General features: G+C 72.5%; 102 protein-coding genes, 1 tRNA gene and 1 pseudogene (1 of these 104 cut by a window edge). 30 read left to right on the top strand and 74 right to left on the bottom strand.

From position 1 onward, the window contains the following. The 8 genes from hpf to efeU form a co-directional block, all read right to left on the bottom strand. A partial coding sequence (hpf, locus tag M8C17_RS26235) for a ribosome hibernation-promoting factor, HPF/YfiA family (protein ID WP_252419229.1) occupies positions 1 to 630 on the bottom strand: 630 nt, incomplete at its 3' end. A 245-nt stretch (positions 631 to 875) separates the two neighbouring features. After that, on the bottom strand, positions 876 to 1,571 hold the full coding sequence (locus M8C17_RS26240; RefSeq protein WP_374559212.1) for a ComF family protein: 696 nt from the start codon (positions 1,569 to 1,571) through the stop codon (positions 876 to 878). 4 nt (positions 1,572 to 1,575) lie between these two features. Next, positions 1,576 to 3,387 (bottom strand): LpqB family beta-propeller domain-containing protein, encoded by a 1,812-nt coding sequence (locus tag M8C17_RS26245; RefSeq protein ID WP_252419230.1) that lies wholly within the window; start codon positions 3,385 to 3,387, stop codon positions 1,576 to 1,578. Further along, positions 3,384 to 5,144, bottom strand: coding sequence for an MtrAB system histidine kinase MtrB (mtrB, locus tag M8C17_RS26250; RefSeq protein WP_252419231.1), 1,761 nt, complete (start codon positions 5,142 to 5,144; stop codon positions 3,384 to 3,386). The genes M8C17_RS26245 and mtrB overlap by 4 nt, the downstream gene beginning before the upstream one ends. A gap of 12 nt (positions 5,145 to 5,156) precedes the next feature. Next, positions 5,157 to 5,846, bottom strand: a complete 690-nt coding sequence (mtrA, locus tag M8C17_RS26255) for an MtrAB system response regulator MtrA (protein ID WP_030331519.1) — start codon at positions 5,844 to 5,846, stop codon at positions 5,157 to 5,159. Between the two features lie 225 nt (positions 5,847 to 6,071). Beyond that, positions 6,072 to 7,349 (bottom strand): iron uptake transporter deferrochelatase/peroxidase subunit, encoded by a 1,278-nt coding sequence (efeB, locus tag M8C17_RS26260; RefSeq protein ID WP_252419232.1) that lies wholly within the window; start codon positions 7,347 to 7,349, stop codon positions 6,072 to 6,074. Between the two features lie 25 nt (positions 7,350 to 7,374). Next, the gene (gene efeO / locus M8C17_RS26265) at positions 7,375 to 8,508 is read right to left on the bottom strand and encodes an iron uptake system protein EfeO (RefSeq protein ID WP_252419233.1); all 1,134 of its coding nucleotides are present in this window, start codon (positions 8,506 to 8,508) and stop codon (positions 7,375 to 7,377) included. Between the two features lie 23 nt (positions 8,509 to 8,531). Continuing rightward, entirely contained in the window at positions 8,532 to 9,491 is a 960-nt protein-coding gene (gene efeU, locus M8C17_RS26270; RefSeq protein ID WP_252419234.1) for an iron uptake transporter permease EfeU, read from the bottom strand. Between the two features lie 168 nt (positions 9,492 to 9,659). Here efeU and M8C17_RS26275 point away from each other — a divergent pair, with 168 nt between their 5' ends. Beyond that, on the top strand, positions 9,660 to 9,818 hold the full coding sequence (locus tag M8C17_RS26275; RefSeq protein WP_252419235.1) for a hypothetical protein: 159 nt from the start codon (positions 9,660 to 9,662) through the stop codon (positions 9,816 to 9,818). Between the two features lie 73 nt (positions 9,819 to 9,891). On the opposite strand, the gene ahcY is transcribed toward M8C17_RS26275, so the two are convergent. From ahcY to M8C17_RS26340, 13 genes are all read right to left on the bottom strand, one after another. Then, positions 9,892 to 11,391, bottom strand: a complete 1,500-nt coding sequence (ahcY, locus tag M8C17_RS26280; protein WP_252419236.1) for an adenosylhomocysteinase — start codon at positions 11,389 to 11,391, stop codon at positions 9,892 to 9,894. 278 nt (positions 11,392 to 11,669) lie between these two features. Continuing rightward, positions 11,670 to 12,833: a mannose-6-phosphate isomerase, class I gene (manA, locus tag M8C17_RS26285; RefSeq protein WP_252419237.1), complete on the bottom strand. Its 1,164-nt coding sequence runs from the start codon at positions 12,831 to 12,833 to the stop codon at positions 11,670 to 11,672. Positions 12,834 to 12,836: 3 nt separating this feature from the next. Further along, positions 12,837 to 13,844 carry a cation diffusion facilitator family transporter gene (locus tag M8C17_RS26290; protein WP_252419238.1) on the bottom strand — a complete coding sequence of 336 codons (1,008 nt, stop codon included), beginning with the start codon at positions 13,842 to 13,844 and terminating at the stop codon, positions 12,837 to 12,839. 67 nt (positions 13,845 to 13,911) lie between these two features. Further along, positions 13,912 to 15,108 carry an SIS domain-containing protein gene (locus M8C17_RS26295; RefSeq protein ID WP_252419239.1) on the bottom strand — a complete coding sequence of 399 codons (1,197 nt, stop codon included), beginning with the start codon at positions 15,106 to 15,108 and terminating at the stop codon, positions 13,912 to 13,914. After that, positions 15,105 to 15,290, bottom strand: coding sequence for a Trm112 family protein (locus M8C17_RS26300; protein ID WP_252419240.1), 186 nt, complete (start codon positions 15,288 to 15,290; stop codon positions 15,105 to 15,107). The genes M8C17_RS26295 and M8C17_RS26300 overlap by 4 nt, the downstream gene beginning before the upstream one ends. A gap of 61 nt (positions 15,291 to 15,351) precedes the next feature. Then, positions 15,352 to 16,737 (bottom strand): phosphomannomutase/phosphoglucomutase, encoded by a 1,386-nt coding sequence (locus tag M8C17_RS26305; RefSeq protein ID WP_252419241.1) that lies wholly within the window; start codon positions 16,735 to 16,737, stop codon positions 15,352 to 15,354. Positions 16,738 to 16,805: 68 nt separating this feature from the next. Continuing rightward, entirely contained in the window at positions 16,806 to 17,855 is a 1,050-nt protein-coding gene (locus M8C17_RS26310; RefSeq protein ID WP_252419242.1) for a hypothetical protein, read from the bottom strand. 149 nt (positions 17,856 to 18,004) lie between these two features. Beyond that, on the bottom strand, positions 18,005 to 18,709 hold the full coding sequence (gene nfi, locus M8C17_RS26315; protein ID WP_374559274.1) for a deoxyribonuclease V: 705 nt from the start codon (positions 18,707 to 18,709) through the stop codon (positions 18,005 to 18,007). 59 nt (positions 18,710 to 18,768) lie between these two features. Then, positions 18,769 to 19,074, bottom strand: a complete 306-nt coding sequence (locus tag M8C17_RS26320; RefSeq protein ID WP_252419244.1) for a hypothetical protein — start codon at positions 19,072 to 19,074, stop codon at positions 18,769 to 18,771. Between the two features lie 303 nt (positions 19,075 to 19,377). Beyond that, positions 19,378 to 19,692: a hypothetical protein gene (locus tag M8C17_RS26325; protein WP_252419245.1), complete on the bottom strand. Its 315-nt coding sequence runs from the start codon at positions 19,690 to 19,692 to the stop codon at positions 19,378 to 19,380. Continuing rightward, positions 19,661 to 23,596, bottom strand: a complete 3,936-nt coding sequence (locus M8C17_RS26330) for a toxin glutamine deamidase domain-containing protein (protein WP_252419246.1) — start codon at positions 23,594 to 23,596, stop codon at positions 19,661 to 19,663. Before M8C17_RS26330 ends, M8C17_RS26325 begins: the two co-directional genes overlap by 32 nt. Before the next feature lie 16 nt (positions 23,597 to 23,612). Then, on the bottom strand, positions 23,613 to 23,945 hold the full coding sequence (locus tag M8C17_RS26335; RefSeq protein WP_252419247.1) for a hypothetical protein: 333 nt from the start codon (positions 23,943 to 23,945) through the stop codon (positions 23,613 to 23,615). Next, positions 23,942 to 24,364 (bottom strand): YbaB/EbfC family nucleoid-associated protein, encoded by a 423-nt coding sequence (locus tag M8C17_RS26340; protein WP_252419248.1) that lies wholly within the window; start codon positions 24,362 to 24,364, stop codon positions 23,942 to 23,944. The genes M8C17_RS26335 and M8C17_RS26340 overlap by 4 nt, the downstream gene beginning before the upstream one ends. A 79-nt stretch (positions 24,365 to 24,443) precedes the next feature. Here M8C17_RS26340 and M8C17_RS26345 point away from each other — a divergent pair, with 79 nt between their 5' ends. Beyond that, positions 24,444 to 25,685, top strand: a complete 1,242-nt coding sequence (locus tag M8C17_RS26345; protein WP_252419249.1) for an SUKH-3 domain-containing protein — start codon at positions 24,444 to 24,446, stop codon at positions 25,683 to 25,685. On the opposite strand, the gene M8C17_RS26350 is transcribed toward M8C17_RS26345, so the two are convergent. Beyond that, the gene (locus M8C17_RS26350) at positions 25,682 to 27,121 is read right to left on the bottom strand and encodes an aldehyde dehydrogenase family protein (protein ID WP_252419250.1); all 1,440 of its coding nucleotides are present in this window, start codon (positions 27,119 to 27,121) and stop codon (positions 25,682 to 25,684) included. The two genes, M8C17_RS26345 and M8C17_RS26350, sit on opposite strands and share 4 nt — an antisense overlap. A gap of 144 nt (positions 27,122 to 27,265) precedes the next feature. Between M8C17_RS26350 and M8C17_RS26355 the strand changes: the two genes are divergently transcribed. Further along, complete coding sequence (locus M8C17_RS26355) at positions 27,266 to 28,702, top strand: gamma-aminobutyraldehyde dehydrogenase (RefSeq protein WP_252419251.1); 1,437 nt, start codon at positions 27,266 to 27,268, stop codon at positions 28,700 to 28,702. 3 nt (positions 28,703 to 28,705) lie between these two features. Beyond that, positions 28,706 to 29,977: a 4-aminobutyrate--2-oxoglutarate transaminase gene (gabT, locus tag M8C17_RS26360; protein ID WP_252419252.1), complete on the top strand. Its 1,272-nt coding sequence runs from the start codon at positions 28,706 to 28,708 to the stop codon at positions 29,975 to 29,977. Positions 29,978 to 30,032: 55 nt separating this feature from the next. Here gabT and M8C17_RS26365 read toward each other — a convergent pair whose 3' ends face one another. From M8C17_RS26365 to M8C17_RS26390, 6 genes are all read right to left on the bottom strand, one after another. Further along, the gene (locus tag M8C17_RS26365; protein ID WP_252419253.1) at positions 30,033 to 30,710 is read right to left on the bottom strand and encodes a septal ring lytic transglycosylase RlpA family protein; all 678 of its coding nucleotides are present in this window, start codon (positions 30,708 to 30,710) and stop codon (positions 30,033 to 30,035) included. A 57-nt stretch (positions 30,711 to 30,767) separates the two neighbouring features. After that, complete coding sequence (locus tag M8C17_RS26370; RefSeq protein WP_252419254.1) at positions 30,768 to 31,445, bottom strand: M15 family metallopeptidase; 678 nt, start codon at positions 31,443 to 31,445, stop codon at positions 30,768 to 30,770. Continuing rightward, positions 31,442 to 32,572, bottom strand: a complete 1,131-nt coding sequence (locus M8C17_RS26375) for a D-alanine--D-alanine ligase family protein (protein WP_252419255.1) — start codon at positions 32,570 to 32,572, stop codon at positions 31,442 to 31,444. The genes M8C17_RS26370 and M8C17_RS26375 overlap by 4 nt, the downstream gene beginning before the upstream one ends. Next, positions 32,569 to 33,597 carry a threonine/serine dehydratase gene (locus M8C17_RS26380; protein ID WP_252419256.1) on the bottom strand — a complete coding sequence of 343 codons (1,029 nt, stop codon included), beginning with the start codon at positions 33,595 to 33,597 and terminating at the stop codon, positions 32,569 to 32,571. The genes M8C17_RS26375 and M8C17_RS26380 overlap by 4 nt, the downstream gene beginning before the upstream one ends. 125 nt (positions 33,598 to 33,722) lie before the next feature. Next, on the bottom strand, positions 33,723 to 34,787 hold the full coding sequence (locus tag M8C17_RS26385) for a HAMP domain-containing sensor histidine kinase (RefSeq protein WP_252419257.1): 1,065 nt from the start codon (positions 34,785 to 34,787) through the stop codon (positions 33,723 to 33,725). Continuing rightward, complete coding sequence (locus M8C17_RS26390; protein WP_252419258.1) at positions 34,784 to 35,449, bottom strand: response regulator transcription factor; 666 nt, start codon at positions 35,447 to 35,449, stop codon at positions 34,784 to 34,786. The genes M8C17_RS26385 and M8C17_RS26390 overlap by 4 nt, the downstream gene beginning before the upstream one ends. A 239-nt stretch (positions 35,450 to 35,688) precedes the next feature. Between M8C17_RS26390 and M8C17_RS26395 the strand changes: the two genes are divergently transcribed. From M8C17_RS26395 to M8C17_RS26405, 3 genes are read left to right on the top strand one after another with little or no spacing between them, the layout of a single operon-like run. Next, positions 35,689 to 36,966: a helix-turn-helix domain-containing protein gene (locus M8C17_RS26395; protein WP_252419259.1), complete on the top strand. Its 1,278-nt coding sequence runs from the start codon at positions 35,689 to 35,691 to the stop codon at positions 36,964 to 36,966. A gap of 46 nt (positions 36,967 to 37,012) precedes the next feature. Then, positions 37,013 to 38,518: an aldehyde dehydrogenase gene (gene adh / locus M8C17_RS26400; protein ID WP_252419260.1), complete on the top strand. Its 1,506-nt coding sequence runs from the start codon at positions 37,013 to 37,015 to the stop codon at positions 38,516 to 38,518. Then, entirely contained in the window at positions 38,518 to 38,862 is a 345-nt protein-coding gene (locus M8C17_RS26405; RefSeq protein WP_374559232.1) for a DUF779 domain-containing protein, read from the top strand. The genes adh and M8C17_RS26405 overlap by 1 nt, the downstream gene beginning before the upstream one ends. 122 nt (positions 38,863 to 38,984) lie before the next feature. Here M8C17_RS26405 and M8C17_RS26410 read toward each other — a convergent pair whose 3' ends face one another. The 9 genes from M8C17_RS26410 to M8C17_RS26450 all read right to left on the bottom strand — a co-directional run bounded on the left by M8C17_RS26410 (position 38,985) and on the right by M8C17_RS26450 (position 48,841). Continuing rightward, positions 38,985 to 39,830, bottom strand: a complete 846-nt coding sequence (locus M8C17_RS26410; protein WP_252419261.1) for a DUF559 domain-containing protein — start codon at positions 39,828 to 39,830, stop codon at positions 38,985 to 38,987. A 228-nt stretch (positions 39,831 to 40,058) separates the two neighbouring features. Beyond that, entirely contained in the window at positions 40,059 to 40,715 is a 657-nt protein-coding gene (locus tag M8C17_RS26415) for a G5 domain-containing protein (protein ID WP_252419262.1), read from the bottom strand. Positions 40,716 to 41,122: 407 nt separating this feature from the next. Then, the gene (speB, locus tag M8C17_RS26420; protein ID WP_252419263.1) at positions 41,123 to 42,136 is read right to left on the bottom strand and encodes an agmatinase; all 1,014 of its coding nucleotides are present in this window, start codon (positions 42,134 to 42,136) and stop codon (positions 41,123 to 41,125) included. Continuing rightward, positions 42,133 to 43,335 (bottom strand): saccharopine dehydrogenase family protein, encoded by a 1,203-nt coding sequence (locus M8C17_RS26425; protein ID WP_252419264.1) that lies wholly within the window; start codon positions 43,333 to 43,335, stop codon positions 42,133 to 42,135. Before M8C17_RS26425 ends, speB begins: the two co-directional genes overlap by 4 nt. Continuing rightward, positions 43,335 to 44,756 (bottom strand): FAD-binding oxidoreductase, encoded by a 1,422-nt coding sequence (locus tag M8C17_RS26430; RefSeq protein WP_252419265.1) that lies wholly within the window; start codon positions 44,754 to 44,756, stop codon positions 43,335 to 43,337. The genes M8C17_RS26425 and M8C17_RS26430 overlap by 1 nt, the downstream gene beginning before the upstream one ends. Then, entirely contained in the window at positions 44,753 to 45,595 is an 843-nt protein-coding gene (locus M8C17_RS26435; RefSeq protein WP_252419266.1) for an ABC transporter permease, read from the bottom strand. The genes M8C17_RS26430 and M8C17_RS26435 overlap by 4 nt, the downstream gene beginning before the upstream one ends. Continuing rightward, positions 45,592 to 46,506, bottom strand: a complete 915-nt coding sequence (locus tag M8C17_RS26440; RefSeq protein WP_252419267.1) for an ABC transporter permease — start codon at positions 46,504 to 46,506, stop codon at positions 45,592 to 45,594. The genes M8C17_RS26435 and M8C17_RS26440 overlap by 4 nt, the downstream gene beginning before the upstream one ends. Then, positions 46,503 to 47,651 carry an ABC transporter ATP-binding protein gene (locus tag M8C17_RS26445; RefSeq protein WP_252419268.1) on the bottom strand — a complete coding sequence of 383 codons (1,149 nt, stop codon included), beginning with the start codon at positions 47,649 to 47,651 and terminating at the stop codon, positions 46,503 to 46,505. Before M8C17_RS26445 ends, M8C17_RS26440 begins: the two co-directional genes overlap by 4 nt. 5 nt (positions 47,652 to 47,656) lie before the next feature. Next, entirely contained in the window at positions 47,657 to 48,841 is a 1,185-nt protein-coding gene (locus M8C17_RS26450) for a spermidine/putrescine ABC transporter substrate-binding protein (protein ID WP_252419269.1), read from the bottom strand. A gap of 204 nt (positions 48,842 to 49,045) precedes the next feature. Between M8C17_RS26450 and M8C17_RS26455 the strand changes: the two genes are divergently transcribed. Continuing rightward, on the top strand, positions 49,046 to 49,558 hold the full coding sequence (locus tag M8C17_RS26455) for an Lrp/AsnC family transcriptional regulator (RefSeq protein WP_252419270.1): 513 nt from the start codon (positions 49,046 to 49,048) through the stop codon (positions 49,556 to 49,558). Between the two features lie 85 nt (positions 49,559 to 49,643). On the opposite strand, the gene M8C17_RS26460 is transcribed toward M8C17_RS26455, so the two are convergent. From M8C17_RS26460 to M8C17_RS26470, 3 genes are read right to left on the bottom strand one after another with little or no spacing between them, the layout of a single operon-like run. Continuing rightward, positions 49,644 to 49,832 carry a DUF397 domain-containing protein gene (locus M8C17_RS26460; RefSeq protein WP_252419271.1) on the bottom strand — a complete coding sequence of 63 codons (189 nt, stop codon included), beginning with the start codon at positions 49,830 to 49,832 and terminating at the stop codon, positions 49,644 to 49,646. Position 49,833: 1 nt separating this feature from the next. Then, a complete protein-coding gene (locus M8C17_RS26465; RefSeq protein WP_252419272.1) occupies positions 49,834 to 50,022 on the bottom strand; it encodes a DUF397 domain-containing protein in 189 nt (62 codons plus the stop codon). After that, positions 50,013 to 50,780 (bottom strand): DUF5753 domain-containing protein, encoded by a 768-nt coding sequence (locus tag M8C17_RS26470; RefSeq protein WP_308209592.1) that lies wholly within the window; start codon positions 50,778 to 50,780, stop codon positions 50,013 to 50,015. Before M8C17_RS26470 ends, M8C17_RS26465 begins: the two co-directional genes overlap by 10 nt. A gap of 266 nt (positions 50,781 to 51,046) precedes the next feature. Here M8C17_RS26470 and M8C17_RS26475 point away from each other — a divergent pair, with 266 nt between their 5' ends. Then, complete coding sequence (locus M8C17_RS26475; RefSeq protein ID WP_252419273.1) at positions 51,047 to 52,393, top strand: aspartate aminotransferase family protein; 1,347 nt, start codon at positions 51,047 to 51,049, stop codon at positions 52,391 to 52,393. After that, a complete protein-coding gene (locus M8C17_RS26480; protein WP_252419274.1) occupies positions 52,378 to 53,784 on the top strand; it encodes an FAD-binding oxidoreductase in 1,407 nt (468 codons plus the stop codon). Before M8C17_RS26475 ends, M8C17_RS26480 begins: the two co-directional genes overlap by 16 nt. A gap of 152 nt (positions 53,785 to 53,936) precedes the next feature. Here M8C17_RS26480 and M8C17_RS26485 read toward each other — a convergent pair whose 3' ends face one another. Beyond that, the gene (locus M8C17_RS26485) at positions 53,937 to 54,311 is read right to left on the bottom strand and encodes a DUF3499 domain-containing protein (protein WP_089017640.1); all 375 of its coding nucleotides are present in this window, start codon (positions 54,309 to 54,311) and stop codon (positions 53,937 to 53,939) included. 153 nt (positions 54,312 to 54,464) lie between these two features. Here M8C17_RS26485 and M8C17_RS26490 point away from each other — a divergent pair, with 153 nt between their 5' ends. Then, a complete protein-coding gene (locus M8C17_RS26490; protein ID WP_252419275.1) occupies positions 54,465 to 54,914 on the top strand; it encodes a metallopeptidase family protein in 450 nt (149 codons plus the stop codon). 54 nt (positions 54,915 to 54,968) lie between these two features. On the opposite strand, the gene M8C17_RS26495 is transcribed toward M8C17_RS26490, so the two are convergent. From M8C17_RS26495 to M8C17_RS26520, 6 genes are all read right to left on the bottom strand, one after another. Continuing rightward, positions 54,969 to 55,226 (bottom strand): WhiB family transcriptional regulator, encoded by a 258-nt coding sequence (locus M8C17_RS26495; RefSeq protein ID WP_007455784.1) that lies wholly within the window; start codon positions 55,224 to 55,226, stop codon positions 54,969 to 54,971. 468 nt (positions 55,227 to 55,694) lie between these two features. Next, positions 55,695 to 56,024, bottom strand: coding sequence for a phospholipase (locus M8C17_RS26500; RefSeq protein ID WP_252419276.1), 330 nt, complete (start codon positions 56,022 to 56,024; stop codon positions 55,695 to 55,697). A 19-nt stretch (positions 56,025 to 56,043) separates the two neighbouring features. After that, positions 56,044 to 57,438, bottom strand: a complete 1,395-nt coding sequence (locus M8C17_RS26505; protein ID WP_252419277.1) for a DUF4331 domain-containing protein — start codon at positions 57,436 to 57,438, stop codon at positions 56,044 to 56,046. 54 nt (positions 57,439 to 57,492) lie between these two features. Next, a complete protein-coding gene (locus M8C17_RS26510) occupies positions 57,493 to 57,771 on the bottom strand; it encodes a hypothetical protein (RefSeq protein WP_252419278.1) in 279 nt (92 codons plus the stop codon). Positions 57,772 to 57,931: 160 nt separating this feature from the next. Continuing rightward, positions 57,932 to 60,442 carry a bifunctional FO biosynthesis protein CofGH gene (locus tag M8C17_RS26515; RefSeq protein WP_252419279.1) on the bottom strand — a complete coding sequence of 837 codons (2,511 nt, stop codon included), beginning with the start codon at positions 60,440 to 60,442 and terminating at the stop codon, positions 57,932 to 57,934. Between the two features lie 144 nt (positions 60,443 to 60,586). Continuing rightward, positions 60,587 to 61,519: a hypothetical protein gene (locus M8C17_RS26520; protein ID WP_252419280.1), complete on the bottom strand. Its 933-nt coding sequence runs from the start codon at positions 61,517 to 61,519 to the stop codon at positions 60,587 to 60,589. 98 nt (positions 61,520 to 61,617) lie between these two features. Between M8C17_RS26520 and cofD the strand changes: the two genes are divergently transcribed. Together cofD and M8C17_RS26530 are read left to right on the top strand one after the other, a co-directional pair. Then, on the top strand, positions 61,618 to 62,619 hold the full coding sequence (cofD, locus tag M8C17_RS26525; protein ID WP_252419281.1) for a 2-phospho-L-lactate transferase: 1,002 nt from the start codon (positions 61,618 to 61,620) through the stop codon (positions 62,617 to 62,619). Continuing rightward, entirely contained in the window at positions 62,616 to 63,704 is a 1,089-nt protein-coding gene (locus M8C17_RS26530) for a coenzyme F420-0:L-glutamate ligase (protein ID WP_252419282.1), read from the top strand. Before cofD ends, M8C17_RS26530 begins: the two co-directional genes overlap by 4 nt. A 13-nt stretch (positions 63,705 to 63,717) precedes the next feature. Here the strand turns inward: M8C17_RS26530 and M8C17_RS26535 are convergent, their stop codons facing one another. Further along, complete coding sequence (locus M8C17_RS26535; protein WP_252419283.1) at positions 63,718 to 64,716, bottom strand: winged helix-turn-helix domain-containing protein; 999 nt, start codon at positions 64,714 to 64,716, stop codon at positions 63,718 to 63,720. A gap of 289 nt (positions 64,717 to 65,005) precedes the next feature. Beyond that, complete coding sequence (locus M8C17_RS26540; protein ID WP_252419284.1) at positions 65,006 to 66,064, bottom strand: DUF4185 domain-containing protein; 1,059 nt, start codon at positions 66,062 to 66,064, stop codon at positions 65,006 to 65,008. Between the two features lie 39 nt (positions 66,065 to 66,103). On the opposite strand from M8C17_RS26540, the gene M8C17_RS26545 reads away from it, so the two are divergent. After that, positions 66,104 to 66,712 carry an NUDIX hydrolase gene (locus tag M8C17_RS26545; protein WP_252419285.1) on the top strand — a complete coding sequence of 203 codons (609 nt, stop codon included), beginning with the start codon at positions 66,104 to 66,106 and terminating at the stop codon, positions 66,710 to 66,712. Here the strand turns inward: M8C17_RS26545 and M8C17_RS26550 are convergent. Further along, positions 66,681 to 67,772, bottom strand: coding sequence for a mannose-1-phosphate guanylyltransferase (locus tag M8C17_RS26550; RefSeq protein ID WP_252419286.1), 1,092 nt, complete (start codon positions 67,770 to 67,772; stop codon positions 66,681 to 66,683). The two genes, M8C17_RS26545 and M8C17_RS26550, sit on opposite strands and share 32 nt — an antisense overlap. A 63-nt stretch (positions 67,773 to 67,835) precedes the next feature. Next, positions 67,836 to 68,981 carry a glycosyltransferase family 1 protein gene (locus tag M8C17_RS26555; RefSeq protein WP_252419287.1) on the bottom strand — a complete coding sequence of 382 codons (1,146 nt, stop codon included), beginning with the start codon at positions 68,979 to 68,981 and terminating at the stop codon, positions 67,836 to 67,838. Between the two features lie 154 nt (positions 68,982 to 69,135). Between M8C17_RS26555 and M8C17_RS26560 the strand changes: the two genes are divergently transcribed. Beyond that, on the top strand, positions 69,136 to 69,825 hold the full coding sequence (locus tag M8C17_RS26560; RefSeq protein WP_252419288.1) for a TIGR03089 family protein: 690 nt from the start codon (positions 69,136 to 69,138) through the stop codon (positions 69,823 to 69,825). A gap of 136 nt (positions 69,826 to 69,961) precedes the next feature. Here the strand turns inward: M8C17_RS26560 and M8C17_RS26565 are convergent, their stop codons facing one another. After that, positions 69,962 to 71,944: an acetoacetate--CoA ligase gene (locus tag M8C17_RS26565; protein ID WP_252419289.1), complete on the bottom strand. Its 1,983-nt coding sequence runs from the start codon at positions 71,942 to 71,944 to the stop codon at positions 69,962 to 69,964. 159 nt (positions 71,945 to 72,103) lie between these two features. Next, complete coding sequence (locus tag M8C17_RS26570) at positions 72,104 to 72,622, bottom strand: acyl-CoA thioesterase (RefSeq protein WP_252419290.1); 519 nt, start codon at positions 72,620 to 72,622, stop codon at positions 72,104 to 72,106. A 23-nt stretch (positions 72,623 to 72,645) separates the two neighbouring features. Between M8C17_RS26570 and M8C17_RS26575 the strand changes: the two genes are divergently transcribed. Continuing rightward, positions 72,646 to 73,317, top strand: coding sequence for a hypothetical protein (locus M8C17_RS26575; protein ID WP_252419291.1), 672 nt, complete (start codon positions 72,646 to 72,648; stop codon positions 73,315 to 73,317). A gap of 48 nt (positions 73,318 to 73,365) precedes the next feature. On the opposite strand, the gene M8C17_RS26580 is transcribed toward M8C17_RS26575, so the two are convergent. After that, complete coding sequence (locus M8C17_RS26580) at positions 73,366 to 74,586, bottom strand: multidrug effflux MFS transporter (RefSeq protein WP_252419340.1); 1,221 nt, start codon at positions 74,584 to 74,586, stop codon at positions 73,366 to 73,368. Between the two features lie 299 nt (positions 74,587 to 74,885). After that, complete coding sequence (locus M8C17_RS26585) at positions 74,886 to 76,055, bottom strand: acyl-CoA dehydrogenase family protein (RefSeq protein WP_252419292.1); 1,170 nt, start codon at positions 76,053 to 76,055, stop codon at positions 74,886 to 74,888. Positions 76,056 to 76,304: 249 nt separating this feature from the next. On the opposite strand from M8C17_RS26585, the gene M8C17_RS26590 reads away from it, so the two are divergent. After that, entirely contained in the window at positions 76,305 to 77,732 is a 1,428-nt protein-coding gene (locus tag M8C17_RS26590; RefSeq protein WP_252419293.1) for a UDP-glucose/GDP-mannose dehydrogenase family protein, read from the top strand. A 151-nt stretch (positions 77,733 to 77,883) separates the two neighbouring features. Continuing rightward, complete coding sequence (locus M8C17_RS26595; protein WP_252419294.1) at positions 77,884 to 82,779, top strand: SCO7613 C-terminal domain-containing membrane protein; 4,896 nt, start codon at positions 77,884 to 77,886, stop codon at positions 82,777 to 82,779. 80 nt (positions 82,780 to 82,859) lie between these two features. Here the strand turns inward: M8C17_RS26595 and purE are convergent, their stop codons facing one another. From purE to M8C17_RS26610, 3 genes are all read right to left on the bottom strand, one after another. After that, positions 82,860 to 83,351, bottom strand: coding sequence for a 5-(carboxyamino)imidazole ribonucleotide mutase (purE, locus tag M8C17_RS26600; RefSeq protein ID WP_252419341.1), 492 nt, complete (start codon positions 83,349 to 83,351; stop codon positions 82,860 to 82,862). 32 nt (positions 83,352 to 83,383) lie between these two features. After that, positions 83,384 to 84,559, bottom strand: a complete 1,176-nt coding sequence (locus M8C17_RS26605) for a 5-(carboxyamino)imidazole ribonucleotide synthase (RefSeq protein ID WP_252419295.1) — start codon at positions 84,557 to 84,559, stop codon at positions 83,384 to 83,386. Positions 84,560 to 84,718: 159 nt separating this feature from the next. Continuing rightward, entirely contained in the window at positions 84,719 to 86,755 is a 2,037-nt protein-coding gene (locus M8C17_RS26610) for a thioredoxin domain-containing protein (RefSeq protein WP_252419296.1), read from the bottom strand. A 157-nt stretch (positions 86,756 to 86,912) separates the two neighbouring features. Between M8C17_RS26610 and M8C17_RS26615 the strand changes: the two genes are divergently transcribed. Beyond that, positions 86,913 to 87,944: a phosphatidylinositol-specific phospholipase C domain-containing protein gene (locus M8C17_RS26615; protein ID WP_252419297.1), complete on the top strand. Its 1,032-nt coding sequence runs from the start codon at positions 86,913 to 86,915 to the stop codon at positions 87,942 to 87,944. Between the two features lie 83 nt (positions 87,945 to 88,027). Here the strand turns inward: M8C17_RS26615 and M8C17_RS26620 are convergent, their stop codons facing one another. From M8C17_RS26620 to mca, 4 genes are all read right to left on the bottom strand, one after another. Then, the gene (locus M8C17_RS26620) at positions 88,028 to 88,915 is read right to left on the bottom strand and encodes a hypothetical protein (RefSeq protein WP_252419298.1); all 888 of its coding nucleotides are present in this window, start codon (positions 88,913 to 88,915) and stop codon (positions 88,028 to 88,030) included. 129 nt (positions 88,916 to 89,044) lie between these two features. Further along, entirely contained in the window at positions 89,045 to 91,576 is a 2,532-nt protein-coding gene (locus M8C17_RS26625) for a bifunctional diguanylate cyclase/phosphodiesterase (protein ID WP_252419299.1), read from the bottom strand. Positions 91,577 to 91,755: 179 nt separating this feature from the next. Next, positions 91,756 to 92,049, bottom strand: coding sequence for a hypothetical protein (locus tag M8C17_RS26630; RefSeq protein ID WP_252419300.1), 294 nt, complete (start codon positions 92,047 to 92,049; stop codon positions 91,756 to 91,758). A 48-nt stretch (positions 92,050 to 92,097) separates the two neighbouring features. Beyond that, positions 92,098 to 92,979, bottom strand: a complete 882-nt coding sequence (mca, locus tag M8C17_RS26635; protein ID WP_252419301.1) for a mycothiol conjugate amidase Mca — start codon at positions 92,977 to 92,979, stop codon at positions 92,098 to 92,100. 200 nt (positions 92,980 to 93,179) lie between these two features. On the opposite strand from mca, the gene M8C17_RS26640 reads away from it, so the two are divergent. Continuing rightward, positions 93,180 to 93,620 carry a DUF4307 domain-containing protein gene (locus M8C17_RS26640; RefSeq protein WP_252419342.1) on the top strand — a complete coding sequence of 147 codons (441 nt, stop codon included), beginning with the start codon at positions 93,180 to 93,182 and terminating at the stop codon, positions 93,618 to 93,620. Between the two features lie 168 nt (positions 93,621 to 93,788). Then, positions 93,789 to 94,286 (top strand): transcription elongation factor GreA, encoded by a 498-nt coding sequence (gene greA, locus M8C17_RS26645; protein WP_252419302.1) that lies wholly within the window; start codon positions 93,789 to 93,791, stop codon positions 94,284 to 94,286. A 61-nt stretch (positions 94,287 to 94,347) separates the two neighbouring features. Here the strand turns inward: greA and ilvA are convergent, their stop codons facing one another. The 4 genes from ilvA to M8C17_RS26665 are packed head-to-tail and all read right to left on the bottom strand — an operon-like array spanning position 94,348 to position 99,119. Continuing rightward, positions 94,348 to 95,568 (bottom strand): threonine ammonia-lyase, encoded by a 1,221-nt coding sequence (gene ilvA / locus M8C17_RS26650; RefSeq protein WP_252419303.1) that lies wholly within the window; start codon positions 95,566 to 95,568, stop codon positions 94,348 to 94,350. Beyond that, positions 95,565 to 96,509 carry a DUF4328 domain-containing protein gene (locus tag M8C17_RS26655; RefSeq protein ID WP_252419304.1) on the bottom strand — a complete coding sequence of 315 codons (945 nt, stop codon included), beginning with the start codon at positions 96,507 to 96,509 and terminating at the stop codon, positions 95,565 to 95,567. The genes ilvA and M8C17_RS26655 overlap by 4 nt, the downstream gene beginning before the upstream one ends. Positions 96,510 to 96,554: 45 nt before the next feature. Further along, positions 96,555 to 97,964, bottom strand: a complete 1,410-nt coding sequence (locus tag M8C17_RS26660; protein WP_252419305.1) for an amidase — start codon at positions 97,962 to 97,964, stop codon at positions 96,555 to 96,557. Positions 97,965 to 97,976: 12 nt separating this feature from the next. After that, entirely contained in the window at positions 97,977 to 99,119 is a 1,143-nt protein-coding gene (locus tag M8C17_RS26665) for a cystathionine gamma-synthase (protein WP_252419306.1), read from the bottom strand. A 67-nt stretch (positions 99,120 to 99,186) separates the two neighbouring features. Between M8C17_RS26665 and M8C17_RS26670 the strand changes: the two genes are divergently transcribed. The 5 genes from M8C17_RS26670 (at position 99,187) to M8C17_RS26690 (ending at position 103,244) form a co-directional block, all read left to right on the top strand. Beyond that, positions 99,187 to 99,615 carry an HIT family protein gene (locus M8C17_RS26670; RefSeq protein WP_252419307.1) on the top strand — a complete coding sequence of 143 codons (429 nt, stop codon included), beginning with the start codon at positions 99,187 to 99,189 and terminating at the stop codon, positions 99,613 to 99,615. A gap of 73 nt (positions 99,616 to 99,688) precedes the next feature. Next, complete coding sequence (msrA, locus tag M8C17_RS26675; RefSeq protein WP_252419308.1) at positions 99,689 to 100,351, top strand: peptide-methionine (S)-S-oxide reductase MsrA; 663 nt, start codon at positions 99,689 to 99,691, stop codon at positions 100,349 to 100,351. Between the two features lie 394 nt (positions 100,352 to 100,745). After that, complete coding sequence (locus tag M8C17_RS26680) at positions 100,746 to 101,675, top strand: ribonuclease Z (protein ID WP_252419309.1); 930 nt, start codon at positions 100,746 to 100,748, stop codon at positions 101,673 to 101,675. Continuing rightward, positions 101,672 to 102,187: a GNAT family N-acetyltransferase gene (locus tag M8C17_RS26685; protein ID WP_252419310.1), complete on the top strand. Its 516-nt coding sequence runs from the start codon at positions 101,672 to 101,674 to the stop codon at positions 102,185 to 102,187. Before M8C17_RS26680 ends, M8C17_RS26685 begins: the two co-directional genes overlap by 4 nt. 100 nt (positions 102,188 to 102,287) lie before the next feature. Further along, positions 102,288 to 103,244, top strand: a complete 957-nt coding sequence (locus M8C17_RS26690; RefSeq protein WP_252419311.1) for a S1C family serine protease — start codon at positions 102,288 to 102,290, stop codon at positions 103,242 to 103,244. A gap of 57 nt (positions 103,245 to 103,301) precedes the next feature. On the opposite strand, the gene M8C17_RS26695 is transcribed toward M8C17_RS26690, so the two are convergent. After that, the gene (locus M8C17_RS26695; protein ID WP_252419312.1) at positions 103,302 to 104,672 is read right to left on the bottom strand and encodes a cystathionine beta-synthase; all 1,371 of its coding nucleotides are present in this window, start codon (positions 104,670 to 104,672) and stop codon (positions 103,302 to 103,304) included. A 72-nt stretch (positions 104,673 to 104,744) separates the two neighbouring features. Beyond that, a complete protein-coding gene (locus M8C17_RS26700) occupies positions 104,745 to 105,101 on the bottom strand; it encodes a YkvA family protein (RefSeq protein ID WP_252419313.1) in 357 nt (118 codons plus the stop codon). A gap of 150 nt (positions 105,102 to 105,251) precedes the next feature. On the opposite strand from M8C17_RS26700, the pseudogene M8C17_RS26705 reads away from it, so the two are divergent. From M8C17_RS26705 to M8C17_RS26715, 3 genes and pseudogenes are all read left to right on the top strand, one after another. After that, positions 105,252 to 106,318, top strand: a pseudogene (locus M8C17_RS26705) (SGNH/GDSL hydrolase family protein); the annotation flags it as partial. Beyond that, positions 106,301 to 107,113 carry an SGNH/GDSL hydrolase family protein gene (locus M8C17_RS26710; protein ID WP_252419343.1) on the top strand — a complete coding sequence of 271 codons (813 nt, stop codon included), beginning with the start codon at positions 106,301 to 106,303 and terminating at the stop codon, positions 107,111 to 107,113. The pseudogene M8C17_RS26705 and the gene M8C17_RS26710, both read left to right, overlap by 18 nt. Before the next feature lie 67 nt (positions 107,114 to 107,180). Next, a complete protein-coding gene (locus M8C17_RS26715) occupies positions 107,181 to 108,443 on the top strand; it encodes an acetyl-CoA C-acetyltransferase (RefSeq protein WP_252419314.1) in 1,263 nt (420 codons plus the stop codon). Positions 108,444 to 108,450: 7 nt separating this feature from the next. Here M8C17_RS26715 and M8C17_RS26720 read toward each other — a convergent pair whose 3' ends face one another. The 4 genes from M8C17_RS26720 to M8C17_RS26735 all read right to left on the bottom strand — a co-directional run bounded on the left by M8C17_RS26720 (position 108,451) and on the right by M8C17_RS26735 (position 110,724). Further along, positions 108,451 to 108,771, bottom strand: a complete 321-nt coding sequence (locus M8C17_RS26720; RefSeq protein WP_252419315.1) for a hypothetical protein — start codon at positions 108,769 to 108,771, stop codon at positions 108,451 to 108,453. Between the two features lie 46 nt (positions 108,772 to 108,817). After that, positions 108,818 to 109,576, bottom strand: coding sequence for a Bax inhibitor-1/YccA family protein (locus tag M8C17_RS26725; protein ID WP_252419316.1), 759 nt, complete (start codon positions 109,574 to 109,576; stop codon positions 108,818 to 108,820). Between the two features lie 144 nt (positions 109,577 to 109,720). Beyond that, on the bottom strand, positions 109,721 to 110,536 hold the full coding sequence (locus tag M8C17_RS26730; protein ID WP_252419317.1) for a Bax inhibitor-1/YccA family protein: 816 nt from the start codon (positions 110,534 to 110,536) through the stop codon (positions 109,721 to 109,723). A 104-nt stretch (positions 110,537 to 110,640) separates the two neighbouring features. After that, positions 110,641 to 110,724 (bottom strand) — tRNA-Leu (locus M8C17_RS26735). Positions 110,725 to 110,825: 101 nt separating this feature from the next. On the opposite strand from M8C17_RS26735, the gene M8C17_RS26740 reads away from it, so the two are divergent. Continuing rightward, entirely contained in the window at positions 110,826 to 112,676 is a 1,851-nt protein-coding gene (locus M8C17_RS26740; protein ID WP_252419318.1) for a hypothetical protein, read from the top strand. A 69-nt stretch (positions 112,677 to 112,745) separates the two neighbouring features. Here the strand turns inward: M8C17_RS26740 and M8C17_RS26745 are convergent, their stop codons facing one another. Further along, positions 112,746 to 114,077 carry an NAD(P)/FAD-dependent oxidoreductase gene (locus M8C17_RS26745; RefSeq protein ID WP_252419319.1) on the bottom strand — a complete coding sequence of 444 codons (1,332 nt, stop codon included), beginning with the start codon at positions 114,075 to 114,077 and terminating at the stop codon, positions 112,746 to 112,748. A 103-nt stretch (positions 114,078 to 114,180) separates the two neighbouring features. After that, on the bottom strand, positions 114,181 to 114,709 hold the 3' portion of the coding sequence (locus tag M8C17_RS26750; protein ID WP_252419320.1) for a hypothetical protein. Its footprint extends 35 nt past the window's final position; the window shows 529 of its 564 coding nt (coding positions 36–564); its start codon lies off the right edge, out of view — the gene reads right to left on this strand; the stop codon is at positions 114,181 to 114,183.

Here is a 114,709-nt window from a genome sequence, read left to right on the forward strand (position 1 = left end):
GAGGGAGATGATCCCGTAGTCGTAGGCGTGGCGGCGGTAGACGACGCTCGGACGGCCGGACTCCTTGTCCTGGAACAGGTAGAAGTCGTGGCCGACGAGTTCCATCTCGAACAGCGCGTCGTCGATGGTCATCGGTTCCGCCGGGTGCACCTTCTCCCGGGCGATGTGCCACGGCTGCTGGTCGTACTCATCCTCCTCGACCCGCTCCGCGACGGCCGTGCCGGCGCGGGCGCCGTCACCGGGCGCGGTCAGCGGGGCGGCGACCAGATCCGCGACCGGCAGGCCGGCGGTGGCTTCGGCGACGGAGATCGGCGCGTGCCGACCACGGTGTACGCGGCGACGGTCGGCCGCACGGCGCAGCCGGGTGTCGAGCTTCGCGATCGCCGCGTCGAGTGCGCTGTAGAAGTCGTTCGTGCAGGCCTCGGCCCGGATCACCGGGCCCCGGGAAACGCAGGTGATCTCCACCCGCTGGCAGTGGTCGGCTTGGCGCGGATTGCGCTCGTGAAACAGCTCGACATCGACACGAATGAGTTTGTGGTCGTAGCGTTCGATCTTTGCGAGTTTCTCGGCTACGTGCACCCGGTAATGGTCCGGCACTTCGACGTTACGGCCCTTGACCACGATGTCCACGTGACCTCCCTTGTTCGGACGGTCTTCGATCCGGTTACCCGGTCGCGCGCCCTGGGGAGCCCCGCTGGCGTCGACCGGTCAGTGCGGCTACGCCTCCTTTCACCGCCGGAGGCGGGTGGAACGACCTCCTACCCCCGACAGCGAAACGCTAACTCCTGTTCGCCCGGCAGTCACCCCATGTTGCCGAGACCGCCCATAATTTTTCGCAGCTCATACACCAACGGGTGAAACGGAAACACGGTCGGTTACAAATGGAGTCGTTTCTCGGTTGCCGCGAGCACCACGGCGACGGTCGGTGCCCGCCCGGTCGCGGCCAGCACCCGCGACGCCGCGGCCAGGGTGACCCCGGTGGTGACGATGTCGTCCAGCAGCACCACGACCGGTGCGCCGCCCCTGCCGGAGGCACCGGAGCGGGGCCGGAAAGCCGCCTCGGCCGCCGCCGCCCGACCGGCGCTGTCCAGGGTCACCGAGTCGGGTCGGGGCAGCGCGCGCAGCGGCCGGTCCACCCGGACCGGCCAGCCGCCCCGGCTCAGACGGGCCGCGCAGTGCCGGGCCAGCCGGTCGAGGTGGTCGCCGTAGCGGGCGCGGGCCGCCGCCGCGGTGTCCGGCACCGGCACCAGCGCCACCGGACGTGCCCGGCCGACCGCCGCCGCGACGGCCTCGGCGAGGAGCGCCCCGAGCGGTCGGGCCAGCCCGTGCCGACCGTGCTCCTTGTACGCCAGCAGAGTCTCCCGCAGCGGGCCGGCGTACGGGCCGAGGGCGACGCAGGGCGGCAGGCCCGGCGGGGCGGGGGTGGGACGGACGGGCCGGGGGCGCAGCGCGTCCAGAGCTGTCACGCAGGTCGGGCAGACCCCGTGCCGGAGGCCCGGCCGGCGCTGCCGGCAGCCCGCGCAGTCGGCGGGCAGTACCAGATCGGCGAGATCCGCCCAGAGCCCGCGCACGATGTCAGTAGAGGAAGAACGGGGCCGACGGGTTGCTCGGTCGGACTCCGGCCGGCGGCGGGGTGATGTCCCGCACCCGCTCGGGTCCGATCCGTTCGAACGGGCCGCTGCGGTAGGCAACCCCGTTCGCCTCGTACATGTACGCCCCGCTGGACAGCGGCAGAGTGCGGTTCGTCGGGTACGCCGTCAGGTGGTTGACCTTGGCGCCCACGTCGGTCCTCAGCGGCGTCTCCAGGGCACCGTCCACGCTGATCTCGTAGATCGCCGGCTGACCGGCCGACCCGGCCACCACCAGCCGGTCCTCACTGCCCCAGTCGACCGCGGTGAGGCCGGTCAGCGAGGTGACCAGTGGCCGGGGCGGGCCGATGGAGACGCCACCGCCGTCCAGGTTGACCGCCGCGACGTAGAGCCGGCCGTCGGCGATCAACGCGACCCGCTGGCCGTCCAGAGCGGTGGCCACCGCGGTGACCCCGGCGGAGGGCAGGTTGAGGGGCAGTTGGTACATCCGGGCGGTCTCGTCGAAGCGGTAGAGCCGACCGTCGGCCACCACCAGACCCTGGGCGGGACGGGAGTCGACGGTGCGCAGCCAGACCGGGCGGCTGATCGAGGCGTACTCGGGCGCGTTCCGGTTGAGCGCGGAGATCGGAACGGAACCGGCGCCCACGGCAAGTCGCTGCCGGTTCTTGCCGCTGCTCACCACCGTCGCGGCGAGGATCCTGCCATGGTCCCGCGCGAGGGCGGCCGAGACGATGTTGCGGTTGACCTCGGGCACCAACGGCACGGCGCCGCTGGGCTCGCCGGCGAAGTCGAGCGGGCGGATCGCGCCCTCGTACACGCCGAACCGCTGCGGACCCTCGGCGATCGGGTAGAGCGAATGGGACACCCGGCGCTCGTGCAGATCCTGCACCGGCTGCGAGTTGTTGCGGATCTTCAGCTCCAGCTCGCCCTTCAGGTCACCGAGGGACCAGGCGAGCTGCGTGATCAGTTGGTCGATCCGGCTCTTGTCGTCACCGGACATGTCCAGGTTGACTTCCCACCGGTCGTTCGCACCGGTGGCGTTGTTGATCAGCTCGGTCTGGTCGGGCAGCCCGACGACGCCGGGTCGCAACCACTCGGACGGCCCGCCGACCAGCCACTTCACCACCTCGTTGACCCGGCGTTCGTCCGGCACCGCGAACGGCAGGTAGCGCTGGTCGGGCACCAGCCGGGTGCGGTCGGAGTTCCAGAAGTAGATCGACTCGTCCTGGTAGTACAGCTGGAGGGCGACGTCGCTGAGCAGCAGCGCGTTCGGCGGGTCCAGGACGTACAGGCCGGCGCGCTCGTCGTTGCCTGTGCCGCCCAGCGCCCCGCTGCGCAGCCGGAACTCGTACGCCGTCTCGGTCGCCACCGGCGGGGCCAGTGTGCCGTTGGTCCGCAGCACGCCGATCTGCTGGACCGTGATCTTCACGGTGGTGGTCGAGTCGCTGTTGAGGGTGAAGATCGTCTCCCGCAGCCGGACCACGGTCAGCGCGACCTCACTGCCCTTCTTCTCCTGCAACCGGGACCGGTGCTCCGGCGCCACGAAGTTCTTGACCCGCTCGTAGGCCCGGTCCGGCTCACCTGCGGCAGCGGACAGGAAGTTACGCACGAACGCGTCGTTGGCGCTGCCGCTGGCCGTACGCGACGGCGGCTCGCTGCGCCGACCGTTGACCGCGCCGGCCTCCGCCGCGGTGCCGCCCTTGCCGTCGACCCGGACGTCGGACGCCTCCGGGATGCCGCACCCGGCACTCAGCAGGAACACCACACCCAGTGCCCCCAGCGCGCGGCGACTCCTCATGAGCGCACCTCCGCTCGCTGCCCGTCCCCGGCCGGTGCCGGGCTGATCGCCAGCGCCCCGCCGGTGCCGGGCCCGATGGCCAGCGGACCGCCGTCCCGGGGGCCGCCGAACGGCAGCGCGGCGTCGGCGGGCACCAGCCGCAGCGGCGACGTGGTCAGCCGGTCACCGGCGCGGGCCGGCAGGGTGAGCCGGAACTGTGCGCCCTGCCCGGGCGCACCCCACGCCTCCAGCCAGCCGCCGTGCAGCCGGGCGTCCTCCAGGCTGATCGACAGGCCCAGGCCGGTGCCACCGGTCTGCCGGGCCCGGGACGGGTCCGCCCGCCAGAACCGGTTGAACACCAACTTCTCCTCGCCCACCTTGAGCCCCACCCCGTGATCCCGGACGGTGATCGCCACGGCGGTCTCGTCGATGCCGAGGGTGATCAGCACCGGCCGGGCCTCACCGTGCTCGACGGCGTTGCCGACCAGGTTGCGCAGCACGCGCTCGACCCGGCGCGGGTCCACCTCGGCGATCACCGGCGTGCTGGGCAGGTCCAGCTCGATCGGGACGCCCACCCGCTCGGCCAGGCCGGACAACCGGTCGACCACCCGGTGCACCACCGGCACCAGGTCGGTGGGCTCGGAGTCCAGCATGGCGAAGCCCGCGTCGAACCGGCTGATCTCCAACAGGTCGGTGAGCAGTTCCTCGAACCTGTCCAGCTCGGCCTGGAGCAGCTCGGCGCTGCGGGCCACCGCCGGGTCGAACTCGTCGCGCTCGGCGAAGATCAGGTCGGCGGCCATCCGGACCGTGGTCAGCGGGGTCCGCAGCTCGTGCGAGACGTCCGAGGTGAACCGGCGCTGCAACCGGGACATCTCCTCCAGGCGCAGGATCTGCCGTTGCAGGTTGGTGGCCATCTGGTTGAACGAGGCGGCGAGCAGCGCCAGGTCGTCCTCGCCGTTGACCACCATCCGCTGGTCGAGCAGACCGGCGGAGAGCCTCTGGGCGGTGCGCGCGGCGACCCGGACCGGGTTGACCACCAGCCGGGTGACCAGGGCCGCCAGCAGCCCGAGCAGGATCACCAGGGCCACGCCGGTGGCCACCACGGTGGCTCGGGCGTCGGCGGCGGTGACGTCCTGCCGGGTCAGCGGCACCAGGTAGTAGAGCTCGATCTGACCGAAGCGGGTGGGCACCGGCGAGCCGTAGACGAGGTACTTCGTCGACTCCCCGGTGAGTCGCCCGGTGCGGATCTGGCTGGCCACCTTGCCGCCGGCGACCGCGGCCCGCAGCTCCGGGCTGATCAGCGGCCGGACGTTCGCCGCGGGCGCGGTGCGGGTCTGGATGACGTTGGGGTAGCCGTCGGCCGTGATCGCGACCACCACACCACTGGTCTGCTGGGGGTCACCGCCGGCCAGGTAGTTGACCGTGCCCTCGATGGTCTCCTGGAGCTGCGCCTCCTGCGGCTGGCCGTAGAGGGAGACCTGCTTGGCCGCGTAGTCGGCGCCGCTGTTCACGCGCATCCGGACGTCGGTGCGGGCGTTGTCCAGCAGGATCGTCGTGATCTTGTCAGCGATCAGGAACGCGAAGCCGCCGACCAGCAGGCTGGAGGCGACCAGCGTGATGGTCACCACCCGCACCTGGAGCGAGCGACGCCAGGTCTGGTGCACCCGGGCCACCACCCGGGCGGCCCGCCCACTCAGCGCGCGCCAGAGCTCCCAGCCGGCGCGGGACCGGCGGGCAGCAGCGGTGGCCGAGGGGTGCGGCGGCGGGGAGGTCGACACAGTGCGACCAGGCTATCCGGTCCCCGCCTTGTAGCCCACGCCCCGCACGGTGAGGATGATTTCCGGGCGCTCCGGATCCGGCTCGATCTTGGCGCGCAGCCGCTGCACGTGCACGTTGACCAGCCGGGTGTCGGCCGCGTGCCGATAGCCCCAGACCTGCTCCAGCAGCACCTCGCGGGTGAAGACCTGACGCGGCTTGCGGGCGAGCGCGACCAACAGGTCGAACTCCAGCGGAGTCAGCTTCACCTCCTCGTCGTTGCGGCTGACCGTGTGCGCCGGGACGTCGATGGTGATCTGGTTGTCAGGCGGCCCGATGGTCAGCATCTCCGGAGCCACGTCCTCGCCCCGGCGCAGCCGGGCCCGCATCCGGGCCACCAGCTCCTTGGGCTTGAACGGCTTGACCACGTAGTCGTCGGCACCGGACTCCAGGCCGAGGACCACGTCGACGGTGTCGCTCTTGGCGGTCAGCATGACGATCGGCACGCCGGACTCGGCCCGGATCGACCGGGCCACGTCGATACCGCTCATCCCGGGCAGCATCAGGTCGAGGAGGACGATATCGGGACGACTGTCGCGAAACGCCGCCAGGGCTCGCTCACCGTCGGCCACGAACGACGGCAGGAAGCCTTCGCTACGCAGCACGATGCCGAGCATCTCGGCGAGGGCGGGGTCGTCGTCGACCACCAGTACCCGGGCTCTCATGGGATTAATATTGCATCCCCATTCAGTTCGGTGGGACCGGCGTCACCGGCACGGTTGGTGCCGCCGGCAAAGTGTCATCTCCCGACCCGTGGCGGCGGCGCCACGTGGTGCGGGGCCCGGCGCGCGGATGGATCCCCCGGCCGGGCTACCACCATGATCCCCCTTCGGCGCCACCGCGCGCCACCGCCACCTCGGGCCGGTCGCGCTGTCGCGATGCGGACGGGGTCAGCCGAAGAGCGTCCGCCCCCAGTGGTCACCGCCGTCGCGCACCCCCGGCGGGCAGGCGAACAGACCGCTGGAGACATGCCGCAGGTATTCGTTCATCACGTCGTGCCGGGCCAACTGGGTCTGGATCGGCACGAACTGCCGGCGCGGATCCCGCTGGTAGGCGATGAAGAAGAGGCCCGCGTCGAGCCGGCCGAGGCCGTCCGAGCCGTCAACGAAGTTGTAGCCCCGGCGCAGCAGGTGGGCGCCGTTGTTCCGGCTGGGGTGGGCGAGCGTGACGTGGGCGTGCTCGGCGATCACCGGCTGCCCGTCGGCACCGCGCGCGGCGAAGTCCGGCTCGTCGAACTCGTCCGTTCTGCCCAGCGGCGCACCGCTGCCCTTGGTCCGACCGACGATCTCCTCCTGCTCGACGAGCGAGGTCCGGTCCCAGGTCTCCACGAGCATCCGGATCTTGCGGGTGACCAGGTACGAGCCGCCGGCCATCCAGTCCGGCCCGTCGCCCGGCTGCACCCACAACTGGTCGCGGAGCAGGTCGGTGTCCTCGGCCTTCAGGTTGGCCGTGCCGTCCTTGAAGCCGAACAGGTTGCGCGCCGTGGCCTGGTCCCGCGAGGTCGACGAGGTACGGCCGAAGCCGAGCTGCGACCAGCGGACGCTCACCACGCCCATGCCGAGCCGGGCCAGGTTGCGGATCGCGTGCACCGCCACCTGCGGATCGTTGGCACACGCCTGCACGCAGAGGTCGCCGCCGGAGAGCTGTGGCTGCAACGCGTCGCCGGGGAAGTTCGGCAGCTCGGCCAGGGCCGCCGGGCGCCGGTCGGCGATGCCGAACCGGTCCCGGCCGTCGGCGTCGCGGAACAGCGTCGGCCCGAAGCCGATGGTCAGGGTGAGCTGCGACGGGGGCAGGCCGAGGGCCTCACCGGTGTCGTCCGGCGGAGCCTCGGGCATCCCGCCGACCGCGCCGAGCACCCCGGCGTCGCGCCCGGCGGTCATCCGCGCGGCGGCGGCCGTCCACTCCTGGAGCAGCTCGACCAGCCGGGCCCGGTCCTTGGTGATCACGTCGAAGGCGACGAAGTGCAGCCGATCCTGGGCCGGGGTGACGATGCCGGCCTGGTGCTCGCCGTGGAACGGCACGGCCCCAGCCGGGTGGTCGCTGGCCGCGGCCGGGTCACGGGACCCGCTGATCAGCGCGCCCGCACCGGCGGCCACCCCGGCGACTCCGGCCACCCCGGCGCCGGCGAGCGTGATCGCTCGCCGGCGGGTCAACCTGCTCCCGCTCATCGACTCGACTCTCCCTGACGTCCGGTCACCGGGCGACGACCGCGGCGACCTTACTGATCGGCTCGGCGAGGGCGTTGATGCCGTCGGACAGCTCCTTGAGCTCGGCCTTGCTCAGGGCGGTGTGCAGCTTCCACCCGTCGCCGTCGCGGTGCTTGCCGAGCAGCGCCTCGACGTTGGTGAACTCGGTGTCCAGTTGCTTCACCAGCTCCGGCGAGCGCTGCTCCAGCGCCGGCCGGAGGGCGGACACGGCGGCCTTGGACCCTTCCAGGTTGGCGGCGAAGTCCCACAGGTCGGTGTGCGAGTAGCGGTCCTCCTCCCCGGTGATCTTGCCGCTGGCGACCTCGTCGAGCAGTTCCTTGGCGCCGTTGGCGAGCTGGAGCGGCGAGAGCTTCTCAGCGTTGGCCTTGGCCACGATCTCCTTCACGTCGACCAGCAGCCGGTCGGCGATCGGACCGTCCTTGCTGATGTCGCCGGACTGCCAGAGGTCCTTCTCGATCCGGTGGAAGCCGGTGAACTCCATCCCCTCCTCGATGACCTCCTCGCGGCCGTCGATCTTGGGGTCGAGGTCGCCGAAGATCTCGGCCACCGGCTCGATCCGCTCCCAGTAGGTCCGGGCCACCGGGAAGAGCGCCTTGGCCTTCGCCACGTCGCCGGCCTTGACCGCGGCGACGAACTCCTCGGTCTTCTCCAGCAGCGCGCCGGTCTGGCTCTTGACGTAGCGCTGGTAGTTGTCCGTGGCACCGGCCAGCGCGGCGTCGGCGGTCAGCGGCTCGGCCGACCCGCTGACCTTGAGCGCGCCGCGGATGCCCTTGCCGCTCATCCCCGGCTTGCAGGCCGTCTCGTACGTGCCGGCCGGCAGCTCCACGTGCAGCTCACGGCTCAGCCCGGGGGCGATGTTCTCCACCTCGCCCATCACACGGTCGCCGGAGGCGTACACGTAGAACTCGGTCACCTTCGCGCCGGAGTTGGTGATCTTGAAGGTGGCGGTTCCCGCACCGAGGTCGGTGGTGCCGACGTCGCAGGCGGTGTCACTGGCCTTGACCACGATCGGGCCGCCGGCGGTGGCCGAGTCACCCTTCTCGGAGTCGGAGCAGGCGGCGACACCGGTCGTGGCCAGCACGCCGGCAGCGGCCAGCGCGAAGAATCGGGTGGTACGCATCTGAGCTGTCTCTCCTCGTGGGGTCAGGCACGCTGCGGCGTGGTCGCCGCCTCGGCCTCGGCGCCGGTGTCGGCCCCGCGCTCGGTGACGGTGGTGGGGGTGGTCGCGGTGTCGGTCGCGCCGGTCGTCGGGGCCGCCTCGCTCGCGGGCGCGGCCGCCGTCGGGACGGGTGCCGGCTTACGCCGGGACGGGCGCAGGAAGAGCAGGAGAACCGGCACGGCGTACCCGACCCAGGCGATCGTCTCCAGCACGGTGGGTGCGGGGGTCACGTTGAACATGCCGGCGAGCAGTGCGGCGTACCAGGTGCTCGGGTCCAGCGTCGTGGTGATGTCGAAGGCCAGGTCGTTCAGGCCGGGCAGGACGCCGGCCTCCTGGAAGTCGTGCACGCCGTACTTGAGGATGCCGGCGGCGACCAGGATCAGCAGCGCGCCGGTCCAGGTGAAGAACTTGCTGAGGTTGATCCGCAGGGCGCTGGCGTAGAGCAGGGCACCGATCACCACGGCGGTGGCGATGCCGCCGATCAGCGCGAGCAACGGCCCGCTGTCGCCGGCCGCGCCCTGGGCGGCGGAGTAGAAGATCAGCGCGGTCTCCAGGCCCTCCCGGATCACGGCGAGGAAGGCCATCCCGGCGACCGCGAGGGACCCGACGGCCAGCGCCTCGGTGAGCTTGCCGCGCAGCTCGCCGGCGATGGTGCGGGCCGCCCGGCGCATCCAGAAGATCATCCAGGTGACGAAGACAACGGCGGCGACCGAGGTGACCGCCTCGAACAGCTCGCGGTCCTCGGAGCGGGCCAGCAGCGAGGTCGAGGTGTACTCGATCAGCCAGCCGAAGAGCACCGACAGCGCGACGGCCAGGCCGACCCCTGCCCAGACCTGAGGCAACCGGTCCCGGCGCTGCGACTTCACCAGGAAGGCGACGAGGATGCTGACCACCAGGGTCGCTTCCAGGCCCTCCCGCAGACCGATCAGGTAGGTGGCGAACATCCGGGCTCCGAGATCAATAGGTACGCCTCAGCTTACTTAGGGCAGCCATACCTTCCTCCTGTTCAGAGGGCCCGTCAAGTTGTTCACGACAAGCTCACCTGGCCCGCGAGCGACCACGACCGGGCGACGATCAGCGGGGTGCCGTCCGGCTGTGGAAGGATCCCCGCCGTGAGGGGATTCCTGCCGTGGCTGACGGTGCTGGCCGTGGTGCTGCTGCTCAGCGCACTGCGCCTGCGGGCACTGGCCACCGTCGTGTCGCTCGGCTGGCTGGTCTGGTGCCTGTGGACGTGGTTCCGCCCCGCCCGCCGCCGTTCCCGCCCGGACTGACCGGCGTCGGAGCGGTCCGGAGACGACGAACCGGGCCGGCTGCGAACAGCCGACCCGGTGCGTGACGCGTCGATCAGTAGCGGTAGTGGTCCGGCTTGAACGGACCCTCGGTGGAGACGCCCAGGTAGGCGGCCTGCTCCTTGGTCAGCGTGCTCAGCTTCGCGCCGAGCGCGCCCAGGTGCAGCCGGGCGACCTTCTCGTCCAGGTGCTTGGGCAGCACGTAGACGCCGATCGGGTACTCCTCGGTCTTGGTGAACAGCTCGATCTGGGCGATCGTCTGGTTGGCGAACGAGTTCGACATCACGAAGCTCGGGTGCCCGGTGGCGTTGCCCAGGTTCAGCAGGCGGCCCTCGGAGAGCACGATGATGGCGTGCCCGTCGGCGAAGCGCCACAGGTCGACCTGCGGCTTGATGTTGACCCGCTCGACGTCCGAGCGCTTGGCCAGGCCGGCCATGTCGATCTCGTTGTCGAAGTGGCCGATGTTGCCGACGATGGCCTGGTGCTTCATCCGGGCCATGTGCTCGTTGGTGATGACGTTGAAGCAGCCGGTGGCGGTGATGAAGATGTCCGCCTGCTCGACCACGTCGTCCAGGGTGGCCACCTGGTAGCCGTCCATCGCGGCCTGCAGCGCGCAGATCGGGTCCACCTCGGTCACCACGACCCGGGCGCCCTGGCCGCGCAGCGACTCGGCGCAGCCCTTGCCCACGTCGCCGTAGCCCATCACGACGGCCATCTTGCCGCCGATCAGCACGTCGGTGGCCCGGTTGATGCCGTCGATCAGCGAGTGCCGGCAGCCGTACTTGTTGTCGAACTTGCTCTTGGTCACCGAGTCGTTGACGTTGATGGCCGGGAAGAGCAGCGTGCCGGCGCGGTGCATCTCGTAGAGCCGGTGCACGCCGGTGGTGGTCTCCTCGGTGACGCCCTTGATGCCGGAGGAGATCCGCGTCCAGCGCTGACCGTCCTCGGCGAGCGAGCGGTGCAGCAGTTCGAGGATGACCGCGTACTCCTCGGAGTCGGCGGACTCGACCGGCGGCACGGCCCCGGCCTTCTCGAACTCGGCACCCTTGTGCACCAGCAGGGTGGCGTCGCCGCCGTCGTCGAGGATCATGTTCGGGCCCTGCCCGTCCGGCCAGGTGAGCACCTGCTCGGTGCACCACCAGTACTCCGGCAGGGTTTCGCCCTTCCAGGCGTAGACCGGGACGCCGGCGGGGGCCTCGGGGGTGCCGTCCGGGCCGACGACGATCGCCGCGGCGGCGTGGTCCTGGGTGGAGAAGATGTTGCAGGACGCCCAGCGGACCTGCGCGCCGAGGGCGACCAGCGTCTCGATCAGGACGGCGGTCTGGATGGTCATGTGCAGCGAGCCGGTGATCCGCGCGCCGGCGAGCGGCTGTGCCTCGGCGAACTCCCGGCGGATCGACATCAGGCCGGGCATCTCGTGCTCGGCGAGCTGGATCTCCTTGCGCCCGAACTCGGCGAGCGACAGATCCGCCACCTTGAAGTCGCCCTCGGCGAGGGTGCTCGGCCGAGCCTCGGACGGCGTACCGCTGGGAGACGCCGGGAGGGTGCTGGTCATGAAAGCTCCTGTCGAACGATGTCTGCGCCGACTCTCCACCTTACGCGCGCCAGGGACGGCCGGCCGGGGACGGTCGGCGGACAGCGCACGGGGCGGTCGGTGGTGGACGAAAAATCCGCCCACGTCCCGCCCGCCCCGTGCATCCCCCCGGTTTGGTTCCCCGCACGTTGTCGGACCGTCGTCGCGATAACGCTGCGTACTCATAGAGTCACACTCAGCCAGAGGCGAGTCAAGCTATTCCGGGAAAGTCGGACTTGTGTCGGCGCAGCGAGCGACCGTCAGCGCAACCCAGCGGTTGCCACGTACGCCTCACCGTTGCCGCTGACCCGCAGCGACTCGCCCGCCGCGGTCCCGATCGCCGCCTGGCCGGAGGCCAGCGTCAGCGCCCCGGCCCCGTCGTCCACGGCGATCGGGCCCACGGCACAGAGCACGACGCGAGGTCCCGGGAGCGACAGCGTGACCGAGGGCACCGCCGAACCGACCCGCACCCGGTGCAGCGCGAAGTCGTCCACCGGCACCGGCCAACACTCCACCCCCGGCGCAACCTGCTGCGCGGCCCGCACCGGATCGTCGAGCACCTCGAAGCGCAGCACCCGCATCAACTCGTCGACGTCCACCCGCTTCGGGGTCAGCCCGCCACGCAGCACGTTGTCACTGGCCGCCATGATCTCCACGCCGCAACCGCTCAGATAGGCGTGCAGGTTGCCGGCGGGCATCCAGATGGCCTCCCCGGGCGACAGCCGCAGGTGGTGCAGCAGCAGCGCGACCAGCACGCCCGGGTCGCCCGGGTACGCGAGGGCCAGCCGGCGGGCCAGCTCCGCGTCCGGGCCGTCCGTCGACGCCGCGACCACGGAACTCAGCAGATCGTCGCGCTCCGCGAACGGCCAGCCGAGCAGCGTCCGCACCGCCGTACGCAGCCCCGCCGGCCCCGTCCGCAACGCGGCGACCACCGGCGCCAACGCCGGTACGCCGAACGCGTCGAGCGCCTCGGCCGACACCACCGGGTCCCGGAAGCCGCACAGCGCCTCGAACGGCGTGAGCGCCACCAGCAACTCCGGCTTGTGGTACGGATCGGAGTAGTTGCGCTCCCCCGGCGGCCGTCCGGTGTCCGCCTCGTAGCCCGCCCGGGCCTGCTCGGCGTCCGGGTGGGCCTGGAGGCTCAGCGGAGCCTCTGCGGCGAGCACCTTCAGCAGGAACGGCAGCCGGCTGCCGAACCGATCCGAGACCCGCTGGCCGAGCCACTGCCCCGGCTCGTCGCGCACCAGGTCACAGAGGCTGACCCGGAGGCCGGCCCGCTCGACGCTGGCCGGTGCGCCCGGGTGGGCACCCAACCACAGCTCCGCCTCGGGGCCGGCGCTGGGCACCGGTCGCCCCTGCAACATGGCGATCGCCGAGCGGGACCCCCAGGCGTAGTCCCGGATCGGTCCGTACAACAGTTCCACCGGTCAGCCCCCGGGCCGCCCGGCCGCCTCACCCGACGCGTCCTGCGGTTGCGGTACGGCGGTGCCGGCGACGGCACCGGTGCCGGCCTCGGCGGCGGCGGCGCTGTAGATGTCGGGCTCCAGGTAGATCACCCGGGCGGTCGGCACCGCCGCGCGGATCCGCGCCTCCGCGGCGTTGATGCCCCGGGCCAGGTCCTCGGCGCTCTCGCAGGCCGGCACCGCGATCTTCGCGGCCACCATCAGCTCCTCCGGCCCCAGGTAGAGCGTCTTCATGTGGATGATCCGCTCGACCTCCGGGCCGTCGGTGATGGCCCGCTCGATGGCGTCCACGTCGTGCTGCTCAGCACCCTCACCGAGCAGCAGGCTCTTCGTCTCGATGGCCAGCACGATCGCGATGGTCACCAGCAGGATGCCGATCATGGCGGTGCCGGCGGCGTCCCACTCGCCGTTGCCGGTGATCAGCGTCATGGTGACGCCGAACAGCGCGAACACCAGACCGACCAGCGCGCCGAAGTCCTCCAGCAGCACCACCGGCAGCTCCGGTGCCTTGGCCCGGCGGATGAAGTGCACCCAGGACTGGTTGCCGCGGATGTGGTTGGACTCCTTGATGGCCGTCCGGAAGGAGAACGACTCCATGATGATCGCCGACACCAGCACGACCACCGGCACCCAGTGCCATTCGGTGATCCCGTGTGGATGCGCCCACTTGTGGTACGCCTCGTACAGGGCGAACAGGCCACCGACGCTGAACAGCACGATCGACACGATGAACGCGTAGATGTAGCGCTCCCGGCCGTACCCGAACGGGTGCTGCGGGGTCGCCTCGCGCTTCGCCCGCTTGCCACCGAGCAGCAGCAGACCCTGGTTGCCGGAGTCGGCGACCGAGTGGATCGCCTCGGCCAGCATCGACGACGAGCCGGTCAGGATGAACGCGACGAACTTGGTGACGGCGATGCCGATGTTGGCCAGCAGTGCCGCGACGATCGCCTTGGTCCCACCGTTGGCGCTCACGCCGTCGCTCCGCTCCGCCGCGCGGCACCGCCCGGCTTGACGGTGTTCCGCCGCGCACTAGGTCCGTTCACTGGTTCGACAGCTCCTTCATCTCGGTGATGGCTGGTACCGCCATCGGGTCCAGCCCGTGGGCCAGGGCAAGGTAGATCGAGGCGAAATCGGGTACGGCGATCAGCGAGGCCAGCCGCTCCAGCGCGGAGCCACCCTCGGCGGTCACCACGTCGCATCGCACGCCGCGGCGCTCGGCGAGGGTCTGCACGGCGTCCGCGCGGCGCTCCTCGACCGCCAGCGGCTCGTCCGTGTCGTCCTCGGCGTTGAGCCCACCGTCGCGCAGCAGCACGAGCCGCAGCCGGGTGCCCTCACCGTCGTCCTCCGCCGGGTCGGCGAAGATGTCCCGCTCCCCCTCGGCCAGCCCACCGAAGACGCCGTCGAGCAGGCCGACCCGGCCCCGACCGGCCTCGCCGAGCGCACCGGTGACCACCGGGTAGCGGGCGTTGGCCGACAGGGTGTCGCCGAAACGGCGGGCCGCCACGGTCGCCAGCGGGGACGAGCCCCAGACGATCGGGATCGAGCCGGCCAGGCCCAGGGCCAGTGACTTCGCCGGGTTCACGAAGGACTCCGCGGCGGACCGGCAGCGGTCGGCGTCCGCGTCGAGCCGGGCCGCGGTCTCCGCGAGGTCCGCCTCGTTGACCTTCACGAGCCCGAGAGAACGGGCGGCGAGCAGCACCGGCACGGTCAGCGCCCAGAGGCTCGCCCGCGCCGGTGCGCGCCGGGGCACCGGGATGAACGGCGCCCGGGCCCGCTCGGCGACCGACTGCAACTGCGAGTCGGGGGCACCCACCGCGACCAGCCGGGCGCCCCGCCGGTGCGCCGCCTCGGCGGCGCCGAGCGCCTCCGGGCTGCGACCGGACGCGCTCACCGCGATCACCACGTCGGCCGCGCCCACCCAACCGGGTACGCCCGCGCTGCGGTGCGCGATGACCGGAACCGGGCAGCGTGGCCCGGCCACCGTGGCCAGCACGTCGCCGGTACGCCCGGCGGTGCCGATGCCGGCGATCACGACGGCCCGGGGCCGCCCGTCGTCGGCGAGCACGGCGAGGTTCGCCTCGGCGGCCAGGGCGGCCGTCTCGCGGACCTGTGCGCCGGCCGAGGCGGTGTGCCGGAGCATGCCGCCCGGGTCGTGCTCGGCCAGGGCGTCCGGGTTGTCGAGCAGGGCTTCGTCGGCGTCACGACGTCCGCTGACACCGGCCGTACCGTCGATCATGAGGACTGCCCGGGGCCGCCGCGTGCCTCGTCGAGAAGCAGCACCGGCACGTCGTCACGGACCTCGAAGATCCGGCCGCACTGCGTGCAGGTGAGCGTCTGCCCCTCGGCGTCGTAGCTGAGCGGGGCGTGGTGCGTGTCCGGACAGGCGAGAATCTCGAGCAACTGCGGATCCAGGGCCATGGCACGGCTCCTTCCACGTGTGCGGCTTCACCGGCGGCGGTGCCGACCGGCGCAGGCGATCTTATCGGCGAACCCGGCCGAGCACCTCGTCACGGAGCGAGATCATCCGCTCGCGGGTGGGCGCCTCGACGTTGAGCCGCAGCAGCGGCTCGGTGTTGGAGGCGCGCAGGTTGAACCACGCGCCGTCGGGGAAACGCAGGGTGAGACCGTCCATCTCGTCGGCCGTCGCGTCGGGGTAGGCCGCCCGCACCTCGGCAACCGCCGCCGCCTGGTCGATGACCGTCGAGTTGATCTCACCGGAGGCGATGTAGCGCTCGTACTCGCCGGCCAGGACGGACAGTGGCAGCGACTGCTCCCCGAGCGCGGCGAGCGTGTGCATCGCGGCCAGCATTCCGGTGTCGGCGAACCAGAAGTCCCGGAAGTAGTAGTGCGCGGAGTGCTCGCCGCCGAAGACGGCGTTGGTGCGCGCCATCTCCGCCTTGATGAAGGAGTGCCCGACCCGGGCGACCACCGGCTCCCCACCGTGCTCGCGGATGATCTCCGGCACGGCGCTGGAGGTGATCAGGCCGTGGATCACCGTGGAGCCGGGGTGCTTGGCCAGCTCACGCGCGGCGACCAGGGCGGTGATCGCCGACGGTGAGACCGGCTCACCGCGCTCGTCCACCACGAAGCACCGGTCGGCGTCGCCGTCGAAGGCCAGCCCGATGTCGGCCCCGTGCTCGACCACGGCACGCTGCAGGTCGACCAGGTTCGCAGGGTCCAGCGGGTTGGCCTCGTGGTTGGGGAAGGTGCCGTCCAGTTCGAAGTAGAGCGGGACGATCTCCAGCGGCAGCGCCGACAGGGCGGCGTCACCCAGCACGGTGGGAACGGTGAAGCCACCCATTCCGTTGCCGGCGTCGACCACCACCTTCAGCGGCCGGATGCCGGAGAGGTCGACCAGCTTGCGCAGGTAGGCGGCATAGTCGGGAAGCAGGTCCCGCCGCTGTGCCGGGCGGGTCGGCTCACCGGCCGGACGGGACGCGCCCGAATCCAGCAGCGCCTGAGCCCGCTTCCGGATCTCGGCCAGCCCGCTGTCCTGGCCGATCGGCCGCGCACCGGAGCGGCACATCTTGATGCCGTTGTACTGGGCCGGGTTGTGACTGGCCGTGAACATGGCACCGGGCAGGTCGAGTGAGCCGGAGGCGAAGTAGAGCAGATCGGTGGAGGCGAGCCCGATCTCGATCACCGAGCGCCCCTCGGCCCGTACACCGGTGGCGAAGGCGGCGGCCAACCCGGGCGAAGTGGCCCGCATGTCGTACCCGACGACGACCGCGTCGCCCGGCTCGTCGGTGGTGTTGAGCAGCTGGGTGAATGCGGCTCCGAGCGCCTCGGCGACCCGCTCGTCCCACTGGTCCGGCACCGTCCCTCGGACGTCGTACGCCTTCACGATCTGGGACAGATCAGACACTGGTTCCGCTCCTTGGCCGCAGGTTCCACCGAACCTGAGCGTATCGGAGGGCCGAGGTCCCTCCCCGCTCAGCCGGGGAGCCGGGGCATGAACACGGTGTGGTCGCCGCCGTCGGCGGGCGGGTCCTTGGGCAGCGGCCCGGCTCCCGGACCGCCCGGCATCGGCTGCGTCGCGTCGGGCGTCGGGGCGGCACCGGCCGGCCGCGCCCCGTAGACCCCGCCCGTGGCCGGCCGGGGAGCGGGCACTGTGCCGTAGACGTCGGGTTGCGGCTGCTGGCCGTACACGCCGCCGGTCTGGCCGGGCACGGCCGGCGACCCACCGCCGGAGCGGTAGGTGGTGCCACCGGGGTTAACCGGCAGAGGCCCCGGGGTGCCGTCGGTCGGCGTCCGGTCCTGCCGCGAGCGACGGAACAGCAGCACGATGAGCAGCAGTCCGACGGCCACCATCGCGATGCCGAAGAACATCACCGGCGAGCCGCCACCGGACTCGGCAGCGGCGGCCGTGGTGTCGGGCGCGCCGGAGACGCCCAGCGCGGCCGGGTTCACCGCCTCGACGGGCGCGGCCTCGCTCGGCGTGGGCGACGGCTTCTTCGACGGCGTCGGGGTGGGTGACGCGGAAACCCGGCCGCCCACCACCCTCGCCGCGTCGGAACCCCGACCCAGCTCCTGGCCGGCCGCGCTGGCGGCCGCCCCGACAACCGCGAGCCGACCGCCCGGAGCACCCGCGGCGAAGGACACCCGGTACCGCACGGTGATGCCCTTGCCCTTGCACAACGTCGGCTTCGCCGGTGAGGTCTGCGCGGTCGCCACGCTGCCGTCACCGCCGGTAACCGGCACCGGGAACCACGTTCCGCCAGCGTTGACCTGCACCGTCACCTGATCCGGCTGCAGGCCCTCAAGCCGCAGACCCAGGGCGGTACGCAGCAGGACGCACCCGTCGGAGCGCTTGCGCACCGCGACGTTCACCCCCTGCGCCGAGCCACCGGCGGTGAAGCTGCTGGCCGAACCCACCCGGACCGAGTCGTCGTCGGCCAGTGCCGGTGACGCACCGAGCAGCACCAGGCCGCCCACCAGACCGCAGACCGCCGCGAGTCGCGCCGCGCGCCGACGTACCGTCATGATCACCTCGCCGTTCCTCCCCGGGTGGGGTCCGCGGGTCAGGCTACTACCGGCCCACCCCCACCCCTGGTCATAGAGCGGCCCGGATGTGTGCGCCGTTACGGTTTGCGGCCCAGCTCGCGGACCTGTCGAGGGTGCCCGGCACCGGGCTAGCGTGCACCGGCCAGGGCGTCCCGACAGAGCCGGTCGGCGGTACGGGTGGTCTCCGGCAGGCGGTAGCGCGGGGTCAGCGCGAGCACCTGCGCCGTGGCGTTCTCCAGGCTCATCCGGTGCCCGACGCTCACGAACACCGGCTTGACTCCGTCCCGGGTCCGCAGCACCCGGCCGACGACCTCGCCGCCGTCGCGCAGCGGTGACCAGGCACCCCGACGGGCGGGCGGCGGCGCCCACTCGCCGACCAGCGGCGTCTTCCCCACCCCGATCGCGGGCAGCCCGGTGACCACGCCGAGGTGACAGGCGAGCCCGAACCGACGCGGATGGGCCAGCCCGTGCCCGTCGCAGACCAACAGGTCCGGGCGGGTCGTGAGACGGTCCAGCGCGGCGAGCAACGCGGGCAGCTCCCGGAAGGCGAACAGCCCCGGAACGTAGCCGAACGCGGGCCGGCCCACGCTGACCGCGGAATCCACCACGGCCAACGTCCGGGCGTCCAACACGGTCACGGCCGCCGCGAGGAGGTCACCGCTCCGCGCGTACGCGACGTCCAGGCCAGCCACCGTCGTGGGCGCCGTCGGCCCCGGCCCGACAAGGTCCACCAGCGGCCGCAACTCCTCCTGTACGGCCACCGCCTCCGCCACCGTGCCCGGCCCTGCTCCTGCCGCCGGCGCGGGCGCGGGCGGCCATGATCGACTCGGTATCGGCGATATCGGGCTATCAGACGGCCCTGGATGCCCCGATGTCCTGGACCTCGAGTCGATCACCCGCGGCGCTCGCCGTCGGCGGCCCTTTTGTCTGGTCCGTCCTGCATAGACGGCACGACCGGCCCAGTGTCGGTGGAGTGGGCGTCGCGATCCGGGCCGCCATCGGCGCCGTCAGCACCCGGGCCGGCGGCCCGGCTCCCGGTCGCGCCGAAGGCGAGCGCGAACACCAGACCGAGGGCGATGCCGAAGGCGACTCCACCCGACGAGCCGAACAAAGGGATGCCGATCGCCAGCCCGACCAGGATCCCGACCGGCCACGCCCAGGCCTTGGACCTGCTGTTCTGCGTTCCGGATCTCGCCATGCCTCAATGCTATTCCGGCCTCGCGGTTTCCCCCGGGGCGGACCTGTTCTAAGGCGCTTAACCTCGACGACCTCCGCACCGTGGTCATTGGCCGTCACTGGCCCACCCTTCCGTCGATCAGAAACGATGACCATGTCCGACAGCCAAAGTCCGGGTGGGCCGCCGTCGGAGGTCGTTGCTTCGGCGTCGTGCGTGCGGCGAGGAGTCAGCCAAGCGACGGCCCTCGCCGATCCCAGAACCCCTCTGCAACCGAGATCACCTCTGCCGGTGCCCGTGGTGGCCGAAACCGCAGATCCGCCGACGTTACTGCTTACCGGAGTTCGGCCGGTCGTCACTATCTCCGGCTCCGGGGAACATGGCACGGATGAGGCTCTCATCGGGCAACTTCTCACCACCGGTGACAGCCTCAGCCACCCTCTCGGCCACCGCGCGGTCGACGTTGTCGTAACGGTCGATGTTTCGGTAGTCGTCAAGGAAACGCACGACAAGTCCCGGATCGTAGGCCCATGCTCGTTTCCGGTGGTCCCAGAGGATCGCCTGGCCACGTCCTGAGTCCATGACGAAAAGCCCCGCGGGGGGTCCTTTCTCATCGCTCCGGTAGATCACGTAGTAGCTCAACAATTTCCTGCTCCAGCTCTCTGGCGACCTGCGTCGCTACGGGAAAGTCACGCAACCCCAACCCCAACTCCTGCACGACTTGCTGGAAGCTCATCCCTTGACGGTCCAACCAGGCGCGGTACTCGCGCCACGCATGGATGTTTCGGCTGATCCACTTGGCGAAGGTGGCGTCTTTGCCTGGGAAGCGGCTCTCCAGCCCAGTCGGAAGACAGTCCGGTAGGCCGTACTCGCGGTTAGCGATGAGCATCCGCAGCAGTGCGCCGACTCTCCCTTCCGGACTGTTTGATGCTCTCCGCACAACCTCGTAGTCCTCGTGGGTCGCCAGCCAAGCCTTTCGTGACCCGGAGGTGTGCAGTTGCAACTCAAGTAACATCCCGTCGGACGAACGAAGGGTGCAGTTGAACCCGTAGAACCTGTTTCCTTCCCGCCAGAAATTCTTGCACCCGGAATCCAACACGGAGAAGCCGGTTTCGATGAGGCCATCGAGGACCGATTCCACCGCCTTTCTGTAGCGCTCACCCGACGGCATCTCGAAGCAGAACCTCAGGGCATCATTGACGCTTGCTATGAACTCCGTCGGCTCGATCGGCGTCGCACGCGTTTCATCAACATACTTCCGTGCCAGCGACTGCAGCCCTTTGACCCGAGACCCGCGGTCACGTAGCCGGATCGGATCGCTCAAGCCCAGCGCGTCGCTGACCCTCTGCCCGACTTGGGTGAGGGAAGACTCGATTCGGTCGGCAGCAGCCAGCGCACGGTCGTGGCAGCTCGTCAACACCGCCCACTCCGAAGGCGTGAGCTGCGCCAGCTCGAGCGCCAACTGGTCGTGTCCGCTGACTACGGCTGCGTCGTCGTTCGGCGTGATCGAGTGCTCCGCTGAGCCGGGGCCGTCCAGGAGCAGGTACATCCGGTTGATGTACGGGTCGCCGTGGCCGCCCTCGTCGAGTGCCGGCGGGTGCTCCGGCAGGTCTGGACGCTCGCTGAACCGCCCTCGCGGTAGCCCTCCGAGCGGCATCGGCCGGCCGTTCCCATCGAGCACCAGCGCGTCGATGCCGACCACGTGGGGGTACAGCGGTCGGTCCCGGACGAGGCCGGTCTGCGGGTCGACGTAGAGCACGGTGCCGTTCTGGTTGAGTGCCACCCAGGCGTGCGAGCCGCCGTTGGGCCATTCGGTGATCAGGAACGCGTAGCTGCCGTGGCCTCCCAGCAGCAGTTGGTCGTGCAGGTTGGCGTAACCCCGGTCGGCGGTCCGCCGTGTCTGCGCGGGGTCCGACGGTTGGCCGGTGGGCGGGGAGAGGAGTTGTTGGAAGCGGCCGCCGGTCGCGTCCTCCACCCGGCCCGGGCCGCCCGCCTCGCCTCGGATCGGGCGCCGGATGTCACCGTCCAGGTAGCCGTCGAAGGTGCGCGGCGCGGACACCCGTGGTCGCCCGTGCACCCACGTCTCGAACAACGACAGGGTGCAGTCCAGGCAGTTGATGCCCCGGGTGGCGTCGGCCTCGGGACCACCGTCGTTCAGGAGCCGGAACCAGCCGCCTCGGCGAGGGTCGGCGGTGCGGACGATGCTGCCGTCGGGCTCGCGGGGCATCTGCCGTTCGACGTCCACCTGGTGCAGGGCCAGCGGCGGGCGCAGCCCACCAGGCTGCCCGTACGGCCGGGAGTCGTCGATGGGCGGGGGCACGTCGTCGCCGGTGAGTCGGGACCGGCCGACTGACTCCACCGCGCCGAGGGCGAGGGCGCCCACGTCCTTGTTGGCCTGCCGGAAGGCCGCATCGCCGATGTCCACGACCGAAGGCGCCCTGGCGCCGGCCAGCACCGCGTCGGCCAGGTCACGGAATTCGGCGTACGCCCGCATCTCGTCGTTCGCGGTCCGCTGCCAGCCGTCGGCCCACCGCGGGTGACCGGTGTGGCGGAGTTGCCAGGCGTAGTTGGCGTACTCGGCGGCCCTGCGATCGTGCTCGGCGGCCAGGGCACGCAGGCGGCTGGCCTCCGCCTGTCGGCGGCTGTTCTCGAACTCGGTCCGTCGCGACTCGTAGTAGCCCTGGTAGAGCCGCCGCTCGGCGGCTTCCGCCTCGGCCCTCCACAGGGCCGCGTACCAGTCGCTGCTCTCGATGTCGAGCTCTGCGGGTGCTGCCACGTCGGCCGGGACCGATGCCCGGCCGCGAGCGGGATGGGCGGGTACGCGCGCCAGGGCAGGTGCCTCCCGTATCGGGAGGTGCGATGCCGCCAGCGGGCCGGTGGACATGACCGGCGGTGCCGCACCGGCGGTGGCCGTCGGGGTGGCACCGGTGGACGTGGTCGGGGTGCTCGTCGTGCCAGCCCACGGGTACCACGCGGAGGGACCGTTGCCACCGGAGGCGAGCGCACTCGCAGTCGAGGCGTGTGACGGATGCGCGACGCTGGTGGCTGTCCCGCCGGTCTGATCGGGGGTGCCGGCGACGGGCGCGGCCACCGAGGAGAGCGTGGGGTCGGCGGCGATCGGGGGCGCTGCGCTCGGCCCGTCCGCAGTGGGCGGCCCGAGTTGGTCCGGGGATGGCGCGGCGGTCTCGGCCGGGGTCACGGAACGGCTCGGCCCGTCGTCGACGGTGGGCGATCCAACGATGGTGGACGCCGATGACCCGTTCAGGTCCGACACGGCGGGCGCTGTCAGGCCGGCCTCGTACGACACAGTGGCGCCCGCCTGGGTCGACAACTGGTCGATCACAACGGACGAACTGACATCGGCCTCGCTGACCGCCGCCTGCGACGCAGCCACCGTGGCAACGTCCTGGGGCGAGGCTAACGCGGGCGCGAGTGAGGCAGACGAGGCCGCAGCCACGGGCGCTGCGGGAACCGGCGCGGAGAAGTCGACCGGTGCCAGGGACGGGCCGGCGAGGGAGGCTCCGGCGAGGGCGTTGGCCTGCGCGTCGAGCCGGGCGTGCAACGCGTGGTCGGCCTGCCCGGTCGCCGAGCCGGTGGCACCGGACGCGGCGGCCCGCGCCGCGTCCTCCACCGAGGTCAGGCCACGGCCGGTGGCCAGGCTGGCGGCGTTCTCGGCCAGCACCTCGCCGGTCATTTCCCGGCCCAGGTGCTCACCGACCCGGGCCGCGCGCCCCGTCGCGTGGCGGCCCAGGCCGGCCAGTGGCGCAACCGCCCCGCCCGCGAGCCCGCCGACCGCCGACGCGCCGAGATCGGCCAGGTCCACGCCGTGCGCCCGCCCGGTGGAGTTCTGGTACGCCTGGGTCGCCAGGGTGACGCCGGCTTCCTCGGCCGCCTCCTCCAGCCCTTCCCGGGTGGCTCGCTTGGCGAACCCACGCACGCCGCCCCGCGCGACCTCCTTGGCGGCCCGTTCGCCAGCCTCCTTGAGCCCGTGCCTGAGGGACTTGCTGGCAAGCTGTCCCATCAGCCGCTTGAAGATCTGCTGGATCAACAGCCGGGTCGCGGTGATCGCCGCGCCGGCGGCCGGAGAGGCGGCACCGGCGGTGAGCACCGCCGCCACCGCGACTGCGAGCAACTCGACGACCAGGATGCCCAGCTCGATCCAGACTTCCAGCTTGGCGCCCTCGATGTCGCAGCCGCACTCCTCGACCAGACGGCCCAGGTCGGCGGTGACCGCGAGCAGCACCGGCAGCGGGGCGTCGTCGCCCTCGGCGAGCCCCCGCCAGGCCGCCTCGAACGCGGCGTCGACCGGCCCGACGCCGCCGTATCCGCTGCGCACCTCGGCGGCGGCCGCGGCGGCGTCGGCGTGCGGGCCGGCGAGCACGGCGGCGACGGAGTACCACTGGTCGGCGACGTCCCAGACGGCCCGCTCGTTCCCCTCCGGCCACTGCACGCCGACCGCCCAGTCGAGGGCCTCGTAGACCCAGCCGGGCACGTCCCAGGGTGCGTAGTCCAGTGGGTGCGGAATCGGGCTCGGCAGCACACTCATCGGGGTCGGCTCGCCGTCAGCGCTGGTCGGCGGCCCGGTCGAACCGGGCGGCGCTCGCAGCGTCGGTGTGCACGCTGGCGTCGACCGCGCGCACCACGTCGGTGCCCAGCTCGGTGACCCGATGCCCGATGCCCGTCCAGGCCCGCAGCACGGTCTGCTCGAACCCGCGGTAGCTCCGCTCGAACGCGGCGCCGATGTCGTCGCGGCCCCACGGCCGGGCGCCGCTGGCGGCCTCGATCTCGCCGCCCTCCGTCGCCCGTCGGCCCGTCACCGCCTCGCCTGCCAGGGCCAGGTCGGCGCCGCCCCGGCGGGCCCGGGACGGATCGAGCCAGAGCTGCCCGTCGGTCATGCCGACCCCTCGCGCCGCCCGAGCACCGCGTCGGCCCGGCCGAGCAGTGCGCCGTAGTCGCCGGTGCGCAGGAACTCCACCGAACCGGAGCCGGCCGGCATGCTCTCGGCGACCAGCGCGCGGGTGGCCTCGGTGGCGGCGGCCGTGGCGCCGCGGACCGTCTCGGTGATCTTCCGGCTCAGGGCCTCGGCGTCCCGGTCGCGGTAGACGGCCGGGTCCAACTCGACGGCGATCAGCTCACCCCGGGCACCCACCGTGGCGGTCACCTGCCCGTCGGCCGAGCGCCGGGTCACCCGTAGCTCGGCGAGCCGCGCCTGGAGACTGTCCAAACCGGACCTGAGCTGCTGGTACTGGCCGTAGACGTCGTCGAATCGGGCTCGTAGCTCGCGATTGGCGTCCCGGTCCACGCGTTCGCTCACCCGCCGCTCCTCCCGTCACCGTCGGTAGGGCGAACCATACCGGGTGCCACCGACCCGCGTGGTCCGGTAGTTTCTGTGCGTGATCGACCGTCAACAAGCCGAGCAGCTCGCGGCCGTCTGGGCTCACCGGGATTCCCAGCGCCTCGGCCACGAGTGCACCCCGACGGTCGACGAGTTCGACCTCGGCTACGTCATCACATCCATCGTGCCGACCGAGGTACGGACAGTGCCCGGTGACCTGCCGACAACCGTCATCGACAAGCAGACCGGCAAGGTCACCACCTGGCCCCGGGTGCCGAGCACCGTCGTGGCGGACATGTACCGACGCAGCCAGCCCACCGGGCCCACCGCCGCGCGCACCGTCGACCAGTCGAGCCTGCTGGTCCGGGAGATCCATCGAGCCGCCACCCCGAACACCACCGCGCATCTGACCATCGACGGTCGCATTTGGACAGCCCAGGGTACGAAGGGCGACGTCCCGCTGAACCACCACCCGCTCATCCGCGCCTACCTGGATGAGCTGCCACCTGGCGAGCTGGTTCGCGGCGGCGAGGGCCATGCCGAGCTGATCGTGGTTTCCGACGTGCTGCACGAGTACGACCACCGGCGGACGACCGAGGGCATCGCGCCGATGGGTCGGGCCGAGGCCGCCGCACTGCTGGACGGCGCCCGGTTCGAGATCTTCCGGATCCGCGAGCCGGGTGATCCGGCAGGTGGTCCCGCCGACCGGCCCTGCGACTCGTGCATCAACTTCCTGGTACGCGCCAACGTTCTGCCCGAGTCAGCTCGGGCGTACACCGAAGCCTGGTACCCGCCGACGGAGCCCGACCCTGATCCCGGCCGCTTCCCTCCGGAGGTGGCCAACGCGCTGGTGGCGGCCGGTTGGCGGCCCCACCTCGGGGACCAACTCATGGCCGCCGCGGCCGTACGGGACGTCACCGCCGTGCCCGGGCGGGCTCACCGCCACGAGGTCTTTCCCGCCGTCACGGAGACGCTGACCGCGTTTCCCAGCCTGGTCGGTGCCCGCCGCGGCCCGGGCGAGCAGGTGTGGATCTCCCGCTTCGACATCCGCCCGCACACCATCGCGCACACCGCCGACACGCTCGCCGACTTCGGTGCGGTGCTCGGCGTGCGGCTCTTCCCGATCGGCACCGAGCAGCAGGACAGCATCCTCGCGGTGGACGAGCGCGGCCGGATCTTCGCGCTCGATCAGGCCGGCGAGTGGTTCCTGGGCGACACCATCGACGCCGCGCTGACCACCCTGCTGCTCGGTCGTGCGCCGGCAAGGGTGCGCGCCGACGGCACCTGGCAGGCCGGCTAGAGCGCGAGCCCGGTCAGGACCATGACCCTCGGCTCGGTGTAGTCGTCCATGGCGCTGCGCAGCCCTTCCCGGCCGATGCCGCTGCCCTTGACCCCGCCGTACGGCATCTGGTCGGCCCGGTACGACGGCACGTCGCCGACGATCACCCCGCCCACCTCCAGCGACCGCGCGGCGGCGAAGGCCACGTCGAGGCGCCGGGTGAACACGCCCGCCTGCAACCCGTACACCGAATCGTTGACCGCGGTGAACGCGGCCTGGTCGTCGGCGACCGGGGCGACCACCAGCACCGGCCCGAACACCTCCTCGGCGACGACCTTGGCGTCCGCCGGCACACCGGTCAGCACGGTTGGCGGGTAGGTCGCGCCGTCGCGGGCGCCGCCCACCTCGACGGTGGCGCCGGCCGCGACCGCCTCGCCCACCCACGTCTCGACCCGGCGGGCCGCGTCCTCGGACACCATCGGCCCCACGTCCGTCGACTCCGCGGCGGGGTCACCCGTACGCAGTGCGCGCACCGCGGCCACCAGCCGGGGCAGGAAGTCCGCGAAGAGCGTGTGGTGCACGTACACCCGCTGGACCGCGATGCACGACTGCCCGGCCTGGTAGTTGGCGAACGTGGCGATCCGCTGCGCGGCGAAGGTCAGATCCTCGTCCGAGGTCCAGTCCGCGCAGATCACCGCCGCCGCGTTGCCGCCCAACTCCAGCGTCACGTGCTTCTCCGGCACCTGCCGGCGGATGGCCGCGCCGACCGGCCCGGACCCGGTGAACGACACCACCGGCAGGCGGGGGTCGGTGACCAGCTCGGCGGCGCGGGAGTTCGGCAGCGGCAGGACCGAGAACATGCCAGCCGGCAGCTCGGTCTCGGCCAGCAGCTCGCCGAGCAGCAGAGCCGACAGTGGGGTCGCCGGGGCCGGCTTGACGATGATGGGCGCGCCGACCGCGATTGCCGGTGCCACCTTGTGCGCGACCAGGTTGAGCGGGAAGTTGAACGGCGCGATGCCGAGCACCGGCCCCTTCGGCACCCGCCGGACCAGCGCGATCCGACCGCTGGCGGCCGGGTCGGTGTCGAGTCGTTGCAGCTCCCCGGAGAAACGCCGGGCCTCCTCGGCGGCCCACCGGAAGGTGGACACCGCCCGCCCGACCTCGGCTCGGGCCCACTTCACCGGCTTGCCGTTCTCGGCGGTGATCAGCGCCGCGACCTCCTCGGCGCGTTCGGCGAGCCGTCGGGACACGTGGTCCAGGGCCGCCGCCCGGGCGTGCGCGGGCAGGGCCGCGGCCTGCGCGGCCACCCCGGCCGCCGCGGCGACGGCGGCCTCGACCTGGTCGGCCGTGGCGAGGGTGGTACGCCCCACCGGGCGACCGTCGTACGGGTGGTGGACGGTCAGCTCGCCCTCGCCGTGGGCGGGGCGGGAGGCGACGAAGAAGGCTGCGGGCTCCACGCCGAGCAGCGTAGACGAGGAACCAGCCGACGGAAACAGTCGCCGTAGCCCTTGTCTGCCGCGAATTCAGTAGCCAAGATGGCAGACAGATTGCGATAACCGCCGCAGAATCGCACCCCCGGCCCCCTTCGGAGAGTTCCCGTCATGAGTGACCAGCAGCAGCTGCGCAACTTCGTCAACGGCTCCTACGTCGAACCGGCCGACGGCGGCTACGCCGACCTGATCGACCCCTGCACGGGCGAGGTGTTCGCCCAGGCCCCGGTCTCCGGCGCCGCCGACGTGGACGCGGCGATGACCGCCGCCGCGACCGCGTTCGAGAGCTGGCGGGAGGTGACACCGGCCGAGCGGCAGCGGGCGATGCTCAAGCTCGCCGACGCCGTGGAGGCCCGGGCGGCCGAGCTGGTCGACGCCGAGGTCCGCAACACCGGCAAGCCGCGCCAGCTCACCGCCGAGGAGGAGCTGCCGCCGGCGGTGGACCAGTTCCGCTTCTTCGCCGGCGCCGCCCGGCTGCTGGAGGGGCGATCCGCCGGTGAGTACATGGCGGGGCACACCTCGTACGTGCGGCGTGAGCCGATCGGCGTCTGCGCCCAGGTCACCCCGTGGAACTACCCGCTCATGATGGCCGTCTGGAAGATCGCCCCGGCGCTCGCCGCCGGCAACACGGTGGTGCTCAAGCCGTCGGACACCACGCCGGTGTCGACGCTGCTGCTCGCCGAGATCGCCGCCGAGTTCTTCCCGCCGGGTGTGTTCAACGTGGTCTGCGGTGACCGGGACACCGGTCGTGCCCTCGTCTCGCACCCGACCCCGCAGCTGGTGTCGATCACCGGCTCCACCCGCGCGGGCATGGAGGTCGCCGCCGCGGCGGCCCCCGACCTGAAGCGGACCCACCTGGAGCTGGGCGGCAAGGCCCCGGTGGTCATCTTCGACGACGCGGACGTGGCGGCGGCGGCCGAGGCCATCGCGCTGGGCGGCTACTTCAACGCCGGGCAGGACTGCACGGCGGCCACCCGCGTGCTGGCCGGCCCGGGCATCCACGACGACTTCGTGGCGGCGCTCGCCGAGCAGGCCCGCAACACGAAGACCGGCGCCCCGGACGACGCCGACGTGCTCTACGGCCCGCTGAACAACGCCAACCAGCTCGCCCGGGTCAGCGGCTTCGTCGACCGGCTGCCGGACCACGCGGCGATCCAGAGCGGCGGGTCCCGGCAGGGCGAGCGCGGCTACTTCTACTCCCCGACCGTGGTCTCCGGGTTGCGCCAGGCCGACGAGATCATCCAGGACGAGGTGTTCGGGCCGGTCATCACCGTGCAGCGCTTCTCCGACGAGGACGAGGCGGTGCGCTGGGCCAACGGCGTCGACTACGGCCTCTCGGCGTCGGTCTGGACGAAGGACCACGGCCGGGCGATGCGGATGACCCGGCGGCTGGACTTCGGCTGCGTCTGGGTGAACACCCACATCCCGTTCGTCTCGGAGATGCCGCACGGCGGGTTCAAGCACTCCGGGCACGGCAAGGACCTGTCGGTCTACAGCCTGGAGGACTACACCCGCATCAAGCACGTCATGCACAACATCGAGGGCTGACCCATGACCACATCCGACGAGCTGCACAAGCGGCGTGGTGGTGCCGTCGCGCGGGGGGTCGGCAGCGTCATCGCGTCCTACGTGGACAGCGCTGGTGGCGGAACGATCACCGACGTGGACGGCCGGGAGTGGATCGACTTCGCCGCCGGCATCGCGGTGACCAGCGTCGGCAACTCGGCACCGAAGGTGGTCGAGGCGGTACGGGCGCAGGCCGAGCGGTTCACGCACACCTGCTTCATGGTCGCGCCGTACGAGTCGTACGTGGCGGTGTGCGAGCAGCTCAACGCGCTGACGCCGGGCGGGTTCGAGAAGCGCTCGGCGCTGTTCAACTCCGGCGCGGAGGCGGTGGAGAACGCCGTCAAGATCGCCCGGCACGCCACGGGGCGACCGGCGGTGGTGGTCTTCGACCACGCGTACCACGGCCGGACCAACCTGACGATGGCGTTGACCGCGAAGAACATGCCGTACAAGCACCGGTTCGGGCCGTTCGCCGGGGAGATCTACCGGGTGCCGATGTCGTACCCGCTGCGCGACGGCGGCCTGTCCGGCGCGGAGGCGGCTGCGCGGGCCGTCGAGATGATCGAGAAGCAGGTCGGCGCGGAGAACGTCGCCGCGCTGCTGATCGAGCCGATCCAGGGTGAGGGCGGTTTCGTGGTGCCCGCTCCGGGCTTCCTGCCGGCGCTGCGGGACTGGGCCACGGCAGCCGGCGTGGTCTTCGTCGCCGACGAGATCCAGACCGGCTTCTGCCGTACCGGGGACTGGTTCGCCTGCCAGCACGAGGGCGTCGAACCCGACCTGATCACCCTGGCCAAGGGCATCGCCGGCGGCCTGCCGCTGGCGGCGGTGACCGGCCGGGCCGAGTTGATGGACGCGGTGCACGTCGGCGGGCTCGGCGGCACCTACGGTGGCAACCCGATCGCCTGCGCCGCCGCTCTGGCCACCATCGAGACCATGCACGAGCTGGACCTGGCCGACGCGGCCCGCCGGATCGAGGCCGTGCTGGCCCCCCGGCTACGGGCCGTCGCCGAGCGGGACCCCCGGATCGCCGAGGTACGCGGGCGGGGCGCGATGCTCGCCGTGGAGCTGGTGCAGCCCGGCACCCTCATCCCCGACCCGATCAGCACCGCGGCGGTCTCGGCCGCCTGCCACGCCGCCGGCCTGCTCACCCTGACCTGCGGCACGTACGGCAACGTGCTGCGCTTCCTGCCCCCGCTGGTCATCTCCGACGCGCACCTCACCCGGGGCGCCGACATCCTCGACGCCGCCTTCGGCTGAGCGGAGGAAGGGCACCTCCTGATGCGTCAGAAGGTGCCCTTCCCGACCGTCACCGTCAGCGCAGCACCTCGACGGTGTTGCGACGGACCAGGTTCTTGCCCGGCTCGCGGATCTGGTCCATCGCGGCCGAGTTGAGCAGCACACAACTGCCCGACGGGCCGGTCACCGTCACCGTGGTCACCCGGTTGTTGTCCAGGTTGGTCACCCGCAGCCGGGTACCCACCGGGAACTGGCCACTGGTTGCCGCCGGCGCCGCATCCTCGGCGAAGAAGGTGATCGCGCCCGAGCAGGCCGAGCGGGGCGCCGGGCCGGACGCGCCGGGCGACGCGGCGCCGGGACGCACCGTGCCGGCGGCCGGAGGCGCGGCGGGCGGCGCGACCTCACCGTCGAGCCGTTCCACCACGTTACGGCGGATCACGTTCTTGCCCGGCTCCCGCACCAGCTCCATGGCGGCGGCGTTGAGCAGCACGCAACTGCCCGACGGGCCGGTCACCGTCACCGTGGCCGCCCGGTTGTTGTCCAGGTTGGTCACCCGCAGCCGGGTACCCACCGGGAACCGGTCGCTGGTCGCCGCCGGCGCACCGCCCTCCGCCGAGAAGGTGACCGAGCCCGAGCAGACGGACCGGGCCGCCGGTGCGGTTCCGGCGAACCCGAAGCCGGTCCCCACCGCCACGCCCGCCGCGGCGAGCACCGCCACGGTCGCCGCCAGCACGTGCTTGCGCTGCACCCTCATCGCCGTCACTCCCGTCCTCGGTGGTGTCCTTCACCGCCTGGTACGGACGGGAGCGCCCTACCGTTCAGCCGACACGGGCACCGATCGCGCGGCGGCCAGATCCACCGGCCCGTACCGGGTGTGCGCCGCCCCGGTGGTCAGCGCCCAGTAACGGTCGCCGTACGACCAGTGCCACCACTCGGTCGGGTAGTTCACCAGCCCGACGCCGCCGAGCGCCTCGGCCATGAGCTGCCGGTGACGGCGGGCGGTCGCGCCGATGGTGGGGGCGGCGGTGAAGCACGCCTCCGCGCTGTCCTCGGGGGTGGCGTCGACGGCCGTGCCGAGATCCAGCTCCACGCCGTCGTCGGTGCACAGGGTCAGGTCCACCGCCCCACCGGTGCTGTGCGGGGCCACCTCGACCGGCGAGACGAACTTGCTGGTCTCCCGGTGCAGCCGCTGCGGCGACCATTCCGGGTGCCGCCGGCGCAGCTCGTCCCGGTAACCGGCGAAGATGGCCAGTTGGGCCGCGTACGGCCGGTACCCCTCGATGACCAGCAGGCGCACCCCGGCGGGCAGGGCGCGCTGCGCGGCCAGCAGCCGGTCCGCGACACCGGCACGCAGCCGGGCGTACGCGCCGGACGCGTCGGCCGCCCGACCGTCCAGTCGCAGGTCCGGCAGCTCACGCAGGTCCACCAGCGGTTCACCGTCGTCGACGCTCGGCACCGCCGACACCCGAGGGTCGGAGAGCAGGATCATCGGGCGCTCCGGGCGGCGGTCGCGGCGCGCCCCGCGTGCCGGGTACGGGCCAGCTCGACCAGCCGGTCCACCACCTCGCGGTAGCCGACGCCGGCTGCCGCCCACACCTTCGGGTACATGGAGTGCGCCGTGAAGCCGGGCATCGTGTTCAGCTCGTTGACGAACAGCTCGCCGGTCGTCTCGTCGTAGAGGAAGTCGACCCGGGCCAGGCCCCAGCCGCCGATCGCGGCGAACGCGCGCAGCGACAGCTCGCGAACCCGCTCGGTCACCTCGTCCGGCAGCACGGCCGGGACGATCATCGGGTCGGCGTCGCCGAAATACTTCTGCTGGTAGTCGAACCAGCCGCCGGAGACCCGCACCTCCCCCACCGCCGACGCCTCCGGGCGCCAACCGCCGAGCACCGCGCACTCCAACTCCCGGCCGGTGACACCCTGCTCGACCATGACGAGCTGGTCGTGCCGGAGCGCCTCCTCGATGGCGGCGGCCAGGTCGTCGCCCTCGCCGACCCGGGAGATGCCGATCGAGGAGCCCATGCTGGCCGGCTTGACGAAGAGCGGACGGCGCAGCCCCAGCACCAGCTTCTCCGGGTCCTCGGTGGCCCGGAAGGTGTGCGCGTCGAACGCGACGTGCGGGGTGATCGGGATGCCGTCGGCGCGCAGGGCGCGCTTCATCGCCACCTTGTTCATGCCCACCGCCGAGGCGAGGATGCCGCACCCGACGTACGGCACGTCCAGCGATTCCAGCAGCCCCTGCACCACCCCGTCCTCACCGAACGGGCCGTGCAGCACGGGGAAGATCACGTCCAGCTCGGCGTGCACCGCGCCGGGGGCGTTCGCGGCGGACACCTGGACGATGCCCGGCCGAGGGCTGGACCGCAGCTCGACCGCCGGCCCGGTCACCGTCAGCCGGTCGTCGATGGCCCGCTCGGCGGCGGGCCGGTCGCGCAACTCGGCCAGCACGGCGTCGGGCATCAGCCGGAACCCGCCGGTACGGGTGACGCCGATGGCGACCGTGCGGTACCCACCGCCGGCCAGCGCTCGGGCCACACCGAGCGCGGAGGCGCAGGAGACCTCGTGCTCCGCAGACGGGCCACCGAACAGGATTCCGATCCGAATCGGCGCGCTCATGCCGCCGCTCCTTCCACAGTCGTCGGCTCGGCGAGCCGCTGGACCATCAACCGGGCCACCATCGCCGCCTCCACATTTCCGCCCGTCAGCACCACGCCGACCGTCCGTCGCCGCTCCCCGCCCGCCTCGGCGGGCAGACGCAGCGCGCCGGCCAGGCCCGCCGCCCCGGACGGCTCGGCGAGCACCTTCAGCTCCATCAGGAGCAGCCGGAACGCCGCCGCGATCTCCTCGTCGTCGACGCGGACGACCCCGCGCACGGCGGTCCGCAGAATGGCGAACGGCAGTTCGCCCACGCAGGAGGGCCGCAGGCCGTCGGCGATCGTGGGCGCCGGCGCGACGGGAACGCGCTCGCCGGCCGCGAGGCTGCGGGCCAGCGAGTCGCAGCCCACCGGTTCGACGCCGTACACCTCGATGCCCGTGCCGGCGGCGGCCAGGCACGCGCCGGCCACCCCACCGCCGCCACCGACCGGTACCACCAGCGTGTCCAGTGGGGTGCCGGCGCGCTCGGCCTGCTCGATCAGCTCCAGGCTGGCGCTGCCCTGCCCGGCGATCACATCGGCGTGGTCGTACGCGTCGATGACGGGGTGGCCCGTCTCGTCGCTGAGCTTCCGGGCCACGGTGACCCGCTCGTCGACGCTGGTGCCGGCGAACACCACCCGCGCGCCGGCCGCCCGCGCCCGGTCGACCTTGGTCCGCGCCGCGTCAACCGGCAGCACCACCGTGGCCGCGAGCCCGTGCTGCCGGGCGGCCAACGCCACCGCCACCGCGTGGTTGCCGGTGCTCTGCGCGATCACCCCCTCATGGCCGGCCGCGGAGAGCCGCCCGACCGCCCGCAGCGCGCCGCGCATCTTGTACGACCCGCCGTCCTGGAGGTTCTCCGCCTTGAGCAGGACGCGGGCCCCGGCCAGCCGGTCGATCACCGGGGATCGCAGCACCGGGGTACGGACCACCCGACGGGAGAGCCAGCGGGCGGCCTCCTCGACGTCGGCACGGCGCGGAATGGCCGGTGCGGCGGTGCGTGACATGGTTCTCCTTCGGTCGCCGCTGGCCGCCGGGATCGGGTCCACGGCCGCGCAGCTGGTCGTATTTCGGGCATGCCGGAGGCCGGGTTGCCGCGACAGGCGGAGCCCGGGCTCGTGGGTTCCGGGTGCTAGGGCGGGGCGGGCAGTTCGACGTCGACCCGCAGGCCGCCATGCTCGGCGGGTCGGGCCGCGATGATGCCGTCGTGCGCCTGGGTGATCGAGCGGGCGATGGCCAGGCCGAGGCCGGCCCCGCCGCCGTGGGAGGTGCGGTCCTGGGCGAGGCGGCGGAACGGCTCGAAAAGGCCGGCCACCGCCTCGGCCGGCACGGGCTGACCGGTGTTGACCACGGACAGCGCGGGCGTGCCGCCGACCGTGATGGTCAGCGAGCCTCCGGGCCGGTTGTACTTGATCCCGTTCTCCACCAGGTTGGTGACCAGGCGTTCCAGCAGCACCCGCTCACCGACGACGACCCGGGGCGCGAGGTGGGTGTCGATGGTCACGGCAGACTCCCGGGCTCGGTCCTGGTAGCCGGTGAGCACCGAGCCGACGATGTCGTCGAGCCGCTGGGGGGTACGCGAGCGCAGGCCCTGGTCGCAGTCGCTGAGCGCGAGCAGGCCCTCGATCAGCCGCTCGTTGCGTTCGTTGGTCTCCAGGAGCTGGCTGGTCAGCAGCTCCAACTGCTCGGCGGTGAGCGACCGCGACATCCCGACCTCGATGAGTGTCCGCTGCACCGCCAGCGGGGTACGCAGCTCGTGCGAGGCGTTCGCGGCGAACCGCCGCTGCCCCTCGTAGCCGGCGGAGACACGTTCCATCATCTCGTCGATCGCCCGGGCCAGTCGGGCCAGCTCGTCGCGGCCCTGCGGTCGGATCCGGTGGCCGAGATTCTGGGGGCCGACGTGGCGGATCGGCTCCGCCAAGTAGCGGAGCGGGCGCAGGCACCACGCCGCGCCGAACCAGAGCGCCACCAGGGCTGCCACGGTCACGATCAGCACGGCCGCCACGGGGAGCACGAACGCGCTCTGGCGTACCGACCCGCAGGCGTCCAGCAGGCCGGGCACGGGCAGGTCGCAGAGCTGCTGGCCACGGTCCCAGATCAGCCCGCTCAACCACGCGCCGACCGTCGGCAGGAGCGGCCCGACCAGCAGCGCCAGCAGGCCGAGCAGCAGCACCCGGCGTCGGGGCGTCCAGCTCACGCCGCGTCACCGAGCCGGTAGCCGGCCTTGGGCACGGTGTGAATGACCGCCGGGTCGCCGAGCTTCTTGCGCAGGGTCATCACGGTGACCCGTACGGCGTTGGTGAACGGGTCGGCGAACTCGTCCCATGCCTGCTCCAGCAGGTCCTCGGCGCTGACCACCTGGCCGCTGGCGCGCAGCAGCACGTGCAGGACGGCGAACTCCTTCGGGCTCAGCGCCAGCGGTCGGCCTTCCCGGGTCGCCACGTGACGGGCCACGTCCAGCACCACACCGGCCTGCTTCAGCACGGGCGGGACCGCCGGGGTGGACCGCCGGCCGAGGGCCTGCACCCGGGCCACCAGCTCGGCGAACGCGAACGGCTTGGTCAGGTAGTCGTCCGCGCCGAGGTCCAGACCCGCCACCCGGTCCCGGATGCCGGCGGCCGCGGTGAGCAACAACACGCGCGTGCCCACCCGGGAGCCGGCGATGCTGCGGCACACCTCGTCACCGGTGTGCCCGGGCATGTCCCGGTCCAGGACGGCGACGTCGTACCGGTTCACGCCGATCCGCTCCAGCGCGCCGTCGCCGTCGTAGCAGACGTCGACGGCCATCGAGAGACGTCGCAGCCCCTCGGCCACGGTGTCCGCCAACAACCGCTCGTCGTCCGCCACCAGCACCCGCACGTGTCCGCTCCCCGTGAATCCGCTTGTCCGGCATACCGTCGCAGGCCGGGGTTAAGGGTTCTGTAAGCACCCGCCGGAGCCATCCTCCACGGCGCCTCCGGCCGGACAAACCGCTGCAAGCCAGGCCCCGCCGGCTTCGTCCCCGCGCCATGCTCTCTGCGCCATCCGTCCCCGGGGCGACCCGGAGGTTGGCGATCGAGGGTGAGCTGCGTCACGATGGGGGCCGAGGAGGTCGCCCGATGGCTGACCCGTGGCTCGCCCTGGAGTTCGGCGTCGATCCGGCGGAGCGGATCGCGCAGGTCGGTGCCGCCCACGAGGCGTTCCTCACCGCCGGCTCCGCGCCGCACCGGGTGCGGGAGGTGGTGCGCCGCTCGTGGGAACGGTCCGCCCGGCTCGACCCGGAGGCCACCCCGCCGGTCGACCTCACCGACGACGCGCTGGCGGCGTACCGGGCCGCGCACCCGCTGGCCCGGGTCCTGCCGCTCTTCCGGGACCTGCTCGGTGGCATCGCCCAGGACGGCGCGCACCTGATGGCGGTCTGCGACGCGTACGGGCGGCTGCTCTGGGTGGAGGGACATCCGGGGGTGCTGCGGCACGCCGAGCGGATGAACTTCGTGCCCGGCGCCCGCTGGGACGAGACACACGCCGGCACGAACGCCCCGGGCACCGCCCTGGCCGTCGACCACAGCGTGCAGATCTTCGCCACCGAACACTTCAGCCGGCCGGTGCAGCGCTGGACGTGCGCCGCCGCACCGATCCACGACCCGGTCACCGGTCGGCTGCTCGGCGCGGTCGACATCACCGGCGGCGACCACCTCGCCAACCCGCACAGCCTGGCGCTCGTCCGGGCCACCGCCCGGGCCGCCGAGGCGCAGCTCGCCGCCGACCGACCGGTGGAACCGGGCGTCGCCACCGTGACGGCGCTCGGCCGCGACGAGGTGGAGCTGCGGGTCGACGGAAAGCTCATCCGGCTCGGCCGACGGCACAGCGAGCTGCTGGTGTTGCTGCTGCACCACCCGGAGGGGCGTACCGGCGAACAGCTCGGCCTCGACCTGTACGGCGACGACCGACTGCACCCGGTGACCCTGCGCGCCGAGTTGTCCCGGCTGCGCCGGGTGCTCGGCCCCGACCTGCTCGACTCGCGCCCGTACCGGCTGCGCGGCACCGTCCGGGCCGACTTCACCACCGTCGCCGAACGGCTCGACCAGGGCGATCCGGCGGGAGCGCTCGACGCGTACCCCGGGCCGTTGCTGCCCGGCTCGGACGCGCCGGGAGTGACGCGACTGCGCCGGCTGATCGACGGGCAGCTCCGCGCGGCCGTGCTGGCCGCCGCGGACCCGGCGCTGCTCGCGGCCTGGACCGCGACGCCCGCCGGCGCCGACGACCTGACCGCGTGGCAGGCCCTGGCGCGGGCGTTGCCGGTGGGCGCGCCGCGCCGGCCACTCGCCCTCGCCCGGATAGACCAGCTCGCCGGGGAGTACGACCTGCCGCGCGCAACGTCGCTGCAACGTCGCTGAAACTACCGTCGCCGCCGACACCCGCACAACGACGGCGGAGGTAACCATGACGCGCTACGACGCGCCCACCCACTGGCAGTCGCGGTACGACCACTTCATCGGCGGCGAGTACGTCAAGCCGCACGGCGGCGACTACTTCGAGAACCCCACCCCGGTCACCGGGCAGACCTTCACGGAGGTGGCCCGGGGCACCGCACCGGACGTGGAGAAGGCCCTGGACGCCGCGCACGGCGCAGCCGACGCGTGGGGGCGCACCTCGGTGGCCGAACGCGCGCTGATCCTCAACCGGATCGCCGACCGGATGCAGGAGAACCTGGAATCGTTGGCGATCGCCGAGACCTGGGAGAACGGCAAGCCGATCCGCGAGACGCTGGCCGCCGACATCCCGCTCGCCATCGACCACTTCCGCTACTTCGCCGGGGCGATCCGCGCCCAGGAGGGCTCGCTCGGCGAGCTCGACGACGACACCGTGGCGTACCACTTCCACGAGCCGCTCGGCGTGGTCGGGCAGATCATCCCGTGGAACTTCCCGATCCTGATGGCCACCTGGAAACTGGCGCCCGCGCTCGCCGCCGGCAACGCCGTGGTGCTCAAGCCGGCCGAGCAGACCCCGGCGTCCATCCACTACTGGCTGTCGCTGGTGGCGGACCTGCTGCCGCCGGGCGTGCTCAACATCGTCAACGGTTTCGGCGTGGAGGCCGGCAAGCCGCTGGCGTCCTCGGCGCGGGTCGCCAAGGTGGCGTTCACCGGCGAGACCACCACCGGGCGGCTGATCATGCAGTACGCCAGCGAGAACATCAAACCGGTCACCCTGGAGCTGGGCGGCAAGAGCCCGAACATCTTCTTCGACGACGTCAGCGCGTCCCGGGACGACTTCTTCGACAAGGCCCTCGAAGGCTTCACCATGTTCGCCCTCAACCAGGGCGAGGTCTGCACCTGCCCGTCGCGGGCGCTGATCCAGCAGGGCCACTACAGCGACTTCCTCGCCGCAGCGGTCTCCCGCACCGAGCAGATCGTGCAGGGGCACCCGCTGGACAGCGACACGATGATCGGGGCGCAGGCCTCCAACGACCAACTGGAGAAGATCCTGTCCTATCTGGACATCGGCCGGCAGGAGGGCGCCCGCGTGCTCACCGGAGGATCGCGGGCCGACCTGGGCGGCGAGCTGTCCGGTGGGTACTACGTCGAGCCGACCATCTTCGAGGGCGACAACTCGATGCGGGTCTTCCAGGAGGAGATCTTCGGGCCGGTGGTCTCGGTGACGTCCTTCGCCGACCTCGACGACGCCGTGAAGACCGCCAACGACACGCTGTACGGGCTGGGCGCGGGCGTGTGGACCCGGGACATGAACACCGCGTACCGGGCCGGGCGCGCCATCCAGGCCGGACGGGTGTGGACCAACTGCTACCACGCGTACCCGGCGCACGCCGCCTTCGGCGGGTACAAGCAGTCCGGCATCGGCCGGGAGAACCACAAGATGATGCTGGAGCACTACCAGCAGACCAAGAACCTGCTCGTCAGCTACTCCACCCAGAAGCTCGGCTTCTTCTGATGACCGTCGTCTCCGTCACCCCCGCCGCGGCCGAGCTGATCCGGTCGCTGCGGGGGCGGCACGGGCCGCTGATGTTCCACCAGTCCGGCGGCTGCTGCGACGGCAGCGCCCCGATGTGCTATCCGGCGGGCGAGTTCCGCACCGGCTCGTCCGACGTGCTGCTCGCCTCGCTGACGGTCGACGGGGTGCCGGAGCCGGTCGGGTTCTGGATGTCGAAGTCCCAGTGGGAGCTGTGGAAGCACACCCGCCTGACCGTCGACGTGGTCCCCGGCAGGGGCAGCGGCTTCTCCCTGGAGGCACCCGACGGCGTCCGCTTCCTCATCCGCTCCCACCTCGCCGCCTGAGGTCGACCGCGGGGCCGCCCCCGCCCCCCACACCGTCGATCTTGCACTTCGTGTCGCTCATATGTCTGAGTTGCGGTAATCGTCGGGGCAGCAAGTGCATGATCAACGGGGTGGGGTAGGGGTTAGGCAAGGGCGGCACGGACGGTGGTCGTGATGTAGGTGGGGCGCTGGTAGAGGTCACGGTCGGTGAAGTAGCGCATGCGCCAGCCATTCGCGTCGAGCCAGTTGACGCGTTCCCGGTCGCGCCGAAGGCGGTCACGGTCCAAGTGGGACGATCCGTCGTACTCGATGCCGACCCGGCGCTCGCGATAGCCCAGGTCGAGCCGATAGAGAGGGATACCGTGGCGGTCGTACACCCATATTTGTGGTTCCGGCGCCGGCAGCCGTCCGTCTATCAGCACCAGTCGGAGCTGGCTTTCCTGCCGGCACTCCGCGCGCCCGTCGGCCAACGGCACAAGCTCGCGTACCTGCCGGACGCCGCGTAGCGCGCGGTGGATCGACACCTCCTCCAGGAGGGCCTCCTGCGTCACCGAACGCGTCCGCAGCGCCGCGTCGAGCACCGGCAGCGCATCCATCCGCCGGACGGTGCGGGCCAGATCCACCGCACAGCGGGCAGCCGGGACGCAGGGAACGCCACCGACGAAGACCGGGAGTACGGGAAGGATCGAGTGGTGTACGACCACCCCGGGAAGCCGGGGCTTCGGTATCGAGGCGGGCAACTGGATGTGGATCACGTCCTCACGTAGCACGCCGAAGCCGTGCCGACGCGCAGCGCTCTGCCTGGTCAGCATGGCCTCACCGGGCAGGCGAAGCAGCAGGGCTAGTAGCTCGTCCCCGTCACCACACGGCTGGTCGGCATAAACACCACGGCACACCCGCACCAATTCCTCGTGAGCGAGTCGGGTACGAATCCGCCGCACCGTCAGGGCACGCATCAGCGCATCCGTGCGCCACATCCGGGTAGCCATCCCGCAAGTCTGAAGACTCCCGCCGCACCCCAGAACCTCCAAACAACCCCCCTGTGGACAACCTCCCCCCTGTGAACAACCCCCACGACCCGCCCGTATCTGCTAACCCCCTCCCCCACCCCGCGATCTTGCACTTACTGCCGCCATATTGACCGAAATGCCCCGAATGCCGAGGCACAAACTGCAAGATCGACGGTGCGAGCGAGCGGGGCGCGGCACGGCGCAGGATCAGTCGCAGCCGTAGCCGTCGTTGTCGCGGTCCAGGTCGTAGATGTCGTCGCCGGTGACCTTGACGACCCCGCTGACGTAGGCCGGGCCGTTGCCGCTGCCGCCGGCGCAGTCGACGTCGCTGGCGACCGGTACGCAGGGGCTGTAGTTCGGGTCGCACTTCGCCTGCGGTTTCTTGGTGCCGACCGCGACGACCTCGGTGACCGGCTGTTTCGTCACCACGGACTTGACCAGGGTCTTGCTCGTCTGCACCCCGTTGGTGGTGGTCACCTGGTAGGTCAGCGTCTTCACGCCGTCCACGCCACTTGTCCGGACCACTCGCTTGCCCTCGGCCAGCGACGAGTCCTTGACGGCGCGTACACCGTGTCGGACGACGGCCCGCTCCGTCACGGTCGTCACCCGTACGACCGGCGAGGGCGCGGCACTGGACGGGGTCGGAGACGCGGGGGCTGAGGTGGTCGACGCCACCGAGGGTGCGGCGACTGGCGACACGGCTTCCTCCGTCGGCTCGGCGGGTGCCGCCAGGATGGGTTGCTGCGCCTGCTCGGCCGCCGTGCCGGTCCGGGTCGGCTCCGGCTCGCCCACCATCGCGCCGACGATGGCGCTACCGGCGCAGCAGAGCAGCAGGAAGGACAGGGCGACGGAACCGAGGATCACGGCGGCGCGACGGCCCGGGCTGGCCCGACGGAACCAGTTCGGGGCCGCGGGCGGCTGGGGCTTCGGACCGTACGAAGGCGGGCGCCCGGGACCGGGCGGTGGTTGCATCGTCACGGCGATGAGTGTCGTCGTAAACACGGCGTGCAATATCCACCGTCGCGCCTGTCACCTGCGCCATTCGCTCCGGGCGAGATGATCGGTGGGCAGGCATCTCGCGACCGACCGTGCCGGACCAGCGCCGAGTCGACAGCTTCGGCGACCCCTCGGTCCGGTCGGGCAGGACCGATCGCTTGGCCCCAGGTACGGATCAAAGCCGCAATACCGGCGTGACACCTGATCCTGGGGGAGGTGTGCCGGGAGTTGCCAGGCATCTCCGCCGACGTGTCGGGTTGCCGTCAACACCTCGGTCAGCGGGCGTCCAGGAGTGGCTGGTGAGGGTTCCATGGTGGACCGCCCGCGGCATCGCGGCGGCGACGGGCGATGGCCGAGAGCGCCTCCAGGACCACCCGGTTCCCCAGGTACGCGGTGATGTCGGCGTGGTCGTACGGCGGGGCGACCTCGACGACGTCCACCCCCACCACGGGCAACTCGTAGCAGACTCGACGGACCGCGTCGAGCAGTTGCCGCGAGGTCAGGCCGCCTGGCTCCGGAGTGCCGGTGCCGGGTGCCATTCCGGGGTCGACCACGTCCACGTCGACGGAGAGGAACACCCCCTCGCACTCATCGACCGCGATGGCGAACGCCTCGGTGAGGCACGTGTCGAGCCCTCGGGCGACCAGCTCGGTCATCTCGTAGGACCGCATCCGCTGCTCGGCCATCCACGACAGGATGTCCGGGCCCGGCCAGTAGCCACGCAACCCGATCTGGAGGAACCGGTCGCCGCGTACCGCGCCGGACTCGATGAGCCGGCGCATCGGCTGGCCGTGCCCGTGCAGCGAGCCGAACTCGATCTCGCCGGTGTCGGCGTGCGCGTCGAAGTGCACCAGCGACACCCGGCCGTGCCCGTGCTGCCGGGCCACGCCGGTCGCGTCCGGCAGCGCGATGGAGTGGTCGCCGCCGAGCACCACCGGTATGGCGCCCGCGGACGACGCGGCGTACACCGCGGCCTCCAGGGCGGCCAGGGAGTGTTCGATGTCGCCGGAGAACATCTCGACGTCGCCGGCGTCGTACACCCGCAGGTCGCGGAGCGCGTCGACGCGCAGCGCGAGCGACGGGCGGGAGCCGTCGTGGGCCAGGTAGCACGCCTGGCGGATCGCCGACGGCCCGAACCGGGTGCCGGGCCGGTGGGAGGTGCCGCCGTCGAAGGGCGCCCCGATGATCACGACGTCCGCGTCGGTGTACGACGCCGGGTCGTCGAGGGCGCACCGGTCCACACCGAGGAAGGTGACGTCCGGCCCGTACATGGCTCCGTATCGGCTCATCGCTCCTCCATCCCCCACGGCGAACCGTAGGCGGCCAGCAGGTCGAGGAACGGCACCGGAGGTAGTGCCTCCGGGCCGAGCACCCCGACGCCGGACCAGGCGCCGCTGGCCAGCAGTTCCAGCGCCACCACCGGGTTCACCGCCGTCTGCCAGACCACCGCCTGGTGGCCGTACTCCCGCATGGACCACTCGTTGTCGACCACGTGGTACAGGTACACCTCCCGGGGCTGCCCGTCGAGGCCCAGTCCACGCACCCAGGTGCCGGCGCAGGTCTTGCCGCGCATCCGGTCGCCGAGGGTGGCCGGGTCGGGCAGGCAGGCCGCGACCACGTCGCGAGGGGACACCTCCACGCCGCGCACCCGGACCGGCGAGACAGCGTCCAGGCCGAGCTTGTGCAGCGTCCGGAGCACGTCGATGAACTCGTCGCCGAGGCCGTACTTGAAGGTGACACGGCGGGCCTTGACCCAGCGCGGGATGAGCAGCACCTCCTCGTGCTCGACGTTGACGCACTCGACCGGCCCGATCCCCTCCGGGAAGTGGAAGACCTCCGGCTCACTGAACGGCTCGGTGGTGTACCAGCCCCGGTCCCTCTCCCAGACCACCGGCGGGTTGAGGCACTCCTCGATCGTGGTCCAGATGGAGAACGACGGCGCGAAGTCGTAGCCGTCGACGGTGAGGTTCGCGCCGTCCCGCACGCCGATCTCGTCGATCTCGCTGAACAGCTCGTCGGCGGCGTAACGGGCGAACACGTCGGACAGGCCCGGCTCGACGCCCATGCCGCACAGCGCCAGCCGTCCCGACCCGGACCACGCGTCGGAGCGGGCGAACTGTTCGTCACCGAGCAGCACGCCGGTCTCGGCGTACGGGCGGGACGGGTGCGGGTGCGACAGCGACATCGCCATGTCGAGGTAGTCGGCACCGGCCTCGAACGCGCCGTCGAAGATCGGCATGACGAAGCGCGGGTCGACGGCGTTGAGCACGTGGGTGATCCGGTGCTCCCGGCACAGCGCGGCGACCGCGTCGGCCGAGGAGGCGTCCACCCGGGCGGTGACGAAGCGGTCACCCCGCCCGGCGACCGCCCGCTCGGCGCGGCCCAGGTCGTGGTCAGCGACCACCATGGTGTCGAAGAAGGACCGTCGGGCGGCGATGGCTACGGCGGCGGAGCCGACGCCACCGGCGCCGACGAGCAGGACACGCATCAGGAATCAAACCCCAAACCGAGACGATCGAGAGTACGGAGCCAGAGGTCGCGCCGGCCCTCGCGCGCGTCGGCGCGGGCCAGAGACCAGCGGGTGAGATTGATGCCGATCGCGCGGACGGGTTCCGGCGGGAACGGCAGTGGCTTGCTGCGGACCAGGTCGAGCCGGGTCAGCGGGGTGTCCCCGCCGGCCAGCAGGTCGAGCAGCACCCGGGCGGAGAAGCGGGTGGCCCCCACGCCGAGGCCGGTGTAGCCGGCGGCGTACGCCAGTCGGCCGCCGTACGCGGTGCCGAAGAACGGGCAGAACCGGGTGCAGGTGTCGATGACGCCACCCCAGCGGTGGCTGAAACGCACGTCGGCGAGCTGCGGGAAGGTGGTGAAGAAGTGGGCGGCGAGGGTGGCGAAGGTGGCCGCGTTCTGCTCCAGCTCGGGCGCGACCCGGTTGCCGTAGTGGTAGACCGCGTCGTAGCCGCCGAAGAGGATCCGCCCGTCGGCGGTGATCCGGTAGTAGTGGAACTGGTTGCCGGTGTCGGCCAGCCCCTGCCGGTTGCGCCAGCCGATCGCGTCCCGTTGCTCCGGGGTGAGCGGTTCGGTCATCAGCACGTGGTCGTAGACCGGCACCACGTACGCCCTCAGTCGGCGCAGCAGTGGCGGGAAGGCGTTGGTCGCCAGCACCACCCGTGGCGCCCGCACCGACCCGGGGGCGGCGTCCGGCCCGCCGGCCGTCCGCGCGAGCAACGCGGCGCCGTCGGCGCGCAGCCCGGTGACCCGGGTGTGCTCGTGCATCCGTACGCCGAGGTCGAGGCAGGCGCGGCGCAGCCCCCACGCGAGCTTCGCCGGGTCCAGCATGGCCACCCGGTCGGCGTCGAACATTCCGCCCAGGTACGTCGGTGAGTTGACCTCGCCCCGCACCTCGTCGCGGTCGAGCAGCCGCACGTGGTGGCCGTACCGGCGGGCCAGTTCCGCGTCGGCCGCGAGCCCGGCCAGCTGGTACGGCTCGACGGCGACGGCGAGTTCGCCGGTGCGTTCGAAGTCGCAGTCGATGCCGAATGCGGCGACCGTGGCGGTGATGGCGTCCAGGTTCTCCCGGCCGAGGCGTTCCAGCTCAGCGACCTCGCCGGGGAAGCGGTCGACGCCGTTGGCCAGGCCGTGGGTGAGCGAGGCGGCGCAGAACCCACCGTTGCGCCCCGACGCCGCCCAGCCACAGGTGCCCGCGTCGACGAGCAGCACGTCCCGCTCGGGGTCGGCCTGCTTGGCCAGCAGGGCGGCCCAGAGCCCGCCGTACCCGCCGCCGATCACCAGCAGGTCGGCGTGCTGCGGGCCGGCGAGTGGCGGCAACGGGTCGGGGCGGTCCGGACGGTCGAGCCAGTACGGCACGGGCGCCGCGTCGGCCAGCGCCCGGCCGGTATGCGGAAGGGTCATGACGGCCGACGCGCCGGGCTGCTCTGCACCGGGCCGGCCAGCAGGTTGGCGCGTCGGGCCCGCCGGCCGCGCAACGAGCTGAGCCCGACCAGCAGCAGCGCGATCGCGAACATCGCGGTGCCGATGACGTTGACCTGCGGTGGGATGCCCCGCTGGGCAGCGCCCCAGACGTACATCGGGAACGTGACGGTGGTGCCGGCGTTGAAGTTCGTGATGATGAAGTCGTCGAAGCTCAGCGAGAAGGCGAGCAGCGCGGCGGCCACGATCCCGGGCAGCACCAGCGGCAGGGTGATCCGCCGGAACGTCTGCCACTCGCTGGCGTACAGGTCCATGGCGGCCTCCTCCAACCGCCGGTCCATCCCGGCGAGCCGCGCCTTCACGGTGACGACCACGAACGAGACGCAGAACATCACGTGCGCGATGACGATCGTCCAGAAGCCCAGCGGCACCCCGGCGGAGACGAAGAGCGCCAGCAGCGAGGTGCCCATCACCAGCTCCGGAGTGGCCATCGGCAGGAAGATCAGCACGTTGATGCCGGACCGGCCACGGAAACGGTGCCGGACCAGCGCGAACGCCATCAGGGTGCCGAGCACCGTGGCGACGACGGTGGCGATGAAACCGATCTGCACACTCCGGACGACCGCGTCGCACATGTCGGAGGTGGCGCACGGCTGGCGCCAGTTGTCCAGGGTGAACTCGTTGAAGTCGTACGACAGCCGGCTCGACGGGCGGTTGAACGACAGCCCCGCCACCACCAGGATCGGCAGCGCCAGGTAGCCGAGCACCAGCAGCGCCACGATCATCACCCAGCGGTCGGCCAGCCAGCGGGAAACCCTCACAGCACCTCCTCCGTGCCGGCCCTGCGCAGGTAGCCGAAGACCACCGCGAGGATCGCCGCCATCAGCAGGAACGACAGCGCGGCGCCCTGCGGGTAGTCCAGCCGGACCAGGAACGCCGAGTCGATGACGTTGCCGATCATGTACTCGTTCGGCGTGCCGAGCAGCTCGGCGTTGATGTAGTCGCCGCTGGCCGGAATGAAGAACAGCAGCGTGCCGGCGATCAGGCCGGGCATGGACAGCGGCAGGGTCACCCGACGGAACGCCTCAACCGGGCTGGCGTACAGGTCACTGGCCGCCTCCAGCAGCCGGTAGTCCAGCCGTTCCAGGCTCGCGTACAGCGGCAGCACCAGGAACGGCAGGAAGTTGTACGTCAGGCCCAGCACCACCGCGAACGGGGTGGCCAGCAGCCGACCGTCCGGGGCGAGCAGGTGCACGTCACGCAGCAGACCGACGAGCGCGCCGTTGTCCGACAGGATGGTCTTCCAGGCCAGTGTGCGCACCAGGAAACTGGTGAACATCGGCGCGACCACGCAGACCAGCAGCAGGTTCTTCCACCGGCCGGCCTTCTGCGCGATCGCGTACGCCAGCGGGTAGCCCAGCAGCAGCGCCAGCACCAGGGCCACCCCGGCATAGCCGAACGAGCGCAGGAACTGCGGCCAGTACGCCTGCAACACGTCCGGGTAGTTGCCGAACGCCCACGTCATCGCGTAGCCGGTGGAGAGCGAGCCGCTGGGGTCGTACAGGCTGGCCGAGGCGAGCTGCACCAGCGGCACGCCGAAGAAGACCAGCAGCCAGGCCGCGCCGGGCAGCAGCAGCAGGTACGGCAGCAGGCGGTACCGCCCGGACCGGGCTGCCGGCGGCTCGGGCGGCGGCTGCCCCGACCCGGTGGGCACCTGGGCCAGGAGGGTCACGACGACGCACCCACCGGCTCGTCGAGCACCGGCGAGGTCCGATCGCTGTCGGCGACGTCCCGGGGCAGCAGGAACGCGTGCCGCGGATCCCAGTACGCCACCGCCTCGCTGCCCACCGGCACCTGCGCCACCGCTCCGCTGTTGGCCGCGAAGACCGACAGTTCGGTGCCCCAGCCGGTGCGCAGCAGGTACTGCGTGCTGACTCCGACGTAGGAGGCGTCGGTGACAACCCCGGTGACGTGCTGGTGGCCGGCGGGCACCTGGTCGGCGGAGCCGACCAGATGCAGCTTCTCGGGGCGTACCCCCAGGTGGACCGCGCCCCGGTCGGCCCGGGCGCGGCCGGCGGGCACCGAGAAGCGCCCGCCGTGCGCCGTCACCGCGACCTCGCCCCCGGCGGTGCCGGCGGCCTCGCCGGCGAGCAGGTTGGACTGGCCGAGGAAGTTCGCCACGAACGCGGTGGCCGGGAACTCGTAGATGTCGGCCGGAGCGCCGAGCTGCTCGATCCGGCCGGCGTTCATCACCGCGACGGTGTCGGCCATGGTCATGGCCTCCTCCTGGTCGTGCGTGACGTGCACGAAGGTGATGCCCACCTCGGTCTGGATCCGCTTCAACTCGATCTGCATCTGCCGGCGCAGCTTCAAATCGAGCGCGCCCAGCGGCTCGTCGAGCAGCAGCACCTGCGGCCGGTTGATCAGCGCACGGGCCAGCGCGACCCGTTGCTGCTGGCCGCCGGAGAGCTGGGCGGGCCGGCGGTTGCCGTAGCCGTCGAGCTGCACCAGCGACAGCATCCGCAGGACCTCGTCGTCGACCGAGCGGATGCCACGCCGACGCAGGCCGAAGGCGACGTTCTCGAAGATGTTCAGGTGCGGGAAGAGCGCGTAGCTCTGGAAGACGGTGTTGACCGGGCGCTTGTACGGCCGCAGCCGGGCGATGTCCCGGTCGCCGAGCAGCACCTGGCCACTGGTCGGTTCCTCCAGGCCGGCGATCATCCGCAGCGTGGTGGTCTTGCCGCAGCCGGACGCGCCGAGCAGGGCGAAGAACGAGCCCTGCGGAACGGTCAGACTGAGGTCGTCGACCGCGGTGAAGATGCCGAACCGCTTGGTGAGGTTGGCCAGGCGCAGGTCGCCGGCGGGTGTCTCGGCCATCCCCGTCACGCTCCGATGACCTGCTGGAACTTGCCCTCGTACTCCTTCTCCTGCTTCTCGTCCAGGGCCATGAACACCTTGGACTTCGACAGGAGCGCGTCGTCGGGGAAGATCAGCGGGTTGGCCGCCAGCTCGGGGTCGATCTTCTCCATCTCGGCCTGGGCACCCTTGACCGGGCAGATGTAGTTGACGTACGCGGCGAGCGTCGCCGCGACGGCCGGCTCGTAGTAGTAGTTGATCAGCGCTTCGGCGTTGCCCTTGTGGGTGGCCTTGTTGGGGACCATCATGTTGTCGCTGAACAGCATCACGCCGGAGTCGGGGGCGACGAACTGCACCTTCTCGTTCTCACTCGAGAGCTGGATGACGTCCCCGGACCAGCCGATGCACGCGGCGATGTCGCCCTTGGCCAGGTCGGGTGCGTAGTCGTTGCCGGTGAACTTGCGGATCTGCCCCGAGTCGACGGCCTTCTTGAGCTTGTTGAGCGCGTCGTCGAACTGGGCGGCGGTGAAGTTGGCCGGGTCGTGCCCGTTGGACCCGAGCAGCAGGCCCATGGTGTCGCGCATCTCGCTCAGCGCCGTCACCTTGCCCTTGAGGTCCGGGCGGGTGAGCAGCTCGTCGACGGTGCGCAGCTCCTTGGTGACGCTGCCGTTGTACGCCAACCCGGCAAGGCCGGACTGCCAGGGGATGGAGATCCGGTTCTCGCTGTCGAACGAGCGGTTGAGCAGCGACGGGAGCAGGTTGGCCTGGACATTCGGGATCTTCGCCGGGTCGAGCTTCTGGATCCAGCCGAGCCGGATCATCCGGGCCGCCATCCAGTCGGTCAGCACGATGATGTCCCGGTCGGTGCTCTGGCAGGCCGCGAGCTGGTTCTGCACCTTGCCGAAGAACTCGTTGTTGTCGTTGATGTCCTCGGTGTACGTGACCTGGATGCCGGTCTTGGCGATGAAGGCGTCCAGACTGGGCCTCTTGGACTCGTCCTTCTCGTCCACGTCCATGTACTGGGGCCAGTTGGAGAAGGCAAGCTTCTTCTCGGTGCCGGAAAGGTCTTCGCTGACGCAGCCGGCCTCGGTCTGCTGGGCACCCTTGGTGCCACAGCCGGCCAGGCTGCCGCCAGCGGCGAGCAACGCGGCCGAACCGAGGGTGCCGGTGAGCAGTCCACGCCGGGTGAGGGGCCGGAGGGGAGTACGCATGACGACTCCTATGGGGTCATCGTCGGCGGCGGGACGGGGGTGGCGCGCCGGCGGGGAGGTCAGTGCCATGGACGACTGATCCTGACATGAGGTGACCTCCCTTACAAGGGATTCCGTTGCGGGAATAGCGATGGACGACGAAATACGCCAGACTGCGCGGGGACACACGCGCGACATCACGATTCGGGACATGGGGAGCGCACGATGACGAACCGGCAGCACGAGAACGGCAACGGCGGCCGACGCGTCGCTGTCCGTGAAGGTGCCAATCACGCTCTGCTGGACGACGTGGCCAAGCAGATCATCGAACAGCTCCAGGAGGACGGCCGCCGGCCGTACGCCACCATCGGCAAGGCCGTCGGGCTCTCCGAGGCGGCGGTCCGCCAGCGGGTGCAGCGGCTGCTCGACTCGGGCGTGATGCAGATCGTCGCCGTGACCGATCCGCTCCAGCTCGGATTTCCCCGGCAGGCCATGATCGGCCTGCGCACCGACGGGGACCTGGAGGCGGTGGCCGACCGGCTCGCCGAGTTGGAGGAGGTCGACTACGTGGTGATCACCGCGGGGTCGTTCGACCTGCTGACGGAGGTGGTCTGCCGCAACGACGACCACCTGCTGGAGATCCTGCAACGGCTGCGCGCCGTGCCCGGGGTGCTCTCCACCGAGGCATTCGTCTACCTCAAGCTGCGCAAGCAGACCTACACCTGGGGTACGGCCTGAGGCTCACAGCTTGATCCACTCGACGTCCAGGATGTCGCGGTGTCCCCGTGGTCCCGACGCCCCGACTTCGATGAATGCGAGTGAATCAACGAGCGTTTTGGCGGAAAGCGCCGACGAAGGACGCCCAGGCGGCCGGCACGAAGGTCAGAGTGCCGCCGTCGCGGTCCTTGCTGTCCCGCACCAGCACCAGACCGGGCAGGTTGTCGGCCACCTCGACGCAGTCGCCGCCGTTGTTGCTGCTGCGGGTGGCGGTGCGCCAGCGGGCGTCGGTCATCTCACCGCTGCCGCAACTGCTCGACGAAATAACTCCAGGAGGTCGGGGCGAAGGTGAGCACCCCGCCGTCGCGGTCCTTGCTGTCCCGCACCAGCACCCGATCCGGCAGGTTGTCGGCCACCTCCACGCAGGCACCACCGTTGTTGCTGCTACGGGTGGCGGTGCGCCAGCGGGCGTCGGTCATGTCCATGTCTCGGCCACTTCCCTGATCAGCTCGGTCGAGCGTCGCTGGGGCAGCGCCTCGCCTGCGACGCTCTCCCACCTGCGTCCCAGGTTAGCGATGTCGATGGGATCGGATATGACCTGACCACGGAGTTGGTTGTCGAGATACGCCAATTCCGTCCCATCGGGCAGGCGACCCAACACGAAGGGCCCCGCTAGACCGGTGTGCCACGGGTTCTCGGCCGGGATCACCCGCACCTGCACGTGCCTCCACTCGGCGAGGGCCGCCAGGTGGGCCAACTGCCCGGCCATCACGGCGCGGTCGCCGACCGGCCGGCGCAGCACCACCCCGTCGATCACCACGATGAGCTGCGGAGGCATGTCGTGGCCGAGGACCGCCTGTCGCTCCAGCCGTCCGGCCACGATTTGGTCCACGTCGGACGGCGCGAGCAAACCGCCCGTGTTCAGCACGGAACGGGCGTACCCCTCGGTCTGGAGAAGGCCCGGGACGAGCAGCGGCTCGTACCACCGGATGGCGGTGGCGTCCTGTTCGAGTTCGGCCCAGGGGCGAAACCAGGGCAGGTCGCACGATAGCCACGGTGGGTAGCCGTGTCCGCCGTCTACCGGCGTGTTGCGGTGGGACGTGTTGGCGCGCGTCCAGGACGCTCCACGAACGCCCCGAAGGCGTCCCGACCCGCCCCGGGTTGATCCACTCGACATCGCCGAAGTCGCGGCATCAACCGCACCGGAACACCCCCAGGTCGCCGACCGGGAGTGGATCAGCATGCGAAACCACGGCACCCGTCACCTCCGCCGCCGCCTTTGCTCTGCTTCAACCCACGCAACGCCCGGTGTCCGCGCGAACCAGAGCCCCGAGCCGCGCGCTCGTGGTGCGAATTCCGTTGCGCAGACCTCTGCCACTCGCTGATTCCGTTGCGCTCGGGCCAACAGGCCACCGATACCACTTGCTTCGGAGCCCGAGACTGTGCGATAACCGTGGGCAGAGCGGCCGGCGTCACCCCTTGGACCGGCCCGTTACCGATGGGGCTGACATGGCCAACGCCACCGACCACCTCTGGATGCACTTCACCCGGATGGCGAGCTACTCCGCCGGCGAGGTGCCGACCATCGTGCGCGGCGAAGGCGCGTACGTGTGGGACGCGCAGGGCCGTCGCTACCTGGACGGGCTCGCCGGGCTCTTCGTCGTCAACGCCGGCCACGGCCGCACCGAGCTGGCCGAGGCGGCCGCGAAGCAGGCCGGTGAGCTGGCGTACTTCCCGCTCTGGTCGTACGCCCACCCCAAGGCCGTCGAGCTGGCCGAGAAGATCGCCACGCTCACCCCCGGCGACCTCAACCGGGTCTTCTTCACCACCGGCGGCTCCGAGGCCGTCGAGGCGGCGTGGAAGCTGGCCCGGGCCTACTTCAAGCGCACCGGCCAGCCCAACAAGTACAAGGTGATCAGCCGGTACATCGCCTACCACGGCACCTCGATGGGCGCGCTGTCGATCACCGGCCTGCCCGGCATCAAGAGCGACTTCGAGCCGCTGGTCCCCGGTGCGATCAAGGTGCCGAACACCAACTTCTACCGGGCGCCGGAGCACGGCGACGACGCCGAGGCGTTCGGCCGCTGGGCCGCCGACGAGATCGGCCGGGCCATCGAGCGGGAGGGGCCGGACACCGTCGCCGCCGTCTTCCTGGAGCCGGTGCAGAACTCCGGCGGCTGCTTCCCACCCCCGCCCGGCTACTTCGAGCGGGTCCGGGAGATCTGCGACGCGTACGACGTGTTGCTCGTCTCCGACGAGGTCATCTGCTCCTGGGGGCGGCTCGGCGAATACTTCGGCGCGGTGCGCTACGGCTACCAGCCGGACATCATCACCACCGCCAAGGGCATCACCTCCGGTTACGCCCCGCTCGGCGCGATGATCGCCAGCGACCGGCTGATGGAGCCGTTCCTGACCGAGACCGGCATGTTCGCCCACGGGGTGACCTTCGGCGGCCACCCGGTCTCCTGCGCGGTGGCCCTGGCCAACCTCGAGGTCTTCGCCCGCGAGGACCTGGTCGGGCACGTACGGGCCAACGAGGACGCCTTCCGGTCCACCCTGGAGAAGCTCCACGACCTGCCGATCGTCGGCGACGTTCGCGGCGACGGCTACTTCTACGGCATCGAACTGGTCAAGGACAAGACGACCCGGGAGACCTTCGACGAGGCCGAGTCGGAGCGGCTGCTGCGGGGCTTCCTCTCCACGGCCCTGTTCCAGGCCGGGCTCTACTGCCGGGCCGACGACCGGGGCGACCCCGTCGTGCAGCTCGCCCCGCCGCTGATCGCCGAGCAGCAGCACTTCGACGAGATCGAGCAGATCCTGCGCACGGTGCTTACCGAGGCATGGGCACGACTCTGAACGGTGACGCCGCCGGGGACTACCGGGAGCTGTCGTACTGGCTGTCGACACTGGACGAGCCGCTGACACCGCGACCGGCGCTGCCCGGCGACACGGACGCCGACGTGGTGATCGTGGGTGCCGGCTACACCGGGCTGTGGACCGCGTACCACCTGGCGCGGGCCGAGCCCGGGCTCCGGGTCGTCGTTCTGGAGAGGGAGATCGCCGGGTACGGGGCGTCCGGCCGCAACGGCGGCTGGTGCTCGGCGCTCTTCCCCACCTCCCTGACCGGGTTGGCCCGCCGACACGGCCGGGACTCGGCGGTCGCCATGCAACGGGCGCTGCACGACACCGTCCGGGAGGTGGGCCGGGTCGTCGCAGCCGAGGGCATCGACTGCGACTGGGCCGACGGCGGCACCGTCACCCTGGCGCGTACCGGCCCGCAGCTCGCCCGGGCGCGGGCCGCCGTGGACGAGGCCCGCGCGTTCGGCTTCGGCCCGGAGCACCTGGCGTTCCTCGACGCCGGCGAGGCCGCCGCCCGTTGCGCCGCCGAGGGGGTACGCGGTGGGACGTACACCCCGCACTGCGCGGCCGTGCACCCGGCGAAGCTGGTCCGTGGTCTCGCCAGGTCGGTGGAACGTCTCGGAGTGACCATCCACGAGCGCACCCCGGTCGCCTCGATCCGGGCCGGCGCGGCGGTCACCGCGAGCGGCACGGTACGGGCGCCGGTGGTGGTCCGGGCGACCGAGGGGTACACGCCCACGCTGCCCGGTCAGCGGCGCGCCGTGGCACCGGTGTACTCGCTCATGGTGGCCACGGAGCCGCTGCCGGCGGAGACCTGGGCACGGATCGGGCTGGCCAAGCGGGAGACGTTCTCCGACCACCGACACGTGATCATCTATGGGCAGCGGACCGTCGACGGCCGGCTGGCGTTCGGCGGGCGCGGTGCTCCGTACCATTTCGGGTCCCGCGTCTCCCCCGACCACGACCGGGAGCCGCGGGTCTTCGCGGCGCTGCGGCGGACACTCGGGGAGCTCTTCCCGGTGCTCGGCCCGGACGTGCCGGTGACGCACACCTGGGGCGGCCCGCTGGGTGTGGCCCGGGACTGGGCGGCCTCGGTCGGCTTTGACCGGGCCAGCGGGCTGGCCTGGGCAGGCGGCTACGTCGGGGACGGGGTGGGGTCCAGCAACCTCGCCGGTCGCACCCTGGCCGACCTGATCCGCGGCGAGCACACCGAGCTGACCACCCTGCCCTGGGTGAACCACCGCTCACCCCGCTGGGAGCCGGAACCCCTGCGCTGGCTGGCGGTGAACGCGGGCCTCCGGGTCATGGCCTCCGCCGACGGAGCCGAAGCCCGCACCAACCGCCCGTCCCGCCGAGCAGCAACCTTCTCCCGCCTCCTGGGCAACTAACCAACCCCCTCAGCACCCACCCCACCCCACCCCACCCCGCCCGGTTGATCATGAAGTTATTGCCCCTCGCCTCGGCGAGTCGTGGCAATAACTTCATGATCAACGGGAGGGCCTGGTTCGGCGCACCGTGGGGTGGGGCGGTGTGGGGTGGGTTAGTGGTTGGGGGGGATCACGCGGAGGTGGCCCCGGCGGCCGGTGGAGTGGGACTGGTCGGGGTGGGACCGGTCGTGGGGGTCCTCGGGCGGGCGGGGGGCCGGGCGGGCGGCCTCACGGACCGCCTCGGCCAGCGCGACCAGGTCGTCCGTGGTCGGCGGCGGCGGCTCGAACTCGCCCTCGTGCCGGACCACGTCCCAGCCCCGCGGCGCGGTCAGGCTGCGGGCGTGCGGCTCACACAGGTCGTAGGTGTGCGGCTCGGCGAAGGCCGCCAGGGGACCCACCACCGCTGTCGACTCGTTGTAGACATAGGTCAATGTGGCGACCGCTTGCCGGGGGCAGCCGTTACGGGAGCAGCGCCGTGGTGACCTCACGTGCGGCAGGGTATCTCCATTACCGGGTCCGGCGCATCGCTTCGCGTTGCGACACGCCCGTCGTGGTGATCACAGTTGACCGTCCTGGGCGCGCCGCGCCACGGGAGCGGCGCTGCCGCTGGCCAGCCCGGCGCGGGCGCTACCCTTTGCCTCATGACGAGCCCGGAACACCGCCGCCCCGGCTCCGGCCGGCGTGGGCACCGCGACCGGCACGGACGCGGCCTGCGCGGGCGGCTGGTGCCGGCCACCGTGCCGCTGGCGCGGACCAAGGCGGAGGTCTTCGACGACCTGGTCCTGGACACCGTCGAGACGCTGGAGCGCCGCTTCGCCAAGGAGCTGGCCGGCGTCGAGTTCGCGGTCGAGGACGTGCCGCCGGACCTGAACGTCTACGACTCCGACGTGCTGGAGGACGGCGAGGTCCCGCTGGCGCGGCTGCTGCCCGGCCGCCCCGGGCGGCAGGAGGTGCCGCCGCGGATCGTGCTGTACCGACGGCCCCTGGAGTTCCGGGCGATGGACCGCGAGGACCTCGCCGACCTGGTGCATGACGTGATCATCGAACAGGTGGCGAACCTGCTCGGGGTCGACCCCGACGAGCTGGCCTGAGTCGTCCCCGCGCGGCCGAGCCGGGCGGCCCCCACCGCCCCGACCCGACACCGCTCAGGCGGCCCGCCGCTTCAACTTGCGCCGCTCCCGCTCGGAGAGCCCACCCCAGATGCCGAACCGCTCGTCGTGACCGAGAGCGTATTCCAGACATTCGGTCTTGACCTCGCAGCGCGAGCAGATCCTCTTCGCCTCGCGGGTCGAGCCGCCCTTCTCGGGAAAGAACGCCTCGGGGTCGGTCTGCGAGCACAGCGCCCGCTCCTGCCACTCCGGCGCGTTTCCGAGCAGGTCGGCCACCTCAAGCTGGCCGTCCATCAAATGCCTCCTTGTCGCGCACCGGCGTCATCGCCGCTGCAACCCCCCACGCGAAAGGCGTGCTTGTCCGTCCGGTCCCGTTTTGTTGCGTTCCGTGCGAACAACCCCATTCAAATTACACGCGTGTAATACGTGCGCCGTCAAGCCAAACTTGATAATGGAGTCGCCCTCCCGACACCTCGAACGACCCATCGGGTCGTCCAGCCTCGCAACCTGCCCTATCGATTCAGACCCCGGCCGAGTAACGCCCTCTCCGGCGAGTTGCACGACTTTTCTGCCGTGGCGCTCCCGCGGCAGTCCGCCGCCACGGCGCCGCCAGAAACATCGACCGGCCCCCTCTCACAAAGCTGATCTTGGTGGGCAACAGGTTAACGCGGCACGGCCCAGACTGCCCGTCGAGCGATGGACAGCGCTCGCGCCCCGTCCACCATGTGGACGGGGCGCGAGCGGAGAACGGGTGCGGTGGAGTCAGCCGGAAGCCGCCAATCCCCTGCTCGGCCACACGAACTCGGCTATCGCTCCACCATGGACAGAAACCGTCCCGGCCGACGTGTCGTTGTCCCACCAGACGGTATAGATGCCCGCGGGCAGATCCGGGTAGACCGCACTGTGGAAGGAGCCGTCCCGTACCCGTCGCTCCCGTACCGCCGAGTGGGTCCGCCGGTCACCGTCCCGGCTGATCTCGATTTCCCGGCCGTGCAGATCCCGGCCCGTGTAGACGATGAGAGCTCCGGTCTCGCCGCCCAGATCGAGGACGACACTCCCGGTCTCGGACGGCCCGTACGCGTGCTCGTGCATCCGCTGCTCCCCCGCGTGGTCAGGACGACGCCGGCGGGTTGTTGAACCCGTCGTACGGCGTACCCAGGTAGGGGAAGTTTCCGAGGAACGGGGCGGTCACGTCGGCGGCGCTCAACCCCGGGGTGAGCGCGGCCGCCGCCGCGTCCGGACGGAACGTCCTGTCCACCAGCGGGACGGTCAACCCGGCGATCGCCCGCAGCGCGATGCTCACCACGTCGTCGCCGACCCGCCGCCCGTTCGGGAAGCCGGCCAGGTCACCGCCGAGCACCCCGAACCGGTCTGGACGCGGAGTCGGCGGGATCGCCGTGTTCAGCCGGAGCATGTCGGCCTGCACGTCGCCGGTGGCGTTGGTGAAGCCGTCGATCAGCCCCGCCGGCACACCGGTGAGCAGGATCGCCACGAGGTCGGCACGGGCCTTCTTGGCCTTGGTGAGCCTGTCCAGGTTGGGGAAGACGTCCGGGTAGAGCGCCGGCAGCAGCGCCGCCAGCTCCGGCTGCTCGACGAACTGCGCGAACCGCTTGTCCTCCGACGGTGGCAGCGAGTTCCACAGGTCCTTCTTGGACATCGGCACGATGACCTCGTTGAACAGCGGATTGCCCAACCGGGAGACCTGGGTGAACGGGCCGGTGGCGGTGTCCGCGGCGGCCCGGTCACCGAGCACCCGGACCTGCCGGCGGGACGCCGACGTCCACACCCCGATCACCGACGCGCGGTCGGCCGCGCCGTACCGGTTGGCGCGCCGGCGCACCCGGCTCAGCGGCACCTGCACCGCGATGCTGTGCACGTTCATCCGGTCGGTGGCGTTGACCGGCTCACCCTCGGCCTTGAAGATCTTCTTGCCGGCCACGTGCAACTGCTGGAACGGCCGCAGGGTGCCGAGGTCGAAGATCGCTCCCAGGTCGACGAAGAAGCCGTCGGCGCGCTGCCCGGCGAAGACCCGCTCCCCGGTGGAGAGCGAGTAGGTGGCCTGCCGCACCAGCTCGGCGTACTTCGGGGTGGAGAGCGGCCCGACGTTGCACGGCGGGCAGGGCAGCTTGTGCGCCAGCCGGTGCTCCCGGCCGTCGGCCACCCGGGTCAGGCTGTAGAACTGCCGCCGGTTCCAGTTCCTGCTGTCCAGCGACTCGATCGGGCCGGTGTTGTAGAGAAAACTGTTCGGGTTGGTGATCTCAATGGTGAATTCGAACCGGTAGGTGACATCCGGACGGCCGTCGCCGTCGTTGTCGATATGGATCTCGTAGCGCACGTCGTCACCGAACTCGAAGAAGTTCGGGCCCCCGGAGGGGAGCTGCAGCGGCACGTAGTTGGCGATCAGCGTGACCGAGTCGGGCTTGTCGGGGCTCACGAACGCGTACAGGTCGGAGCTGTCGGCGACCGGATCCTTGGCTATCTCCGGGGCTTCACGGTGGGAAGACATGACGGACCAACCTCACTGGGCGGGGACAGGGTGACGAGCGGAGTGAGCGCCGGGTCAGCGCCGGGCGGCGCGCCGCAGCTGGTCCGCAAGGCCACGGTCACGTACCTCGATGCGGGACTCGCCGACGAAGACGTCCATCGTTCCGCTGGCGGCGTCACGCAGGTGCACGACGATCGGTTCGTCGGCCCGGGCGGCCGCGCCCGGGGCGTTCTGCGCGGCTGACAGGCCCGGCACGGTGAGGGCCGCGGCACCGAGGGTGGCGCTGGCCGCGGCGGTCAACGTCTGCCGGCGGGTCAGTCGCGGCCAGGGCCGCTTCCGCTGATCACTGGTCATGGGCAACCTTTCGGCGGCGGCGCGAACGCGCCCGCTCAGACGGACGGGTCCCGCGCCGCCTACCGACGCCGCCGGGCCCCAGGGGGACACCGGCGGCGGCCCTCGCCGCGACCGCCGCCGGCACCGCTTGGTACGGCCGGTGGCGGGAAAAGGTTCGACCTCAGGGCCGGACGTGACCGTACGCGGTCGTCCGCTTGCGGGCTGGACGTCCGGCCGCCACCGCGATGGCCCGCAACTGCTCCTCGGTCCGCGCCGAGCCGTTGCCCGAGCCGGCCATCCGGGAGATGGTCTCCTCCATCAGCGTGCCGCCCAGATCGTTGCAGCCGCCCTGGAGCATCGCCACCGTGCCCTCGTCGCCCAGCTTCACCCACGAGCACTGGATGTTGTCGATCCGGCCGTGCAGCAGCAGCCGGGACATCGCGTGCACCACCCGGTTCTCCCGCCAGGTCGGCCCTGGCCGGGCGATGCCGGCCAGGTAGATCGGGGCGTTGGTGTGCACGAACGGCAGCGCCACGAACTCGGTGAAGCCGCCGGTGCGGTCCTGCACACCGGCCAGCACCCGGAAGTGCGCCAGCCACTGCCCGGGGTGGTCGACGTGGCCGTACATCATCGTGGAGCTGGACCGGATGCCCAGCTCGTGGGCGGTGCTGACCACGTCGACCCAGGCGGCGGCCGGCAGTTTGCCCTTGGTGAGCACCCAGCGCACGTCGTCGTCGAGGATCTCCGCGGCGGTGCCCGGGATGGTGTCCAGACCGGCCTCGCGCAGCTGGGTCAGCCACTCGCGTACGGGCACGCCCGCCTTCGCGGCCGCGGTGACGATTTCCATGGGCGAGAACGCGTGCACGTGCATCTCGGGCACCCGGGCCTTGATCGCACGCACGATGTCGGCGTAGCCGGTGACCGGCATCTTCGGGTCGATGCCGCCCTGGAGGCAGACCTCGCTGGCACCGGCCGCCCACGCCTCCTCGGCCCGGTCGGCGACCTGGTCGACGGAGAGCCGGTACGCGTCGGCGTCGCGCTCCCGCTGGGCGAAGGCGCAGAACCGGCAGCCGACGTAGCAGACGTTGCTGAAGTTGATGTTGCGGTTGACCACGTAGGTGACGTCGTCGCCGACCGCGTCCCGGCGCACGTCGTCGGCCAGCCGGCACAACTCGTCCAGCGTCGGCCCGTCCGCCGCGAACAGCGCCAGCGCCGCATCGGTGTTGCCGGGCTCCAGCAGCGCGGCCGGGTCGTCGGCGGCAAGGCGCAGCCCGGCCCGCAGGTCGTGGTCGCCGGCGAGGGCGGCCGGCCCGGCGGTCACCTTCGTGGCGACCTCCGCCCAGTCCCCGTAGACGCTGTCGAAGTCGCCCCGCCGGTCGTCCGTCCGACCGGTGGTGTCGATGGTGGCGTGCAGGTCGACCCGCCCGCCGAACACCTCCTCCGGCTCCTGCCAGGGGCGGCCCTGCGGACGGGCCGACTCGACCGCCAGCCCGGTGGCCGGGTCGGCCAGCGCGCTCACGTGCGGCAGTAGCCGCGGGTCGAGCCACGGGTCGCCGGCGCGCACGTACTCGGGGTAGATGGTCAGCCGCTCGCGCAGGGTGAACCCGCCCAGCTCGGTGTGCCGGGCCAGCTCCTCGATCTGCGGCCAGGGGCGTTCCGGGTTGACGTGGTCCGGGGTGAGCGGGGAGACGCCACCCCAGTCGTCGATGCCGGCCCGCAGCAGCAGGCCGTACTCCCCGGCGATGAGGTTCGGCGGGGCCTGGATCCGGGCCCTCGGGCCGAGCAGCAGCCGGGCCACCGCCACCGTGGCGGCCAGGTCGTGCAGCTCCGCGTCGGGCATGCCGCGCATCGCCGTGTCCGGCTTCGCGCGGAAGTTCTGCACGATCACCTCCTGGAGGTGGCCGTACTCCCGGTGGGCGCGGCGGATCGCGAAGAGCGCGTCCACCCGCTCGGCCGGGGTCTCCCCGATGCCGATCAGGATGCCGGTGGTGAACGGCACCCCCACCCGGCCGGCGTCGTCGAGCACCCGCAGCCGGACCGCCGGCTCCTTGTCCGGGGAGCCGAAGTGCGGGCCGCCCGGCTCGGACCAGAGCCGCGTCGCCGTGGTCTCCAGCATCATGCCCATGCTCGGCGCGACCGGCTTGAGTCGTTGCAGCTCCGACCAGGACAGCACGCCGGGGTTGAGGTGCGGCAGCAGGCCGGTCTCCTCCAGCACCGCGACCGCGCAGGCGCGCAGGTAGTCCAGGGTGGAGTCGTAGCCGCGCTCGTCCAGCCAGGTCCGGGCTGCCGGCCAGCGCTCCTCCGGCCGGTCACCGAGGGTGAACAGGGCTTCCTTGCAGCCCTGGGCGGCGCCGGCCCGGGCGATGGCCAGCACCTCGTCGCGGTCCAGGAAGGGCGCCGGCAGCCGGTGCGGCACGGTGGCGAACGTGCAGTAGTGGCAGCGGTCCCGGCACAGCCGGGTCAGCGGGATGAAGACCTTCTTCGAGTACGTGACCACGCCCGGCCGGCCGGCCTCGCGCAGCCCGGCGTCGCGGATCCCACCGGCGACCCGGAGCAGCTCGTCTAGCGCCTCACCGCGGGCGGAGAGCAACGCGGTCGCCTCGTCGACGTCCAGCGCCCGACCGGTCGCGGCCCGGCCCAGGGCCCGCCGCACACTCGCCTCGCTCGGACCGGAGTGGGTGCGATCAACCATTCGCTCAGCCTATGCGTTGCGCCGGTCGGCCCCACCGGTCCCGGCCCGCAGGGTGGGAAAGGGCACGCCGGTCCTCTTGATGGTCAGTGGTCCGGCGGATCCGCCGACGACCCACCGACCATCAAGAGACCTGCCGGAGCCGGCTCAGCGTGGCTGTTCCGGGTGCTCGCCCGGGTTGATCCGCTGGGTACGGTCGCCGTCGGAGTCACCGGGGCGGGCGATGGCCTGGGTCGGGTCGGCGGACTGACGCGGGATGGCCTGGGTCGGGTCGGCCGACGGTGGCTGCCCGAACGGCGGTGCGGCCGGCGCGGGCGGCGCCGACTGCGGCGCGGGGTTGGCCGGCGGCGCGGACTGCGGGAACGGCGGAGCCGACTGCGGGAACGGCGGCGTGGACTGCGGGGCCGGCTGGAACGGCGGCGAGGGCTGGCCGTACTGGCCGGGGTACTGCGCCGGCGGGTAGCCGCCGGGCTGACCGGGTGCCGGCCATCCGCCCGCCGGCTGGCCGCCGGGCTGCCCCGGAGCGGGCCAGCCACCCTGCTGCTGCGGCCATCCCGGCTGCGGCTGGCCGTAAACGCCGGGCTGGGGCTTGGGCCGGGGAACGTAGTAGAGGGCACGCCAGAGCGTGTAGACCACCCAGGCGGCGACCGCGAAGATCATCAGCCAGGCGAACCGGCTGAGCACGCCGAGCAGCGCGTCCAGCACCTCGGCCTCGGCCAGCCGACCCACCGTCCAGATCAGCATGGTCAGCGCGCCGAACAGCGCGCTGACCGCGTACTCACCGAGGGCCACCTGCGTGATCAGCTTCGCCTTCGGCAGCACCGGCGAGACGTGGGTGGCCAGCAGCACCGCCAGCAGCGGCAGAGCCACCGCCTCCACCCCGACGAACGCGAAGAAGGTGCTACCCGCGCGGCCGGTGAAGTCGCTGTAGTCGTTCGGGCTGAGCAGCCGCAGCAGGCCCACGAAGAGGAACACGGCGTTGGCGCCGAGCAGCGCGAGCGCAGCCAGTTCGCGTAGTGGCTTGGTCAGCTGACGGGCCTGCGTCGCGTCGGTGGACGCGGGCTCGGCGGGGCTGGTCACGAGCTCCCCCTCGGGGCATGGACGGACAGGGCGCACGTGAGCCTAGTCTCCCGGGCCACCGGCGGACCGGAGGCGTCACGTGCGCGAGGATGGTCGACATGCGCATCGTGGTACTGGCCGGCGGCATCGGTGGCGCCCGGTTCCTGCTCGGCGTCCGGGCGTACGCCCGCGAGGTCGGCGCCGAGGTGACCGCCATCGTCAACGTCGGCGACGATCTGTGGCTGCACGGGTTGAAGATCTGCCCCGACCTGGACAGCGTCATGTACACCCTCGGCGGGGGCGCCGACCCCGAGCGGGGCTGGGGCCGGGTCGGGGAGAGCTGGACGGTCAAGGAGGAGCTGGCCGCGTACGGGGCGGAGCCGACCTGGTTCGGCCTCGGCGACAAGGACATCGCCACCCACCTGGTGCGCAGCACCATGCTCAACGCCGGTTACCCGCTGCACGCGGTCACCGAGGCACTGGCGACCCGCTGGGAGCCGGGCGTACGCCTGCTGCCGGCGACCGACGACCGGCTGGAGACCCACGCTGTCGTGAGCGGGAGGAGTGAGCTTGCGAGCCCCGCACCCGCGAACAGCGCTGGCACCGTCGACGGCGGCGAGGGCCAGCGGGCGATCCACTTCCAGGAGTGGTGGGTGCGCCACCGGGCCGACATCCCCACCCACCGCTTCATCTTCGTCGGGGCGGAGACGGCGAAGCCGGCCCCGGGCGTGCTGGACGCGATCGGCGCGGCGGACCTGGTGCTGATCGCGCCGAGCAACCCGGTGGTGAGCGTCGCGCCGGTGCTGGCCGTGCCCGGCCTGCGTGAGGCCGTGGTCGACGGACCCGCCCCGGTGGTGGGCCTCTCGCCGATCATCGGCGGCGCACCGGTGCGCGGGATGGCCGACCGCTGCCTCGCCGTGCTCGGTGTCGAGTGCAGCGCGGCCGGCGTGGGTCGGCTCTACGGTGGCCGGGCCGACGGCGGGCTGCTGAACGGCTGGCTCGTCGACGAGGAGGACGCGGGCACTCTCGTGCCGGAGGTGACGGTCCGCGCGGTGCCGTTGCGGATGACCGACGAGGCGGCGACGGCGGCGATGGTCCGCGCCGCGGTGGAGTTGACGTGAGGCTGGAGATCCTGCCGGTGCTGGGCATCGGCCACGTGACCGAGGGCGACGACCTAGCGGCGCTGATCGCCAACGCGGCGCCCTGGCTGCGCGACGGCGATGTGCTGGTGGTCACCAGCAAGATCGTGTCCAAGGCCGAAGGGCGGCTGGTCGACGTACCGGCGGACGGACCCGAGCGGCTCACCGCCCGGGACGAGGTGCTGGCGGCGGAGACCGCCCGGGTGGTGGCCAGCCGGGGGCCGACCCGGATCGTGCAGACCCACCACGGTTTCGTGATGGCCTCCGCCGGGATCGACGCGTCGAACGTGGACAAGACCCGGCTGGTGCTGCTGCCGGTGGACCCGGACGCCTCGGCCCGGGCACTGCGCGCCGCCCTTCAGGAGCGCTTCGACCTGGACGTCGCCGTGATCGTCAGCGACACCATGGGTCGGCCCTGGCGCAACGGGCTCACCGACGTGGCGCTCGGAGTGGCCGGGATGCCGGCCATCCGCGACCACCGGGGCGAGGTGGATCCGTACGGCAACGAGTTGCAGCTGACCCAGATGGCCGTGGTGGACGAGCTGGCCGGCGCCGGCGAGCTGATCAAGGGCAAGTGCGACCAGGTCCCGGTCGCGGTGGTGCGGGGCTACCTCTCCGCCACCCGCCCGGACGACTCCGGCGGCGCCCGTGCGCTGGTCCGCGATGCCGCACAGGACCTCTTCTCCCTCGGTACGGCCGAGGCGCGGGCCGCCGGGCTGGCCGACGCCGTCACCCTGGCCGACGCTCCCGGCCAGACCCCGGCCGATCTCGCCGCCGTCCGTCGGGCGATCGACGCGGTGGCCGGGGCGGTCGCCCCCGGCACGGTCTTCACCCTGGTCGAGGACGCGGAGGTACGCGCCGGTCTGATCGCCCAGGTGCCCGGCTGGCCGGGCGACGCCACCGCCCTGGTGCTCGGCTCGGCACCGGCCCCGGTCGACCCGATGGACCTGGTCCGCCTCGGTGCCGACCTGCACCGGCTGCGGATCGCCCTGACCGCCGAGGGCGTCGGGTCGGTCCTGCTCCCCCCGCCCGCCGGCAGCCCCGCCAGCGCCGCGCTCGCCCTGTAGGCGACCGGCCGGGTCAGGCGTCCAGCATGGCCCGGCCGAGCGGGGTCAACGTGTGCAGCACGGTGTTGCGGTCCCGGTGACTCACGAGCAGGCCGGCGTTGCGCAACACGGTGGCGTGCTGGCTGGCCGCCGCCGGTGAGATGTTGAGCCGGCGCGCCACCTCGCCGGTGGTGCAGCCGTCGTCGCTGGCCTGCAACACCGCCGCCCTGGTGCGGCCGAGCAGCGCGGCGAGAGAGTCGCGGACGGCACCCGACACCGCCGGTGTGGTGCCGTCGGCCGGCACCAGCCCACCCAGCCGGTCCACCTGGTAGACGAGCACCGGTGGCAGCGCCGGGTCGAGCAGGGCGACCGGGGTGCCCGCGCAGAAGAACGACGGCACCAGCAGCAGCCCTCGACCGTCCAGGTGCAGCTCGCGGCTGTGCGGGTAGTCCCGGACCTCCAGCACTCCACCGTCCCAGCGCATCGCCGGTCGGAGACTCGTCAGCAGTCCCTCCACGCCGCCGTCGAGCAACGCCCGGGCACGGCGGGTCCGGTCGGCCTCCACCGCGGACTGGATCCGGGTCCAGTACGGGCTGATCGCCAGCGACTGGTACTGCTCCATCGACGCGGCGAGGTGACGCAGCGTCGACACGTCGCCCCGGGCCAGCGCGGCGGCCGAGGACGGCAGCGGGGTCTCGGCGGCCAGCACGGTCAGGTCCCGGTGCAGCAGTTCCGTGGGGGTGCTGCGGACGGCGTCCAGCCCGGCCTCGAAACCGTCCACGCTCGCGTACGGGGTGAGGAAGTCGGGGAAGTAGCCGCGCGGTGGGCTCAGCGCGAAGAGCAGCCGGAGCTGGTCGGAGGCGGCGTCCTGGCGCAGCTCCCGGGACACGGTGCGCCGCCAGTTCGACGTCAGCGGGTCGCGGTTGCCGCCCCGCAGGACGTGCAGGCTGAGGACCAACTCCCAGACCGGGTCCGCCGCCGGCGCCACCCGGGTCCGGAGGATGTCCTCGCCGGAAAAGTGGATCTTCAGCATGGAGGGCTCCCGTGTCTCCGGCAGAGGGATGCCGGGCGACCGTTCGACTCTACCTGGCCGGCACTTATCTCCATCTTTAAGCCTGAGCTGAAAAACCTCGACGTCCCACGGGACGGTTCGGCATGCTTCCAGTGCCCAAGCACGGCGCCGGTGCGTCACGTACGCATCCGGTGCCGGGGCACCGGGGCCGGGGAGGACCGGTGATCGGGCGGCACCACGAGGGTCTGCGGCCCTTGCTCCGCAGAGGTGCCGTCCGGTCATCCCGTCGTCGCACCATGACGCTCCCCGCTCAACCGACCCAGAGCGCGACCCGGTGGTCCTCGTCGGTGACGTAGAAGACCCGCCCGTCCAGCTCGGCCAACCCCTCCACGTGATGGAACGGCGCCAGATCCGCGACCGGTTCCCCGGCGAGCAGGTGCCCGCCCGGGTCCGCGACGCCCGACTCGCCCGCCGCCAGCCGGAACCGGACGTGCCGCGAGGTGACGTCACCCCCGCCCGGATGGTCGTCGAGCAGCACCGAGCCCTTGTCCAACGCGTCGATCGAGCCGATCACCGCGGCGTACCCGCCGTCGGCTGTCGGGGTGATCGCCCGGAAGCCGGTCAGCTCACCCGACGGGGTCACCCCGGTCACCGCGTACGCCCGCAGCGCCCGCGGCCACGCCGGCTCCGCCGCGAACATGCCCGGCACGTCGGCCACCTCCACCAGGATCGGCTCACCGGCCACGGTGACCGGGAAGCGCAGCCCGAGCAGCACCGTGCCGGCCGGTGTGAAGGCCGCCGCCTCCACGTTCAGCGGCAGGTCGTCCGGGGTCAGCCGGCTCACCCAGCTCTTCGCCCGGGCGGTGCCACGGGCCAGGGTCTCCACGATGAACCGGTCCCGCACCCGCTCCCCCGGCGGCAACGGGGTCAGCGGCGCCACGGCCAGCGCGTCGTTCACCGCCCGGTGCAGCCGGAACCGGTTGCGCACCACGTGCACCGGCAGGAGCCCCGCCGCCGCGTCGTCCTCCCGGAACCGGGCCACGAAGGCACGCCGGGGGCGCAGCGGGCCGGCCTTCGAGCCAAAGTGGGAACCGAAGACGTACACCCAGCCGTCGTGGTGGGCGAGCGCCTCACCATCCTCGGTCCGGCCGTTCTCCGCGCCCGCGTCGGCCGCGACGTGCCGGGCCGTCCACTCGCCGTCGTCCAACTCCAGCAGCAGGGCCAGGCAATGTTCCACCGGCCCCTCGTCCAGCACCGTCCAGAAACCCCGCCGGGCACCGTACGCGCGCAGCAACGCCGCCGACCGCACCGCCAACAGGTCGCTGGCCTCGTTGCCGCCCACCACGAATTCGACGAGTCGCAGGGTCACCGCGCCAGCGTACGGATCGGGCGCTCGTACAGTGACGGGGTGCCCGACACCGCGCTCACCGGACCCGCCGCCCACCCCGTCGACTACACGGAGCTGCACGCCGACGCCACCGCGCTGCTCGACGGCTGGCGACCCACCAGCCCAGCCGCCGCCGAGGCCCGGGACCGGACCCTCGCGCTGCTCGCCGCCGGGCCGGTCGCGATGAGCCGCCCCCACCGCCCCGGCCACGTGACCGCCAGCGCGCTGGTGCTGGACCACACCGGCTCGCGGGTGCTCCTCTGCCTGCACGGCAAGTTCGGGCGCTGGGTGCAGCTCGGCGGGCACTGCGAGCCCACCGACCGCACCCTGGTCGGCGCGGCGCTGCGCGAGGCCACCGAGGAGTCCGGGATCGCCGGCCTGCGCATCGACCCGGTGCCGATCGACGTGGACATCCACCCGGTGGGCTGCCAGGGCGGCTCCCTGCACCACGATGTCCGGTTCGCCGTGCTCGCCCCGCCCGGCGCCGTGGAGCAGGTCAGCGACGAGGCCGAGGCGCTGGGCTGGTTCCCGCCGGACCGGCTGCCCGAGCCGCTGGCCGGCGGGACCGTGCAACTGGTCGCGCCGGCCCTCGCGGCCCTCAGACGTAGCCCTCTTCGCCCCGCTCCTTGAGCTCGTCGACCAGGGCCTTGACGTCCTGGGCCCGGTCGCGCGGGCAGACCAGCACCGCGTCCGGGGTGTCCACCACGATCAGGTCACGCACCCCGAGAACGGCGACCAGTCGGCCGGACTGGGGCACCACCACCAGGTTGGCGGTGTCCCGCAGCAGCACACCCGGCTTGGCGCCGGCGCCGAGCACCACGTTGCCCGCCTCGTCGGCCGGCAGCACCTCACCGAGGGTGTGGAAGTCGCCGACATCGTTCCAACCGAAGTCGCCCGGCACGGTCGCCACCCGACCGGCGGTGGCCGCGCCCTCCATCACCGCGTAGTCGACGGAGATCTTCGGCAGGGTCGGCCAGACCGTACCGAGCACGTCGTCCTGCTCCGGGGTGCCCCAGGCGGCGGCGATCGCGGTGACCCCCGCGTGCAGGGCCGGCTGCTGGCGGGCCAGTTCGGCGAGGAACACGTCCACCCGCCAGACGAACATGCTCGCGTTCCACAGGTGCCGGCCGGAACGGACGTACGCCTCGGCGACCTCGGCGGCCGGCTTCTCCTTGAACTCCGCCACCGGACGCCACGGCGAGCCCTCGGTCGGGTCGCCGGTCTCCAGGTAGCCGTAGCCGGTCTCCGGGCGGGTCGGGGTGATCCCGACCGTCATCAACATGCCCTGCTCGGCCCCGCGGACCGCCTCCCGGACCGTCCGCACCCAGCTCTCCGCGTCGCCGATCAGGTGGTCGGCGGCGAAGCTGCCCATCACCGCCTCCCGGTCGCGCAGCGAGATCACCGCGGCGGCCAGCGCGATCGCCGCGCAGGAGTCCCGGGGCGAGGGCTCGACCAGGATGTTCTCCTCCGGCAGCCCGGTGAGCTGACGGGCCACCGCCGCGACGTGCGCGGCACCCGTGACCACAAGGGTGCGATCCGGTGTGGCCAGCGGCGCGAGCCGTTCCACGGTCGCCTGGAGCAGCGAAGCGTTGGAACCGGTCAGCGGATGGAGGAACTTGGGGTGACCGGCGCGGGACAACGGCCACAACCTCGTGCCGCTGCCACCTGCCGGGATGACCGCATAGAGCATCCGCACATCATGCCCGACGGACCCGGGCCGGGTGGGCGGGTCCGTCGCCGGCCGCCCGGCCGGTCAGGAGCGGGCGCGACTCCAGGCGGCGATGTGGACCTCGGCGCTGGACTCCCAGGTGAACTCCTTGGCCCGGTCGAAACCGGCCTTCGCCAGCGACAACCGGCGCTGCTCGTCGTCCAGCAGGGCGGCCAGGTCGGTGCCGATCTGCTCCGCGTCCTCCGAGGTGTACGCGACCGCGTCGCCGCCCACCTCGGGCAGCGAGAGCCGGGGCGTGGTCAGCACCGGGGCGGCGCAGGCCATCGCCTCCAGGATCGGCAGCCCGAACCCCTCGCCGTAGGAGGGGTAGGCCGCGACCAGGGCACCGCCGAGGAAGCCGGGCAGGTCGCCGTAGCGCAGGTAGCCGGGCCGCAGCAGTCGCAGGTGGGAGGGAACCTCCGCCACCGCGCGGTCGATGTCGTCGTCGTGCCCCTGCCCGCCGGCGATCACCAGCGCGGGCGGGTCGACCCGGTCGGCCACGGCCCGGGCCCAGCCACGGATCAGGTTCGGCACGTTCTTGCGGGGCTCCTTGGCCCCGAGGAAGGCCACGTAGCTGCTGTTGCCCAGACCCAACCGGGCGCGCACACGGGCCTTCTCCTCCTCGCTGGGCGCGTGGAAGGCGGCGTGGTCGACGCCGTGGTAGGCCACGTCGATCCGCGTCGGGTCGGCGTCGAGGAGTCGGATCAGCTCGTCCCGGGTGGCCTTGCTGGGCACGATCACCCGGTCGGCGCGGCGCAGCGAGGTCTTGATGGCGCTGCGGAAGAACGTCCGGCGGGACTTGTCGTAATGCTCCGGCTCGGTGAAGAACGTCGCGTCGTGCACGGTGACCGTCACCGGACACCCCGCCCGCAGCGGGCAGGTGTAGAACGGCGAGTGCAGCACGTGCGCGCCGACCTGCTGGGCGAGCAGCGGCAGCCCGGTCTGCTCCCAGGCGAGCCGCGCCGGGCGGTGCGCCACGGCGGCCGGGGCCGGGATGATCTCCGCGCCGGGCAGCATCCGGCTGTAACGCTCCAGGTCGGTGCGGAGGCTGACCACCGCCAGCTCCACCCCCGACCCGCACACCTTGCCGAGGGCGCCGAGCAGGCCATCGACGTATCGACCGACACCACCACGGTCGGCGGGGACACTCGTGGCGTCGATGAGCACGCGGGGCGGGCGACCGGCGGTCACGGGGCGACTCCTTGCACTGGCGGGTCTGTGGGGAACAACACTCCGGGGGCCAAGCCTACGCCGGAGCACGGGGCCGACGCTGACTGCGACCCGACGGTACGCCGACTTGTCATCGTCTTCGAGTACGGGCCACAGGGGCGTATCGTTCGCGCCGATGGCCGACAACATTGCCCGGGTGTTCGCCGACGCGATCGCGACCGACCCGACCCGACCGTTGCTGACCTGGTACGACGATGCCAGCGGCGACCGCACAGAGCTTTCCGGCGCCACACTGGCGAACTGGGTGGCGAAGACCGCCAACCTCCTCGTCGACGAGGTCGGCCTCGCACCGGGCACCCCCGCCGGGGTGCTGCTGCCGGCGCACTGGCAGACCGCCGCGGTGCTGCTGGGCTGCTGGTCGGCCAAGCTGACCGTGATCGACACGCCGGGCGAGGTGGACGTGCTCTTCGCCGCCGCCGACCGGATCGACGAGGCGCAGTCCTGGTCCGCCGACGAGCGGTACGCCCTCGGGCTGGCCCCGCTCGCCTTACCGCTACGGCAGGTGCCACCCGGGTTCGCCGACTACGTGGTCGAGGTGCGTCGGCACGGCGACCACTTCACCCCGCAGCCCGGGCCGGGTCCCGCCGATGCTCCCCTGCTGGCCCGCGCCGAGGCCCGCGCCGCCGAGCTGGGCATCGAGGCCGGCGCTCGCGTCCTCATCGACGCGGACCGGTACCCCGACCCGGTGGACTGGCTGCTGGCCCCGCTGACCCGGGCCGCCACCGTGGTGCTCTGCGCCAACCTCGACCCGACCCGCCTGGCCACCCGCCGGACCACGGAAAAGGCCACTCACACCCTCCCGTGACGCACCCGCCGTGCCCCGGTTGGGCGCCGGGCGGCGTGGCGGGCCCGCGTGTCTGACCGCGGGGTCGCTACCGGGGCACGGCCCGAGCGCACGCCGTGCGGGGTACGTGAGCGAGTGAGCCGCCACGCAGGAGCTCTCAGGCGGGGGTGTTGTCGGTGGCCCGGCGCTGGGCGAAGGCGGCGAAGGCCGTCAGGGACTCGGGGTTGACCAGGGCGCCCTTCGCCGCGGCCGAGTCGACCGGGGTGCCGGTGAGGATCTTCTTGACCGGGACCTCCAGCTTCTTCGCCGAGAGGGTGCGGGGCACCGCGCGTACCTGGTGGATCTCGTCGGGCACGTGCCGGGGTGAGAGCGCGGTACGCAGCTCGCGGCAGATCTTCGCGCGCATCGGGTCGTCCAGTTCCAGGCCCTCGGCGAGCACCACGAAGAGCAGCAGTTCGCCGGCGCCGCCCTCGTCGTCCTCCAGGTGCACGACGACGGAGTCGACCACCTCGTCCAGCCCCTCCACGACGGAGTAGAACTCGGCGGTGCCCAGCCGCACCCCGCCACGGTTGAGGGTGGCGTCCGACCGCCCGGTGATCACGCAGCCGCCCCGGTCGTTGATGGTGATCCAGTCACCGTGCCGCCAGACGCCCGGGTAGACGTCGAAGTACGCCTCCCGGTAGCGGGTGCCGTCGGGGTCGTTCCAGAAGCCCACAGGCATGCTCGGCATCGGCTCGGTGATCACCAGCTCGCCCAGCTCGCCGATCACCGGCGTCCCGTCGGCGGAGCGGGCCTCCACCTTCGCGCCCAACGCTCGGCAGGTGATCTCACCGGCGTGCACCGGCAGCAGCGGCACCCCGCCGACGAAGCCGGTGCAGACGTCGGTGCCACCGGAGAGCGACTGGAGCTGGAGCTGCGTGCCGACGGTCTCGTACACCCAGGTGAAGCCCTCGGCGGGCAGCGGCGCACCGGTGGAGCCGAGGCCGCGCAGCGCGGACAGGTCGGCGACCTCGCGGGGCACCAGGCCGGCCTTGCGGCAGGCCAGCAGGAACGGGGCCGAGGTGCCGAAGTACGTGGTGCCGGTCTCCGCCGCCAGCCGCCACAACCCACCGAGGTCGGGGTGGCCCGGGTTGCCGTCGAAGAGCACGATGGTCGCGCCCACCGCCGGGCCGGAGACGAGGAAGTTCCACATCATCCAGCCGGTGGTGGTGAACCAGAAGAACCGGTCGGCCGACCCCAGGTCGTGGTGCAGGGCGAGCATCTTCAGGTGCTCCAGCAGGATGCCGCCGTGGCCGTGCACGATCGGCTTGGGCAGCCCGGTGGTGCCGGAGGAGTAGAGCACGTAGAGCGGGTGGTCGAACGGCACCGGCGTGAACACCAGCGGCTCGTCGGTGGGTGCGGCCAGGTCGGCCCAGCCCAGCGCGCCGTCGGGCAGGGCGCCCACCGGGTCCAGGTAGCCGATGCTGACGGCGTGCCGCAGCGACGGCAGGGCGGCCCGGATGGCGGCGACCTCCGCGCGCCGGTCCACCGGCTTGTCGCCGTACCGGTAGCCGTCCACGGCGACCAGCACGGTCGGCTCGATCTGCTGCCAACGGTCGGTGACACTGCGGGTGCCGAACTCGGGCGCGCACGACGAGAAGATCGCGCCCAGGCTGGCGGTGGCCAGCAGCAGGACGTACGTCTCCGGGATGTTCGGGGCGTACGCCGCGACCCGGTCACCGGCGGTGACGCCGAGCCGGCGCAGCCCGGCCGCCACCCGGCGGACCTGCTCGCGCAGCTCGCCGGCGGTCAGCGTGACCGGTGCCCGGGTCTGCCCGTGCGCGATCACCACCGGGTCGTCGTCGGCCCGTCCGGGCATCCGCAGGACGTTCTCGGCGTAGTTGAGCGTCGCTCCGGGGAACCAGCGGGCACCGGGCATCCCCCGCTCGGCCAGCGTGGCGGTCGGCGGGGTGTGCGACACGACCTCGAAGTGGTCCCAGATCGAGCGCCAGAACGCGTCCAGGTCGGTGACCGACCAACGCCACAGCGCGTCGTAGTCGGCGAAGTCCAGCCCGCGGTGCTCCCGAAGCCAGCGCAGGTAGCCGCCGATCCGGGACCGGTCGCGTACGTCCGCCGGCGGCGTCCACAGCACGTCACCCACTGCTCCACCCTCCCCTGGCCCGGCACGACACTGTGAATGGGCCGTGGCGCCATCTTGCCCTACCTCGAAGCGCCATTCTGCGCACCGGGTCCGGCCACCGACGCGTGCCCGGCCCACACTCCACCCCACCGACCCATGTGGGAAGCGGCGAAGGACACCTCAGCCGGCGCGGTGCGCCTGGATCGCGCGGCGGCGCGCGAGACGGTGCGCGCGACGGATCTCCGCCTCCCGGTACCGGCGCTCGTCCTCCGGCGTCTCCGGCAGCACCGGGCGGACCATCCGGGGCGCCCCGCCCACGTCGACCCCGACGAAGACCAGGTACGCGGTGGCCACCCGGACCGGCGCGTCCTCGGCCGAGTCCCACCGCTCGGCGACCACCCGCACGCCCACCTCCATCGAGGTCTGCCCGGTCCAGTTCACCTGGGCGTGCGCGTGCACCAGGTCGCCGACCCGGACCGCCTCGGAGAAGACGATCTCGTCGATCGCGGCGGTCACCGCGGTCCCGCCGCTGTGCCGCGCGGCGGCGGCACCCGCCACGTCATCGACGAACTTCATCAGTACGCCGCCGTGCACGGTGCCGTAGAGGTTCACGTCGACGGCGGTCATGATCTTGCTCAGGGTGACCCGCGAGTACGACGTCGGCTTGCCGTTCGGAGCGGCGGAGGGGTGCTCGGTCATGCCGGAAACGGTACGGTGCGCGGATGCGACATCTCTGGAGCTTCCTCGCCGGGCTGGTGGTGGCGCCCATCACCTGGGTGCTGGTCACACTCGGGCAGGACGGGTCGAGCCGGACGGTCGACCGCTGGGTGGAGATCGGCACCTTCAACACGGCCAATCTGATCGAACCAGCCGTGTACCTCGGTGTCGGCGGCATCCTGCTGGGCCTGCTCGGCACACTGCGCGTCTCGCCGCTGGGTCCGCTGGTGGCCGGGCTGCTGCTGGCCATCCCGTACGTCGGGATGTTCGTGGCGCCCTTCGAGGTGCGGGACGCGGTCCCGCAGGGGTGGAAGGTGTTCGGCGACCCGCTGCCACTGCGGCTGCCGGTGGAGAACGGCACGCTCTTCCTGATCGGCCTGCTGATGATGATGGCGACGTTCAGCGTGCAGCGCTGGCGACCCTGGCCGAGCCCGGCGACCCAGCAGGCCGCCGTGCCGACGCCGGCTCCGGCCGACGGTCCCCGCAACGACGACTTCACGCTGACCGACTGGCCGCCCCACGAGCCCGCGGAGCGGGACACCACCCCGCCGACCCTGGGTTACCCGGGCGACCCGACGCCGACCGAGCCGCTGCCCCGCCGGGTGGGCGGCGAGTCGCCGTGGTCCGCCCCGCCGCGTGGTCAGTCACAGCCGGAGGGCACCACCGAAACCCGTTGATCGTCGGGCGGGCCGGGTAACCGGCCCGCCCCCTACCCCCAGTGCGATCTAGTGCAGGGCGACGGCCAGGTCGCCGTCGACGGCGCCGAGGGTGGCGCGGGGCACGACGAGGAGCATGACCAGCGTCGCCGCGGCCATGCCGCCCGCGATCACGATCGCCATCGGAACACTCCCGGTGCCGAACAGGCCGGCCAGTGGCGCCGACAACGCGCCGACGCCGAACTGCACGGCCCCGAGCAGCGCCGCGGCTGTCCCGCTGGCCTCGCTGTGCCGGGTCATCGCCAGCGCCGGCGCGTTCGGCAGGGCGAGACCCGCCGCGGCCAGCACCAGCCACAGCGACGCGAGCAGCGTGCCCAGGCCACCGAAGCCGGTCGCGGCGAACATGACCAGCAGCAGCCCGGCCGCCGTCCCACCGATCAGGGCGCTGATCAGGATCTGCTGCGGGGTGTACCGGCGCAGCAGCCGGACATTGAACTGGGTGGCCGCGATCAGGCCGACCGCACCCGCCCCGAAGGCCAGGCCGAACTCCTGCTCGTCGAGGCCGTACTGGTCCTGGAGCACGAAGGACGACCCCGAGACGTACGCGAACAGCGCGGCCATGGCCAGCCCGGCGACCAGCACGAGACCCACGAAGGCCCGGTCGTTGAGCAGCCACCGGTAGTCGCGCAGGGTCGCTCCCACCCCGCCGTGGCGACGACGCGCGACCGGGAGGGTCTCCGGCAACCGCAGCGCGGCGACGACGATCAGCAGCGCCCCCAGCACCGCCAGCGCCGCGAAGACGCCCCGCCACTCGGTCCAGCGCAGCAGCCCGCTGCCCAGCGTCGGCGCGAGGATCGGCGCCAGCCCCATGACCAGCATCAGCCGGGAGAAGATCCGGGCGAAGGCGGCGCCGCTGAACAGGTCGCGTACGACGGCCGTGGCGACCACGGTGGCGGCCGCGACGCCGAGCCCCTGCATGACGCGCAGCACGCCGAGCACGGCGATGTTGGGTGCGAAGACGCACAGCACGGAGGCCACGATGTGCGCGGCCAGCCCGGCCAGCAGGGGCGCCCGTCGACCGACCACGTCGGAGAGCGGCCCGATCAGCAGCTGGCCCAGCGCGAGGCCGAGCAGCGTGCCCGTGAGCGTCAACTGCACGGCGGTCTCGGTGGTGTGCAGGCCCGTCGTGATGGCGGGTAGCGCCGGCAGGTACATGTCGATGGTCAGCGGCCCGATCGCGATCATCGCGCCCAGCACGAGCACGAGTTGCGCCCGCTGACGGTTGGTCATCAGGTCGCCGGGCAGCGCCTCCGGCTCGGCTGCGGAGGGGTCGCTGGTGCCGGTCTTCTCCACCAACTGCTTCATCATCTCGATCTCTCTGCGGGGCTGACAGACGTCGTTGGGCGTGCCCGACGGTGGGCAGCGGGGGAACGAGCGAGCGTGGTGGCGGTCGATGGGGCTCTGTGATTCTGTCTTCCCCCAACGTCGCAGAGCCCTGTGACATGGCGACTGTGTGGGGACTCACGTGCACACGACGACCGCCCCACCGCCGATCGGCGGTGGGGCGGTCGGGCTCGATCAGGTGGTGGTCAGACGATGCCGCTGAGCAACTGCCGGGCCATGACGATCCGCTGCACCTGGTTGGTGCCCTCGTAGATCTGGGTGATCTTGGCGTCCCGCATCATCCGCTCGACCGGGTAGTCCCGCGTGTAGCCGTAGCCACCGAGCAGCTGCACCGCGTCGGTGGTGATCTCCATGGCGGCGTCCGAGGCGAAGCACTTGGCCGCCGCGCCGAAGTAGGTCAGATCCGCGTCGCCGCGCTCCGACCTGCCGGCCGCCGCGTACGTGAGCTGCCGGGCCGCCTCCAGCTTCATGCCCATGTCGGCGAGCATGAACTGCACGCCCTGGAACTCGGCGACCGCCTTGCCGAACTGCCGGCGCTCGGCCACGTACCCCTTGGCGTAGTCGAGCGCGCCCTGCGCGATCCCGACGGCCTGGGCGGCGATGGTGACCCGGGTGTGGTCCAGGGTCTTCATCGCGGTGGCGAAACCGGTGCCCTCCGCGCCGATGATCCGGTCCGCCGGGATCCGCACGTTGTCCAGGTAGACCTCGCGGGTGGGCGAGCCCTTGATGCCGAGCTTCTTCTCCGGGGCGCCGAAGCTCACGCCGGCGTCGGACTTCTCGACCACGAAGGCGGAGATGCCCCGCGACCGGGCGGTCGGGTCGGTGACCGCGAAGACGGTGTAGAACTCGGAGACGCCCGCGTTGGTGATCCAGCGCTTCACGCCGTTGAGCACCCAGTGATCCCCGTCACGTACCGCGCGGGTCGTCATCGACGCCGCGTCGCTGCCCGCCTCCGGCTCGGAGAGGCAGTACGAGAACATCGCGTCGCCGGCCGCGACCGGCGTGAGGTAGCGGCGCTTGAGTTCCTCGGAACCGGACAACAGCAGCGGCATCGTGCCGAGCTTGTTGACCGCCGGGATCAGCGAGGAGGACGCGCAGGCCCGGGCCACCTCCTCGATCACGATGGCGGTGGCCAGCGCGTCCGCGCCCGCGCCGCCGTACTCCTCGGGGATGTGCGGCGCGTGGAAGTCAGCCGCCCGCAGCGCGTCGTAGGACGCCTTCGGAAACTCACCGGTCTCGTCGGCCTCGGTGGCGTGCGGGGCCACCTTCGCCGTGCAGACCTCGCGCACCGCCTCCCGGATCGCCACGTGCTCCTCGGGCAACCGGTAGACGTCGAACGACTCCCCTGCGGCCATGTCGGCCCCTCCCCTTCACCGCTATCATGCGCAGTCTGTGGCGTCTCCTGACCGCCGACCGCGCAGACTGAAGACTAGCGACTGCAGTTCAGGTGATGTTACCGGCGCGTAGGTACAGGCATGACGGAGCACCCACGCCGCTGGGCGATGATGGAAGAAGACAACTGAGCCACCCTCCGGTGCCCGGCCAGGCGCCGCAGCAAAATGCGACGCGACGAAGCGCCGCCAGTGCGAGCGGAGAAGACAGGCGTGACGATCCCCTATCCCACCATCCAGCCGACCCCCGCCATCGCCGCGGTGACGCCGCCCTCGGGTGCGCCTCGGCCGCGGGTGACGTTCCTGGGGACCGGTTACCTCGGTGCGACGTACGCCATCTGCTACGCCGAGCTGGGGTACGAGGTGCTCGGGTTCGACGTCGACGCTGACAAGATCGCGATGCTCAACGCCGGTCAGGTGCCGATCCACGAGCCCGGCCTGGACGAGCTGCTGAAGCGCAACCTGGCCGCCGGCCGGCTGCGCTTCAGCACCGACATCGCCGAGACCGCCGATTTCGGCGACGTCCACTTCATCTGCGTCGGCACCCCCCAGCGCGCCGACGGGATGGGCGCCGACCTGTCGTACGTCGAGGCGTCGGTGACCAGCCTCGCGCAACACCTCAGCCGCAAGGCGCTGATCGTCGGCAAGTCGACCGTGCCGGTGGGCACCGCCGAGTGGGTGGAGCAGCTCGTCGGCAAGCACACCCCCAACGACCTGGGCGTCGAGGTGGCGTGGAGCCCCGAGTTCCTCCAGGAGGGCTTCGCCGTCGACGACGTGCTGCGCCCCAACCGGATCGTGGTCGGCGTGAAGAGCGAGTGGGCCAACGGCATGCTCTACGCCGCGCACAAGGGCGTCTTCGACCTGGCCGCCACCGAGGACCGCGAGGTGCCCCTGGTGGTCACCGACTTCGCCACCGCCGAGCTGGTCAAGGTCGCCGCGAACGCCTTCCTGGCCACCAAGATCTCCTTCATCAACGCGATGGCCGAGGTCTGCGAGGCATCCGGCGGCGACGTGACCCAGCTCGCCCGGGCGATCGGCTACGACCCCCGCATCGGCAACCGGTTCCTCCAGGCCGGTCTCGGCTTCGGCGGCGCCTGCCTGCCCAAGGACATCCGCGCCTTCCAGGCCCGGGCGCAGGAGTTGGGCGCCGGCGAGGCGCTGCGTTTCCTGCACGAGGTCGACCTGATCAACCTGCGCCGCCGTACCCGGGTGCTCCAGCTCGCCGCCGACCTGCTCGGCCGTCGCTCCGGGCCGGCCGGCCCGGACTTCTCCGGCACCCGGATCGCCGTGCTGGGCGCCACCTTCAAGCCCAACACCGACGACGTCCGCGACGCCCCGGCGCTCGCCGTCGCCGCGCTGCTGCAGAAGGCCGGCGCCGACGTGCACGTGTACGACCCGCAGGGCACCGAGAACGCCCGGCGCGCCGTACCCGAGCTGACCTACGAGGAAGGCATCAACGAGGCGGTCACGGGCGCCGACCTGGTCTGCGTCCTCACCGAGTGGGCCGACTTCCGCAACGCCGACCCGGTCGCCCTCGGCGAGCTGGTCGCCGGCCGCAAGGTCGTCGACGGCCGCAACTGCCTCGACTCGGCACTGTGGACCCAGGCCGGCTGGGAGTACCGGGGCATGGGCCGCCCCTGACGGATCCGACCCCACCGGCCGGTCGCGGAGCATTCCTCCGTGGCCGGCCGGTGTCGTTGTTTGCCCCGGACCCGCCGACAAGTGTCGTAATCCGCGCCAGCTTTGGGCATGCTGCGACAGTGGATGTCCACAGTGCGGGTGGAGGGGTGTCGTGGCGACCTTTCAGTGCTCCTCGTGCGGCCGGGAGATCAAGCCGGCCGTCCGCTGCCCGCACTGCGGAGCGGATCAGCCTCAGTGGGTCGAGCACCTGGCCGACATCGAGCGCTCGATCGCGGAGATGAAGGCGCGCGACGCCGCCATCGCCCGCGAACAGCGGCAGATCGCCGCCAAGATGCAGGCCGCGCTCTTCCAGCGCGACATCCTCGCGCACGCCGGTGAGGAACGACTCAAGCAGGCCACCCGGCCACGCAGGGTCCTGCGCCGTCGTCCCGGCCGCCGGCCACCGACCGCCACCACCGGCGCACCGCCCCGGGTGCCCCGCCAGAACACCCCGCCCGCCCCGGAGGACCCTCCGCCGCCCCCGCCCCGGCCGTCCTGGCTGGACGCCGACGACCCGGAGCACCCACCGGAGGCGTCCTCCCGCGAGGTGCAGAACATCCCCCTCGGGCTCGGCGCGCTGCTGCTCGGCGTGGCCGCGGTGGTCTTCGCCGCGGTGGCGACCAGCTCGATGGACGCGCTGGCCCGGCTCGGCATCCTGGTCCTCGCCACCGTCCTGATGCTGCTCGCCCCACCGGCGCTGGCCCGACGCGGGCTGACCTCGACCGCCGAGACGATCTCCGCGGTCGGCCTGCTGCTGGTGCCGCTGGCCGGAAACGCCCTCTGGGCCGTCGACCGGATCGGCAACGGCGGCGCCTCCGGCGCGGTCTTCGCCGGGGTGATCTTCGCGGTCACCGCCGCCGTCGCGTTCGGGTACGCCCGCTGGACGGGTCTGCGCACACCCCGGTTCGCCACCGTCCTGGCCGCGCAGCCGGTCCTGCCGCTGCTGGCGTACGAGCGGATCACCGGGCCGGCCGGTTGGGCCGTGGTGCTGACCCTGGTCGCCCTCGTCGACCTGTGGCTGACCCGCACCGGAGTGGCCCTGGAGCGGCCCGTCCGGCAGGACCTGCCGGAGCCGGGCACGCCCCCGGCACCCCGCCAACGCAGCGCCGAGAGCCGACCCGAGGCCGACCCGGAGGAGGCCGCCGAGGTGGTCGACGCCAGCACCGGGACCGCCGACACCAGGCCGGTCCGCCCGGTGCCCGGGCTGCGCGAGCTGATCTGGGCGCTGCACGCGGTGGCCGTCGCCGTCGCCCTGGCGTACGCGGTCACCGCCCTGCTCCGAGCCCAGACCGTGCCGGCGGCGACCGGCGCCGGAGCCGTGCTGCTGCTGGCCGCCGCGGTCGGGCTGGCCGGCGCCCTGGTGCTGCGCCGTCCCCCACTGCCCGACGTCGCGGCCGGCATCTTCACCCTGGCCGTGATCGGCGCACTCGGCCGGATCGCCTCGGTCGCCCTGCCCGGCCGGTCGTTGCTGCTGATCGCGGCGGTCATCACGGTGACCGGGCTGGCGGTACGCGCGGTCCCCGAGGCCGCCCGGCGCGGCCCGCAGGTCGCCTCGGCGGTGGCGCTCACCGTCAGCGGGCTGGTGGTCGCCGGGGGCGCTTTGCGTGCCGGGGTGGCCCCGGTCCGGGCGGCACTGCCCGCCTGGGGCGCCGACCTCGACCGGTACCAGGCCGAGCTGGCCGCCGCGGTCGGCCCCACCACCTGGCAGCTCGCCGCCGCCGCGTTCCTGCTCACCATCGCCGCGGTGCTGGCCCTGCCGCCGGAGATCCGCCGCGAGTTCGCGGTCGCCGGGGCGGCGCTGACCGCGCTGGCCGTTCCGGCCTCGTTCGGTCTCGGCTGGGCGGTGGCACCCTGGCCGATGGTGCTCACCGCTGTCGGTATCGGCGTGACCGGCCTCTCCGCGCGGACCAGCCGGGCCGCGCTGGCGCATGGCGTCGGGGCCGCCGTGGTGGGCCTGTTCGGTGCGGGTGCCAGCCTGGTCGGCCCGACGCTCACCGCCGCCGTCCTGCTCACCCTCTTCGCGGCCGGCGCGCTGGTCGCGCTGGCACCCCGGGTCCGGATCGCCTCCGCCGCCTCCGACACGGTCACCGCGTGGGCCGCCGGGGGTGCCGCCTTCGCGCTGCCCGGGGCGGTCGCCGCGTTCGTGGCCGCCACCGTGCCGACCGACCCGACCCCCACCCCGACCAGCCTCCGCGAGGTGACCGTCCCGGTGCTGGCGGCGAGCTTCCTCGCCGTCTGCGTGACCCTCGGCTACGCCGCCGTGGTGCAGGTCTCCCAGCGGCGCATCCCGGCACCGTTGTCGGTCGGCACCGGTCTGGGCGCGCTGGTGGTCACCGCCGCCGCCTTCGGCGCACCCGGGGCGACCGTCGCGGACGCCTGGGTCGGCGCACTCCTGCTGGTCGCCGCGGTACTGCTCTTCCTGGCTCCGTCGATCGACGCCGGGCGCCGCTCCGACCTCACCCTCGACGGCTCCGACCTCGCCGCCGCAGCGGTGACCACGGCCCTGATCGCCACGCTGGTCCGGATCGCCGCGGTGCTCACCCCGGGCGGGCAGTTGGCGGTGGCGGCCGGCCTGGTGCTGGTCGTCGCCGTGGGCGCCCGCGCCATGCCCGAGGAGTGGCGGCGCGGGCCGATCCTCGGCATCACCGTCGGCGGCCTCCTGATCGGCGTGCTCGCCGGTTGGACGGCGCTGCGCGGCGGGTTGGGCGTGCTGGCCACCCCCGGCCCGATCTGGGACGGCGACCTGACCGGCTGGCCGGCCGCGCCCACCGGAGGCGCCACCTGGCAGGCCCCGATCGCGCTGGCGCTGCTGGCCGTCGCCGCCGGCATCCTGCTCCCGCCGCCCTGGCGGTGGGACGTGTCCGGCGCCGCCGTGGTGCTCGCCACGATCGGTGCCCCGGCCGCGTTCGACCTGCCCTGGTGGTCGCCGGTCCTGATCGGCGGGATGGTCGCCACCGTCTTCGGGATGGCCGCGGTCGCCACCGAGGAGGCCCGGGCCGGGCTGTCGCGGGCCACCGTGGCCGGGGTGGTGGCGCTGCACGCGGCCGGCGCCGGCCTGGTCCGACCCTGGACCACCGCGTTGGCGCTGGGCAGCATCGCGCTGATCGGCGTGGTGGTGGCCACGCTGGCCCGCGTACTGGCGGGGCCACAGGTGACCGACATCGAGACCGAGGGGATGCCACCACACCTGGCACAGATCGGCGGCGCGGCGGCCGGTGCCGCGCTGCTCGCCCTCCCCGGCTCGGTGGCGGCACTGGCCGCCGAGTTCCAGCACTCGGCCCAGGTGGTGCTGACCGCCGCTCTGGCCGCGTCCAGCCTCGGCCTGGCCGCCGTGGCCGCGGTCCGCCGGCAGGTGCCGCAGTACCTGCCCTGGGTCAGCGTGGCCGTGGTCGGCGGGGCCACCATCAGCGCGCTCGCCGCCATCCCCACCAACCTCGCCGCCGGGGTCTACGCGGCCGCCGCCGCGCTGCTCGGCGTACTCGCCGAGCTGATCCGGGCCGCCACCGTGCCGCCGACCGGCTCGGCCCAACCGGTACGCCGCTGGGCGGTGCTGCTCAGCGGCGCCATGCGTCGTCTGCCGGACGACCCGGACCGGCGGCGGTGGCGGGTCAGCCCGTCCGCCGGCGCACTGGCCGCGGCGGCCCTGCCGACCGCCCTGGCGCTCGCCTCGATCGCACCCGCCCTGGTCACCGCCCTGGTCGAGCCGCACCGCACGTTGACCCGCATCTGGCAGGGACCGCCACCGGAGCTGCTCACCCCACCCCCGGACGTGGTCGACCCGACCCACGTGCTGACCGCGCTGCTGCTCACCGCGACCGCGGCGCTGGCCGCCACCGGCTTCAGCGGCGGCCGACGGTCCCGGGCCGTTCCGGTGGTGCTGCCCGGCGCCGCCGTCACGCTGCTGATCGCGCCCATCGCGCTGGGCAGGGGCTGGCCGGCGAGCACCGTCGCCGCGCTCTCCGTCTTCACCATCGCGATGCTCGGCCTCGCGCTGACCCCGCCGCCGCCGCTGGTCGAGCCGGCCCGCTCGCTACGGCTGGCCCGGGTGCTGGTGTTCGTCATCGGGTTGGCGGCCGGCAGCGCCGGGCTGGCCGGCAGCCTGGCCACGCAGGACATGACCCTGTTCACCCTCGGCAGCGCGGTCGGCGTGGGTGCCGTGGCCGCGCTCTACGGCACCACCCAGCGGGCGCGCATCCTCGGCTGGCTCTTCGCATCGCTGATGGCGCAGCTCTTCGTGCTCACCGCCGGTCTGGTCGCCGGCCTGGCCGCCGTCTGGTCCGCATTCGGGGTGCTCGCGGTCGGGGCGGCACTGCAGGTGTTCGCCGCGACCCTGCCCCGCCTGCGACGGCCCGAAGCGCAACGTGAGGCCTCGACCGTGGAGTGGAGCGGGTACGCGGCGGCACTGATCGCCCTCGCCCTCGCCTTCGACTCGCCCCGGCACATCGCCGCCCTGCTGGCCGCCTGGGGCGCGGTCCTCGGCGTGGCGGCGACCCGACCCGGTCGGCGGCCGGTGGAGCGCCGGATCCTCTTCTGGGCGGTGGTGGTCTGCGAGATCACCGCCTGGTGGATCCTCATGCGGGTCGCCGACGTGGCGCTGCCCGAGGCGTACACCCTGCCGTTCGCCGCACTGGCCCTGCTCGTCGGGGTCCTCGAGCTGCGCCATCGGCCGGACATGAGCAGCTGGGTGGCGTACGGGCCGGCGCTGGTCGCCGCGTTCGTGCCGACCCTGGCCATCGTGCTGGCCACCGAATCCAGCACGCTGCGGCAGATGCTGCTGCTGCTCGGCGCGGTGGCGGTGCTGATCTTCGGCTCGTCCAGCCGACAGCAGGCACCGGTGATCGTCGGCGCGTCGGTCACCGCCATCGCCGCGATCCACGCGCTGTTCAGCCTCGGCCCGTGGCTGGCGCTGATCCCGGTCGGCATCCTGCTGCTGATCCTCGGCGCCAGCAACGAACGCCGCCGCCGCGCCCAGGAACGTCTCCAGACCGCGCTACGCGGCATGAGATGAAACGGAGGGTCATGGGGCCTGCGTGAGTGGGCACGGTGAGCGTGCCGGGTTCGTACGTCGGTTGCGATGAGCGTGCCGGTTTAGCGCAGGGTGGCCTGGAGGGCGGCGTCCTTGGTGGTGATGAGCTGTTCCAGGTCCTGCTGGTACGTCGCCATCCGGGCGCGCAGGTGCTCGTCGGCGACCCCGAGGATGCGCACGGCCAGCAGGCCGGCGTTGCGGGCGTTGCCGATCGACACGGTCGCCACCGGGATCCCGGCCGGCATCTGCACGATGGACAGCAGCGAATCCATGCCGTCGAGGTGCTTCAGCGGCACCGGCACGCCGATCACCGGCAGCGGGGTCACCGAGGCGACCATGCCCGGCAGGGCGGCCGCACCGCCGGCACCCGCGATGATGACCTTGAGGCCCCGCTCGACGGCGTCGCGACCGTAGTCGATCATCGCGATCGGGGTGCGGTGCGCCGAGATCACGCGGACCTCGTACGGCACCCCGAAGTCGTCCAGCACCTCGGCGGCGGCCCGCATCGTCGGCCAGTCCGAGTCGCTGCCCATGATCAGCCCGACGGTGGTCACCGCGGTCCCCTCTTCGTTCGCGACCGCGGGGCTCACTCGTGCCCCTCGCGCAGCCAGCGGGCGGCACGCGCGGCACGCGCCCGTACGTCGTCCAGGTCGTCCCCGAGCACCGTGACGTGCCCGATCTTGCGGCCGGGTCGCACCTGCTTGCCGTAGAGGTGCACCTTCGCCCCCGGCTCGGCGGCGAACAGGTGGTGCAGCCGCTCGTCGATCGACATCCCGCCCGGCTCGCCGCCGAGGACGTTCGCCATGACCACGACCGGGGCAGCCAGCGCGGTGTCGCCCATCGGGTAGTCCAGGACCGCCCGGAGGTGCTGCTCGAACTGGGAGGTCCGGGACCCCTCGATGGTCCAGTGCCCGGAGTTGTGCGGACGCATCGCCAGCTCGTTGACCACGATCGCGGGGCGGCCGGCCGCGTCACGTACCTCGAAGAGTTCCACGGCGAGCAGGCCGATCACGCCGAGCGCGGTGGCCAGGTCGATGGCGAGCTGCTGGGCGGCGACCGCCAGCTCCTCGTCCAGGCCGGGCGCCGGGGCGAGCACCTCCACGTTGATGCCGTCCCGCTGCACCGTCTCGACCACCGGGTACGCGGCCACCTGACCGAACGGCGAGCGGGCCACCTGCACGGCCAGCTCCCGGAGCAGCGGCACCCGCTCCTCGACGATCAGCCGCGTGCCGCCGGCGAGCAGCGTCTGTGCCAGCTCGGCGGCCTGGGTGGCGTCGTCGACCAGCCAGACTCCCCGGCCGTCGTAGCCGCCCCGGGCCGCCTTGAGCACCACCGGCCAGCCGACCTGCTCCCCGAAGCCGACCAGGTCGGCAGGCTCGCCGACCGGCCGCCACGCCGGGTTGGGCGCGCCCAGCTCGGTCAGGCGTTCCCGCATGACCTGCTTGTCCTGGGCGTGCAGCAGTGCGTCCGCCGGCGGGTACAGGGTGACGCCTTCGGCCGCCAGCGTGCGGATGTGCTCGGTGGGCACGTGCTCGTGGTCGAAGGTGACCACGTCGCAGCCCTTGGCGAAGGTGCGCAGGGCGGCGAGGTCGGTGTGGTCGCCGTACTGGACGTCGGCGGCGACCAGCGCCGCGCCGTCGTCGGGGGCGGCTGCGAGCACACGCAGTGACTGGCCGAGGGCGATCGCGGCCTGGTGGGTCATCCGGGCCAACTGGCCGCCGCCCACCATTCCGACAACGGGCAGACCGGTACGGGAATCCATAGCGCGGCCAGCCTATCCGGGCCGCCGACACGGCCACCGGGAGGGCCTGGGCTCTGCCGTCGCCCCGTCCGGACGATGCCGGCGCGCCGCCCCGACGCGGGTGCGGGCACCCTCCCGGGCACTACACCGGGCAACCGTCCCGGTCGACCGGCGGGGCGCTCAGCCGAGCTCGGCGACCAGTTCCTCGACCGAGGTGACCGGGCGCTGGCAGACGAAGCCCCGGCAGACGTACGCGGCGGACCGGCCGTCGACCAGCGGCCGGTCGGCGAGCAGCGGCACACCGGGCTGGTCCGGGCGCCCGGCCACGACCACCGCCCCGGGCGGGGCGTGCCGACGGGCAGCCGCCACCAGCGGGTCGCCGGTCGGGTCGTCGGTCGCCACGGCGATCTCGTACGGCCCGGAGAGCAACGCCTCGCCGACCGTGGCCGCGTACCCGGTGAACCGGGCGTGCCGCCCGACGATCGGCGCGACGGTGCCGAGCGCCGTCTCGGCGGCCTCCCGGTAGCGCGTCTCCCCGGTCAGCGCCGCGTACGCCACCAGCCCGGCGACCAGCGCGGACCGGCCGGACGGGGTGGCGTTGTCGGTCGGGTCGGCCGGGCGGGTGACCAGCCGCTCCGCGTCGTCGGCCGTGTCGTAGAAGGCGCCGCCCGGCGCCGCGAAGTGCTCCAGCGCGGTGTCCAGCAGCCCGCCGGCCAGGGTGAGCCAGCGGCCCTCGCCGGTGAGCTGGTGCAGGGCGCAGAACGCCTCGGCCACGCTGCCGTAGTCCTCCAGCACGCCCGCCGGCGCACCGACCACACCGCCCCGGGAGACCCGGCGCAGCCGGCCGTCCACCAGGTGCACCGAGGCCAGGTGCTCGGCGGTGTCGCGCATCGCGCCGTCGGCGACGATGACGACGCCCTCCATCAGGTTGGCGTCCTCGTCCTGCGGCGACGCGTACAGCGCGGCGACCTGCTGGAACTCGGCGATGGCGGTGATCGCCAGCCCGTTCCAGGCCGCCACCACCTTGTCGTCACGGGCCGGCTGGGGACGAGAGTCCCGGGCGGCGAGCAGCCGTCCCACCACCTGTTGCCAGCGGACCCGGATCTCGGGTGCCACGTCGTCGACGTCCCGGGCGAGCCGCAGCACGCTCATGCCGTGCTCGAAGGTGCCCTCCTCGGTCACGGCGAACAGGTCGGCGGCCCAGCGGCCGTCCTCCTCGCCCAGCACCTCGACGAGCTGGGCCGGCGTCCAGGCGTAGGTGAGCCCCTCGACGCCCTCCGTGTCGGCGTCCAGCGCGGACGCGAACCCGTCCCCCGGCCGGTGCAGCTCGTCGGCGAGGAACCTGGCGGTGTCCCGGGCCACCCGACGGGCCAGCGGGTCGCCGGTCAGCCGCCAGAGCTGGGTGTAGACCCGGAGCAGCAGGGCGTTGTCGTAGAGCATCTTCTCGAAGTGCGGCACCGTCCAGTGCGCGTCCACCGAGTACCGCGCGAAACCGCCGGCGAGCTGGTCGTAGATGCCGCCACGGGCCATCGCCTCGGCCGTGTGCCGGACGATCTCCAGGCTGCGCGGGTCACCGGTGCGCTGGTGGTGGCGCAGCAGGAAGAGCAGGTTCATGTGCGGCGGGAACTTCGGCGCGCCGCCGAACCCGCCGTTCGTCGCGTCGTACTCGCTGGCCAGAGTGGCGGCCGCGGTGTCGAGCAGCGGGGCGTCCAGCGGCGCGCTGGGGCCGCCCACGGCCTGGGCGCCGCCGATCGCCTCGACCACCGCGCTGCCCTGGCGCAGCACCTCCTCGCGCTGGTCCCGCCAGGCGGTGGCGACCGACTGGAGCAACCGGACGAAGTTGGCCCGCGGGAAGTAGGTGCCGCAGAAGAACGGGGTGCCGTCCGGGGTGGCGAAGACGGTCATCGGCCAGCCGCCCTGACCGGTCATCGCCTGCGTGGCGGTCATGTAGACCGCGTCGACGTCCGGGCGCTCCTCGCGGTCCACCTTGATCGACACGAAGTCGTCGTTCAGCAGGGCGCCGACGTGCTCGTTCTCGAACGACTCGTGCGCCATCACGTGGCACCAGTGGCACGCCGCGTAACCGACCGAGATGAGCACCGGCACGTCCCGCCGCTTCGCCTCGGCGAACGCCTCGTCACACCAGGGCCACCAGTCGACGGGGTTGTCGGCGTGCTGGAGCAGGTACGGACTGGTGGCGGTGGCGAGTCGGTTCACCCGACGACCATAGCCAGCCCCGGCGCGAACCGCGCGGGCTCCGCCCGGACGGTCAACTGCCCGGTACCGCCAGGCTCCCCGCAGTTCACGTCCGTCCATTTAGATCTGTGCATGTCCGGGGTGGCCGACGCCACCCCCGTCGACCAGGAGGCACCACATGCGCAGAACGCCCGCCCTGCTCGCCCTCACCGCCACCGCGCTGGCCGCGGTCCTGTTCGGCCCCACAACGGCCCGGGCCGCCGTGGACCCCAACCTGAAGATGTCCGCGAGCACCGGCGTCGGCACGCACAACGCGTACGAGAAGGGCACCTACACCTACCTGGCGCAGGCGCTGGACGCCCGACCCGGACTGATCGAGCTGGACGTCTGGCCGGACGTGCTCACCCGGCAGTGGCGGGTCAGCCACAGCAACCCGTTGGGCAACGACAACAACTGCGTGGCCGCCACCAGTGCCGCCCAGCTCTACACCGGCACCCGCAACCGGAACCTGGAGCACTGCCTGGACAACATCCGGCTCTGGTCGGCGGCGCACCCGGACGCCGGGCCGCTGATCCTGAAGTTGGAGCTGAAGACCGGGTTCAGCAGCCGGACCGGACAGGGGCCGGTGGAGCTGGACGCCCTGCTCGCCGCCCGGCTCGGTGATCGCGTGTTCACCCCGGCCCAGTTGCGCGGCGGTCACGCCAGCCTGGACGCGGCCGCCCGCGCCGACGCGTGGCCGAGCCGGGCCCAGCTGGCCGGCAAGGTGATCGTCGAGCTGATCCCCGGCACGGTGGAGGAGGGCAACCCGACCGACGTGCTCTGGACCGACGTGGAGTACGCCCGCCACCTCGCCGGGCTGGCGGCGGCCGGCACCCTGGACCGGGCCCGGGCGTTCCCCGCGGTGCACCGGGCGCAGGCCGGCGACCCGCGCTCGCGCTACGCCGATGCCGCGCTGCGGCCGTGGTTCGTGCTCTTCGACGGCGATGCCACCGCCTATCTGACGGGCGGCATCGACACCGCCTGGTACGCCGCGAACCGTTATCTCCTGGTGATGACCGACGCGCAGAACGTCCCGCCGGCGGTGCCGTCCACGGACCCGGACGCCGCCCAGGCCCGCGTCGCCGAACTGGCCGCCCACCACGCCACCATCGCCTCCGCCGACTGGGCGGCCCTGCCCACGGTCGTTCCCACCGTGCTACCGCGCGGCTGACCAACCCCCTACCCGGTGGGCCGCGCCGCCGGTCACCGACGGGAGCATCCGGCCCGGGCCTCGCGGCCCGGGCCGGACCCGGCTCAGCCCTTGCTCAGCCCGACCGTGGCGGAGTCGGCGTCGCTGACGAAGACGTCGTACGTCGTGTCGTAGGAGCTGGCGTTGGCGGACACCTCCACGTCACCCCGACGGAACGGGGTGGCGCTGAACGAGGGTGTCGCCGACGTCCAGGCGATCGGCTCACCGGGAGTGCACGCCACCTCTGCCCGGACCAGGCCCTCCGCACGCTGCCCGTGCCGCGCCTGCGTGACCTGACCCTCCACGTAGACCGTGGCCGGCGCGGTGCAGGTCACCGTGCCGTGCACCGTCACCTCGTCGGTCCGGGTGTCGATCGTGCCCGTGGTGGCCACCTCCACGCCGACGGCGAGCACCGGCGGCGCCGGCGGGTTGGCGACGTGCACCTCACCGCGGGCGGAGCCCGTGCTGTAGTTGCAGCGCTGCTCGAACGTAGCGTCGAACCGCTCCAGGTAACCGTACGGGCCCCAGGAGATGTCGGTGACCGTGAAGGAGCCGGTCTGCCCGTACGGGCAGATCCTGTCGTTGCCGCTCAGGGCGATGCCGGGGAGCGGGCTCTCGTAGAGGTACTCGGTCGCGCCGGTGTAGGTGCCCACGGTCAGCGGCTGACCGACCGGCGCGCTCAGGTCGATGGTCCACGGGCCGGCGGGCGGGTCGAAGACCTGGACGGTGAGGTGGTTGGCCGTGCCCCAGACGTTGAAGCCGTCCCCGTCCGCCGTGGCGAACGAGTAGCTCCGGCCCTCGGTGACCGGGTCGTCCGTGTCACCGGTGACCACCAGCGAGGCGGACTGTGGTGCCTTCGCCTGCGCCGGGGTGGCGACGGCCAGCGCGCCGATCGCCACGGTGGTCAGCGTGAGGGCTGTGGCGAGGAGGGAACGTTTCCGGGAGAGTCGCATGCTGCCCCTTCGACAGGTGAACATGGCCCGCTGGGGAGATCGACACATCTGCCCAGCTCAATCGACTCTAGGGGGTCGGCGGACGATTGACCGCCCCGTCCGAAACCGATCAGCGGGTCGCCCCGGTCGTCAGGAGGCGCCGTCGGCGCGGAGCCGGAAGACGTTCGATTCGGCCGAGTCACGCAGCGACCCGAGCACGGCACCGATCTTGTCGGCCGGCATCGGCTTGAAGAAGTGGTAGCCCTGCGCGGAGGTGCAGCCCAGTTCCGCGAGGGCGATCCGCTGCTCGGCGGTCTCCACCCCCTCGGCCACCACGCGCAGCCCCAGCTCGTGGGCGAGGCCAACGGTGGTCCGTACGATCGCCGCCGCCTCCGGCGAGTCCGCCATCCGGATCACGAACGAGCGGTCCACCTTCAACTCGTCCACGGCGATCCGGGTGAGGAACGTCAGCGAGGAGAAGCCGGTGCCGAAGTCGTCCACCGCGAGCTGCACGCCCATCGACCGGAGCGTCGCCAGCACCTCGTCGATGACCTCCAGCTCGCTCATCACCACCGTCTCGGTGATCTCCAGGACCAGCCGGTGCGGTGGCACCTGGTGCCGGCGCAGCGCGTCGCCGATCTCCGCCGGCAGCCGCGGGTCGAGCAGGCTGCGCGCCGACAGGTTGACCGAGATCGGGACGTCCAGCCCCTCCCGGGCCCAGCCGGCGGCCACGCCGAGGGCCTTGTCCAGCACGTAACGCGTGAACGTGCCGAGCTGCTCGCTGTTCTCCACGGGGCGGATGAAGTCGGCGGGGCTCAGCCAGCCACGGCGGGGGTGCCGCCAGCGGATCAGCGCCTCCACCCCGGTTGCCGCGCCGGTGGCCAGGTCGACCGCCGGCTGCAACGCCAGGACCAGCTGGTCGTCGACCTCCAGCGCCTCGCGCAGCTCGGCCAGCAGGGCGAGCTGATCGGTGCTGGCCGCGTCCCGGGCGCCGTCGTACGCGGCGACGCTGCCGCCGCCCTCCTTGGCCTGGTACATCGCGATGTCGGCCCGGCGCAGCAGCTCGGTCAGGTCGGCGGTGCCGGCGTCGGCCACCACCACCCCGACGGAGACCTCGATGGACATGCGGACGCCCGCCACCTCGGTCGGCGCGGCGAGCCGCTCGGCGATCTCGCGGGCCTGGCGCAGCGCGTGGGCCATCGGGGCGGCCCGGTCACCGAGCACCGGCACGGAGGTGAGCAGCAGCGCGAACTCGTCGCCACCGAGCCGGCCGAGCAGGTCACCGGGGCGGGCCAACGCGCTGAGCCGGTTCGCCGTCAACCGCAGCAGCTGGTCGCCGGCGGCGTGCCCGAGGGTGTCGTTGACTTCCTTGAACTGGTTGATGTCCAGCAGCAGCAGCGCCACCGGGTGATCGTGCGCGAGCTGCCGCAGCGACTGATCGCCCTTGCCGAGCATGGCGGCCCGGTTGGCCAGCCCGGTGAGCGGATCGTGCACCGCCTCGTACGACGAGCGGGCGGTGACGAGACGCAGCTCGCGGTGGGTCGCGGCGTCGTGCAGCGCGGCCGCGAGCGCGTCGCCGAACGCGGCCACGGCGTCGCGTTCCCTGGTGGCGGGCGGAGCGGAGCGGGGGAACCGGACCCGCAGCTGACCGACCGGCGCGGCGCCCACCGACAGTGGACGGATCAGCTCGTGCTCATCGGACTCCGACGGCAGCGGCGGGTCGATTTCGCGGTCGACGAGCTGGCCACCGGCGTCACCCCGGTAGCGCTGCCACCGACCGTCGGCCCGGGCCACATCGACGTCCACCAGCTCGGCGTTGAACAGCGTCAGCGCGCCGGTCACCGCCGCGCTGGCCACGCCCCGCTCGTCGAGCTGGTTGAGGGCCGCGGTGGCCTCGGCGAACGCCCGCCACGTCCGGCGTTCCTGGTCGGCCCGCAACCGGTAGCGGTAGGTCTGCTGGAGCAGCCACAGCAGCGGCGGGAGCAGCAGCAACCATCGCGGGTCGAGCTCCAGCAGCGTGACCACCACCAGCCCGACCGCCAGGTTGCCCACGAACATCAGCAGCTTGCCGCGCAGGGCGGCGAGCAGGGGCGGCCCGATCGGTACGCCGTGCCGCAGGCCCAGCGTCACCCCACCCAGCCAGGCGGTCACCAGTAGGTAGGTCACCGAACCGGCGATCACGGCCATCGCCAGGATCGGCGTGGGCGCGGCGAGCAGCGGCTGCCCGAGTGCGCTGGTCACGGACACGGCCAGTGCCGACGCGGAGGCCAGCGACGCGGCGATCCGGACGATCTCCAGCACCGGGCGGCGGTCGTTGTACAGGGAGAGAACCGTCCAGGCCAGCCCGGCGCCGAGCAGGGTGGCCGCCGGCAGCCAGCCGGCGGGCGCCAGGTAGAGGCAGATGATCAGAGCCGCCTCACCCCAGGTGATGCTGACCATGCCGGCGCCGGAGCGGAACCGCAGTCGGGCGAACTGGGCGACGGCGAGGACGGCGACGGCGATGCCGAAGCGGGTTGGACCGCCGAGCGGGTCGTCGGCGGGCAGCCCATCCGGCAGGGTCAACCCGACCCCGGCGGCGATCAGAGCGGTCAGCGTCACTGCGGCGGTGAGCACGAGCAGCCGGGAAGGCGTGCCGCGCACCCCGAGCCGGTCGAACGAGTCGCCGGCGGGGCCGGAGGTCATGGACCTCCTCCGTCAGCCGACCGACCGACGGCGCGGCGGGCGGCCGGTGCTGTGACGATCATCGGCGCCCCCTTCCGCGCACGGCTCGGGGACTTTTGGTCCCCCCGGCGGAAGGCTAAGCCAAACCGGGTGGTCGCAACAGGGGTCGACCACCCGGTTCGGCGTGAATCATGCGCGGACTACCCGTTCCGGTGCTGCTGGTGCCCGTTGGGAGCGGGCGTGGATGAATCGCGCCCTCCGGTCCCGTCTGTCGGATCGGCGACTGCCACGTCGGCCCTGGTCGGGTCGGTCGGGGAGGCCTGCTGCGGGAACCGGTCGGGCAGCCGGCGCAGCCGGGCGTTCATGTTGCGGATCAGCAGGATGGTCGCGGTAGCCAGCAGCAGGATGAGGAAGAGGCCCATCGGCCCGGCCAGGCCACCCGTGCGGGTGTCCCCGAAGTTGTTCTCCGCGAGCACCTCGGCAGCGGTCAGCATGGTGTTCCTCCGATGTGCGGTTGGTTACCAGCGTAGCGCTGGGCGGAATCAGCGCGCGTGCGCCGTCTCCCGCACGCCCGCGAAGAGGTCGGACTCGGGCAACGGGCTGTCCACCATCGAACGGGCCAGCTCGAAGTCCTCGGTCGGCCAGGCACGCTGCTGGAGCTCCATCGGAACGTGGAACCAGAAACCGTCCGGGTCGACCTGGGTGGCGTGGGCGCGCAGCGCGTCGTCGCGGACCGAGAAGTAGTCGGCGCACTCCACCCGGGTGGTGATCCGGGGGCCCTTGTCCGGCCGGTCCTCCCAGCGCTTGAGCCACTCCTCGTAGGGCGACTCCAGGCCAGCGGCGAGCATGCCCTCGTGCAGGGCCGTGATCTTGGCCTTGGAGAAACCGATGTCGTAGTAGAGCTTCAGCGGCTGCCACGGGGCACCCAGCTCCGGGTAGCGCTCCGGGTCGCCGGCGGCCTCGAAGGCGGCCACGCTCACCTTGTGGCACATGATGTGGTCGGGGTGCGGGTAACCGCCCTCCTCGTCGTACGTGGTCACGACGTGCGGACGGAACTCACGCATCAGCCGCACCAGCGGCCCGGCCGCCACCTCGACGTCCTGGAGGGCGAAGCAGCCGTCGGGCAGCGGGGGCAGCGGGTCGCCCTCGGGCAGCCCGGAGTCGACGAAGCCGAGCCAGGCCTGCTCGACGCCGAGGATCGCCCGGGCGGCGTCCATCTCGGCGCGTCGGATCTCGCCGATGTTGGCCCACACGTCGGGGCGGTCGAGCTTGGGGTTGAGCACACTGCCGCGCTCCCCGCCGGTGCACGTCACGACCAGGACGTCCACCCCCTGGGCGACGTATTTGGCCATGGTCGCGGCACCCTTGCTCGACTCGTCGTCGGGGTGCGCGTGCACGGCCATGAGACGCAGTTGCTCTGCCAACGTCGGCGCTCCTCGTCTGTGCCGGACGGGTGGACCCCGACCGGGCTCGACCGGCTGACCTGCCGGGACCCTCCTCACCCCGTCGCCGGTCGGCGCCACGGGGGCCCGACCTGCCATTCCTGCCGGCGAGCCGGGCTGGGAGGATGGACTCTGTCATTCTTGCCGATGCCGCCGACAACAACGCCAGGAGATACCCGCCGGTGACCGAGACGCACGCCACAATTTCCCCGGGCGCTCCGGTTTTCCCGGCCGGCCGCTACGGTCGCCGCCGAGCGCCCGGCGGCGGCCGACGCCGCACGCTGCTGGCCGGGCTGGTACTGCTGGCCCTGGTGGCGGCGCTGAGCCTGATCTCGGTCCGGCTCTACCAGCAGTACGGCGATCCGGCGTACGACGCCCAGGTGATCACCTACACCGACATCACGGACAGTCAGGTGCTGGTCGACTTCCGGGTGACCGTGCCGCCGGGCGGATCGGCGGTCTGCGTGCTGCGTGCCCGGGACCGCGCCGGCGCCGAGGTGGCCCGCGAGGAGGTCACGGTGACCGCCGGGCCGGGCGACCGGCACGTCACCACCCGGCACCGCCTGGCCACCACCGCACGCCCGTTCATCGGCGAGGTGCTGCGCTGCCGGCCCCCGGCCTGACCAGCTGAGAGAGCGTTCCGGCAGGCCGCCGGAGGGGTCCCGGGCGGGCCCTTGCCGACGGTGTCGAAAGCGCACACCAGCGGTGATCGCCGACACGCTGTGTCGTACCGCACTGGTAGTTTGGTAGTTCACCTGTCAGCCAGCCACGCACAACTGAGGAGACCGCCTGTGTCCACTGGCAACGAGGCGCCCGCCACCTGGCTGTCCCAGGACGCGTACGACCGCCTCCAGGCCGAGCTCGACGAGCACATCGCCAACCGCCCGGCGATCGCTGCGGAGATCAACGCGCGGCGCGAGGAGGGCGACCTGCGGGAGAACGGCGGCTACCACGCCGCCCGCGAGGAGCAGGGCAAGGCCGAGGGCCGCATCCGCTACCTGCAGGAGCTGCTGCGCACCGCCAAGGTCGGCGAGGCGCCGACGACGGACGCGGTGTCGCCCGGCATGGTGGTGACGATCTACTTCGACGACGACACCGAGGACACCGAGACCTTCCTGCTCGGCTCCCGGGAGATCGCGTCCACGACCGAGCTGACCGTCTACAGCCCCGAGTCGGCGCTGGGCAAGGCGATCCTGGGCGGTCGGCCCGGGCAGACCTGCACCTACACGGCGCCGAGCGGCGCCGACATCAAGGTGACCGTGGTCAGCTTCGAGCCGTTCTCCGGCTGACCCTCCCCCAGGGCACGGTCCGCCGAGGCGTACCGCCGTCGGGGTGTGGCACCCAGTGGTGTCACGCCTCGGCGGCGAAGACCACCTGGTAACCGCTGGCCCGCAACGCGCTGATCAGCGTGTCGGAGTGCTCCACTCCCCGGGTCTCCACCGACAGCGCCACCTCCACCTCGCCGAGGCTCAGGTGCGGGTTGGCCCGCTGGTGCTCCACGTCCACCACGTTGGCCCGGTGCTCGGCGATCTGGCTGAGCAGCGAGGCGAGCTGGCCCGGCCGGTCCGAGCAGCGCACCGTCACCCGCAGGTAGCGACCCGCGGCGGCCAGACCGTGCTCGATCACCCGCAGCAGGAGCAGCGGGTCGATGTTGCCGCCGGACAGCACCGCGACGACCGGGGCCTCCACCTCCACCACACCGGCCAGCAGCGCGGCCACGCCGACCGCGCCGGCCGGCTCGACCACCTGCTTGCCCCGCTCCAGCAGCATCAGCAGGGCCCGGGAGATGTCCTCCTCGGAGACCGTGACGATCTCGTCGACCAGCTTGCGGACGTGGTTGAAGGTGATCTCGCCGGGCCGGCCCACCGCGATGCCGTCCGCGATGGTGGAGAAGGCGGGCAGCCGGACCGGTTCCCCGGCCACCAGTGAGGGCGGGAAGGCCGCCGCGCCGGACGCCTGCACACCGATGATGCGGATGTCCGGTCGGAGCGCCTTGGCGGCCACCGCCATGCCCGAGATCAGGCCGCCGCCACCCACGCCGGTGATGATGGTCCGCACGTCCGGGCACTGTTCGAGGATCTCCAGCGCCACGGTGCCCTGGCCGGCGATCACGTCCGGGTGGTCGAACGGGTGGATCAGCACCGCCCCGGTGCGCTCGGCGTACGTGTGCGCGGCCACCAGCGCCTCGTCGACGGTGTTGCCGGCCAGCTCGACCTGCGCGCCGTACCCCTTGGTGGCGGCCACCTTCGGCAGCGGCGCGTTGACCGGCATGAAGACCGTGGCGTGCGTGCCGACCAGCCCGGCGGCCAGCGCCACGCCCTGCGCGTGGTTGCCCGCGCTCGCCGCGACCACGCCGCGCTCCCGCTCGGCCGCCGACAGCCGGGAGATCCGCACGTACGCGCCGCGCACCTTGTACGAGCCGGCCCGCTGCACGTTCTCGCACTTCAGCCACGTCGGCCCGCCGAGTGCCGCACTCAGCGGCCGGGAGGGCTCCAGCGGGGTGGTCCGGATGACTCCGGCGAGCAGCTCCCGCGCGGCCCGCACGTCGTCGAGACCGACCAGTTCCGTCATGCCCCGATCGTGCCACCCGGCCCGGTCGCCCCCTGCGGCGACACCGGGGTCGTCGCGGGCACCGCGCTCGGCGCGGGTCCGGCCGGCACCGGCGCGCCCGGGGCGGGGAACGTCGGCACGTCCCGCGCCGCCGGCCAGCCCTGCCCAGCCGGCCAGACAGGAGCGGGGGTCGGCCAGGCCGGTGCCGCGCGGGCGATACGTGCCGTCTGTTCCGTGGAGATCCGCTGGATCAGCACGATCAGCGCCACCGCGGAGATCACGCAGGCCACCGCGGGCACCGAGTAGCGCAGCAGGGAGTCGCGGTAGTAGTCGATGTGCGCCTGGTAAGCGGCGTCGGTGAAGGGCGTCTCCGGCAGCTTGTCGTACGCCTGGCTGTCGAGGCGGCTGACGATCCGCTCACCGATGCTGAACACCAGCCAGGCGGTCCACCAGACGAAGACCAGACCCGGGGTACGTCGCCGCCAGAGACTGTCGCGCGCCACGTTGCCCACCACGCGGGCCGGGACGACGAAGCTCGCGAACGGCACCAGCCAGCCGGCGATCGCCCAGCCGGCCCCCAGCGACGGCAGGGCACCCGGGAACGCGTCGGTGTTCTTCCGCGCCCGCCAGGTCCAGATGATCACCAGTACGGCGGCGATCAGGTACGCCACCACCATGGGCAGCGCCACCACGACGGTGACGATCAGCGCGCCGAGCAGCAGATCCGGGTCACGGTCGGCCAGCGCCTGCTGGCCCATCACCATCCCCAGCAGCGGGGCGAGCGCCATCACCAGGAAGAGCACAGCGGTCGCGCCGACCGCGATGCTGGCGGCCAGGCCGATGCCGCGTACGGAGTAGGTCGGCAGCCCCGGCGTGACGGCGGGCTGGCCCAGCGGCGTGTGGCAGCGCGGGCAGTCGTTGTGCTCGGGGGACGTGGGGTCCCCGCAGGTCTGGCAGCGCATTGGTGTCCCCCGGTCCGCGCGACGATGCGGGCACACCGTAGACGATCATGCAGCGGCCGGCGACCCCGTTCCGACCCGGGGATAGCCGGGGGCGTGCCGCGACCACGGGGCGGCCATCTCGAACTGACCGGCCACGCCGAGCAGCAGCAGCTCCGAGCCGGGCGGACCGACGAGCTGCACGGCGACCGGAAGCCCGTCGGGGCGGCGGCCCACCGGCACCACGATCGCCGGCAGACCGGCGATGTTCCACGGCGCCGCGTACGGGGCGTACCGGATGTTGGCCGTCATGTTCGCCCGCCAGGACCGGTCGGACCAGCGTGCGGCCTCCGGCGGCGCGCTGGCCAGCGCGGGCGTCAGCAGCAGGTCGACGGAGTGGTCGGTGAAGAACCCGATCGACCGCTCCCGCCAGGCGGCCCGGTCGGCCTCCCGGACGTAGCCGCGGCGCTGCGCCCACTCGCCCAGTGCGACGTGCCGCCGGCTACGCCTTTGCAGGTCGCGCCGGTTCAGCCCGGCGGCCCGGACGTCCATGGCGGCGGCGGCGAACCAGGTGGCGATGCCCTGCAGGCCGAGCGCGGTGGGGTAGACCGGATCGGCCGGCACGGTGTCGTGCCCGGCGGCGGCGAGCAGCCGCCCGGCGGCGGCGACGGCGTCCCGGTTGGGCGCGTCCGGGGAGACACCGCGCACCGGGGAGCGCAGCGAGACGCCCACCCGTAGCCGCTGCGGCGGGACCAGCTTCTCCGGCCGCCGACCGGCGAGCACCGAGAAGCCGACGGCGGCGTCGGCCACCGTGCTGGTCAACATGCCGTGCTCGGTCAGGCCGAACCAGTCGTCCGCCCCGAGCTGGCAGGGGACCACGCCCCGGCCGGGCTTGAGCCCGACCAGGCCGCAGCAGGCCGCCGGGATCCGGATCGAGCCGAGGCCGTCGTTGCCGTGGGCGATCGGCACCAGCCCGGCGGCCACCGCGGCGGCCGCGCCGCCGGAGGAGCCGCCGGGGGTACGCGTGCTGTCCCACGGGTTGCGGGTCACCCCGCTGTCGTCGTCGGTGAGCCCCCACAGACCCAGCTCGGGCATGCGGGTGACCCCGAGGATCACCGCGCCGGCGCCGCGCAGCCGTCGGACCACCTCGTGATCGGCCTCGGCGATGCCGGTGCGTACGGCCGCCGACCCGTTCCAGGTGGGCAGGCCGGCGACCGGCGTGTTCTCCTTCACCGCCACCGGCACCCCGGCCAGCGGGAGGTTCGCCAGGTCCTCCTGCTCGTCGACCTTCTCCGCCTCGGTGATCGCCTCGCCGCCGCGTACGGCGCGGAACGCGGCCAGCTCGCCGTCGGTCCGGGCGATGTATTCGAGGTGGTCGGCGACGACCTGAGTGGCCGAGACATCGCCCCGGCGTACGCCCCGGGCGATCTGCTTGGCGGTCGCCCCGACCCAGGTCGCCATGATGTCCTGCACGGCCATCCTCCCCAGCGGTCAGCCCAGTGCCTGCTCCAGATCGGCGAGCAGGTCGTCGACCGTCTCGATGCCGACAGACAGTCGCACGAGATCGCCGGGAACTTCAAGCGGCGAGCCGGCAGCACTTGCGTGTGTCATGCGGCCCGGGTGCTCGATCAGGGACTCCACCCCGCCCAGCGACTCGGCGAGAACGAAGAGCTTCGTCCGGTTGCAGATCTCCACCGCGTGGTCCTCGCCGCCGGCCGCACGGAAGGAGATCATGCCGCCGAAGCGGCGCATCTGCTTGGCGGCCACCTCGTGACCAGGGTGGGAGGGCAGCCCGGGGTAGATCACCTGGGCCACCTTGGCGTGCCCGTCGAGGTACGCGGCGAGCCGCTCGGCGTTGTCGCAGTGCCGGTCCATCCGTACCCCGAGGGTCTTGATGCCCCGCAGCGTGAGCCAGGCGTCGAACGGGCCGTTGATCGCGCCCATCGCGTTCTGGTGGTAGCGCAACTCCTCGCCGAGCGAGGCGTCGGCGACGACCAGCGCGCCGCCCACCACGTCGGAGTGGCCGCCGATGTACTTGGTGGTGGAGTGCACGACCACGTCCGCACCGTGCGCGATCGGTTGCTGCAGGTACGGCGAGGCGAAGGTGTTGTCGACCACCAGCAGTGCGCCGGCCTCGTGCGCGACGCCGGCCAGGGCGGCGATGTCGGCGATGCCGAGCAGCGGGTTCGTCGGCGTCTCCACCCAGACGATCTTCGTACGGCCGGGCTGCACGGCTGCCCGGATCGCGGCCGGGTCGGAGACCTTGGCCGGGGTGAACTCCAGGCCCCAGCGCTGGGCGACCCGGGCGAAGAGCCGGTACGTGCCGCCGTACGCGTCGTCGGGGATGACCACGTGGTCGCCAGGCTGGCAGACGGCCCTCAGCAGGGTGTCCTCGGCGGCCAGACCGCTGGCGAAGGCGAGCCCGACCGGCCCGCCCTCCAGCGCGGCCAGGCACTCCTGGAGCGCGTCGCGCGTCGGGTTGCCGGAGCGGCTGTACTCGTAGCCGAGCCGGGGCGCCCCGACGGCGTCCTGGGCGTACGTGCTGGTCTGGTAGATCGGTGGGATCACCGCGCCGGTGCGGGCCTCAGGATCCTGACCGGCGTGGATGGCGAGCGTCTCGAAGCCGTGGTTCATTCTGGTCAGGCTAGTGCCCCGCTCGACGATCCGCGGCGGTGCCGGGCAGCAGGCATAGCCTGGGCCGATGAGCGGGTGCGTCTTCTGTGCGATCGTGGCCGGCGAGGTGCCGGCTTTCCGGGTGGCCGACGAGCCGGACGGGGTGGCCTTCCTGGACACCCGACCGGTCTTCCCGGGGCACCTGCTGGTGGTGCCCCGGGCTCACGTGGTGACCCTGGCCGAGTTGCCGGCCGACCTGCTGCCGGGCTACTTCGCGCTGGTCCAGCGGCTGGCCGTCGCCGTGGAGGCCGGTCTGGGTGCCGGCGGGACGTTCGTGGCGATGAACAACAAGGTGTCCCAGTCGGTGCCGCACCTGCACACCCATGTGGTGCCCCGCACCAAGGGCGACGGGCTGCGCGGGTTCTTCTGGCCGCGTAGCCGCTACGCCAGCGACCAGGACGCCCGGGACCTCGCGGTACGGGTCGCCGACGCGCTGGCGCCCCCGCCGACCGCCTGACTCCTGGTGAGGCGGGTAAGGAACCAGTGCCCGCCGGCGTTGCATGCGGCAGAGGTACGAGAGGAGTTCCACCGTGTTCCTTCGCCAGTCCAAGGCTGAGCTGCCCACCCCCGACCAGGCCCTGCCGGGCCGCCTGATCGCGATGCCGGTCGCCGACCGCCACGAGGTGCTGGGCACCCCGCTGAAGGGCCCCTACCCGGAGGGCCTCCAGGTCGCCGTCTTCGGTATGGGCTGCTTCTGGGGCGCCGAGCGGCTGTTCTGGACGCTGCCCGGGGTGTTCACCACCTCTGCCGGCTACGCGGGTGGCATCACCCGGAACCCGACGTACGAGGAGACGTGTTCCGGCCGTACGGGGCACGCCGAGGTCGTCCAGGTGGTCTACGACCCGAGCAAGATCACTTACGAGGACCTGTTGAAGGTCTTCTGGGAGAACCACGACCCGACCCAGGGCATGCGCCAGGGCAACGACGTGGGCACTCAGTACCGGTCGGCGATCTACACCACCACCGACGAGCAGCGGGCCACGGCGGAGTCGTCCCGGGACGCGTTCCAGCCGATCGTGTCGCGGGCCGGCAAGGGTGAGATCACCACGGAGATCGCCCCGCTCGGCGGCTACTACTTCGCCGAGGACTACCACCAGCAGTACCTGGCCCCGACGAAGAACCCGAACGGCTACTGCAACCACGGCCCGAACGGGCTGAGCTGCCCGGTCGGTGTGGCCCGTACCGCCGGCTGACGACATCCCACCCGCACCACCTCGATGCCCGGCCGCCGGAAGGCGGCCGGGCATTCCCGTCCGGCCGTGTGATCGAAATCCGTTGCCGAGCCCCGCGGGGACTGGATAGCGTGGCGGTACACGTGAAAGGAGGTGGTCCAGACTTGTATAGCAATCGGACTCGTGAGGTGGCTGTCCGCTAGCCGCTGTCCTCGACAGTGAACGGTCCACCGCCAGGTGGGCACAAGCAACAACGTCGAGACCGTGTGGCAGCGGTGCGGCGAATCCAAGGCAGCCACCCGACCCCCGGGGCGCCGGCCCAGTCCAGCCGGCCCGCGCGCAAGCGTGGAGAACCCCGGGGGTCGCTTTATCCACCGGCAGGGCCGGCCGGTCTGCTCAGCCGGAGGGAAGCACCGTGTCGATGCGCGAGCTGGTGGTGCTCGGGACGGCCAGCCAGGCCCCGACCCGGCAGCGCAACCACAACGGGTACGTGCTGCGCTGGGACGACGAGGTGATCCTCTTCGACCCCGGTGAGGGCACCCAGCGCCAGTTCCTGCACACCACGGTCACCGCCAGCGACCTGACCCGGATCTGCGTCACCCACTTCCACGGCGACCACTGCCTCGGCCTGCCCGGCACCATCCAGCGGCTCTCCCTGGACCGGGTGCCGCACCCGGTCGCCGTGCACTTCCCGGCCGGCGGCGCCGAATACTTCGCCCGCCTGCGGCACGCCACCTCCTTCCACGAGACCGCCGAGTTGCGGGTCGAACCGATCGAGGCCGACGGGCAGCGGATCAGCCTGGGCTGCGGCACGCTGGAGGCCCGCCGGCTGCGGCACCCCATCGAGACGTACGGCTACCGCCTGGTCGAGCCGGACGGCTGGCGGATGCTCCCGGAGATGCTGGCCGCGTACGGCATCGCCGGGCCGGCCGTCGGCGAGCTGATCCGGGCCGGGCACCTGGACCTCGACGGGCGCCGCGTCACCCGGGACGAGGTCAGCGTGCCCCGGCCGGGGCAGCGGTTCGCCTTCGTGATGGACACCGGCCTCTGCGACGGCGTGTACGCCCTCGCCGAGCACGCCGACCTCCTGGTCATCGAGTCGACCTTCCTTGAGTCGGAGGCCGCGCTCGCCGCCGAGGTCGGCCACCTGACCGCGGGGCAGGCCGCCCGGGTGGCGACCGAGTCCGGGGTACGCCGGCTGGTGCTCACCCACTTCTCCCAGCGGTACGGCGACCCGCGCCGCTTCCACGACGAGGCGCGCGCCCACTTCGACGGCGACCTGATCATCGCCGAGGACCTGACCACCGTGCAGGTCCCGCCCCGCCGGGTAGCCTCGGCCGGGTGACCGTCACGCTCCGCCCCGCAACCGGTGACGACCTGATGGGCGTGGGTGCCCTGCACCAGCGGTCCCGGGTCGCCGCGTACTCGTCGTTCCTTCCGGCGGAGGCGCTGGCGGACCCGACACCGGAGGCGATGGGTCGGTACTGGACCGAGCGGTGGCGCTGGGAGCGGGACACCCACCGGCTGACCGTGGCCGAGCGCGCGGGGACGCTGGTCGGGTTCAGCTATCTCGGCCCGGACGACGAGGACGACCCGGCGACCGGGCTGCTCAACGCGATCCACCTGGACCCGGCCGAGCAGGGCCGGGGCGTCGGCCGCACGCTCATGGTCGACGCGCTGGACGCCATGCGTGCCCGGGGCTGGCAGCGTGCGGCGCTCTGGGTGCTCCGGGACAACGCCCACGGCCGCGCCTTCTACGAGCGCGGCGGCTGGACCCCCACCGGGGCGGAACGGGACGAGTACCTCGGCCCCACCACCGTCCCCCAACTCCGCTACACCCGTCCCCTGACCGGGTGAGCGTCGAGCCGTACCGGGGTCCTCGCCACCACGACGTCGGCTGATGTTCGCTGTCGGCGGATCGGGGCATGCCGGGGCGACGGGCGGCGTTGCCGGCTGCATGGACACCGATCACACCAGGTCCGACCCGGCCGAGGAAGCCGCGCTGGACGCGTACTCCCGGGTGGTCACGACCGTGGCGGCCCGGGTGCTGCCCAGCGTGGCCGCCCTGTCGGTGCGGACCCCGCGCGGGGCCGGCGCCGGCTCCGCCGTCACCGTGGGCACCGACGGCCTACTGCTGACCAGCGCACACGTGGTCCAGGGCGCCGCCGGCGGCTCGGCGGCGTTCGCCGACGGCACCGAGACTCCGTTCCGGGTCGTCGGCACCGACCCGCTCTCCGACCTCGCCGTGCTGCGGGTCGACGAGACCACCGTGCCACCGGTGGAGCTGGGCGACGCCGACGCGCTACGGATCGGGCAGCTGGTCGTGGCCGTCGGCAACCCGATGGGGCTGGCCGGTTCCGTCACCGCCGGCGTGGTCTCCGGGCTCGGCCGCTCCCTGCCCGCCCGGGACGGGCGGGTCACCCGACTCATCGAGGACGTCATCCAGACCGACGCCGCCCTCAACCCGGGCAACTCCGGCGGCGCGCTGGCCGACTCCGCCGGACGGGTGATCGGCGTGAACACCGCCGTCGCCGGCTACGGGCTGGGCCTGGCGGTGCCGATCAACGCCACCACCCGGCAGATCATCGCCGAGCTGACCGACGCCGGCCGGGTCCGCCGCGCCTGGCTGGGAGTGGCCGGCGTACCCGTGCCACTGCCGCCGGAGGTGACGGCACGTACCGGCCAGCGACGTGGGCTGCGCGTGGTGGAGGTGGTGCCGGGCAGCCCGGCCGGCATGGCCGGGATCTACCTGGGCGACATCATCCTCAACGCCGGCGGACGACCGGTGGTCGACGGCCAGGGATTGCAGCGGTTGATGCTCGGCCCCGCCATCGGCTCCCGCCTGCCGGTCACGGTTCTCCGCAAGGGCGCCTTCGTCGACGTCGTGGCGGTCCCCACCGAACTCACCCGCTGACCCCACGCCCGCCATCTCCCCGCCCGAAGCCGGGGCGGGGAGATGGCGGAGGGTGGGTCAGCGGGCGCCGAGGTGGGCCAGAAGGTCCTGACGGGTGAGGACGCCCTTGGGCTTGCCGTCGACGAGGACCAGCGCGGCGTCGGACTTCTCCAGTAGGCCGACGGCCTCGCTGACCGGCTGACCGCCACCGATCATCGGCAGCGGGTCGCCCATGTGCCGCTCGATGGTGTCGTGCAGGTGGGCCTGGCCGGTGAAGAGCGCGTCGAGCAGGTCGCGCTCGGCGATGGAGCCGGCCACCTCGCCGGTCACCACCGGCGGCTCGGCCTTGAGCACCGGGAGCTGCGAGACCCCGTACTCCCGCATGTAGTCGATGGCGTCCCGGACCGTCTCGGTCGGGTGCACGTGCACCAGCTCGGGCAGCCCGCCCGGCTTGCCGGACAGCGCGTCGGCCACCGTCGGCTCGGTGCCGGAGTTGTCGAGGAAGCCGTACCGGGCCATCCACGAGTCGTTGAAGATCTTCGAGAGGTAGCCCCGGCCACCGTCGGGCAGCAGCACGACCACCACGTCGTCCGGGCCGGCGCGGCGGGCCACCTCCAGTGCGGCGACCACCGCCATCCCGCAGGAGCCGCCGACCAGCAGCCCTTCCTCGCGGGCCAGCCGCCGGGTCATCTCGAAGGACGCCTTGTCGGAGACCTCGACGATCTCGTCGGCCACACCCTGGTCGTACGTCTCCGGCCAGAAGTCCTCGCCGACGCCCTCCACCAGGTACGGCCGGCCGGTGCCGCCGGAGTAGACCGAGCCCTCCGGGTCGGCCCCGACGACCCGCACCCGACCGTCGGAGGCCTCCTTGAGGTACCGGCCGATGCCGGAGATGGTGCCGCCGGTGCCGACGCCCGCCACGAAGTGGGTGATCCCGCCCTCGGTCTGCTTCCACAGCTCAGGGCCGGTCGTCTCGTAGTGGGAGCGCGGGTTGGCCGGGTTGCTGTACTGGTTGGGCTTCCAGGCGCCGGGGATCTCCCGGGTCAGGCGGTCGGAGACGTTGTAGTACGAGCGCGGGTCCTCCGGCGCGACCGCGGTCGGGCAGACCACCACCTCGGCGCCGTACGCCCGGAGCACGTCCTGCTTGTCCTGGCTGACCTTGTCGGGGCAGACGAAGACACACTTGTAGCCCTTGAGCTGGGCCACCAGGGCCAGCCCGACGCCGGTGTTGCCACTGGTCGGCTCGACGATGGTGCCGCCGGGCTTGAGCAGGCCGGCGGCCTCGGCGTCCTCCACCATCCGCAGCGCGATGCGGTCCTTGACCGACCCGCCCGGGTTGACGTACTCGACCTTGGCGAGCACGGTGGCCTGGATGCCCTCGGTGACGTTACGCAGACGTACCAGCGGGGTGTTGCCGATCATGTCGACGACGTTGTCGTAGTACTGCACGGTGTGCCCTTCGTTGCGGCGCCGGCGACGGCGGCCGGGCAGACGTTTCCTCGCCGCCCAGGGTACGTGCCGTCAGGGCACCAACCCCCCGGGGATGACCGAGCTGCGTCGTGCCTCCCACTCCAGGAAGCGGTCGGTCTCGGCGAGCACGCTGCCGGCCAACCAGGTGATCATGACGGCGTCGTCGGCCAGCCCGAAGATCGCCAGTGGGATCTCCGGGAGCAGGTCGATGGGCGAGACGATGTACGCCGTCGCCGCGGTCATCAGGGCCAGCCGGAGGCCACCGTCGTACTGCCCCTTGCTGGTGGCCCGGATCATCCGGGGCAGCGCCGCCAACCGGGTACCCAGCGAGGGGCCGCCCCGCGCCCCTGCCGCCAGTGCCCGGGCCAGCGCCGTGAATGCCGCGCTGCGCTTCAGTGTCTTCCCCATCGTCGCGCTCCTCTCCGCCGGATCATGGTGGCGGGTCGGCGCAAGTTGGCCGGCCTCCTCCGGACAGGTACCCCGTCGCGTCGGTTTCCAGGCACCCGCGAGCCGTCACGACGACAGCGGCGTGTCGGGCCGGCGCGATAATCTCGCGGTATGGGGGTGGCTGGTTCCGTCGTACCCGTTGGTCCGCGTTGGCGACACGCCTGGCGGGTCGCCCGCCTGGCGGCCATCGGGACGGGCGCCACCGCGGCGGCCGTGATCGCGACCGGCGGGGTGCTGCTCGGGCAGGCCCGCCAGGCGCGGCGCACCATCCCGATGGCCGAGGCGCCTCCGCCGCGCTGCGACGGGATGTACGGCGGGAAGTTCCCCGGCCCCGCGCTCACCATGGTCGTGCTCGGCGACTCGTCGGCCGCCGGCTACGGGGTGCACCGTCGGCGGGAGACGCCCGGCGCGCTGCTCGCCACCGGCCTGTCCCGACGGCTGCACCGGCCGGTCCGGCTGCACCGCTTCGCGGTGGTCGGAGCCATCTCGGCCGCACTGCGGCACCAGGTGGAGGCCGCGCTGGACTGCCAGCCCGACATCGCGGTGATCCTCATCGGTGGCAACGACATCACCAACCGCACCCCGCAGGGGCTGGCCGTGCGCTACCTGGTCGAGGCGGTCCGCACGCTGCGCGACGCCGGCTGCGAGGTGGTCGTGGGCACCTGCCCCGACCTGGGCGCGATCCGCCCGATCCAGCCCCCGCTGCGCTGGCTGGCGCACCGGTGGAGCCGGCAGCTCGCCGCCGCCCAGACGGTGGCCGTCGTCGAGGCCGGCGGCTGGACGGTCTCCCTCGGCGACCTGCTCGGCCCCCGGTTCGCCGCCGAACCGACCCGGATGTTCGCCTGGGACCGGTTCCATCCCTCCGCCGAGGGGTACGCGGTTGCCGCCGCCGCACTGCTGCCGACGATGCTCTCCGCGCTCGGAGCGGGGCAGGAACGACGGGTCACACCGGTGCCGGGCGAGGGCGTACGGTCGCTGCCGGAGGCCGCGCAGGAGGCGGCCCGGCACGCCGGCACGGAGGTCAGCGGCACCCAGGTCCGGGGCCGCGACCGGGGGCCGGCCGGCCGGTGGGCGCAGCTGCGTCGCCGGGCGTTCTTCGGTGTCGGCGCGGTGCCGCAGCGCGGCTCCGCGGCGGACACTTCGACAGTGGAGGGACTGGCATGAACGAGCGCAGCGAGCGGGATGTGACCGCCGGCCTCCCGGGCCGACTGGGTCGGGCGGCGGCGCTCTCGCTGCTCGCCGGCACCGTGGGCGGCGCCGCCGTCCTGGCCGGTGAGGCGTTCGTCGCCCGGCACCGGCGCTACGCCCAACCGGAGCTGGGGCTGGCCCTGCGGGCCACGATCGGTCGAGCCGGCGCGCCACCGTTGCGGCTGGTGCTGCTGGGCGACTCGTCGGCGCTGGGCGTGGGCGTCGACCGGCTCGACGACACCATCGGCGGGCAGTTGGCCAACCTGCTCGCCGAGGGTCCCACCGGCCGGCGGGTGCACCTGTCCAGCGTCGGCGTCTCCGGGTCCCGCTCGACCGACCTGTCCACCCAGGTCGCGCGGGCACTGCTCGGCGAGCGGCCCGACGTGGCGCTGATCCTGATCGGTGCGAACGACGCCACCGAGCTGCGCCGGCCCGCCGAGGCGGCGGCGTACCTCGCCGCGGCGGTGCACCGGATGCGGGAGGCGCGGGTCGAGGTGGTGGTCGGCACCTGCCCCGATCTCGGTGCCGTGCGGGCGATAGCGCCTCCGCTGCGCCAGTTGGTCGCCTGGTCCGGGCGGCGGGTGGCCCGCGCGCAGACCACGGCCGTGCTGGACGCCGGCGGCACGGTGGTCGACCTGGCCACCGAGACGGGTCCGGTTTTCCGGGCCGACGCGGGAACGCTCTGCCACGACGGCTTCCACCCGTCCGCCGACGGCTACCGGGTGTGGGCGCACGCCCTGCTGCCCGCCGTCGCGGCGGCGGCAGCGGTCGCCTCCCGGCGATAGACGGGGTGACATTTCCCGCCGCGCCTGCTTCTTCCGCGCCAAGTTACCGACGCGTTAACGTTGGTTCATGCCGATTGAGTCGTCCCGCGACGCCGTCATCGTCGCCACCGCCCGCTCCCCCATCGGCCGGGCGCACAAGGGGTCCCTGCGCGACGTCCGCTCCGACGACCTCGCCGCGACCATCGTCCAGGCCGCCCTGGACAAGATCCCCCAGCTCGATCCGACCACCATCGACGACCTCTACCTCGGGTGCGGCCTGCCCGGCGGCGAGCAGGGCTTCAACATGGGCCGCGTGGTGGCCACCCTGCTCGGGCTGGACACCGTGCCCGGTGCCACGCTGACCCGCTACTGCGCCTCCTCGTTGCAGACCACCCGGATGGCCATGCACGCGATCCGCGCCGGCGAGGGCGACGTGTTCGTCTCCGCCGGTGTGGAGATGGTCTCCCGGTACGCCCGGGGCAGCTCCGACGGGCTACCGCCCGACGCGCAGGCGCTGGTCGGCGGTGGCTGGGAGAACCCGCGCTTCGCGGCTGCCGGCGAGCGCTCGAAGCGCCGCGCGCAGGGCGGCGCCGAGGTGTGGACCGACCCGCGCGACTCCGGCGAGCTGCCGGACATCTACCTGACCATGGGGCAGACCGCCGAGAACCTGGCCCAGGTGTACGACGTCACCCGTGCCGACATGGACGAGTTCGGCGTCCGCAGCCAGAACCTCGCCGAGAAGGCCATCGCCGACGGCTTCTGGGCACGGGAGATCACCCCGGTCACCACGCCCGACGGCACGGTGGTGAGCACCGACGACGGCCCGCGTGCCGGCGTCACCCTCGACGCGGTCGCCGGCCTGAAGCCGGTGTTCCGTCCGGACGGCCGCATCACCGCCGGCAACTGCTGCCCGCTCAACGACGGCGCCGCCGCCGTCGTGGTGATGAGCGCCCAGCGGGCCGAGGAGCTGGGGCTGACCCCGCTGGCCCGGATCGTCTCCACCGGCGTGACCGCCCTGTCGCCGGAGATCATGGGTCTCGGCCCGGTCGAGGCGTCCCGGCAGGCGCTGCGGCGCGCTGGCATGACCATCGACGACGTCGACCTGGTCGAGATCAACGAGGCGTTCGCCGCGCAGGTCATCCCCTCCTACCGGCAGCTGGGCATCCCGGAGGAGAAGCTGAACGTGATGGGCGGCGCCATCGCGGTCGGCCACCCGTTCGGCATGACCGGCGCACGCATCACCGGCACCCTGCTCAACGCGCTGGAGTGGCACGACAAGACCATCGGTCTGGAGACCATGTGCGTCGGCGGCGGCCAGGGCATGGCCATGGTGCTGGAGCGGCTCAGCTGAGTCGACGTCAGAGCGCGCTGCGGGTCGCCGTCACCTCGGCGGCGGCCCGCGCCAGCGCCTCGGCGTCCGCTCCGGCGGCGAGCAGGTCCGCCGTCACCACCCGCACCTGATCGGGCAGGGCCAGGTCGTTGTCCAGCCGGGGCACCACCCGGCGGGGTTCCCCCTCGGCGTCGGCGGCCAGGTTGGCGATCTCCTGCACCAGCCGGTGCACCAGGTCGGCGCGGGACACGTTGCCGGTGGTCGCGACCGCCGCCCAACGCGGCTGCTGCCAGTGCCCGACCTGACGGACCAGCAACCGCACGGCCTGATCCAACTCCGCTGCGCTCATCGCCGCCGAGTCTACGGCCGGCACTGCGCACGCCGTGTCGGGCCGGTCAGCGGCGCAGGTAGCTGAGCAGCCGCAGCAACTGCCAGTAGAGGAAGACCAACCCGGTGAGCAGGCCGAACGCGCTCAGCCACGCGTACCGGCGGGGTCGGCCGTCGCGCACCGAGCGCTCGACGAGGTCGAAGTCGAGGATGAAGCTGAACGCGCCGGCGATGATGGCCACCACCGAGAAGGCGTACGGCAGCCAGCCGACCTCCCCGCTGACGCTGTACACCGCCAGCCCGGGCCGCCCGGAGATCAGGTACGACACGAGATTGACCACGCTGAGCACGGCGATGCCGAGCAGCGTGCCGATCACCAGACGGGCCAGCCGGGGCGTCGCCCGGATCACCCGCGCCCGGTAGAGCGCCGCCATCCCGAGGAAGACGCCGAAGGTGCCGGCCACCGCCTGCACCACGATGCCCGGATAGACCTGCTCGAAGGTGCGGCTCGCCACCCCCAACAGCAGGCCCTGGAGCACGGCGTAGCCGACGATCGGCACCGGGTTGGTGATGCCGCGCAGCGAGATGACCAGGACCAGCGCGATCGAGGCGAGCGCGCTGCCGGCCAGCGCGGCGGGCAGCCAGGCCGCCTGGGGCACCACCGCCCAGGACACGGCCGCGGCCGCGCCGGTGATGAGCAGCAACCCGACGGTACGCACCACCACGTCGTCGACGCTCATCGGCTCGACGTCGCGGGCGCCGAGCACCCGGGCCTCCACCCGGCTGGTCTCGTCAAGCCGGTTGAGCACCGGGTTGTTGCTGCGCACCGCCGCCTCCTTCTCCCGCGTACCCCTCGCAGTCACTCTGCCCCGGGCGGACCGGCGGCGGCGGGGAAACGGCACGGCCGGCGCAGACGACGGCGCCCGCCACCGCGGAAGCGGGGCGGGCGCCGGTCAGTAGCGCGGACGAGGTCAGTCGTCGCCCTGGAAGTAGCTCAGCAGTCGCAGGATCTCGATGTAGAGCCACACCAGGCTGACCAGGATGCCGAAGGCGGCCGTCCAGGAGTAGCGCTGCGGCAGGCCCATCCGGACGCCGTCCTCGATCTCCTTGAAGCTGAGCACGAAGCTCAGCGACGCGACCACGATGCAGACCAGGCTGAAGCCGATGGCCAGCGGGCTGCCGTCGCGCAGGCCGGTGTTGACGCCGAACAGGGCCAGCACCAGGTTGATCAGCATGACCGCGAAGAGGCCGGTCATCACCGCGATCATGCCCTTGACGAAGGCCGGGGTGGCCCGGATGACCTTCGCCCGGTAGAGCATCGCCATCAGGAAGAAGATGCCGAAGCTGGCCGCGGCGGCCTGGAGCACGATGCCGTCGAACGCCGACTCGAACGCCTTGCTGACCATGCCGACGAAGACACCCTCGACGACCGCGTACGTGATGACCAGCGCCGGGTTGGCCATCCGGGAGAACGAGATGATCAGGCCGAGCACCAGACCGACGACCGCCGCGCCGATCCAGGCGGCACCGACCAGCGCGTCGGGCACGAGCACCCAGGCGGCCGCGGCGGAGATGCCGAGGATGCCGAGCAGGGCGACGGTCTTGACCACGACGTCGTCGACGGTCATGGGCGCCACGGTGGGCGGCGCGGCCGGGTAGCCGGCCTGGGACGGGTACTGCTGGGGAATACCGGGCTGTCCGTACGGCCCGGTCGGGGCGTACCCGGCGGAACGCTCCCGCTCGGCCGCCTGGCCGAGCCGGGCGAGCACCGGGTTCGAGGTCTTCACTGTCTGGCCTCCCTCAGGGGGTCGTTTGCACGTGAACGTGCCCTCCAAGAGTAAACGGCCGGAACAACTCCTGGTGATCACGAATGAGAATGGGCCGCGCTGGCTGGTGCCCGGGGCGGGGGTCGAACCCGCACGCCTTGCGGCAGCCGCTTTTAAGGCGGCCGTGTCTGCCGTTCCACCACCCGGGCGGGTGGCACCGGCGCGCCGACACGCACGGTGCAGTGTCACCGTAGCCGGTCGATGGTGACCCGGCGTACCCCGTGGGCCGGGCCGCACTAGGGTCGATGGCGTGAGCAGCGCAGCCCCCACGGCCCCCGACGCCGCCCCTGAGCAGGCATTCCGCCGCTCCGATCAGATCAACCGCCGAGCCTGGGCCGTCCGGCTGCTGGCCGCCGTCCGCCGGCACCGGGCGGACCTGCTGGTCGCCCTGTTCTTCACTCTGCTGGCCGGCTGGCTGACCCACGGGCTGTGGCCCGACCCGGCCGGCCGGGTCATGGCGCTCAATCCCGAGGACCAGGCCCTCTACGAGTGGTTCCTGGCGGTCGACGCGCGAGCACTGCTCGGTGACTTCAGCCTGCTCACCGACCGGCTCAACGCCCCCGACGGGGTCAACCTGATGGCCAACACCACGGTCATCGCGCTCGGCATCGTCTGCGCACCGGTCACCCTGCTGCTCGGCGCACCGGTCACCTTCGCGCTGCTGGCCGCCGTCAACCTGGCCGGCACCGCCGTCGCCTGGTATCTGCTGTTCCGCCGGGCGCTGCGTGCCCGCCGGCTCGCCGCCGCACTCGGCGGAGGGCTCTGCGGTTTCGGCCCGGGCATGATCTCGCAGACCAACAGCCACCTGCACATGACCGCCCAGTGGCTGGTGCCGGTGATCGTCTGGCTGGTCGTCCGACTGCTGCGGGCGTCCGACCCGGGGCCCACGTCGCCGACCAGCCCGAACGGGACCGGGCTGGACCGCCGCCGGATGTTCAGCTCGGCCGCCGGGCTGGCCGCCGCGGTCACCGCGCAGGTCTTCATCGGCGAGGAGGTGCTCTTCCTCGCCGCCGTCACACTGCTGGTGATGGCGATCAGCTACGGCGTGGCCGACCGGGACCTGGCCCGACGGGCGCTGCCCGGCTTCGCCGCCGGGCTGGCGGTCGCCGCCGGGCTCGCACTGCTGGTGCTCGGGTACCCGCTGTGGTTCCAGTTCGCCGGGCCGCAGGGCGTCGCCGACGGGATGTTCAGCCCGGCCTACTTCTCGGCCGACCTCAGCAGCTGGTGGACGGTCTCGCCGTTGTCGGTGGCCGGGAGCGACGAGTCCGCCCGGCTGACCACCGGCCCGGCCGAGTACAACACCTTCCTGGGCTGGCCGCTGCTGCTGGTCGCGGCGGTGTGCGCGATCTGGGCGGGACGGCGCCGGCTGGTGTTCGCCTGCGTCGCGGCCGCGCTGGTGATGGGCGCGCTCTCGCTCGGCCCGGAGGTGGTGCTCGGCGGCACCAGGACGGCGCTGCCCGGCCCGTACGCCCTGCTGGCCGGGCTGCCGGTGGTGGACGGCGCGCTGCCGATGCGGTTCGGTCTGGCGCTGCTCCCGATCGTCGCGACGCTGCTGGTGCTGGCCGTCGACCGGGCACTCGGGAGCACCGGTCGGGCCCGACGGCTGGTGCCGGCGGCCGTCGCCGTGGCCCTGCTGCCGATCATCCCCACCCCCCTGCCGACCGCCGACCGACCCGCCGTGCCGGAATTCATCACCGGCGGGCACTGGCGGCAGTGCGTCCGCCCCGGCGGGGTGCTGGTCCCGGTGCCGCTGCCCACGCCCAAGGAGCCGTGGCCGATGCGCTGGGCGGCCGCCGCCAACGCCGGGTTCGGCCTTCCCGAGGGGTTCTTCATCGGCCCGTACGGCCGGGGCGGCACCGCGGCGATGGGCACGTTCAAGCAGCCCACCTCGGCCCTGCTGGCCGACGTGGCGCGGCGCGGCGACCAGCCGGCCATCGGCGACGAGCAGCGCCGGCAGGCCGCCCGGGACGCCGACTTCTGGGGCGCCTCCTGTGTGGCGCTGGCCGACGACGCGCCGCACGCGGACAGCCTGCGCGCCACCCTGGAGCAGCTCTACGGCCCCGCCACCCGGATCGCGGACGCCTGGATCTGGCGGGTCTGACCCGCACGCCGAACAGGGCCCCTCACGGCACCGGGGTCGGTGCGGCGGGGGCCCTGCTCGTCGATCGGGTCAGACGCGGGGGGCGCCGACCGGCTGGGACGCCTCAACGAACTCCTCGCGCGGGTCGTGCAGCTGGCCCAGGGCGACCACCTCGCGCTTGAGGAAGAACGCCAGCGACCAGTCCACCACCACCCGGACCTTGCGGTTGAACGACGGGATCCGGCTCATGTGGTACGTGCGGTGCATGAACCAGGCCGGCCAGCCGGTCATCTTGATGCCGTACACCTGGGCGACGCCCTTGTGCAGGCCGAGGCTGGCCACGCTGCCGACGTGCTTGTGCTTGTAGTTGACCGGCTCGCGGCCCCGGATCACCGCCGCGATGTTGTCGGCCATCCGGGCGGCCTGGCGGACCGCGTGCTGCGCGCTCGGCGAGCAGAAGTTGCCCGGCTCCTTGGTCAGGTCCGGCACGGCGGCGCAGTCGCCGGCGCTCCACGCGCCCTCGACCACCCGGTCACCGTCGACCACCTGAAGGGTGGGCAGGCAGGTGACGCGCCGCCGGTCGTCGCGCGGGAAGTCCGTGGCGTCCAGCATCGGCGACGGCTTCACACCGGCCGTCCAGACGATCGTGTCGGAGCGGAAGGTGTCCCCGTCGGAGAGCTTGACCACCCCGTCGACGCAGGACTCCAGACGGGTGTCCAGCCGGATGTCCATGTTGCGCTTGAGCAGCTGCTGCACCGTGTAGGCGCCCATGTCCCGGTCCACCTCGGGCAGCACCCGCTGGGTGGCCTCGACCAGCACCCAGCGCATGTCCTCCGGCTTCAGCTCCGGGTAGTAGCGCAGGGCGTCGCGGGCCATGTCCTCCATCTCGGCGAGCGCCTCGATGCCGGCGTAGCCACCACCGACGAACGTGAAGGTCAACGCCGACCGGCGGACCTCCGGGTCCGGGGTGACGGCCGCGACGTCCAGCCGGTCCAACACGTGGTTGCGGAGGTAGATCGCCTCGCCGATGGTCTTGAACCCGATGCCCTGCTCGTGCAGGCCGGGGATCGGCAGCGTCCGGGACACCGAACCGGGGGCCACGATCACGTGGTCGTACGTGATCTCCCGGGCCGGACCGATGATCGGCTGGACGGTGGCCACCTTGCGATCGTGCTCGATCCGCGTGACCGTGCCCGCCACCACCTTGCACCGGCGCAACTCCCGCCGCAGCGGCACCACAGAGTGCCGCGGGGAGATGTTGCCCGCCGCCGCCTCAGGCAGGAACGGCTGGTACGTCATGTGCGGCTGGGGGTCAACCACCATGACCTCAGCCTCACGGGAGCTGAGCTTCTTCGACAGGCGCAGGGCAGCGTAGAGACCGACGTGCCCGGCACCCACCACAAGGATCCGCTTCGGATTCACGTCATCTATCTTTCCCCGGCCGGCTCAGGTAATCCCGCTCGCGCCCCCCATCTGTGACGGAGCACAACCCCTGTGACCTGCGTAACCCCGCTGTCCCGCCGGTCTACCTGCGTCGCAGCAGCCAGCCCAGCAACGCGGCGGTCCCCACCGCCACCAGCAGCCCCAGCACGGTGACCCACTGGTGGCCGGTCTCGCCGCCCAGCCCGGCGACCTGCAACAGCAGCACCCCCAGCACCGCGGTACCCAGCAGCACCGCGGCCGCCCGCAACAACCAGCGGGTGATCAGCTCCGGGTCGACCACCCCGTCGTACGGCAGCAGCGCGGCCAGCGCACACAGGGTGTGCGCCAGGTAGAGCAGGGCGGCGAGGGCGAGCAGCCGCCACAGCGCCACCGGCCGGCCGTACCCGTCGGTGGCGAGGAGCCAGCCACCGACCGTGACCAGCGCCGCGAAGGTCGGCCAGACCCGGCGCGGGCCCACGGCGGGCAGCAACGCGGCCACCGCCATGAAGAGGAGCGGCCGGCCGGTCAGCACCTCGGCGGGGAACGCCAGCGCGAACCCGGCCAGCACGGTGACGAAGATCCCGGCCCGGACCAGGAGCGGGGCGGGGCTGACCCGGGCGAGGGCGTCCTGA

The organism is Micromonospora sp. RHAY321, from assembly GCF_023896955.1.
Taxonomy (GTDB): Bacteria; Actinomycetota; Actinomycetes; order Mycobacteriales; family Micromonosporaceae; genus Micromonospora.

Coding starts and splice junctions, on each gene's coding strand:
- M8C17_RS26370 (WP_252419254.1), bottom strand. CDS start 31,445: ATGATCCTGCTCTCCGACCCTCGGGTGTCGGCGGTGCCGAGCGTCGAC.
- M8C17_RS26720 (WP_252419315.1), bottom strand. CDS start 108,771: ATGAGCGCAGCGGAGTTGGATCAGGCCGTGCGGTTGCTGGTCCGTCAG.
- M8C17_RS26295 (WP_252419239.1), bottom strand. CDS start 15,108: ATGATCGACGGTACGGCCGGTGTCAGCGGACGTCGTGACGCCGACGAA.
- M8C17_RS26550 (WP_252419286.1), bottom strand. CDS start 67,772: ATGCTCTATGCGGTCATCCCGGCAGGTGGCAGCGGCACGAGGTTGTGG.
- M8C17_RS26490 (WP_252419275.1), top strand. CDS start 54,465: ATGACGAGCCCGGAACACCGCCGCCCCGGCTCCGGCCGGCGTGGGCAC.
- M8C17_RS26380 (WP_252419256.1), bottom strand. CDS start 33,597: ATGTCACGCACCGCCGCACCGGCCATTCCGCGCCGTGCCGACGTCGAG.
- M8C17_RS26355 (WP_252419251.1), top strand. CDS start 27,266: ATGAGTGACCAGCAGCAGCTGCGCAACTTCGTCAACGGCTCCTACGTC.
- M8C17_RS26660 (WP_252419305.1), bottom strand. CDS start 97,964: ATGGCCGTGCAGGACATCATGGCGACCTGGGTCGGGGCGACCGCCAAG.
- efeO (WP_252419233.1), bottom strand. CDS start 8,508: ATGCGTACCACCCGATTCTTCGCGCTGGCCGCTGCCGGCGTGCTGGCC.
- M8C17_RS26450 (WP_252419269.1), bottom strand. CDS start 48,841: ATGCGTACTCCCCTCCGGCCCCTCACCCGGCGTGGACTGCTCACCGGC.
- M8C17_RS26475 (WP_252419273.1), top strand. CDS start 51,047: ATGGCCAACGCCACCGACCACCTCTGGATGCACTTCACCCGGATGGCG.
- M8C17_RS26455 (WP_252419270.1), top strand. CDS start 49,046: ATGACGAACCGGCAGCACGAGAACGGCAACGGCGGCCGACGCGTCGCT.
- M8C17_RS26395 (WP_252419259.1), top strand. CDS start 35,689: ATGGCTGACCCGTGGCTCGCCCTGGAGTTCGGCGTCGATCCGGCGGAG.
- cofD (WP_252419281.1), top strand. CDS start 61,618: ATGCGCATCGTGGTACTGGCCGGCGGCATCGGTGGCGCCCGGTTCCTG.
- speB (WP_252419263.1), bottom strand. CDS start 42,136: ATGAGCCGATACGGAGCCATGTACGGGCCGGACGTCACCTTCCTCGGT.
- M8C17_RS26700 (WP_252419313.1), bottom strand. CDS start 105,101: ATGGGGAAGACACTGAAGCGCAGCGCGGCATTCACGGCGCTGGCCCGG.
- M8C17_RS26510 (WP_252419278.1), bottom strand. CDS start 57,771: ATGACCAGTGATCAGCGGAAGCGGCCCTGGCCGCGACTGACCCGCCGG.
- ahcY (WP_252419236.1), bottom strand. CDS start 11,391: ATGACCAGCACCCTCCCGGCGTCTCCCAGCGGTACGCCGTCCGAGGCT.
- M8C17_RS26560 (WP_252419288.1), top strand. CDS start 69,136: ATGGCCGACAACATTGCCCGGGTGTTCGCCGACGCGATCGCGACCGAC.
- M8C17_RS26445 (WP_252419268.1), bottom strand. CDS start 47,651: ATGGCCGAGACACCCGCCGGCGACCTGCGCCTGGCCAACCTCACCAAG.
- M8C17_RS26500 (WP_252419276.1), bottom strand. CDS start 56,024: ATGCACGAGCACGCGTACGGGCCGTCCGAGACCGGGAGTGTCGTCCTC.
- M8C17_RS26465 (WP_252419272.1), bottom strand. CDS start 50,022: ATGGACATGACCGACGCCCGCTGGCGCACCGCCACCCGTAGCAGCAAC.
- M8C17_RS26425 (WP_252419264.1), bottom strand. CDS start 43,335: ATGCGTGTCCTGCTCGTCGGCGCCGGTGGCGTCGGCTCCGCCGCCGTA.
- M8C17_RS26245 (WP_252419230.1), bottom strand. CDS start 3,387: ATGAGGAGTCGCCGCGCGCTGGGGGCACTGGGTGTGGTGTTCCTGCTG.
- M8C17_RS26480 (WP_252419274.1), top strand. CDS start 52,378: ATGGGCACGACTCTGAACGGTGACGCCGCCGGGGACTACCGGGAGCTG.
- M8C17_RS26410 (WP_252419261.1), bottom strand. CDS start 39,830: ATGGCTACCCGGATGTGGCGCACGGATGCGCTGATGCGTGCCCTGACG.
- M8C17_RS26665 (WP_252419306.1), bottom strand. CDS start 99,119: ATGAACCACGGCTTCGAGACGCTCGCCATCCACGCCGGTCAGGATCCT.
- M8C17_RS26330 (WP_252419246.1), bottom strand. CDS start 23,596: ATGAGTGTGCTGCCGAGCCCGATTCCGCACCCACTGGACTACGCACCC.
- M8C17_RS26300 (WP_252419240.1), bottom strand. CDS start 15,290: ATGGCCCTGGATCCGCAGTTGCTCGAGATTCTCGCCTGTCCGGACACG.
- M8C17_RS26375 (WP_252419255.1), bottom strand. CDS start 32,572: ATGAGCGCGCCGATTCGGATCGGAATCCTGTTCGGTGGCCCGTCTGCG.
- M8C17_RS26615 (WP_252419297.1), top strand. CDS start 86,913: ATGCGCAGAACGCCCGCCCTGCTCGCCCTCACCGCCACCGCGCTGGCC.
- M8C17_RS26625 (WP_252419299.1), bottom strand. CDS start 91,576: ATGACCTCCGGCCCCGCCGGCGACTCGTTCGACCGGCTCGGGGTGCGC.
- M8C17_RS26710 (WP_252419343.1), top strand. CDS start 106,301: ATGAACGAGCGCAGCGAGCGGGATGTGACCGCCGGCCTCCCGGGCCGA.
- M8C17_RS26605 (WP_252419295.1), bottom strand. CDS start 84,559: ATGGATTCCCGTACCGGTCTGCCCGTTGTCGGAATGGTGGGCGGCGGC.
- M8C17_RS26320 (WP_252419244.1), bottom strand. CDS start 19,074: ATGGCGAGATCCGGAACGCAGAACAGCAGGTCCAAGGCCTGGGCGTGG.
- M8C17_RS26535 (WP_252419283.1), bottom strand. CDS start 64,716: ATGCTGAAGATCCACTTTTCCGGCGAGGACATCCTCCGGACCCGGGTG.
- M8C17_RS26630 (WP_252419300.1), bottom strand. CDS start 92,049: ATGCTGACCGCTGCCGAGGTGCTCGCGGAGAACAACTTCGGGGACACC.
- M8C17_RS26580 (WP_252419340.1), bottom strand. CDS start 74,586: ATGACCAACCGTCAGCGGGCGCAACTCGTGCTCGTGCTGGGCGCGATG.
- M8C17_RS26690 (WP_252419311.1), top strand. CDS start 102,288: ATGGACACCGATCACACCAGGTCCGACCCGGCCGAGGAAGCCGCGCTG.
- M8C17_RS26405 (WP_374559232.1), top strand. CDS start 38,518: ATGACCGTCGTCTCCGTCACCCCCGCCGCGGCCGAGCTGATCCGGTCG.
- M8C17_RS26335 (WP_252419247.1), bottom strand. CDS start 23,945: ATGACCGACGGGCAGCTCTGGCTCGATCCGTCCCGGGCCCGCCGGGGC.
- M8C17_RS26505 (WP_252419277.1), bottom strand. CDS start 57,438: ATGTCTTCCCACCGTGAAGCCCCGGAGATAGCCAAGGATCCGGTCGCC.
- gabT (WP_252419252.1), top strand. CDS start 28,706: ATGACCACATCCGACGAGCTGCACAAGCGGCGTGGTGGTGCCGTCGCG.
- M8C17_RS26365 (WP_252419253.1), bottom strand. CDS start 30,710: ATGAGGGTGCAGCGCAAGCACGTGCTGGCGGCGACCGTGGCGGTGCTC.
- M8C17_RS26470 (WP_308209592.1), bottom strand. CDS start 50,780: ATGCTGATCCACTCCCGGTCGGCGACCTGGGGGTGTTCCGGTGCGGTT.
- M8C17_RS26310 (WP_252419242.1), bottom strand. CDS start 17,855: ATGACGGTACGTCGGCGCGCGGCGCGACTCGCGGCGGTCTGCGGTCTG.
- ilvA (WP_252419303.1), bottom strand. CDS start 95,568: ATGACGGAACTGGTCGGTCTCGACGACGTGCGGGCCGCGCGGGAGCTG.
- mtrA (WP_030331519.1), bottom strand. CDS start 5,846: ATGAGAGCCCGGGTACTGGTGGTCGACGACGACCCCGCCCTCGCCGAG.
- M8C17_RS26655 (WP_252419304.1), bottom strand. CDS start 96,509: ATGCGCTGCCAGACCTGCGGGGACCCCACGTCCCCCGAGCACAACGAC.
- M8C17_RS26515 (WP_252419279.1), bottom strand. CDS start 60,442: ATGGTTGATCGCACCCACTCCGGTCCGAGCGAGGCGAGTGTGCGGCGG.
- M8C17_RS26460 (WP_252419271.1), bottom strand. CDS start 49,832: ATGACCGACGCCCGCTGGCGCACCGCCACCCGCAGCAGCAACAACGGC.
- M8C17_RS26570 (WP_252419290.1), bottom strand. CDS start 72,622: ATGACCGAGCACCCCTCCGCCGCTCCGAACGGCAAGCCGACGTCGTAC.
- efeU (WP_252419234.1), bottom strand. CDS start 9,491: ATGTTCGCCACCTACCTGATCGGTCTGCGGGAGGGCCTGGAAGCGACC.
- M8C17_RS26585 (WP_252419292.1), bottom strand. CDS start 76,055: ATGGCCGCAGGGGAGTCGTTCGACGTCTACCGGTTGCCCGAGGAGCAC.
- M8C17_RS26715 (WP_252419314.1), top strand. CDS start 107,181: ATGCCGATTGAGTCGTCCCGCGACGCCGTCATCGTCGCCACCGCCCGC.
- adh (WP_252419260.1), top strand. CDS start 37,013: ATGACGCGCTACGACGCGCCCACCCACTGGCAGTCGCGGTACGACCAC.
- M8C17_RS26670 (WP_252419307.1), top strand. CDS start 99,187: ATGAGCGGGTGCGTCTTCTGTGCGATCGTGGCCGGCGAGGTGCCGGCT.
- M8C17_RS26575 (WP_252419291.1), top strand. CDS start 72,646: ATGCGACATCTCTGGAGCTTCCTCGCCGGGCTGGTGGTGGCGCCCATC.
- efeB (WP_252419232.1), bottom strand. CDS start 7,349: ATGAGCGGGAGCAGGTTGACCCGCCGGCGAGCGATCACGCTCGCCGGC.
- M8C17_RS26620 (WP_252419298.1), bottom strand. CDS start 88,915: ATGCGACTCTCCCGGAAACGTTCCCTCCTCGCCACAGCCCTCACGCTG.
- M8C17_RS26495 (WP_007455784.1), bottom strand. CDS start 55,226: ATGGACGGCCAGCTTGAGGTGGCCGACCTGCTCGGAAACGCGCCGGAG.
- M8C17_RS26430 (WP_252419265.1), bottom strand. CDS start 44,756: ATGACCCTTCCGCATACCGGCCGGGCGCTGGCCGACGCGGCGCCCGTG.